Origin of the sequence: Thermodesulfovibrio sp. Kuro-1 (genome assembly GCF_006538445.1) — a bacterium.
Taxonomy (GTDB): Bacteria; Nitrospirota; Thermodesulfovibrionia; order Thermodesulfovibrionales; family Thermodesulfovibrionaceae; genus Thermodesulfovibrio; species Thermodesulfovibrio yellowstonii.
On sequence record NZ_BJKS01000004.1, the window covers coordinates 75,172 to 188,076 of the forward strand.

The window sequence follows — 112,905 nt, forward strand, 5'->3', positions numbered from 1 at the left end:
TTTCTGCATATTGCCTTTAATCTTTGGCAATCCTTCAGTAAAATTAAAATTAAAGTTCTCTGTATAAATAAAAATATGATGATTAAGAATTGTAACTACTCTTCTTACAACCTCATTTATATCAATAACCGCAGTTTCTGACTTCAAACCTTCTTTCACATATTTTCTAAAATCATCAATTGTATCGGAAATTCTGTTAATCCCATCTATTACTGAAATCATAAGTCGAGGTATTACTTTATCTATTTCTGAAGAAGAAATCCCTCCTATCAAAAATTCTCCATTTTCATCTTCATATTCCTTAATTATAGTAAAAATATCATTCCATGCTTGAAAAGTAATTTTCAGATTATTAACCATAAAATTACAAATATTGTTTATTTCATGAGATATGCTGGATGTAACTAAATCTACAGATTTTAGCTTGTCCTGTAGTATAAGTTGAGCATTTTTTCTTCGTTTTTCTTCTTTTTTATTAATTTTTTCTGTAATATCTTTAAATGTAAAACAAACTGTCCTGTAATCATCATATGCAACGGGGTATAAACTAAAAAGCAAAACTCCCTTTTTATTGTCATTTCTTTTAAAACTAATAACCCTGTTTTCTTCAACTTTATGACAATCTTTTATTAATTTTATGAAGTTTAAATATTCATCTTCTTGAAAAAATGTTGATAAATCTGGATTCCCTTCCAAAAAATCTTTTGCTTTCTGATTCATATATAATATTTCATATCTTTCAGGTTCAAAAACAATTACAGATTCTGAATATATATCTATAAACTTTAAAAAAATTTCACCTAACTGCGTTTCCTTCTGAAATATCTTCATTTTATTGTGATTTTATCTTCACCACCTTTTGAAGCTTTTCCAATTAAATAGGCTTTGTAACCCTTTTTATTTAAGATGGCTAAGGATTTTTGAATTTCATTTTGTTCAACAACAAAAATATAACCTATTCCCATGTTAAAAACTTTAAACATCTCTGCTTCATTAATTTTACCTATGTTTTTTATTAAATGAAAAATTGAAGGCACAGTCCAGCTATTTTTGTCTAAAATTGCTGTTATATTTTTAGGTAAAATTCTGGATAAATTTCCGGGGATACCTCCACCAGTTATATGTGCCATACCTTTAACTTTTACTTTATCTTTAAGGGCAAAATATGCTTTAACATAAATTTCTGTTGGTTTAAGTAGTTCCTTTGCAAGGATACAGTTTAATTCAGGTATATACTGATCAATTCTCAATTTGCCTATATCAAAAAGGACTTTTCTTGCAAGAGAAAAACCATTGCTATGAAGCCCTGAAGATGCTACACCTATGAAAACATCTCCTTCTTTTATTGAAGAACCATCAATTATTTCTTTTCTATCAACTACACCTACAGCGAATCCTGCAAGGTCATATTCATTTTTTTTATAAAACCTCGGTAATTCTGCAGTCTCTCCTCCTATAAGAGCACAACCAGCTTCTTTACAACCTTGAACAATACCTTTTATAACTTCTGTGGCTTTTGTTGCATTAAGTTTTCCAGTTGCGAAGTAATCAAGGAAAAACAAGGGTTCTGCACCAACTGTTAAAATATCATTCACACACATGGCAACAAGGTCTATTCCAACTGTATCGTGTTTATCTGCTTCAAAGGCTATTTTGAGCTTTGTTCCAACTCCATCTGTTCCACTAACCAACACTGGTTCTTTATATTTTTTTACATCAAATTTAAATAATCCTGCAAAAAGTCCTATTTCAGTAAGAACTTCTTTCCGAAATGTCGTTTTAACAATAGGAGAAATCATGCTGACAAATTTATCTGCTTCATCAATATCAACTCCTGCTTTTTTATATGTAATACTCATAAAACCTCCCTTATCTTCATGCTAATATCAACAGCAGTAGCTGAATGAGTTAATGCACCAATTGATATAAAATCAACACCTGTTAATGCAATATTTCTAATATTTTCAAGATTTACACCACCTGATGCTTCAAGTAAAACTCTTCCATTTGCAATCTCTACCGCTTTTTTCATTTCTTCAATATTCATATTGTCAAGCATGATTATATCTGCTTCTGCAGAAATTGCTTCTTCAAGTTCTTTAAGATTTTTTACCTCTACCTCTACTTTTTGATGTATACATTGATTTTTAGCTTTTATCACAGCCTCTCTAACAGATCCTACAACTTTTATATGATTATCTTTTATTAAAACTGCATCATAAAGTGCAAACCGATGATTAATACCTCCACCAATTTTTACTGCGTATTTTTCCATAAATCTTAATCCAGGAGTTGTTTTTCTTGTATCAAGAATTTTTACTGGTAAATCTTCTACTTTTTTTACAAACTCTCTTGTAAATGTAGCAATACCTGAAAGCCTCTGTAAAAGATTCAAAGCAATCCTCTCACCTGCAAGCAGTAACCTCGTATTTCCTTTAACAGAAGCTATGACATTGGATTTTTTAATAAAATCACCATCTTTATAGTATTCCTCAAAATATATTTGCTCAGGTTGGAATCCAAAGTATGAAGATAGAATAGTAAAAAATCTTTTTACAAAAGGCATGCCTGCAAGAATAATATCCTCCTTGCATATTATCTGAGCTAATGCTTTACAATCTTCAGGTATAATAAGCTGAGAGGTTATATCTCCATTTCCAATATCTTCTATTATTGAAAGTTTAAAAAGCTCATCAATCAAAGGATTAAACATTATTTTTTAAGAAAAAGTCTTAAAAGTCCGTAAATGCCTCCTGCAACTGCAGTAACTGCAAGAGCGCTTTTCCAGTCAAAAAGTGTTGTAATGTTTCCTTCTATATTCTTACCTATCACAATTACACTTGCGGAGTTTTTAACTTCTACATTACTACCTATTATGAGACCTGTTGCTGACCTTTTTATTTCTGCTTTATCCCTACTAAGAGCAAAAGGACATAGTGAAAAATTAATCTCTGTTTTTTCTCCTGTTGAAACTCCGCTTATACACTGATTCATATTCAACTCATTAGATTTCACAAATCCGATTGCTCCCTGAGTAATCTCAGCTTTTTCAGAATCAATACTTAATGCACAAACCTGCTGCAATTCTGCTGTACCAGCCTCAACAGCTCTAATCGTGCTTTGTTTTACATTTAAAAACTCAGCTTCAACTATATCAAGGCTCTGCCCTTCAATATCAAGCTTTTCTTCCATTGTTTCCCCCTAATTTTTTAATTCTTCAATAACTGAAAGATTTTCTTTTATTTTATCATGTTTTACGAGAAGTCCCTCATATTTTTCTTTATCCTTTTTTACAACGTCCTCAGGAGCGTTTTTTATAAAATCCTCATTCATCAGCTTTTTATTGAGAAAATTAATATCTTGCTCTGTTTTTTGAAGTTCTTTTAAAAGTCTTCTTTTCTCCTGTTCTATGTCAATCAATCCTTTAATTGGTATATATATTTCAAAATTTTTCTTAACTGATACAGCAGAGCCTTTTGCTCTGCTAAGATCTTTTTGTATTTTCAAACTTTTTGCTTTTGCAAGTTTCAAAATAAACTGATATCCCTCATTTAAAATATTTTCTGCTTGAGGAGTTAAAGATTTTATATAAACATCAACATTTAAAGAAGGCGCGATATTTAATTCTCCACGAATGCTTCGTATTCCTGAAATTGCCTCAATTATATGTTCCATCTTATCTATTGCTTCTTCATCTTTGTTTATCAAATCATGAGTAGGATATAGTGAAATCATTAAAGATTTTTCCTTTCCTAAAATATTAAGCCATATCTCCTCTGTAACATATGGCATGAAAGGATGAAGAAGTTTAAGGATGTTTTCAAAAACATAGAAAAGACAATTAACTGTTTCGTCTTTTTCCTCTGTATCAGAATATAGAACAACTTTGCTTAGCTCTATATACCAGTCACAAAATTCATGCCATAAAAACTGATAAACAGTTCCTGCAGCATCATTAAATCTATAAGCATCAAGTGCTCTGTTTATTTCATATATAGCATCTGAGAGTTTTGACAAAATCCATCTGTCTTTCAATGATTTGACGTCTTCTAATTTGACTTCTTCTTTTGTTCTTAAATGAGCAAAACTCATTATAAACTTCATTGCATTCCAGATTTTATTTATAAAATGTCTGTATCCTTCAACTCTTTCTTCTGAAAATTTGATGTCTCTTCCCTGAGCTGCAAATGCTGCCAATGTGAATCTGAAAGCATCTGCTCCATATTTTTCTATCATCACAATCGGGTCTATAACATTGCCCTTTGATTTACTCATCTTCTGTCCCTTGGAGTCCCTTACAAGAGCATGTATATAAACATCCCTAAATGGTACATCTTTCATAAACTTCATACCCATCATAATCATTCTTGCAACCCAGAAAAATATTATGTCAAACCCTGTTACAAGAACATTTGTTGGATAAAATCGTTTTAAATCTTCTGTTTCCTCAGGCCAACCGAGCGTTGAAAATGGCCATAATGCAGAGGAAAACCATGTATCAAGAACATCAGGATCTTGTATCAATTCTTTACTTCCGCAATAAGGACAAGTTTTTGGTTCTTCTCTATTTGCAAAATGTTTAATCTCTTTCGGTATTTTTATCATTTTAGCCCTTTGTTCAATCTCTTCCTTTGAAACCCCGAGTTTTCTCAATTCATTGAAACTGCCTCCCCATATTTCCTTTCCATTAAGAGTAATAGGTTTATAAAACAAAATTTCTATTAAATCACCTTGCTCTTTGCCATCAATGGTTTTACATTCTGCACAATACCATACAGGAATTCTGTGCCCCCACCATAGCTGTCTTGAAATACACCAGTCTTTAATATCACGCATCCATGCATAGTAATTGTTAACCCAACCTTCTGGGATAAACTTGATTTTCCCTTCCTCTACAACTCTAACCGCCTCTTCAGCTAAGGGTTTTATCTTGACATACCATTGAACTGTCTGAAAAGGCTCTATAACTGTTTTACATCTGTAGCAATGCCCAACAGCATGTTTGTGTTTTTCTGTTTTTTCAAGAAGACCAAGCTCTGTTAAATCATTGATAATTTTGTTTCTCGCATCATACCTTTCAAGTCCTTTATATTTTCCAGCCTCCTCTGTCATCCTGCCTTCTTCATTAATTACACAAACATAAGGAAGATTATGTCTTTGAGCCATCTCAGCATCATTAAAATCATGAGACGGTGTTACTTTAACAGCACCTGTTCCAAATTCCATATCTACAGCACTATCTGCAATTACAGGAATCTCTCTATTTATCAATGGTAGTATTAATACTTTACCAATAAGATTTTTATACCTTTTATCCTCTGGATTAACTGCAACTGCTGTGTCACCAAGCATGGTTTCAGGACGCGTTGTTGCCACTGTGATGAATTTTTCAGGGTCTTCTTTCAGAGGATATTTAATATAGTATAGTTTGCCTTCTAATTCCTCGTGTTCTACTTCAAGATCAGAAAGCGCGGTATGACATCTCGGACACCAGTTTATGAGCCTTAAATCCCTGTATATCAATCCCTCTTCAAAGAGTCTTAGAAAAACTTCTTTAACAGCCTGACTAAGCCCTTCATCCATTGTAAAACGAAGACGAGACCAGTCACATGATGCGCCTATTCTTTTAAGTTGTTCTATTATTCTACCTCCACAGGATTCTTTCCACTGCCATACTCTTTCAAGAAAGGCTGTTCTTCCTAATTGATATCTATCAATACCTTCTTGAAGTAATTGCCTTTCCACAACATTCTGAGTAGCAATCCCCGCATGATCAGTTCCCGGAATCCATAATGCTGCATATCCAAGCATTCTTTTCCATCTTATAAGAATATCCTGAAGCGTAGCATTTAAAGCATGCCCCATATGAAGAGTTCCTGTCACATTTGGAGGTGGAATTACTATACAATAAGAAGGCTTTTCAGAATCAGAGTCTGGTTTAAAAAATCCTTTTTCTTCCCAGAAACTGTAAAGTTTTTTTTCAATCTCCTGAGGTTTATAGATTTCACTAATTGATAACTCTTTCTTAAACATGCTTCTGCTCCATGCCCTCCAGAATTTGTTTTAAAATAGTTTGCATCTCCGCTCTAACTTCCTCTCTTATATAAGGTCTAAGTTTATCAATAATTTCACTTTCTTTTTCATAAATATGCTCTACAGTTTTTTCCTGTTCAGATAGAAAAGACTCTATTTTTGCATTAAATTCTTCCTGAGTAAATGGTTTAATTATAAAATCTACTCCTAAGTTTTTAAATTGATTAAGATTAACAAAAGAATAAAAATCTACAACCAGTAAAATTGGCAATAAAAGAGAGTATTTTTCTCTTATCTTTTTACAAAAATCCAATAAATCTGTCTCTTCTTGATCTGCGACTAAAAGTATTAATTTAGGTTCATAACGGTCAATATTCTGCAATGTTTCATCAATATTTGGAAAAAATTTAACCGAAAATTTGTTTTTATTTAAACTATTCAAATAGTTTGATATAAAAGAAGATTTTCCAACTAAAAGGATTGTAAACATTTATTTTTCCCTCATTAGTTCCTCTGTTTGTTTTGTTTTCATCCTTTTTACAAGTTCTTGATAGGAATGATTTCTAATAATTTTATTGAATTGAGAACGGTAATTACTTACAAGACTAACTCCTTCTATAACAATATCATAAACTTTCCATTCTTTTCCCGCAAAATAAAGCCTGTAATCAATCGGAATCTCCTTTTTGTCCTTTGTTATTATCTTTGTTTTTACTTCAGCATATTTACTATTTTCAACTTTTTCATCTGTATAAATTACCTCTTCATCAGTATATGATTCAATTTTATCAATGTAAGACCTTTCAAGCAGATCTTTATAAAGCTCAATAAACTCTTTTTTCTCCTGAGGTGTTCTATCTTTCCAGTAAACTCCTAATGAGCGCTTTGACATTTCCTCAAAATCAAAAACTTTTCCTATTTCTGTTCTTAAAGCTAATCTTCTTTGCTGGGTTTTATTTTTGCCTTTATATTTAGGGTCTTTGAGAATGCTTATTACCTTATCAACAGTCTTTTTAATCTGCTCTTTCGGAGAAACAACAGCGAAAGCACCTGAGACTGTAAATACAAGAATTAATAAAATCAGTATCAATTTTTTCATTCTATTTAACCTCCCTTTCATCTTTATCAAGTCCTGATGCCTGAACTAAGTTTGCCAAAGCCATTTTTTGGTTGTAAAGTGCTTTTAAATGATTTATTCTTGTAGTTGCATACGCAAGCACAGCATCAGCTAAATCCTTTGTCTCTCCAATACCCATATCAATATTTGCATCTGCAGTTACAAGCCATTTTTTTGCATTTTGATAAGCTTCTTCCATATCCTTAGCACTCTTTGATGCTTCCTGTAGCTCAATGTATGCTTTCATAATTTGAACAGGGATACCGTTTTCAGCAAGTTTTTTCTTTTCAACTATTTTTTGATACTCAATCTCTGCTTCTCTTATCTTACCCTTTGTTATTCCGAAATCTATATTGAGTTTCATCCCAAGCACAGCTGCAAGCATAGAATCATTAAGAGGGTCATAAATATACGGATTATGAATTCTGTCTCTGTTGGTTGCTCCCGCTAAAGAACCCTTAACTAAGAAAAAAATCTGTGGATAAAGATTACTTTTTTCAACATCAATTAAGGATTGTCTTGCCTTAAGTCCTTCTCTTATCTGAATCATCTCAGGTCTTAAAATAAAAGCTTTAGCAATTAATTCATCTGGTTTCATATATGATTCTTCATACTTTAAGGGTTCTGTAATTATCTCAATCCTTTTACCTGAAAGTCCTGCCATAAATCTTAAAGCTTCTATTATTATTGCTTCATTCTTATCAATCTCATTTAAATTTCTTTTAACTTCGCCAAAATAGGTTTTAAGTTTATAAAGAGTAAGCTCATCAGCAGGTGGAATATCTTTTTTTAAATCTTCTTCTGTGCGTTTTATTGCTTTCTCAAGTTCATCTTTAATCTCATTTGCCAAATTTCTTAATTCTCTTATCAGAGAAAGACTCCAATAAAGCTCCTTGGTTTTCAAAATAATCTCTGAACGCTTTTTTTCAAGTTCTGCTTCTGAAACTTTAATTCCTCCTTCTGCAGCAGTTTTATATCCTGAGAGCTTGCCAAAGGTATAAATTGGCTGCAATACCTGCATCGTGAGCATTCCAAAAATACCATTAATTGTAGTTGATTTAACATCTGTTCTTATCTCTGGAGATATTGCCTCTTTTTCTGCTTTCGGAGACGGACCACCTAAAGCCATTAATTCAATCTGGGGAAATACCGCAGCTTGAGCCTCGGTAAGTTTTGCTTTATAAATTTCAACATCCTGTTTAAATTCTCCAAGCTCTGGATGGAATCTAACAACTCTTTCAATACATCCTTTAAGGTCAAGAACTATCCTGTCTTCTGCAAAACAAGCTGATGAAATAAAAACTACAAAGATAAAAATCAAACTTCTAAATTTTACCGAACACATATTTTGACAATACCTCCTCTATATCTACTGATGATTCTGTTTCCCTAATTTTGCCATTCTGAGCAATATATTGTTCAGAACCTCCTGGAGTAATCTGAACATATTTTTCGCCAATTAATCCCTTTGTCCTAATTGAAGCAATTGAATCATCTGGAAGCTTAATTGAACTTAGTATCTTCAATTCAACCACTGCCTGGTATTTATTATTAAGAGTTACTTTTTCAACAGATCCTACAGGAACTCCAGCAATTTCTACGACAGATCCTTTTTTAATCCCTCCTACCTTGTCAAACTCTGCATAAACAGTATAGTAACCTGTCTTAAACATATCAATCTTGCCAAGCCTGAAAGAAAGATATCCGAGTGAAAGAATTCCAATTAAAACAAATACTCCAACTAATATTTCAAGATGTTCTTTCTTCATTATTCCCTCCGTTTTCTATTCCCATTATAAAATTTTTTACAACAATATTATCACTTTTTTGAATTTCCTCTGGTGTTCCTGCTTCAACAATTTTTCCATTATGAAGCATGGCAACTCTATCTGAAATCTCAAATATTTCAGGAATTTCATGACTTATTATCAACCCAGTAAAGCCGTACTGTTTCTGAGTATCTCTTATAAGTTTATGAATAGACCGAACCAGAATAGGATCAAGACCTGTTGTGGGCTCATCAAACAAAATTATTTTTGGATGAGCTATTAATGCTCTTGCAAGAGCAACTCTTTTACGCATTCCTCCACTGAGTTCTGCGGGATATTTATACTCCATACCCTGAAGTCCCACATCACTTAGTGCTTTTATAACTCTTTCATAAATCTCTTTTTTATTTAGTTTAGTTTTCTCTGCAAGAGGAAATGCAACATTATCATAAACAGTCATTGAATCAAAAAGTGCACCTCCCTGAAAAACTACTCCAATATCTGCTCTTATTTCATCAAGCTTGATTCCTTTTAGCTTTGTTATATCCTGTCCCTTTATAAATATACTTCCTCTGTCTGGCTTTAGTAATCCAACAATGTGTTTAAGAAGAACAGATTTCCCGCCTCCACTTCTTCCAATTACAGCAGTTACCTCTCCTTCATTTATAACCAAACTAACACCTTTTAATACTTGCTGTTTTCCAAAAGATTTGTAAAGTTCTTTTATTTCAATCATAAAAGAAATGCTCCAAGCATATAATCCCAGAGGAGAATAACAACAGAGGAAAGCACAACAGCGTTAGTTGTTGCTCTGCTTACACCTCTTGCACCGTAACCTGAGGTATATCCCATGAATGTGCAAATCCAGGTTACAAGCAGTCCAAAACTCAATGATTTATAAAGCCCAATTCTTATATCTTCCATGTCAACATAAAGCTCCATCTGTGAAAAATATGTTCCTTCACTAAGTCCCAATGCATGAACAGAAACAAGATATCCACCATAAATACCTATAACATCAAAAACTGCTGTTAAAAGAGGAAAAGCAACTATACCAGCAAGAATATTCGGCACAACTACATATTTCATGGGATTAACTGCCATTACAGTAAGAGCATCAATCTGTTCAGTAATTCGCATGATTCCAATCTCTGCTGTCACCGCAGAACCAGCTCTTCCGGTAACCATTAATGCACAGAGAACAGGACCCAACTCTCTTATAAGAGAAAGTGCAACAACAGGACCGAGCAATGCTTCTGCTCCGAATTTATTTAATGCATAGTATCCCTGAAGAGCTAAAACCATACCACTAAAAGCACCTGTAAAAATTACTACAATCATTGATTTATTGCCGAAAAATCTTACTTGTCTGAGAAAATTACGGAACTTAAATGGAGGTATAAAAATGTAATAAATTGAATCTACAAGGAAAATAAACATTTTTCCAAGAAACACAAAAAGCTCTATTGAGTATCTACCAATGAATTTTATAAATGAAATCATTGAAGTTTTAAATAATAGCCATTTTCGCTTTTGTTTGTCAATATTCAGGCAATTTCTGGTAGTTAAAATTCTACGATATCAAAAAACAAAATATACTACTTTTGCATATTCACATTTTTAATTACGTTATAGAAGTAAATGTATGCGAAATCAGTTAAAAGTGTTAAAATAAATAAATGCTTGATTTCATAAAAGGGAAAGTTATTACAGTTAAACCGGATAAGATTGTTATTCAAACAGGTGGGATCGGTTATTCAGTTAAAATACCAATCAGAGTGTCCAGATATATTAACAGAGATGAAGAAACTCAGATTTTTACATCTCTAATTGTAAAAGAAGAATCCATTGAAATTTATGGATTTTTAGAAAGCTCAGAGAGAGACCTTTTTGAGGAACTAATAAAAATTGCAGGCATTGGTCCAAAAATGGCAATCAATATTCTTTCAACCTATGATAGAGAAACTCTTTACAAAATAATTGACCACGAAGATATAAAATCACTAAGCAAAATTCCTGGAATTGGTAAAAAAACTGCTCAAAGAATTCTTCTTGAATTGAGAGGTATTTTGCCTTCTTTGCAATATGAAAAAGACCAGAAATATGATGATATTTTGTCAGCTCTTTTAAATCTTGGGTATAAAAGACTTGAAGCAAAAGAAGTTTTGGATAAAATTTATAATAATGAAAAAGATGAAGCAACAATAATTAGGGAGTCTTTGAGTATATTAGCTGGAAAAGATGGAAAATAACGAGCTTTTAGATATTACACTGAGACCCAAGAGTTTAAAAGAATTTATAGGGCAGAAAAAAATTAAAGATAATATTGAAGTTTTTATCAAGGCTGCACTTATAAGGCAGGAACCCCTTGATCATGTCCTTTTCTGCGGTCCTCCTGGGCTTGGAAAAACAACCCTTGCAACAGTTATAGCAAATGAACTTGGAGTGAATATTAAAAGCACATCAGGACCTGTTCTTGAACGGGCAGGTGATGTTGCAGCAATTCTCACAAATCTTTCTGACAGAGATATCTTATTTATTGACGAAATTCACAGACTTCCAAGAATGGTTGAGGAGATATTGTATCCTGCAATGGAAGATTTTACACTTGATATAATCGTTGGTCAAGGACCTTCTGCTCGCTCAATAAAAATAAACCTTCCGAGATTCACGCTTATTGGTGCAACAACAAGAACAGGACTTATTACATCGCCACTAAGAGATCGTTTCGGAGTTGTTTTCAGATTAGAGTTTTACAATTCAGAAGAGCTCAAAGAAATTGTAAAAAGGTCAGCAAGAATTCTCGGAATTTTGATAGAAGAAAACGCCGCTACGGAGATTGCGAGAAGATCTCGTGGAACTCCGAGAGTAGCAAATAGATTACTTAAAAGAATAAGAGATTTTGCTCAGGTTAAGGATAAAGATATTATAGATTTACAAATAGCACAGGAAGCACTGATTGCCATGGATGTTGATGACTATGGGCTTGATGATATGGATAGAAAAATTCTTCTTACAATAATTGAGAAGTTTAATGGCGGACCTGCAGGTATTGAATCAATAGCAGCATCATTAAGAGAAGATAAAGATACAATTGAAGATGTATATGAACCCTATCTCATGCAGGAAGGATTTATTGAAAGAACAGCAAGGGGAAGAGTGGCTACCAGGTTTGCCTATGAGGTTTTAAAAAGAAAAATACCTGAAAGGTTGTTTTAATGAGAATACTGCTTCACACATGTTGCAGTAACTGTGCTATTTATCCTTATGAAGTTCTTAAAAATAAAGGATTTGATGTGGTTTTATTTTGGTATAATCCCAATATTCATCCATATACAGAATATCAACTGCGACTTGACTCTTTGAAAAAACTACAAAAATTATGGAATCTTGAAGTTATTTATGATGCTGATTATAGTGAGTTTTATAAGTTTTTAAAACTGGTTTCAGGAAGAGAAAAGGAAAGATGTGAAATATGTTATAGAATAAGACTTGAAAAAACTGCTGAAAAAGCTAAAGTAATTGGAATTACAGATTTTACAACCACCCTATTAGTAAGCCCATATCAAAAGTTTGATAAAATAATAAAAATAGGAATGCAAATAAGCAAAAACTATAACATCAATTTTATTGCAGAAGACTTTAGAAAAGGATTCAGAAAAGCAATGAATACTGCTCAAGAGATTGAACTTTACAGACAGAAATACTGTGGATGCATATATTCAGAGGCTGAAAGATATTTAAAGAAAATAGATTATGAATGAGATTGGAAAATTTTTAATTCTTATTGGAATAATTACAATTATAATCGGTTTAATTCTCATGTTAACTGGCAAAATCCCTTTTATTGGCAGGCTCCCAGGAGATATTGTAATTGAGAGAAAAAATTTTATATTTTATTTCCCTCTTGGCACATCAATACTCTTAAGTATTATAATTAGTCTGATATTTTATCTTCTAAGCAGGAAATGAAAGAGATGAGATTAATTTTACCAATCCTGATTACTCTAATTTTTAGTTTGCAAACCTATGCAATGGATAAAAATAGCAATTCTTTTATAAGAGTTCTTTTAGGAGATAAAAGGCCATCTTCAAATGAATTAGAAAAAATAAAAAAAGTTGCAGCAAAAACCATTGTGAACGGTTCAGCTTATCATGGTGAGATAGAGATATGGAAAGGAAATGAAGGATATTTTCTCATAAATGTAATTCAACTTGAAGACTATGTAAAAGGAGTTGTTGCATCAGAGGTTGGGATTCATTGGCCAGAAGAAGCCTTGAAAGCACAAGCAGTTTTGGCAAGGACTTATGCAGTTGCCCATATTCTTCGCAACAGAACAAAAAATTTTTACGATGTAACATCCTCAGTATTTCATCAGGTTTACAAAGAAGATGAAGGAACAGAAGAGGTAGAAAAAGCTGTCAGAGAAACAAAAGGACAGATACTTAGTTATAATGGAGAGCCAGTAATGGCTTTTTATCATGCCTGTAGTGTAGAAAAAACAGAAGAGCCAAAGGAAGTTTTTGGAAAAGAATATCCATATTTAAAGTCAGTAGAAGTCCCATCAACACCATCACCTTATACTTTATGGGAGAAAAAAATTTCTTTTGAAATCCTTGAAAAGGTTTTATCAATGACAAAGATATCTTATGTTAAAATAGCAAGTTACACCACTACCGGAAGAGTAAAAGAACTTGAATTCAGTGATGGTAAAAACAAAAAATTAGTAAAAGCAACGGAACTCAGAAGACTTCTTCAGTGGACAGCACTGCCAAGTACAATGATTACATCTATTAGAATTGAAGATGATGGTATAGTGTTTGAAGGAAAAGGATATGGTCATGGAGTTGGAATGTGTCAATGGTGCGCGTTTCAGATGGCACAAGAGGGAAAGAATTATAAGGAAATTCTTCAATATTTTTATCCAGGGACGGAAATAAACATAATCAATGAAAATAACTGAACTTAATTATACTCTGCCTACAGATTTAATTGCCCAGAAACCCTTATCAGAAAGAGATAAATCTCGTCTTCTTGTTTTACACAAAAACACTGGGGAAATAGAGCATAGAATATTTTATGAAATTGTTGAATATTTAAATGAAGGTGATATTCTTATTATTAATAACACAAAAGTTATCCCTGCAAGACTAATCGCGGAAAAGCCTTCAGGAGGAAAAATAGAAATTCTTTTAATTAAAGAAAAAAAATGTTCATCTCAAAACGTTGTCTGGGAAGTAATGACTAAAGGAAGCTATGAAGGAGAAGTTTTTATTGATGAGTTTATAGCTGAACTCAGAAATAATTGTGACGGAAGATATATTGTTTTCAAGAATATGACCTCTCCTAAAGTGAGGAATCTCATCAATGAAAAAGGGTTTATGCCCTTACCTCCTTATATTAAAAGGAAACCTATCCAGAGTGATAGACAAGACTATCAGACAGTTTATGCAAAAATGAATGGTTCTATTGCAGCTCCTACAGCAGGACTTCATTTCACAAAGGAACTCTTGGAAACTATCATAAGTAAAGGTGTTAAATTAAGAGAAATAACTCTTCATGTTGGAGTAGGAACTTTCAAACCAATAAAAGTGGACAAATTGCAGGAACATAAAATGGATCCCGAATATTTTGAGATAGACAAGACTCTTATAGAAGAAATATACGCAATTAAAAAGGCTGGTAAAAGAATTTTTTCAGTTGGTACAACAACAACAAGAGCATTAGAAGGATATGCTTCAGGCAAATATGAAGATAGGGGGTCTGATAATTATAAAATAAAGGGTAGCACAGATATTTTTATTTATCCAGAATTTTCTTTTAAAATTGTTGATGCATTAATTACAAATTTTCATTTACCAAAGTCAACTCCTCTTGCCATGGTTTATGCTTTCTGTGAAATGCAAAAAGTGAAAAAAGCTTACAGAGAAGCTATTGAAAAAGGATATAGATTTTTTTCATATGGTGATGCTATGTTAATCATATGAAAAAAAAGGGTGAGGAACTTATAGTGATACATAAAAAAACATTTTTTTTAATAGTTTTCAGTATAGCAATTATTGGAGTCTTAGTTGGCTATACAATTGGTTATATTACAGTACCAGCAAAAGAAGTTTATGTTCAAAAAACTATTGAGCCTGAAAAAACAGTTCTACCATCTACCTTTGAGTCCCAGCTTGCAAAAAAACAGGATAATACTATTCAACAAAATCAACCTGAAAGTTCAGAAAAGGAATCAGAAAAAGAAAATGTAAAAATAATCAAAGAAGTGGAAGCAATGGAAAAAAGTGAAGTTAAAGAAAATAAAGAGTTACCAAAAACCTCAAAGGTAGAAAAACATATCTCAAAAAAACTAACTTATAGAAAAGCTATGTATACACTTCAGATAGGCGCTTTTAATGAAATTGAAAATGCAGAAATTTTAATGAAAAAACTTAAAGAAGCAGGAATTAATGCTCAACTTCTCAAAGAAAATTTATACAAAATTAGAACAGGTTATTACAGACGATTTACTGATGCTCAAAAAGCTTCAGAAATTCTTAAGTCAAAGGGTTTTGAAAACTTTATAATTAAAATAAGTAAACATTCAAAAGGAGGATAGCCATCGCACGTATAATTGAACTTGATGAAGAAAGAGAATATCCATTTATCCATGGGGGATTGGATAAAATCTTTCAGTTAATAGAAGATGCTCTGAATGTAACTTTAAATGTTAGAGGAAACAAACTAATTATTCAAGGAGAAGATGAAAGAGATATTGAAAAGGTAGAAAAAATAATAGAAGAAATAAGAACAGTTAATAGAGAAGGATATATCATAAAGCCTGAAGATATTATTCATTCTATTCAAGGACTTAAAGAAGGCAAGCCTGTATCCATACTGAGTCTTTTTAAAGGAGGAATCCCCATTCCTTCAAAAAAAAGAGTTATCATTCCTAAAACAGAAATGCAAAAAGCATATATGGAAGCTATGTTGAAGTATGACATAGTCTTTGGAATAGGTCCTGCAGGAACTGGGAAAACTTATCTTGCAATGGCTATGGCAATTCACTTTTTACTAACAAGACAAGTCTCCAGAATAGTTCTTGTAAGGCCTGCTGTTGAGGCAGGAGAAAAATTAGGATTTCTTCCAGGTGCTATAGAGGAAAAAGTGAGCCCATATCTTAGACCGCTTTATGACGCACTCTATGATATGCTTGACCTGGACAGAGCTTCCAAACTTATTGAAAAGGGAGCTATTGAGATTGCACCCCTTGCATTTATGAGAGGTAGAACTCTCAATGATGCCTTTATAATCCTTGATGAAGCTCAGAATACAACAACAGAGCAGATGAAAATGTATTTGACAAGACTTGGTTTTGGTTCAAAAACAGTTATTACCGGAGATATTACACAGATAGACCTTCCACCTCAAAAAATATCAGGGCTAGTTGAAGCTTTAAAAATTCTTAAAGATGTACAAGGAATAAAAATTATTTATTTCACTGAAAAAGATGTAGTAAGACATAGACTTGTTCAGGAGATTATAAAAGCCTATGAAAAACATGAAAGACAACCCCCAACTTAAGCCTACTACTCCAGATAGGTCTTATCTAAGAAAATTTATTGAAAAATTCAAAACACATCAAAATGGAAAAGAAAGAAAAATACTTATTGAAAGAGAGACTTTACCTTATCTTATAATTTTATCACTTTTAAATGCCTTCTTGCTTCATGATTTTAAATCTGGCATATCTTCATTCTTTGGAAGTTTTATTGTTATTTTTCTTCTTCTTATATTTTTCTATAGAGATTTAAAAAGGTACAAACCAGCCTATCTTAAAAAGAAAAAAATGATGGCTTTGCTTGCAAGCCTTATAGTTTTCACACTGATTATTTCAAGAGGATTTGAACATATATTTTTAGTGTTTTCTAAAGGATTAGGAGTTGAAAGCATAGTTATGCACACATTTGGAATACCTCTTGCCCTAGGACCTGTAATTGTAGTATTAATATTTGACTTTCATACCGCTATAACATTTTCTTTAATTCTTAGCCTTATGGCTGGTATATGGTTAAAAACCTCTCTAATACCTCTTTATGTTTTTATCGGATGCCTTATCGGTGCATTCAGCCTTCTTAAATGTAAAAAAAGGACTGATATCATAAATGCAGGAATATATATAGCATTGGCAAATATATTTAGTTCAAGTGCTATTCTTCTTATAATGGGATTTTTTGATTTACATTCACTATATTTTGCCGTTGTTTTTTCAGTTATAAATGGATTTACAGTATCAGCATTGTGTTTTTTGTGTTTACCTGCTATAGAAAGATTGTTTAATGTAACAACCCCTGTAAGCCTTGTAGAATTGCTTGATATTGACCATCCATTGATGAAGCAACTTTCAGTTGAAGCACCTGGAACTTATCATCATAGCATGATAGTAGGAAGTCTTGCAGAAGCTGCTTCAGAAGTAGTTGGAGTTAACCCTTTGCTTGCAAAAGTTGCTTCTTATTATCATGATATAGGCAAAATAAGAATGCCAGAGTATTTTGTTGAAAATCAGACAGGTTGTATAAGTAAGCATGAAAAGCTTAATCCTCATTTAAGCAGTATGATTATAATTGCTCATGTAAAAGACGGAGTTGAACTTGCGGAAGAATTCAATCTGCCTGAAATAGTTAAAGATGTAATTCAACAACATCATGGAACCACGCTTGTTACATATTTTTATCAAAAAGCTTTAAAGGAAATGGAAACTCCTCCATCTGAACAGGATTACAGATATCCGGGTCCAAAACCACAAACAAAGCTTGCAGCACTTATTATGCTTGCAGATGCTGTAGAAGCTGCATCAAGAACTCTTGATGATCCAACACCAGCAAGAATTTCAGGACTTGTAGATAAAATAATTAAAAATATCTTTCTTGATGGACAACTTGATGAATGTGAAATCACTCTAAAAGATTTAAGTGAGATAAAAAAGAAGTTTGAATACATTCTCGCAGGAATATTTCACAGAAGAATTTCCTATCCAGAACCTGCAAAGGAAAAAATAGTATGAGAATTTCTATTGAAGTTATCAATAGACAGAGAAAAATTAAAGTTGCATCAAAAAAAGTAATAAGCAGAATAAAAAAAATAGTTAGTTTTTTATATGAAACCAAAGATCAAAAACTATCTAAAATAATCATTAAAAATCCAGCCTTTCTGTTAATATCTGTAATATTTGTTGGAGACAAAAAGATGAAAGAACTCAATTCTAAATACAGAGGCAAAAATTCTGTTACTGATATTTTATCTTTCCCCTATTTAGAAAACGAACCTTCTGGCAATTTATTTCTTGGCGAAATTATTATTAATCCTAAAAAAGTTTTCTCACAAGCAAAGCAATATAATAAAACATTCTGGCAAGAACTTGATAGAATTTTAGCACATGGTATCCTTCATCTCCTTGGCTATGACCATGAAGTATCTGACAGCGAAGCAAGAAAAATGCGTAAATTAGAGCAAAAGATTCTATCTAATCTAAAGCCCTAATTCTTCAGGTGTTCCAATTCTCCCAAGCACTCCGCTTGTAGCAGCAACTGCTGGATTGCTGAGATATACTTCACTCTCAGGATGTCCCATTCTGCCAACAAAGTTTCTGTTAGTTGTTGCAACAGCTCTTTCGCCTTTTGCAAGAATGCCCATATGTCCTCCAAGGCATGGACCACAGGTAGGTGGAGAAACTACTGCCTGGGCATCTATGAATATTTCAATTAAACCTTCTTTTAATGCTTGCATATAGATTTTTTGTGTTGCTGGGATGATTATCATTCTTACTTCAGGATGCACCTTTCTGCCCTTCAAAACCATTGCTGCTTCTCTTAAGTCTTCAAGCCTTCCATTGGTGCATGAACCTATTACCACCTGGTCTATTTTTATATGAGAAAGCTCATTTGCAGGTTTGACATTAGAAGGAAGATGAGGGCAGGCAACCACTGGAGGAATTCTTGAACAGTCATATTCTTTTATTTCAAAGTATTTTGCATCTTGGTCTGAATTATAGATTTTATAAGGTCTTTTTGCACGTAGTTTGACATATTCCTCTGTAATCTTGTCAGGAACAATTATACCGGCTTTTGCTCCCGCCTCAATTGCCATATTACACATACTAAATCTTCCGCTCATTGGCATATTGTCAATTACTTCTCCTATAAATTCCATTGCCATATAGGAGGCTCCGTCAACTCCAATATCACCAATTGTATATAAGATTAAGTCTTTCCCACTAACCCATTTTTGAAGTTTCCCGTAATATATAAATTTTATTGTCTCAGGAACTTTAAACCAGCATTCACCTGTTGCCATTGCTATTGCCGCATCCGTAGAGCCCACGCCAGTTGCAAAGGCACCTAAAGCACCATAGGTGCATGTGTGACTATCTGCTCCGATTACAAGGTCACCAGGAAGAACTATGCCTTCTTCTGGAAGAAGGGCATGTTCTATTCCTACTCTGCCAATTTCAAAATAGTGTTTGATTTTATATTTTTGCGCAAATTCTCTAAGCATTTTACACTGTTCAGCAGCTTTTATATCCTTTTGAGGAGTAAAATGGTCAGGCACAAGGGCTATGCGTTCTCTATCAAACACATCTTTAACGCCAAGCTTTTCAAACTCTTTTATAGCAATTGGAGCTGTAATATCGTTGGCTAAAACTATATCTACCTTCGCATTTATTATTTCACCTGGTGTGACTTCCTTTTTACCAGCATGGGCAGCAAGAATTTTTTCGGCAATTGTCATTCCCATAAAAACCTCCGAACTCTTTATTTAAGTTAAAAGATTAGATTTTATTATTGCATAAAGATTTGAAAATAATCAAAAATATGACATGGATAAAATAATAGATAAATTGGAAAGATTATATAATTCTTTTGACTTCCAATCTACTGTAGAGAGAGACCCTATAAGATTTCCTAGGAGATATAAAAATCCTTTAGACATAGAAATAGCAGGAATAATTGCCTCTTTTTTTGCCTATGGAAATATAAAATCTTTTTGTAATTTTCTTGAAGGACTTTTTAATATCATGGGACAGCATCCTTCAGAGTTTATATTAAATTTCAACCCTTCTTCTTTAATGAAAAAATTAGAGATTAAATACAGATTCAGTAGTGTTTATGATGTTGTTGCCTTTCTTTTCATTCTTAAAAAGTTGATTCAGCAGTCTCCAATAAAATCTCTGGAATATTATTTTCAATCGGACAGTCATATTCAAAAAATTTCTAACTTTGTTCAATCAGCATTTAAGGTAAATTTGGAACCTATATATGGAAAAAATATTAAAACCAAAGGATTACTTCACTTTTTCCCAGACCCATTGAAAGGAAGTCCCTGCAAGAGAATTAATCTTTTTCTCAGATGGATGGTAAGGAAAAGGGATATTGATTTTGCTCTATGGAATACAATTAAACCATCTGAACTTATTATTCCTCTTGATGTGCATATATGGAGAGTTTCAAAAAAATTGGGCTTTACCAAAAGAAACACTCAGAGTATAAAAACTGCTATGGAAATTACCGAATATTTAAAGAAAATAGAGCCAGAAGACCCATTAAAATATGACTTTGTTCTCTGTCACGGTGATATCAATTCGTTGATATGATAACTGCCCTGAGCAGAGAAATAGACCATGATATTTGTTTTATAAGTTCTTCTTCGTTGGGCAATCTGTTTTCATTATAGCATTTGTTAGCTATTTTTATTGCTGAATTTGCTATCTCAGAGATTTCCTTTTTCAAATCTTCTTTGGAACTTAACTTTATCTGTTTTATTGCATTATCTATTTTAATGTGGATATCTGCGGATGTATTTAAATAATGGCTAAAAGCTTCATCAAATTTTATATGATATTCCCTATTAAAATAGCCCTCCTTTTCATACATTTTTCCATCACTTGCAGGTGAGTCTCCATAAGGAAAATTATGAAGAGGCTGAGAAAGGTCTCCTATATAATGGGCTATGCTAACAAGATAGTATTCATAAGCAAGAACATTGTCAGGTTTTGTTCTGTCAAGAGATTTCATTTTTTCATAAATCTGAACTATTTTCCAGTAAAGCACTCCTGCAGGATGAGGAACTGAAATTCTAAAATTTTTACCATCTACTAAAAGAAAAGCCTCTTTGATACCAAATTTATCTATATATTCAGGAGTAACTAAAGTATCAGGTGAAGCATCATGATAATGAAAAGGTGCAAGCAAATCATAGTTTTCATCTCTAATAATGTCAGGCATACATGCTGCCTCAGGAATTCTAATCCTAGCTTTTTTTGCAATATAGGCATGGGTTTTACAATCCCATGCATGGGAGATGGAAATAGGAAAAAAGAGGATGAGGAAAACTATGAAATATTTTAATTTTTCTCTCATCCTCATTAGTTAAACCTCTCCTATAGTTTATACTGAAGCTGCCATCTTATGAAAGTGGCATTTTTAGCATCTTTATAAAAATCACCAGGTTCAAAATACTCAATCTGAAGCATTCCATCAAGATTTTTATTGAATTTATAGTTTCCTATAACTGCCCAGAGGTCACCTCTGTTTTTGCCATTATATGAAAACATATTTTGATACGTTGAATTTATGCTACTGCTTTGAATTTGCTCATCAGCCCATAAATGCTGATAAGACAATTTTATATCAGCATTCTTAAATGGATAAATTTTTAAATTTGCTACCAATGCTTTCATGTTTGTCCAGTACCCAGGAATTGGACCACCTTTACCTGAAGTTTCAGGAATTAAGGTATAGATCAAAAGCTCATTCCACTGCGGTGCTCTTGAAAATAAAGGATTAAATCCTTCATCCTTATCGTTAGAAACTGTTTTATCGCCCGATAGATATACATAACCTACTTCTACGTTTGGTGTAAGTGGCGAGTTTTTAAAACTATAACCTGCAAAAGCATATCCTCCAACTCCTCTTATTTTCTTTCCACCATCATCATATTTTCCTATCTGTCGGGCTATTTCGCCTCTTAGCGTAAAGTCATTTACTTTGAAAACTGTTCTTATACCGAAGGTATTGATATATTTTTCATCAATTCCAATATACTCCTCTTCTTTTTTATAGATGTAGTAAGGTTCTATATTCAACCATTCAAATATTTTATTCCTTCCATAGACCCAGAATCCCCTCTCATTTGAAGCAGTAAGCCTTTTTTTATGCTCTATATATGTACGATCTGCGGAGCCACTATCGTAATATGCTGGATGAAGGCTCGGCAGATATTGGTCTGTTTTAGGGTCTGAGACATACACAATATCAACAGATTGTCCCTTAGCAATCAAAACCGTAGCCTTTAATGCATTAAAATAAAAGGTTCTTGAACCATCACCTGGCGTGCCATCAAGAATTAGAAATCCTTCTCCATACATGTCTTTACCAAGAAAATCCTGCCTACCTATACGGAAATTTATTGGTATATCAAATGGTTTTTTAATATCAATATATAAATTATCAATCAGCACCTCATCCTGGTCAAGATTTTTAAAATTTGTTCTATTGTCAAGGGGTAATTCATAAGGACCATCATAATATTTTGGCTCAGTCGCTATTCTTGCATAGGCACTTAAATTATCATTGAACTTTACATTGTCCCATAGCTGAATTCTTAGTCTGAAAAAGTTTCTGTCAGGTTGAGCATCACGAGCTGTTCCGAGAGAGACTACATTATCCCAGATTTCCTGCCTTAGTCTTACAGAAGCACCTGGTTCATTCTCAATAGCAAAGGAAACAGAAAAAAAACTAATAAAAAAGCCGAAAAATAATAGAAACCTGAAGAGTTGCTTCATACCCACCTCCAAAAATTTTAAAAAATGAAAAGAATTATACCATATATCAAAAAATTTTTTTACCAATTTTTTCTTATTTGTTGTAAAATTTAAAAAACATTCCTTAGGAGGTGTTCCATGAGAGAAGAAGAAATCATTGAAGTTCTAAAAAGAGAAAATGAAGAATTTCGCAAGCTTTATGAAGAACACAGGCACCTTGATAGCCTTCTTGATGAAATGAACAAAAAACCTTATTTAACTCCTGAAGAAGAAGTTGAGAAAAAAAGAATGCAGAAAGAGAAACTTTATAAGAAAGATAAAATGGCTGAAATCATAAGACAATACAAAACTAAGCTCTCAAAGGAGGCAACTAAGTGAGAAGCGACAGCATTAAAAAAGGTCTTGAAAGAACTCCTCACAGGGCTCTTCTTTTCGCAACAGGAATTCCAAAATCCGAAATGAATAAACCATTCATAGGGGTGGCTACGAGTTTTACAGATATAATACCCGGACATATTTCAATGAAAGAACTTGAGAGATTTATAGAAAAAGGAATCCATACCGGAGGAGGCTATCCATTTTTCTTTGGTATTCCCGGTATTTGTGATGGAATAGCAATGGGACATAAAGGAATGAAGTATTCTTTACCATCAAGAGAATTAATCGCAGATATAATTGAATGCATTGTTGAGGCACATCAGTTTGATGGAATTGTTCTTCTTACGAACTGTGATAAAATTACTCCGGGAATGCTTATGGCTGCAGCAAGGCTTGATATCCCTGCAATTGTACTTACAGCAGGTCCGATGCTCGCAGGGTACTACAAGGGGCAGAGAAGAAATCTTACTTCTGATACCTTTGAAGCTATTGGAAAATTCAAAAAAGGAGTTTTAACAGAAAAAGACCTTGAAGCACTTGAACTTTGTGCCTGTCCTGGAGCAGGCTCCTGTCAGGGAATGTATACTGCAAATACAATGGCATGTGTTACTGAAGCTCTTGGTATGAGTTTGCCAGGAACTGCTGCAACTCCTGCTGTTATGTCTGAAAAAAGAAGACTCGCCTTTGAAACAGGAGTAAAGATTGTTGAACTTGTTAGAAAAAAAATCAATGCACGTCAGATACTTACAAAAGAAGCTTTTTATAATGCTATCGCAGTTGATATGGCACTTGGTGGCTCTACAAATACCGTGCTTCACATAAAGGCAATTGCCAATGAAGCAGGCATAAATCTTCCACTTGAAGTATTTGATGAAATAAGCAGAAAAACGCCACATCTTGTGAATATAATTCCTTCAGGTGAACACTACATGGAAGACCTTTATAAAGCTGGAGGAATCCCAGCGGTTCTTAAAAGACTTAAAGATAAAATTTATTCAAATCCGACAGTTTCAGGTATTGATATAAAAGAAATTGCTCAAAAAGCAGAAATTTACGATGAAAATGTAATTCGTTCAATCAAAAAAGCTTATCACAAAGAAGGAGGAGTTGCTATCCTTAAAGGAAATCTTGCACCAGATGGAGCTGTTGTAAAGCAAACTGCTGTTTCTTCAAAAATGCTTAAATTTGAAGGAATTGCCAGATGCTTTGATTCTGAAGAAAATGCTATGAAAGCAATTCTTGATGGAAAAATTAAAGAAGGTGATGTAATCATAATAAGATATGAAGGACCTTCTGGCGGTCCTGGCATGAGAGAAATGCTTTCTCCAACAAGCGCAATCACAGGAATGGGACTTAATGAATCCGTTGCCTTGATTACAGATGGAAGATTTTCAGGTGGTACCAGAGGACCATGCATTGGACATGTATCACCAGAAGCAGCTCGTGGTGGTCCGATTGCTATTGTTAAAGATGGTGATAAAATTCTTATTGATATACCAAAAAGGAAAATTGAAATTCTTATTTCAGAAAGCGAAATTAAAAAGAGGCTTAAAAACTGGAAACCTCCAAAACAAAAAATAGAAAAAGGATATCTTCTGAGATATGCTCGTAATGTTAGTTCAGCTGACAAAGGTGCAATACTTGAATAAAGTTTGATTTTTTTTGTATCTTAAATAAAGCCGGAGTGGCGGAACTGGTAGACGCAAGGGACTTAAAATCCCTCGGAGGGTTCCCTCCGTACGAGTTCGAGTCTCGTCTCCGGCATTATTTTTATTTTGGAGGGCATAATGATTAAAAAGGCTGTCCTTCCTGTAGCAGGGCTTGGAACAAGATTTCTTCCCGCAACAAAGGCTTCACCGAAAGAAATGCTTCCTATAATAGATAAACCGCTTATTCAATATGCGGTTGAGGAAGCAGTAAAAGCAGGAATTGAAGAATTTTTATTTATCACAGGTAAACATAAAAGAGCTATTGAAGACCATTTTGACAAAGCTTATGAATTGGAAGAAAGACTCAAAACTGCTGGAAAGTATGAACTTTTAGACAAAATAAACTGTTTTGAAAATCTCAATTTTGCATATATTAGACAGAAAGAACCTAAAGGACTTGGAGATGCTATCCTCTGTGCTAAACCATTTGTCAAAGATGAAGCTTTTATAGTAATTCTCAGTGATGATTTAATAGACCCTGAATACTCTATTTTGAATGAAATGATGAAAATTTATGAAGCAAAAAAAGCTCCTGTAATAGCTCTTGAGGAAGTTCCTCTAAGTGAAGTTTCAAGATATGGCATAGTTTCTGGAAAAACAGTTAATGGTTATTACATTATTGACGACTTAGTAGAAAAGCCCGAAGCATCTTTTAGTCCTTCACGACTTGCAATAATTGGCAGATATATATTAACTCCTCAGATATTCAAATATCTTGAAAATCTTCAACCAGGTAAAAGCGGAGAAATTCAATTAACCGATGCTTTAAAATCGCTTTTAGAGGAAACTGCAATATATGGATATATTCTTAAGGGTAAAAGATACGATGCAGGAGAAAAGCTTGGCTATTTAAAAACAATAGTTGAATTTGCCTTGAAAGACAGGGAAATTTCTTCTGAGTTTGTAAAATTTCTACAGGAAAAACTCTCAAACTTTTACATCAACTAAAAAATCTTTTTTAAAAATATCAAAAATTTAGAAAAAACTGTTAAAATTAAACTAAAGATTGAAAAATTTTTTCAGGGGGCAAAAATGGATGAAATAAAAAAGGAAGATAAAGAACAAACCAATGAAAAACAAGAAAATAAAGAAATAGAAATACCAGAACAGCTTCCAATTCTGGCTGTAAGAGACATAGTTATTTTCCCTTACATGATAATTCCGCTATTTGTTGGAAGAGATATTTCTGTTAAAGCTGTTGAACATTCCTTAAATACTAACAGACTCATTCTTTTACTTACTCAGAAAGATTTCAATATAGAAACTCCCGAACCTCAAGACCTTTACAATATAGGGACAGTTTGCATGATTATGAGAATGCTGAGATTGCCTGATGGAAGGCTTAAAATACTTGTTCAAGGACTTTCAAAAGCAAAGGCATTAGAGTTTTCACAGTTTGAAGGTTTTTATCTTGCAAAAATAGAAAAAATTGAAGATATTCAACTAAAAGAATTTACTCTTGAACATGAAGCATTGGTAAGAACAGTAAAAGAGCAACTTGAAAAGGCAATTTCACTTGGGAAAAATATACCACCTGATGCAATGGTGATAATTGAAAATATTGATGAGCCGGGAAGGCTTGCTGACCTTATTGCTTCTAATCTCGGATTAAAAAGCTCTGAAGCACAGCAAATTCTTGAAATTACAGATCCTTTTGAAAGGTTAAATAAAATAAGAGAAATTCTTAATAGGGAAATTCAGTTGCTCACAATCCAGCAAAAAATTAAAAAAGAGGCAAGAGATGAAATAGATAAAACACAGAGAGAGTATTTTCTGAGAGAGCAGCTTAAAGCTATTCAGAAAGAGCTTGGAGACATTGATGAAAAAGCAGAAGAGATAAACGAATTTAGAAAAAAAATTGAAGAAGCAAAAATGCCTCAAAAAGTAAAAGAAGAAGCCGAAAAACAACTTAAAAGACTTGAAAGAATGCACCCTGAGGCAGCTGAATCAGCAGTTGTCAGAACATATCTTGAATGGTTGACTGAACTGCCATGGTCCCGTTCAACAGAAGATAGACTTGATATAAAAGCAGCTAAAGAAGTCCTCGACAAAGACCACTATGATCTTGAAAAAGTCAAAGAAAGAATACTTGAATATCTGAGTGTAAGAAAATTAAAGGAAAAAATGAAGGGACCAATTCTCTGCTTTATTGGTCCTCCAGGGGTTGGCAAAACCTCCTTAGGCCGCTCTATTGCAAAAGCTCTTGGTAGAGAATTTGTGAGAATATCTCTTGGAGGAGTAAGAGATGAAGCAGAAATTAGAGGACACAGAAGAACATATGTTGGAGCACTTCCTGGCAGAATAATTCAGGGTATAAGACAGGCAGGAACAAATAATCCTGTATTTATGCTTGATGAAATAGACAAACTTGGAATGGATTTCAGAGGTGATCCTTCTTCTGCACTTTTGGAAGTCCTTGACCCTGAGCAAAATAACAGTTTTGTTGACCATTACCTTGCTGTTCCATTTGATTTAAGCAATGTTATGTTTGTATGCACTGGTAATATTGCTGATACCATTCCTTCAGCTCTAAGAGATAGAATGGAAATAATATATCTTTCAGGATACACTGAAGAAGAAAAGCTTCAGATTGCAAAAAAATATCTAATTCCAAAACAACTTGAAGAACACGGGCTTAATTATTCAATTATGAAGATTAGCGATAAAGCCATAAAATATATAATTACTCATTACACAAGGGAAGCAGGAGTAAGAAATCTTGAAAGAGAAATAGCTAATCTATGTAGAAAAGTAGCTAAATTTATTGCGGAGGGAAAAAAGAAAAAATTTTATATTACCCCCCAAAAAGTTTCTAAATTTATTGGTGCTCCTAAATATCTTCCAGAGGAAGAACTTAAAAAAGAAGAGGTCGGAGTTGCCACAGGTCTTGCTTGGACTGAAGCTGGCGGCGATGTAATATATGTTGAAGCAACTATCATGAAAGGGAAAGGAAATCTCATTCTTACGGGACAACTCGGTGAGGTTATGAAAGAGTCTGCACAAGCTGCTTTAAGCTATGTAAAATCAAAGGCTAAAGAACTAAAAATTGATGAAAAACTCTTCAGTACAATGGATTTACATATACATGTTCCTGCAGGTGCTATTCCTAAGGATGGTCCTTCAGCAGGAATAACAATGGCATCAGCAATTGCCTCTGTTTTCACAGGAAAACCTTTGAGAAAAGATGTTGCAATGACAGGAGAGATTACTTTAAGAGGAAGGGTTCTACCAATTGGAGGACTTAAAGAAAAAGTGCTTGCTGCAAAAAGAATGGGTATAAAAACAGTTATCATACCTAAAAGAAATAAAAAAGACCTTGAGGAATTACCGAAATATGTAAAGGAAGGAATGAAATTTATCCTTGCAGAATCAATGGATCAGGTTTTAAAACACATATTCTCAAAAATAAAAACAAAGATTGACAAAAAGCAAGTTGTAACTGTCTAATTGTATTTATGAAAAAAGATGAACTTACCCTTGTAAAAGAAATAAGAGATAGATTTTCATTGCCTGAAGATATTGGGATCGGAATAGGAGATGATGCAGCAGTTTTAAATCTTAAAAGGTCTGCGATTCTTACTACTGATTTAATGATTGAGGATGTTCATTTTGAGCTGAGCTATACATCTTTTTATCATCTTGGATTCAAGATTGTTTCTGTAAATGTGAGTGATATCTATGCAATGGGTGGAGATTTTAAGGGTTTTTTATTTTCTGCAGGAGTTCCAGAAACTGTATCGGACCAAGATTTTAAGGAATTATTTGATGGAATTGAAGATGCATTAAAACATTATGGTGGATTTTTAATTGGTGGTGACCTCTCAAGAAGTAAAAATATAGTTCTTTCAGGCTTTGCAGTTGGAGAGGCTGAAAAACCTATTTTAAGGAAAGGTGCACAGGCAGGCGATTTAATTTTCATAACGTCTTACCTTGGTCTTTCATCAGCTGGTTTAAATCTTCTAAACAATCTTTCTGATGATGAAAAAAGATTTATAAAATCAATTAGAAATTTCAAAAATTGCAAGGAATATCCTGATAGACTCTTAAAATTTAAGGGCATCAATGAAATTTTAGAGAGACACCTTATGCCTATTGCAAGAAAACCTGATAAATTCAAACATATTGCAAAGGCTATGATGGATATAAGTGATGGATTGCTTATTGATTTACATAGACTTTGTGAGGAAAATAAGGTTGGAGCAGAAATTTATTTAGATCAACTTCCTATTCATCCAGCGATTACAAAAATTGCAGATTATTTAAATATTGAACCTATGAACCCCATACTCTCTGGTGGTGAGGATTATGAGCTTCTTGTTATATCTGATAGGCAGGATGCTAAAGAGTTTGGTTTGATTCCCGTGGGAAGAATAGTTGAAGAAAAAGGTATATATCTGATAGATCCTCAGAGAGGCAAAATTCCTACAAAACCAGAAGGTTGGCAGCATTTTCAATAATGAAAAATTTTACAGTAATCACTCTCGGATGTCCTAAAAACACTGTAGACTCACGCCATTTAATTGATGCATTAACAAAAGAAGGATTTTATTATGTGGAGGAGTTTAAAAAAGCAGATTTTGTTTTCATAAATACCTGCTGTTTTATAAATGATGCAAAAGAAGAATCAATTGATGAAATTTTAACAGCAGCAAAGTTTAAAATTGACAGAAAACTTATTGTTTTTGGGTGTCTTTCAAAAAGATATGGAAAAGAATTGGAAAAAGAGATACCTGAAATTGATGCAGTTTTTGGTGTTGACGAAAAGGATAAAATAATAGACTATATTAAACAATTCAGCAAAAACTCTAATTTTATATCTCAAAATTTTCAATATACTGTAGAACCACCAAGCTATAGATATATAAAAATTGCTGAGGGATGTAGCAGAAGATGCAGTTTCTGTATAATTCCAGATGTTCGTGGTCCTTTTAGAAGTTTAAATCCTGAAGACATACTTAAAGAAGTAGAGAATTTTGTTCATTCAGGGATAAAAGAGTTTATTTTGGTTGCTCAGGATATCACACAGTATGGTAAAGATTTGAAAGGATATACTTTGAAAAGACTGCTTAAAGATTTATGTTCTATAAGCGGAGATTTCTGGATAAGGCTTCTTTATCTTTATCCATCTGATATTGATGAAAATTTAATAGAAACAATTGCTGATGAAGAAAAAATCGTCAAATATCTTGATATTCCTATGCAACACAGTGAAGAAAGAATTCTCCGATTAATGGGAAGGAGAGGAACAAAAAAGGAGTATCTAAAAAAGATAAAACAAATTAGACAAGCAATACCGGAAGTTACCTTAAGAAGCACTTTTATTGTTGGATTTCCTACAGAAACAGAAGAAGAGTTTCAAAGACTTGTTGACTTTATAGAAGAAGTTCAGTTTGACAGGCTTGGAGTATTTAAATACTCAAAAGAGGAAGGAACTAAGGCTTATAGTTTAAAGGGACAGATTCCTGAAAATGTTAAAAATAGAAGATATAATGAGATTATGGCAAGACAGGCAGTTATATCTCTTGAAAAAAACCGAGCACTTATTGGGAAAAAATATGAGGCATTGATAGATTATATTGATGCTGATATTGCAATAGCAAGGCTTTATTGTCATGCTCCAGAAATAGATGGTGTGGTAATATTAGAAAATACAGCAGATTTGAAAGCAGGAGAAAAAGTAACTATACTTATAACTGAAGGCTATGAATACGATGTGAAAGGAGTTATTGTTTAGTGAAAAAATATTTAATTCCTTTGATTCTTTTTATTATGACTATTTTTACAACTCTTTTTGCAGGAGCACTTCAGCAGGGGATTAATCTGTTTAAAGAGCCAATGAGGCTATGGGAAGGTTATCCATTTTCAATAAGTATAATGACAATTTTACTTGGACATGAGATGGGTCATTACTTTGCATCAAAAGCTCACAGAACAAAAGCAACATTGCCATATTTTATTCCTGCTCCTTCAATAATAGGAACTTTCGGAGCTTTTATAAAGATGAAATCACCTATTCTTACAAGAAAAGCACTTATTGACATAGGAGCAACAGGTCCGATAGTAGGCTTTATTTTATCTCTAATTGCTTGCATCATAGGGCTTAAAATGTCAAAAATCATTCCTTTAACTTATGGAGAAGATATGTTCATGCTTGGAGACTCTATTCTTTTTTCTTTACTTGTTAAGTTTACTCTTGGCAATATTCCGGCAGGTCAGGATGTTCTTCTTCATTCTGTTGCCTTTGCTGGATGGATAGGACTATTTGTAACTTCAATGAATCTTTTACCTGTAGGACAACTTGACGGCGGTCATATTGCATATGCATTATTTGGAAAATGGCATTTCTATATCTCACGAACAATGCTTTTTTTTATCGCTGCTTTAGGAGTCTTTTACTGGTATGGATGGCTTGTATGGGCATTATTGCTTGTCTTTTTAGGTGTAGACCATCCACCTATATTAGTATGGGAAAGTAGATTATCATTAAGTAGAAGAATTGTAGGAATATTGTCTTTTATTATTTTCCTATTGACCTTTACTCCTACACCTTTCAACTTTTAGTTTATGCAAACCTATATTGATTATAGAAAAGCTCAGAAACCTCTTAATCTTGATAACTTTATAGTTGAAATCGGTTTTGGTTCAGGGGATTTTTTAATCGCACTTGCTGAGAGAAACAGAGAGGAGATATTTTTCGGAATTGAAAAATCATGGATACCTGTTAACAAACTTTTAAAAAAATGTAAACTCAGAGAAATCAATAATATTTATTGTACACGGCTTGATGCTTACTGGGCATTTCAGCTTTTGTTCAAAGACAAAAGCGTGAAAATGATAATAATGAACTATCCAGACCCTTGGTTTAAAAAATCTCATGTTGAAAAAAGACTTACAAAAAGAGAGAATCTTTTTATTTATGCAAAAAAACTCATTCCCAATGGTGAAATTAAGATAAGAACAGATGATTATCCCTTTGTTGAGTTTACCTTACAAGAGAGTAATTTTCTGAAATGCTTTTCCACCAGTATTTCAAATCCCTCTATCAATGAGCCCTTAACAAAATATGAAAAAAAATGGCTTTCAATGGGCAAAAGTATATGGGATATTGTTCTTAAAAAAGAAAAAGAACCAGCACTTATAGAAGTCAAAAAAATTACGGAGGTGAAGGAGTTGTTTCCTGTAAAAGTATTCAATAAAGAATTGAATATTAATGCAATATCTCATAAGGAATTTAAGATTGAAGAGGGCTTATATTTAAAGTGTTTTTCTGTATGGAAAAGAAATCAGGATTATGCTATAGAAGTAGTTCTTTCAGAAAAGGATTTTCTTCAGGCTTTTCTTATAACTGCTAAAAAGAAAGATGAATACTTTATAATAGATGTATCTCAATTCAGTGAAATTTTAAAAACTGAAGGTGTGCAGAAGACATTAAATTTTTTAGCTAATTTATTTGTGGAGGCATTATGAAGAAAAAAATTATTGTATGCGTGCAACAGGACATCAAAAACACTATTAACTGGGCATTAAAAGACCTTCCGGTTGTTTCTGCTCAATATTTTGACCATATCTATCAAGTTGAGAAACTTTTTGCAGGAGAAACAGATTTTTGTGGAATAGTAATAGATTCAAAAATTGATAATGAAAGTTCAATTCCTTTTTTGCAGACAATTAGAGACAAATCCAAAATAAAAATTCTTCTTATAATTTCAGCTGATACTCCAAAGCAGGAAATATTAAAACTTATTCAGGACAGAATGGTTGATAATGTTATTATAAGACCCTTTAATGCAAATCAAATGGTTGATGCCGTTGCAAAAATATGCGGAATAGAAAGACCATCTGAAAAACCATGGTATATGTATACAAAGCCTCAGTAATTTTGCTATAATTTTTTGCTATGGAAAATAAAATCAACTTTGAAGAAAAACTGGAAGAAGCAAATCTACTTCTTAGATATAGAGAGTTTGAAGAAGCCTGTAAAATTTATGATGAGTTATTAAATGAAAACTATCAATCTCCTGAACTCTACAATAATTATGGTCTTGCACTTTTTTATCTTGATAAATTTGATGAAGCTGTAGAAAAATTCCAAAAAGCAATTGAAATTGACACTTCTTTTGCCTTAGCTTACGCAAACATGGGGCTTGTTTATTTAAATAAGGCTGAATATGAAAAGGCAGAACAATTTTTTTTGCAAGCACTTGAAAGAGACCCTGAAAATCCTGAAACACACTATAATATTGCAGTAACATATTATAGACTAAATAAAAAAACCGACGCATTGAAACACTATGAAGCATTTCTTGGTGTTTCAGGAGATGATTACGGAAAATTAAAAGAAAGCGTTCAAAAAATTATTGCTCAGATTAAATCTATTCAAAAAGAAGAGGGTTCTCAAGTATAAATTTCTGAACTATCTCCGCAGCATTTTTAACTTCTTTAGTTATTAAAAGTTCAGTTCTATCAGTAACTATGTTGCTAATACTTCTTATCTCAGTAACAGGAATATTATAAAGTTGACCAACTTTTGCTATAGCAGCGCCTTCCATATTTTCACATATAGCACCGAATTTTTTCTCAAGAAAATTTGCTCTTTTTAGATTTCCAGTGCAGGCTGAAACAGTGAGAAATGTTCCTTTTTTATAATTTTGTAATGAAGTAGGTATATGAAGGGGAAATTCCTGATAATCCATAAAAAGAAAAGAATTTTCACCAGTTTCACAATTGATTAATAGCCCTTGATCTGCTTCTATCTCCTTTTCAGCAACGGCAATATCACCAATATCAAGTCCAGAGGATGGATACGCTCCCGCTATTCCTGAGATAATTGCTTTATTTATGGGAAAGTTTTCAAATGCAAGGATTGATGCAATTGAAGCATTTATTTTCCCGATTCCTGATATACATAAGAGTATTTCATGCTTTTGTATTTTACCCTTTATAAAAGAAACTTTTTTTAAAACAAAACTTGATTTATTCTTTAATCTATCAAAAATTATCTCACACTCAATCGGAGTTGCAAAAAACAGTGCTATCAATTTATTTTGCTCTTTCAAGAAGTGATGGGTGAAGTGTTTGTTGTATTTTTTTAATTAAAATTTTAAATCTTCGTTCCATGCTTATCATTTTTGATTTTCTAACCATATTTAACCTCCACAAAATGCTGGATTATAATAGCAAATTAAATTGATTTACTTCAATTTTTAATCTTTGTAATTCTTCTTTTGAATATCCAGAAAAAAGTTCTGAAAAAATTGTATTATTGGTTAAAAGAGGATCCAAATCATCAGGGATAACTCCTTTTTTGACAAGTTCATCCCAGTAATAAGTTCCTTTTATAGGAGAAAACTCTGTTAAATGTATTCTAACTTTTAGTTTTTTCAGAAAATCAACCCCAACTCTTACTTCATCAAGGCTTTGTTCTGGCAATCCATACATTATATAAACACCTATATCTTGAGATAAAAATCCTGCTTCCTTAAGATAAAAAACTGCTTTTTCAAGTTCTTCATTAGTTACCTTTCCACCTGTTTCAATCTGTCTTTTAATATTTACGGTCTCAAGGCTCAATCTCAATGTTTTAAATCCAGCTTTTTTCATCAATTGAGCAACATTTTTATTAATAAATCTTGCATGAAGTCCATTTGGAGTATGAAACCTCAATTGAAAGTTTCTCTTGATTATTTCTCTAAGTAAGGGCTCTAAGTGTGTTTCAGATTTATAAAGCAATGCGTCATCATAAAAAGCAAAATCTCTTACACCCATATTATAGAGTTCTTCTATTTCATTGATAACTTCTTCTATTTTTCTTTGCTCAAATGATTTATATATGAGGGAAGATGCACAATAGTGACATCTAAACGGACATCCAGTAGAAGTTAATATGGGAGCATAGGGTATTTTATTGTAAAAACCTAACTGCCACCAGAATTTAGATTGTTCTCTGACTCTTTTAAGTTTGATCCCGAAATTACTGATATTATCAATCAGTCTATCTTCTATCTGTCCTGTATATATAGAATCAGCATTTATTTTTTCCTTTGCATGTTCCTTATAAAGTGTTGCATAAATTCCTCCGATAACTATTGGAATATTAGGGAACTTTTCCCTGATGATATTTACAACTTCATTTACTCCATACCACCAATAAGCCATTATTGATGTAATTAAAATCAAATCTACATGATAAATCTCTTTTAGTTTATCTATGAACTCATCAAGACTAATTCCATATCTTTTATATTTTTTGGGAACATTTCTGAGAATATCAGGCTTTTCAACAATCTGATAACTATACTTTCCAGTTCCATATTTTTTAACTGTAAATGAGTCACAGCAGTCAATGAAAAAAAGTTTTAGATTAAATTGACTTAAAAACTCAGCAACTTTGAGTAAGCCAAGAGGTCTTGCCCAGAAATTATAGGCAGCAAAATCATAAATCCATGGATTAATGAGTAAAACTCTGTAAGTCACGACAGTTTTCTAAAAGCAACAATAAATCCTGTATGTGCCACCATTCTTAATGCAGGCCTCAGGCTTAAACCTTCTTTTTCCCACTTTCTTTCAAGAAGTTCAAATATACCAATTTTATAGAGGCGGTCATAAAATTTTTTATCAAACTCTTCCATTAAACTATAAATCTGAAGAACTGTTGTGAGATAGCAGCCAATAATGCCTCCTGGTTTCAAAACATCTATAACTTTATCAAGAAAAAGCCATGGTTCTGTAAGGTCAAGAATTACTCTGTCAAAATCCTTTTCATCTATTCCTTCAGAAATATCTTTATTTTCAAGGGTTAATTCTCCGTATGATTTGTTCTTCATAAATTTTTCAATATTTACTTTTGCTGTTTCATGGAAATCTTTTCTCTTCTCATAAGATACTATTTTCCCGCTTTCGCCCACTGCTCTTAAAAGATATAAAGTCAGTGCTCCAGAACCTGTTCCTGCTTCAAAAACTTTTGCTCCTGGAAAAATATCAAGAAGAGTTATAATTCTTGATATATCCTTCGGATAGATAATCTGAGCACCTCTTTTCATTTTAAGTATATATTCTTCAAGAGTAGGTTTAAAAACATAAAGTTTTTCTCCCATAGAAGAGAAAACTTTAAGTCCGTCATTTTTACCAATAATATCATTAAATTGCACGTATCCTTTATGAAAGGAAAAGGTGGCATCTTTTTTTAAACTAACAAGATACTTTCTACCTTTTGAATCTATGAGGAGTGCTAAATCTTCTTCTTTGAATATTGACAAACTTAACCTCCAATAAAAAAGCGGGCGACGGGATTCGAACCCGCGACCTTCAGCTTGGGAAGCTGACACTCTCCCGCTGAGTTACGCCCGCAAAGTGCTATAAATTTTTATAGCATTGTAGATTAAAATATGTCAATTAGTAAACTTCTCTGTTGATTATGTTAATTTTATTAAAATTTGGTAAGATAAAAATAAATGGAAGCTGAGTCGTTAATAAAATCAGTTTTTAATAGTCCAACGTTTGGTTCTGTATCTTTTGAGCAAGTCTTTGAGAAAATAATAGAATTTGTCAAAGAAGAACCAGACAAAAAATATAGCCTGATTGTAGGCAGTGATTCTTTCCCCGGAGAAGAGACCATATTTGTGACAGCAATAATAATTCATCGTAAAGGTTCAGGGGGTAGATATTTCTATAGAAAACTTAAATATGAAAAAATGGACAATTTAAAATTAAGAATATTTACCGAAGCCTCTTTAAGTTTGGAAATTGCTGAAGCTTTGAAAAAAAAGCTTTCTGAAAATGGTGTTTCCCGTTTACCAGTAGAGATACATCTTGATGTGGGGAAAAATGGAGCAACAAGAAGTTTGGTAAAAGAAGTCATAAAAATGATTATAGGTTCGGGTTATATAGCAGTAACTAAACCTGATTCCTTCGGAGCTTCAAAAGTAGCAGATAGACACACAAATTAAAAGCCGGGAATGGGATTTGAACCCACGACCGGTCGATTACGAATCGACTGCTCTACCGCTGAGCTATCCCGGCTTTCTTTATATTTTATCAAACTCTTGTTTAAAGTAGCGATAAGTCTCTTCATCAAAAAGGCAAAATTCTATAGTTTCAAGGGAAGTTGACTGACTCTTTAAATATTCAGCTACTGTCGTAACAAGAATCTTAGCTACCATGCTTTTTGGACATCCATAAATACCAGAGCTTATGGCAGGAAAAGAAACACTTTTCAATTGGTATTCTTCTGCTTTTCTGAGACTACTCAATACAGCACTTTTCAATTTATTCTCTTCATCTCCTTCACCCCATTTAGGTCCTACAGCATGGATAACATATTTTGTCTTCAAAGAGCCAGCAGATGTTATTGCTGCTGAGCCTGTTGGAACAAAACCTATTCTATCACTTTCTTCCTGTATTATATACCCTCCTTTTCGCACAATTGCTCCAGCAACCCCTCCTCCATGTTTAAGATAATTATTCGCAGCATTTACTATAGCATCTGTATTTCTTTCTGTTATGTCTCCAACAATTATTCTCATAATTTTATTGTTTATCTTTTTTTCATCCATAAAACACCTCCTCCTATAATATACCAAGACTGTACTGCACCCCATTTTTGAGGACACTTTTAAGTCTTCCAATTTGTAGAGCCTTATGCAACATTTCTTTTCTGCTCCATGTAGTATTTTAACTCATACTCCTCTGGTGATAAATATCCTAAAGCACTGTGCACATAAAGCCTGTTGTAACAATTCGTTATCCAATACTTTATTATTTTTCTTGCTTAATCAAGGCTTCTAAACTCATTTAGCCATATCAATTCCTCTTTTATCGTTCTTATTACCCTCTCAGTGTCAGCATTTCCCTTAGGATTGTCATAAGATGTAAATATTTGCTCTATTCCAAGCACTGCCATTTCCTTCATAAATGCTCGGCTTGTTGGTTGACTGCCATTATCACTAACAAGCTTTAATCCTCTGCCTCTTACTCCTTCTTTAAATTCAGAAACCAATCCCTTATCCAATGCAGACTTCCATTCAGCCGTCCTTCCCCTTAATGATATCTCCCAACCCACTATTTTCTTAGTATACCAGTCAAGCACCACTACTAAATATGCCCATCCAATACAAGGTATCATAAATTTGGTCATGTCAATTCCCCAGATTTCTTTCGGTCTTTGAGCTCTGGGCTTTCTCCCCTCAGCTTTCCTCTTAGCTTTATGAACTGTCTGGCTTGCAAGTAAGCTATGCTCCTTCATTATCTTGCTTACTGTCTTATGATTAATCAGAACTCCTTCCCTGTGCCTTAACCATGCTGTCACTCTCCTGTATCCCCAAAATGGATGCTCACTTTTTATAGCTTTTATTTTCTCTAATATCTCTAATTCATTTATTTTATTAGGTTTTTCAATCTCTCTGAGATTAATAAAACTATAATACCTGCTTCTTGATAATCCCAATGCTTTACAAGACTCTTTCACTGTATAGCCTTCTTTGAGTAATTGCTTAACCAATTCTATTTTCTCCCTAACAGTTCTTCTGTTTTTTTTAATATCTCTATCTGGATTGCCTGTTTCCCTATGATTCTCTGAAGCTTGTCTATCTCTGCTTTGTAAATGCTTTCATCAGCACTACCACTGTTAAGTGCTTTTTTACCACCTTCCAAAAATTTGTCTCTCCAGCGATAATAAAGTCCTTGACTTATTTTGTGTTCCCTGCAGATGTCAGCTACTGATTTGACTCCTTTAATTCCTTCCAAAACTATCGCCATTTTTTCCTCTGCTGTCCATTTCCTTTGTTTCATTTATACTGCCCCCCTATAAAGTCTTTTCTTTCTGCTTATGCAGAAAGTTTAACCTCTACTAATTGACCGTGTCCACTATTTAAGGGGTTCAGTATACCTTTCTGTCACCCTGAGGCGTAAGCCGAAGGGTCTCCTCATGAGGAGATTCCTCACTACGTTCGGAATGACAGAAAAGGCATACCTCGGAATGGCAGAAAAGATACCGCTTCTTCCGGTATGATAGACATGGGTGTTATTCCAAGCGAAGCGAGCCTTGAGTCGTAGGCGAAGGGGCTGCGAGGTATGATAACCACCTTCTATGCTAAAAAATGGCTTAACCAAAAAAGAGATTTTTGTTAAACTAAATTATTATGATAGACAACTGGCTCAGAGAAATCAAAGAAAATCCTCAAAGTAAATCTGCTGGTATGATACTTATTCATAACGGAATCGTTAGAGAAACTTCAAAGGATGGAAAACCTGTTAAGGGTATGAAACTTTCCTATGATGCTAAAAAACTCAATGAAATAATTCATGATATAAAAACAAAACAAGGTATTGTGGATGTTAGAGTATGGATAAATGAAGGAGAGCTAAAAGTTGGAGATGATATAATGATAGTGCTTGTGGCTGGGAGACTACGCACAGATGTTTTTCCAGCTTTGCAAGAACTTGTTGGAAAGATTAAAAATGAGGTTGTAAATGAAGAAGAAATTTTTTAAAGTTTTCATCATAGCTTTAATCTCTCTTTTATCCCTGTCATGTGTTGCTGAAATTGACCCAATCTCTGGCAAAAAAACCTATACTCTGCTTTCTACTAAACAAGAAATTGAGATAGGACAGAAAGTTGTTCCATCCGGGATAAACGAAAACGAAGGTTTGTATCCTGACAGAGAAGTTCAAAATTACATCAGACAACTCGGAGCAAGGATTGCGGCTGTCACTCCAAGAAAGGTGGAGTATCAGTTTTATATTGTAAACTCGCCAGAAATCAATGCTTTTGCATTGCCCGGAGGTCCTGTGTTCATTACCAGAGGAATAATACTCAAAATGGAAAGAGAAAGCGAACTGGTTGGTGTTTTAGCCCATGAACTTGGACATATAAATGCAAGGCATCATGCTAAATTTCTTGAAAAGAGTTTCGGTATGAATGCTCTTGTAAGCATTCTTGGGATAGCTTTACAAGACAGTAACTATGCCTCAGCAGTCATGACAGTCGCTCAAATTTCCGCAGGATTACTTCAATTGAAATTTAGCCGTGACCAAGAAAACGAAGCTGATGCACTGGGAGTAAGATTTGCCTATCAGTCAGGATATGATCCTTGGGGTCTTGTGACAATGTTTGAAAAATTCAAAACTCTTGAAAGGGGTATGTCTGTTGAGTGGCTAAGCACCCATCCTTTGCCAGATACAAGAATAAAAAATGTCCAACAAATGATAGCTCAGCAGTATCCAGATTCTCAAAGACTAAAACAAAATAGCAATGAGTTTAATAGAGTTCATGAAATCCTAAAATCAACTAAAGAATCCTATGATATGGTTGAGGAAGCTAAAAAATACATTAAATCACGCAATTACACTCAAGCATTAAATCTTCTTGACAGAGCAATAGCTAAATATGGGAGTAATTATGCCTATACTTACAGAGCCTTAGTAAATCTAAATTTAAAAAAATACAATGAAGCCATTTCTGATGCTGACAGAGCGATTTCCCTTGACAGTCTCTATTTTAGACCAATGTTAATAAAAGGCGTAGCTCAAAATCAAATAGGGCAGTGGAATGCGAGCATAAACACTCTTGAAAAAGCTAAGAATCTCATAAATGATAATGCAGACCTTTATTATTACTTAGGAGTAAACTATCAGGCAGTAGGTAACAGAACAAAGGCGATTGACAATCTTTCCACAGCACTTCAGCTTACAAACGGCAAACGTGGATGGGAAGCTGATGCTCAAAGAAGATTAAAAGCATTAAGAGGTTACTGAGGGAGCTAAAAAATGAAAAGAGCGCATCTTTTTATAAGTGGCAGAGTTCAGGGAGTTTTTTACAGAGCTTTTACAGAAGAGATTGCTCTATCTCTCAGATTAAATGGTTGGGTTAGAAATCTGAGAGATGGAAGAGTTGAAGCAGTATTTGAAGGAGAAGAAGAGAAAATCTCTATTGCTATACAACGTTGCAAAGAAGGTCCACCTCATGCCAGAGTTGACAATATTGAAATAATATGGGAAGAGCCTGAAGGTTTAAAAGGATTTGAGATAAAAAGGACTGCTTCCTGATCTAATGATGGCAGTCTTAAAAAAGTGAAGTTCAGGTTTAAGAAATCAGCAGGAATTCAATGTAGAGATAAACACTCAAATATTTCAAATTAATATCAAGATTACTTCTCATCATTATTCCCCCACCTGGAGTATTTAGAAATATTTGAAAAAATTTTTGACAGCGAGTATAATGTCTCCAAGCAAAATTTTGATGTTAAAATAAGCGAAAATGAAGTGGACAAATAATTGAAAGAAATACAAAAGGACTGGTGAAGGAGGTGTATATGAGAGAAAAATAAAAGAATAAGGAGGAGAATTAGCATGTTCAAAAAAATTGAAAACATTAAAAATCTTGGAACTTATTCAGGGTTTTCATGGAATAGCCAATTCTGTGAAGTTTTTAAAAGATATAATTTTATTTATGGTTGGAATTACTCTGGCAAAACAACTCTTTCAAGACTCTTTCATTGTTTAGAGATAAAAAAAACTCATCCAGATTACCCCCACCTTCAATTTACTATTGAAACTAATAACGGAAAAATTACAGAAAGAGATATAGAAAATAATAATCTTTCAATCAGAGTATTTAATGAAGAATTCGTTGAAGATAATTTCAAATGGAATGATGAAAATCATAGAGTAAATCCTGTCTTAATTCTTGGTAAAGAATCCATAGAATTACAACAAAAAATATCTGAAAAAGAAAAAGAAATAAAAGAAAAAGAGGAAGAGAAAAAGAAAATCGCAGAAGAAAAGAAAAGATTAGAAACCGAGTTTGAAAGATCTTTAACAAATAAAGCTTCGGAGATAAGAAAAATTCTTAATATTACTAATCAACGAGAGTTTGATAAAACCTTACTCGGAAATAAAATAAATATTTTAGGTGAGAATTACAAAAAATATATATTAAATGATAAGGATTTAGAGACTAAATTAAATACTTATAGAAATGAAAGAGAATACAAAACTATTGATAACATTACAGTTCATTTAAAAGTAAATGAATTAACCAATAGGACTAATAATGTACTGAATAAAAAAATATCCGTACAACGAGTAATACAAAAATTAAGAGATAACCCTAAGTTGAATAATTGGGTCAGAGAGGGTATTGATTTACATAAAAACGAGAAACAGTGTCAATTTTGTGGGAACAATTTACCCGCTGATCTTTTTGATAGATTAAACAAGCATTTTTCAAAAGAATTTAATGAATTAATAGACGAGATAAATCTGCTTGAGAAAGAAATAAATGAATATAAAAATAACTTACAAAAAATTGAACTTCCTGACGAAGCAAGGTTTTATGAGGAATTCCATGATAATTATAGAATAAAGAAAGAAGAGTTGAAGAAATGTATAGAATCTATCAAAGAAGAAAAGATAACTTATTTGCTTAAGAAATTAAAAGAAAAAAGAAATAAGCCATTTGATGTTATTGATAAGATATCTTTAGGAAATATTGAAGATGAGATAGATAGCATACTGAAAGAAGTAAATAATTTAATAAATCAAAATAACAAAAAAATTCAAGGACTATCTGAAGAAAAAAATAAGATTAAACAAGAATTACTTAATCACTATTCTGCATTGGCGATTCACGACTTGGATTATCTTAATAAGAAAATAGAAATAGAGAAGTTAACTAAAGAGTTAACTAATAAAAATATAGAAATGGAATTAATTACTAAAGAAATTGATAAATTTAAAAATGAAATAATTAGATCAAATATTGGAGCAGATAAAATTAATAAATATTTAAAAACTTTCTTCTCAGATGATCAGCTTTATTTAAAAGCACTGAATGATGGCACTTATCAAATTTATAGAAATGAAAATATTGCTAAAAATTTAAGTACAGGTGAGAAAAACATTATAGCTTTAATCTACTTCATAACTAAATTAGAGGAAACCAGTTTTAATATTAATGATTCAATAATATTTATTGATGATCCGGTGTCAAGTTTGGATAGTAATCATACTTTCAAAGTATATGGTTTTTTAAGCGAAAAAGTTTTGAATTGTAAACAATTATTTATTACAACCCACAATTTTGATTTTTTTAATTTAATAAAAGATTTGATTAAAAGTGATCCTGTAGGGACAATAAACAGACAAACTAAAGAGCAAAAAGAAAATTTTTATTTAATAAAGAAGGTATGCATTAATAACCAAAGATGCTCAATAATTGAAAATCTGCCTGTTATTCTGAAAAGATTTAAATCTGAATACAATTATTTATTCAGCATTCTTGAAGATTTTAAAGGATTAGAAGATAAATCAAGTTTTGAATTACTTTATCTTCTACCCAATATAGCCAGACGATTTATAGAAGCGTATTTATTTTATAAGTACCCTGATGGTAAAAAATTTAAAGATAAATGTAACAAATTTTTTACTAATTGTGAAGAAACAACAAAAAAATCTACACTCAAAGTTTTGGATGAATATTCACATGAAGAAAATCCAGAGCATATACAAAAATTCCCTGATATCAATGAAGTAGAAACTTGTGTAATAACAATTTTAACTCAATTACAGAATAAAGATAGAGAACATTATAATGCTTTGTGTGAGTCATTGATAAATTAATATTTTGCAAATTGAAATAAAATGTTATCAGGACAGATGTTGTTTAAAATTTAGGATTAAATCTTGGAGGTTTTGGTTATGACTACACGACTAATTATAGAATGTGAGGAAAAGTGTCTTCATGATTTAGAAGATATAGCCACTTTTCTTAAAGACCTTGTTTATCTTCATGATAGATTAGCGCTTCTTGCCCCTTATAATCTTGAAAACCTTAAGACATTTGAAAATATCTATGTTTCTGATTATTTTTATAGGAGATTCACTCGCCCTTTGTCAGAAGCCGATAAATTAAAGGTTTATCATATTCATTTACATTCTCCTTTATCAATTGAATTGGCTTTAGGCATTGCAATAGGGTTTCCAGCCGCTGCAAAGGCATTTGTTGAATTTATAAAAATAATTAGAGATTGGGAATATGATAAAGAAATGAAACAATTAGAAGTTATGAAATTAAAACTTGATATAGCCGAAAAAATCAAAGACTATAAAGATGAATTAGGCATTGCTAACATTGACAAAATAAGTCCTCAATTGAAAAAAGAACAAATTATTGAATTATTAGAAAAAGATGTCATAAGGCTAACACGGCATGAGGTAAAGATTAAAGAGGTGAGTATTAAAAACCCTCATAGATAATAAAAAGTTTGATTTTGAAAATTATCATGAGAATCTTCAATTTAAATGCTTGTTCAATGGGGAAAAAAGTTGTAAAATAAGGAAGGAAATTTATGAGCAAAATAGATATTAATAAAGAAATTTTAATATGGGCAATTAATAGAAGCGGGCTAAACCTGGATATTATAAAGAAAAAATTTCCCAAAATTGATAAATGGCTTAATGATGAAGATAAACCTACCATTAAGCAGGCAGAACAGCTTGCTAAGATGCTTTATATACCATTCGGAATGTTTTTCACTCGCGCTCTACCTGAAGATGAAATCACAATTCCATTTTTTAGAACAAAAGGAGAACAAAGGAAATTAAGCCCTGAACTGATTGATACAATTCACATTATTAAACAAAGACAGGATTGGATTAAAGAATACTTTTTACAAACAGGTAATGAACCCCTTGATTTTGTAGGAACGGTTAGTCTGGAAGATGACATTAACGATGTAGCAGCTAAAATCAAAAATAGATTAGGTTTAAAAGAAAATTGGGCAGCGGTTTTCAATACATGGCAACATGCATTCAATTATTTTAAAGAAGCTGTAGAAGAGATAGGTATTTTTGTAATTATTAATGGAATAGTTGGTAATAATACTCGCAGGAAACTGGATGTTCAGGAGTTCAGGGGATTTGTTATTACTGATAAACTTGCTCCGTTTGTTTTCATAAATGGACAAGATGCCAGAGCAGCACAAATTTTTACTCTTGCTCATGAATTGGTGCATGTCTGGCTTGGCAAAAGTGCTATTTTTGACTTAAGAGAGTTGCTTCCAGCAGATGATAAAACTGAACAATTTTGTGACCGTGTTGCTGCAGAATTTTTAGTTCCTCAAAATGCTATTAGGGATATATGGGAAACCTATAAGGATGATGAAGATAAATATCAGAAACTTGCAAAGCATTTCAAAGTTAGTGAATTGGTTATAGCACGCAGAGCATTAGATATAAATTTGATTAATAAAGAACAATTTTTGAATTTCTATAAATACTATTTAAATAAAGAAAGAATTAAGTATAAAGGTGGGGATTTTTATTTGGTGCAGTTACAAAGGGTGGGAAAAAAATTTGGTCAAATTGTATACCTCGCTGTTAAAGAAGGGGCTCTTTTATATAGAGAAGCCTATAAATTAACAGGATTATATGGTGAGATTTACGAGAAATTTACGAAGAAATTATTTGAAGGAAAAACTGAGTGGATAGAGAAGAAACTTACCTTTTAGATGCAAATGTATTCATAGAAGCAGCAAGACGCTATTATGCTTTTGATATTGCTCCACCTTTTTGGAAAGCATTATCAGAATTTGCTGAAAAAGGTAAATTAATCAGCATTGATAGAGTTAAAAATGAACTCCTGAGAGGTAAAGATGAGTTATCTAAATGGGCAAAGGGAAGTTTTTTTGAATGGTTTAAATCAACAGATGACGATTTTATTCTAACAAGTTATAGAAGAGTTATAGAATGGGCAGAAAATCATTCACAATTTACTCAAGAAGCCAAAAAAGAATTTTATGATGCTGAAAATGCAGATGCATGGCTTGTTGCATATGCTTTAAGTAACAGAAATATAATAGTCACACATGAAGTCTATAAACCCGATGTTAAAAAGGAGATACCTATCCCAAATATTTGTAGGGATTTTAGAATAGAATATATAGATACATTTGAGATGTTAAGAAGGTTGAATTTCAAATTTAAATAAAAAATTTCTGAAATCAGTTAAGCAACATCTCATCTGCGGAGATAAAATAGTGGAACAATACAAGAGTTGAACATATCGAATCCCTCCAAGACAGATGAAAAATTTGTAAAGAAAGACTGCTTGACTAAACTGAATATTTAAGGTTTTAATAAATGTTATGAAAATTTTGTTTAAATTTCTTATCATTACTGCTATTGTTTCTCTGCTTCTCAGTTGTGGTGGGAAAGAAGCTGTTAAAAAAGAAGAGTTTGATCCCGTTGTTTATTTAAAAAAAGCTGATGAACTTGTCAGTAAAAAAGAGTATGAAGAAGCAAGAAAGCTTCTCCTTGAAATAAAAAACAGGGAATCAGCTAAGGAATATGCACCTCTTGCCCAGCTTAAGATAGCTGATTCATATTTAAAAGAAGATGAACCTGAGCTGGCAATTACTGAATATAGAAGGTTTATAGAGCTTTACCCTGAATCTACTTATGCTCCCTATGCCCAATATAGTATTGGAATGGCATATTTTAGACAAATAGAAGGACCTGAAAGAGGTGCTGGAACAGCCCAAAAAGCACTAAATGAATTTTTAAAACTTGAAAAAATGTATCCAAGACATCCCTATGGGGATATTCTTCCTTTAAGAATTCAAAAATGTAGAAATATTATAGCAGAAGGGGAGCTTATAATTGGCAAGTTTTATCATAAAAAAGGTTCTTACACGGCTGCTATTGGAAGATTTGAAGGAATTGTTAAAAACTATCCAGATTTCAAAAATCTGGATGAAACTCTTTATTTGCTTGTAGATTCATACAAAAATCTTAATATGTTAGACAAAGCAAAGCAATATTTAAAACTTTTAAAAGAAAAATTTCCAGATAGCCAGTTTGCAAAAAAGGCAGAAGGATTCAGATTTCAATAAATGGCTAAGCTTTTCCCCATTCTTGCAGACATAAAAGGTAAAAAATGTGTTGTTATTGGTGGAGGGACTGTTGCTGAAAGAAAGATAAAAACTCTGCTTAAATACGGAGCCAACATAACATTAATAAGTCCTGAAATTAGTAACAACCTCAAAGAAATAGTTCAAAAAGGGAAAATAGATTACATAAAAACTGAATACAAAAAAGAAAACATTAAAGATGCTTTTTTAGTAATAGCTGCTACATCAAATGAAAAATTAAATGCTCAGATAACAAAAGATGCTAAATTCTTGGTAAATTGTGTTAGCGGGCAATCTAATCTGAATACTAACGGGTTACTCTATAATGTTCCAGCAATTCTCCATAAAGGAGACTTAACCATTGCTGTTTCAACTGAGTTTCCAGCATTGAGTAGAATTATAAGGGACGAAATCTCAAAATTATATGGCAGAGAATTTGCATTATATTTAAAATATCTTAAAAAACTTAGGAAGGAAATTCAGAAGACAATCCCTGATATTAAAAGAAGACAGACAATTTTTAGGAAAATTGCATCAAAGAAAATTGTGTCAATTTTGAAACAGTATGGTTTCAAAGAAGCTAAAAAGGAGATTGAAAAAATAATAGATGAGGTTTAAAGTCGCGGTTATTGGTGCAGGATATTTTGGTCAACGACATATTAAATTACTTGCTCAAATGCCTGATGTTGAGATTGTTGGTATTGCAGATAAAGATATTGTAAAAGCTAAAGAAATTGCGCAGCAGTATAACTTAAAATATTGCTCTGACTATAAAGATTTATTAAAATCAGCTCAAATATTTTTCGTTGTAACTCCAACCATTACTCATTTTGACATAGGAATAGAATTAATAAAAGAAGGGAAAGCTATTTTCATAGAAAAACCTTTAACCGAAAAACCTGTTTTTGCAGAAAAACTTCTCAATGAAGCAAGAAAAAAGAATGTAATAATTCAAGCTGGATTAATAGAAAGATACAATCCTGTAATAAAAAGCCTTATTGAGCATGTAAAAAATCCTGTTTTTATTGAGGCAGAAAGAGTGTCTCCTTTTCTTGGAAGAGCAACTGATACAGACGTTACCTATGACCTTATGATACATGATATTGATTTATTATGGATGTTACTTAAAAACTTAGGAACTTTTAAATTAAAGGATTTAAAAGTCTTCAAACAGAACATAGTAACTTCAAAGATTGATTATGCCAGTGTATGGATGGAGTTTGTTTATACTAATTGTAATGTTAAAGCACATCTTACAGCAAGTAGGATTTCTTCTATTTTCAATAGAAAAATATCCATTGTTCAGCAGAATAATGTTTTATATACAGATTTGATAAATAAAACATTAATAGAGGTTGACAATACAGGAAAAGTTACTGAAATTCTTATAAAAAATAAAGATTCTCAGCCTCTATATGAGGAAATAAGAGATTTTTTAAATTCTGTAAAACAAAAAAAGCTTTCTCAATATGCACCATCCCCTGAGGAAATAATTGAAGTGATAGAAGTAATAGATAAGATAAACGGAGGGAAATAAGATTTATGAAACCATTTATTGACCTACAGGCACAATATGGAAACATCAAAGAGGAAATACTAAAATGTATAAATGAGATCCTTGAGAGTTCTCATTATATACTGGGTGAAAATGTAAAAGCCTTTGAAGAAGAAGTTAAATCATATCTTGGAGTATCTGAAGCCATCGGAGTCGCTTCAGGAACAGACGCACTTCATTTAGCTCTCAAAGCTTTAAATATTGGAAAAGGAGATGAAGTAATAACAACTCCTTTTACTTTTTTTGCAACAGTTGAGGCTATCCTTTATGTAGGAGCAAAACCTGTTTTTGTTGATATTGAAAAGGATACTTATAATATTGACCCTGAAAAAATTGAAGAAAAAATCACACCACACACAAAAGCTATTATTCCAGTTCATATATTTGGTGCACCGGCAGATATGTTGAAAATTAAGGAAATTGCTCAAAAATATAATTTAAAAGTAATTGAAGATGCTGCACAGGCATTCGGTGCTAAGATTGGCAATAAAAAAATTGGAAGTCTTGGTGATGTTGGTTGTTTTAGCTTTTATCCAAGCAAAAATCTTGGATGTTTTGGTGATGGAGGGATGGTTGTAACAGACAATGCTGAAATAGCACAAAAAATAAGAATACTCAGAAATCACGGCTCTCCCGGCAGATATATTCATGAAACAGTTGGTTTAAACTCAAGGCTTGATGAGATTCAGGCTGGAATTTTAAGAATTAAACTCAGATACATAGAAGAATATAACGAACAGAGACGAAAAAAAGCCTCTCTCTATACAAAACTGCTAAGTGATGCTGTAATCACGCCCAAGGAAAAGGATAATAACTATCATGTATATCATCTTTATAGTATACGCTCAATTTTTAGAGATAAAATAAAAGAAACATTAGCAAACCATGACATTCCTTCAGTTGTTTACTATCCTTTACCATTACATTTACAGAAAGCTTTAAATTTTTTAGGATACAAAAAAGGAGACTTTCCTGTTTCAGAGACTGTTTCAAGAGAGATTCTGTCTTTGCCAATATATCCTGAACTTCCAGATGATGAAGTTTATGAAATATCACAAATCATATTGAGATGTCTACAAAACTCTTAATAGTTGCAGGCGAGTCATCAGGAGAACTCTACGGGTCTTTGCTTGCTTCTCATCTAAAAGAAGACTTTGAACTTATTGGTTTAGGTGGAAAACATATGTCTAAGGCAGGGATCAAGCTTATTGGAGAAGTTACTCATTCTTTTGGAGCTCTTGAAGTAGTAAGTCAATTAAGAAAAATTAAAAAAAATATGGATATTGCAATAAAAGCTTTGAAAGATGTTCAGGGAGTTATATTAATTGATTTTCCTGATTTTAATCTCAGGCTTGCAAAGAAAGCAAAAGAATCTGGCAAAAAAGTTCTTTACTATGTAAGTCCTCAAATCTGGGCATGGAGGAAGGGGAGACTAAATATTATTAAAAGAGTTGTAGATTACATGGCTGTTGTTTTACCATTTGAAGAAGAGATATATAAAAAAGCAGGTATTCCAGCTCAGTTTGTAGGTCATCCTATATTTGAAGCGATGATTGAAGAACTAAAATCTGATTCTGAAGATTTCATAATTCAAAATAAAAAATTATTGAAAGATAAATTTGGAATCAAACAGGACAATGTAATTACGCTTATGCCTGGAAGCAGACCTTCTGAAATAAAGATGAAAATGCCCCTAATGTTGAACCTGATAAACTACTTTGATAGACAAAAAACTCATTTTATAATACCAAAAGCTCCTAATGTTGAATTTAACGAAGAAACTCTTAAAAAGCTCACATCCTTTGGAAATGTTACAATTTTTAATGAACAATCCTACACAGCCCTTGCAATGAGTGATGCCGCAGTAATTACATCAGGCACATCAACTCTTCAAGCAACTTTACTAAAGGTTCCCATGATAGTTATTTACAGAGTAAATCCTTTTTCTTACATTATTGGGAAAATGTTTATTAAAGGAGTGAAACATATTGCTTTGCCAAATGTAATAGCTGATTTTATGAATGAGGGAGATACAAGAGTGACAGAGTTTATTCAAAAACTTAATGTTGTAAAAATTGTAGAGAACATTAACCTGTTACTTTATGATACTGATTATAGAAGAAAAATTATCAATTTTCTTGATAATATTAAAAGATATTTTATCAATAAAAAAGCATCAGAGAACGTTGCCGAAATATGCAAACAGCTTTTTTGATATACAATCTTTTATATTTAATTGCATTAATATTTTTTCTACCATTGGAATATTTTAAAAGACCTACCTTTTTGAGAAAAAGATGGATAAAGGAAAAATTTGGATTTTTAGAAGAAAAAGAGCAAAATTTGCCTAAAATATGGATTCATGCAGTCTCAGTTGGAGAAGTAATTGCAGTATCAAGAATGATTAGAGAACTCTCAGAACATTATAAAATAATTCTGAGCACAATTACTGATACAGGGCAAAAAGTGGCACAGGAGAGATTTAAAGATTGCAATGTAAAAGTAGTTTACATGCCTTTTGATATTTCGTGGGCTATTAAAAGATTTTTAAAACATTTTAGTCCAGTGGCTATTATTCTTACTGAAACAGAACTCTGGCCTAATTTAATAAGAATTGCAAGCAAAACTGCTCCTGTAATCCTTGTAAATGGAAGAATAAGTGACAGGTCATTTAGAGGTTACTATAAAATTAAATTTTTTATAAAACATCTACTTAAAAAACTAAGCCTTATATGTGTTCAAGAAAATTCATACAAGGAAAAATTTATAACTCTCGGTGCAGAGGAAGAAAAAATTAATGTTACAGGAAATATGAAATTTGATATTGAGCTAAAGACAATTAATTTTCCATGGGAAAATAAGATCCCCCATCCTATAATTCTTGCAGGAAGTACCCATGAACCTGAAGAGGAACTTATTTTAAATTCTTTTATAAGTCTCGGTATAAACGGAACTCTAATCATCGCACCGAGACATCCCGAGAGATTTGGTGAAATTGAAACACTGATAAATCGCAAAATTACACAATCAGTAACAAAAATTCAATTTTCAAAATTAAGTGAAATGAAATCATTCTTCAGCCCTCAGCCCTTAGCCTTAATTCTGCTTGTTGACCAGATGGGTATTCTTGGTTCACTCTACCGTATCTGTGACATTGCTGTTATAGGTGGAAGTTTTATTCCACACGGTGGACAAAATCCTCTTGAACCTTCATACTGGAAAAAACCTATAATATGCGGTCCTTATATGCATAATTTTCCATTTATTGAGGAATTCATAAAAGAAAAAGCCTGTTTAATGGCTGATAAAGACTCATTAATGAATGTAATGAGAGAACTGGTGGAGAATTATGAACTTAGACAAACAACAGGCAATAAAGCTTATCAACTTTTTTTAAATAAATCAGGCGCTACCCAAAAAACTCTTAAACTACTTAAAAAATTTATCCCTTAACAAGAGTTTCAAGCAATAAAAGTTTATCAATTTGTCCTATTACAATGAGAGTATCTCCCTCTTTAATCAAAGTCTGAGATGTAGGGTTGAATTTCATTCTTCCATCTGCTCTTTTTATTCCAAGTATAATTACTCCAATGTCTCTTCCTATTCCGCTCTGAGCAATTGTTTTTCCAATAAGAGTTGAACTGGGAGAAACTTCTATTTCCTCTATCTGAATTTCAATATGTTCAGAACGAGTGGCAAATTCAAGAAAATCAACAACTGTAGGTCTCAAAACAGTGTGAGCAATTCTTAATCCACCTATAAAATAGGGTGATACAACTTTATTTGCTCCTGCTCTTTTAAGTTTAGGTTCTGCTTCCTTATCAACTGCTCTTGCCACTATAAACATATTCGGATTAATCTCCCTTGCGCTCAAAACTACATAGAGATTTTCTGCATCAGATGGCAATACTGTAATAAGCCCAGCAGCCTTTTCAATACCTGCAGATTTTAAAACTTCGTCATGAGTGGCATCTCCTTCAACATATATAATATCTTCATCTTCAGGCAAATTAGTCTTATTTTTCTCAATAATTACAACAGGAATATTGTTGGCTTTGAGTTCTTTAACTATGATACTACCCATTCTACCGTAGCCACAAATAACATAATGCCCTGATATGTTTTCAACTTTTTTTCTCATTTTTCTCTTTTTGAAAACCTCCTTTATTTCACCTTCAATTAATATTTTTGCTCCTACTGTCAGAGTATATGTAAAAACTCCGAATCCTGTAAGTATTAAAATAATAGTGAAAATTTTGCCACTCTCATCAAGCTCTTTAACTTCTTTAAATCCCACTGTGGCAAGGGTAATTACTGTCATATAGAGTGCATCAATAAACCGCATATCCTCAATAATCATATATCCAAATGTGCCAAAAAGAAGAATACTCACAAGAAGAATGGATACAAAAACAAACTTTCTGTGAATAAGATTAACAATCGCTATATAAATTACTGGCAACATGGGCTGAAATAAATTATAGCATAATGAGTAATCATTAGAGTTATACTATTTGGAGTAAACATGCTGGAGCTAATCAAATCCTATTTTAGCGATTATGATTCTCTTAAAGAAATTGCTGAAAGATGCCTTAATACTGAAAGATGGAATGGCAATGTTCTCCTGATGTTACTTGATGTGGCAATTACATCTGTTGGAGTGAATTATTTTCAAGTAGTTGTTCCAAAAGTAAGGGAATTTGAAGAGGAGTTTGTAAAAATCGGAAAGGTCAATTCTCTGTCAGACTTAGCCAATTTTAACTATGAAGAAGCCTTTCATATATGGAGAAATGTTCGCTCATGGCAGGTTTTAAAAGAAATTGCTGGATATCTGTCAACTTTATCGGATAATGATAGAGAGGCTTTAAAAACATGGGCAAAGGGTTCTTCTCTTTCAAGCTGGAAATCGGACCCTATCGGAAAAATCAAAGGTGTTGGGCTTATTACTTATCAATACTTAAGAATGATGGGAGGCATTGATACAGTCATGCCAGATAAAATTGTAAAGAGAGTCATAAATGAAATCCTCATAAAAGCAGGTGAAAAGCCCGTATATGATGATATGGAATTCATTCATACAGTTGAGGCTCTTGCAAAACAAACAGGCTACAAAGCAGTAGAGCTATGCTTTATGACTTGGTTTAAAGATAATTCTGAAAGAATACCCCTGATGCCTTAAGTTTTAATTCTTTTCCCAACAATATAAGCTTGTCCAAGAGAGATACAGGCGTCGTTGCTGGGAGTATTTATATGATAAAAAGGTTTTATGCCGAGTTTTCTCAAAGCTTTTATGGTTTCTTTTACTAAATAGGCATTCTGAAAAACTCCACCACTCAATCCAACAGTATCAAAGCCAGATTTTGCTCTAAAATGCTCTGTGAGTTCAAGGATAATTCTTATGATTGTATTATGGAATTTCCATGAGATACGAGAGATTCCTCGCTTACGCTCGGAATGACATGAAGAGTTAACTTCAGAGCGAAAAACATCCTTCAGTATTTCTCTAATCATTTCCCTGTAGTCTATAATTAAAGTCTCTCCCTCAGGGTAGCTCATTAACTCAAAGGGATAGCAATCTCTCTCAGAAAACTCCCTACCCTGCTCTATCAAGCTTTCAAGAGCAATTGCTGCCTCTGCTTCATGGGTATTGTAGTGACATACTCCAATCAAGGAAGATACACCATCAAAAAGTCTTCCCATACCTGATGAAAGGGGGCTAAATTGAGAAAGTCTCTTTATTTTAAGTATCTGCTTAATTTTTTCTTCTGAAACCTCTTTAAAAAGAGGCAGTTTCTTTATTAAATCCATATCCTCACCGAAGGCATCATCAATTAAAGAAAGTGCTATTCTATAACATTCTTTTATAGCATTCTCACCTCCGGGAAGGCTTATGGGTTTAAGATGAGCAAGTCTCTGAAAATCCTTCAAAGTGCAGTATAAAAACTCACTTCCCCAAATTGTGCCGTCTGTTCCGTATCCTGTGCCATCAAAGGCAATTCCGAAAAGCTCATCCAGTCCATGCTCTGCCATTAAGGAAGCAATATGACAGTAATGATGCTGAAGGGCAAAAGCAGGAATGCATTTTTTTTCAGCATAATCCTTTGCCCAGCTTGTTGAAAAATACATGGGATGAAGGTCATGCCCAACTGCCGATGGCTCTGTGCGATAAACGGCTTTGAGATTGTTTAAAACCTCCTCATAAAACTCTATTGTTTCAAGATTTTCCATATCACCTATGTGCTGGCTCATTATGGCATAGTCTGACTTTATTAGCGTAAAAGTGTTTTTTAAATCCGCCCCAGCACCCAAAACCTCGGGTAACTCTTCCTTTAAAAATATTGCCTTTGGAACAAATCCTCTTGCCCTTCTTATAAAATAAATTCTGCCTTCAAGCTCTCTTACAACAGAGTCATCAACTCTCATGAATATATCTCTGTTGTGTATGAGAAAAGCATCTGCAACATTGTTGAGTTTTTCAAGAGCCTCTTCATTTTTTGTAATAATCGGTTCTTCAGAGATGTTTCCACTGGTCATAACAAGGACATCAAAGTGAGGCTGAAGACTGAAGGCTGATGACCGAAGGGCTGAGTTGTCCTTGTAAGGCTGCGTAGTATCTGTTTTACTTTCATTTCGAGGCACAAAGTGCCGAGAAATCCCCTCCTCTGTCATTCCGAGGAGTGAAAACGACGAGGAATCTCCCCCTTTAGCTGGATAATAAAACAACAAATAATGAAGCGGTGTATAGGGCAACATAAAGCCAAGATAGGCATTATTTGTTGCTAATGCCTCTGGAAGATTGCACTGGGGCTTTTTTCTTAATAGAACTATAGGACGCATGAGAGATATAAGAATTTTTCTTTCTTCATCGCTTACAAAGCAGAATTTTTCAATAGCCTCAACAGAGGGAGACATGAGTGCAAAGGGTTTATTGCTTCTTTTTTTTCTCTTCCGCAATTCTTTAACCGCATCTTCATTTCTTGCATCACAGCAGAGATGAAAACCGCCAAGTCCTCTTATTGCCAAAATCTTGCCTTCTTTTATGAGCCTAATGGCTTCCGGAATTGGATTTTCAATTTCAGTTAAAGCACTACCTTCCTTTACAAAAAGCCTTACCTGAGGACCACAAACCGGGCATGCATTGGGCTGAGCATGAAATCTTCTGTTACTTGGGTCTTTGTACTCACTTAAACATTCAGGACACATTTTAAACACAGCCATCGTTGTGTTTGGTCTATCATAGGGAACTTTCATGGTGATTGTGTATCGGGGACCGCAGTTTGTGCAGTTTATGAAGGGATAGAGATATCTCCTGTCAGTAGGGGTAAAAAGCTCTCTCAGACAGTCTTCACATATGGAGACATCTTCTGAGACATGGGTAAATCCTGTTTCGTCAATACTTTCAATGATTTCAAAGGTTTTATAATTGTTTGGTGAAAGCTCAGTTTTTTTAATTGAGTAAATCTTAGCAAGCGGAGGAGGATTATTTTGAAGTTTACTAATAAACTCTTCAACTCTTTCACCCTCAATCTCAATTGTCACACCTTTTGAGGTATTTGTAACAAAGCCTTTTAGATTAAGATGTTGTGCAAGATTATAAACAAATGGTCTGAAGCCTACTCCCTGAACAACTCCCTTGATTTCAATATGAAGGCGTTTCATGTATTAGAATAACATTAACTCTCTTACAGGTGAGAAACTTTTTCTATGAATTGGGCAGGGACCGAATTTTTTCAGGGCATTTAGATGTTCTTTTGTGCAGTATCCCTTGTGTTTATCAAAACCATACATTGGATAGGCTTCATGATACTGCCTCATTATTCTATCCCTTGTTACTTTCGCTACAATGCTTGCAGAGGCTATTGAGGCGCTTTTCCGGTCTCCCTTTATTAGGGCTTTTTGGTCTACTTTTAATGCCGGTAACTCTACGGCATCTATTAATAAAAGCTCTATTTCTCTGCCGAGATTTTCAAATGCCTCCATCATTGCAAGACGAGTTGCTTCAAGAATATTAACTCTGTCAATCAGATCTACATCAACTATACCTATGCCCACAAAAGCATGATTGAGTATCTCTTGAAAAAGGCTTTCTCTTTGCTCGGAACTGAGCTCCTTTGAATCCTTTATACCTTCAATAAAAACACTATCCCTGAAACTTACGCATGCTGCGACAACAGGTCCTGCAAGACATCCTCTTCCAGCTTCATCAATTCCTGCAATTAGGCTATAACCCTGAAGCCGAAAAGACTCATCAAAGGCAAAAAGGCTCATGCCTTTTGATAGTCTGTTTTTTCTTTAACCTTTGCCTCTTTGCCCTTCTTTGTTCTCAGATAGTAGAGTTTTGCCCTTCTTACATCTCCTCTTCTTACCAGCTCAATTTTATCAATTATGGGACTATGAAGAGGAAATACACGCTCCACACCTACTCCAAAGGAGATTTTTCTTACTGTAAAGGTCTCCCTTAATCCTCCGCCTCTACGGGCAATGACAACTCCCTCAAAAACCTGAATTCTTTCTTTGTCTCCCTCTTTAACCTTTACATGAACTTTTACGGTATCACCAGGTTTAAAATCAGGAATATTAGACTTTTTAAATCTTTCCTCTATGGCTCTAATTATTAACTGGTTCATGGGCATCCTCCAGAATTTTTTTATTTATTTCAGAGCAAAGCTCCTTTAGAATTTTCATATCCTCTTGAGATAAGTTCTTCAACAAGTCAGGTCTCTTTTGAAAGGTAGTTCTCAAAGCTTCCCTTCTTCTCCAGAGAGCTATTTTTTTATGGTCTCCACTTAAAAGAATCTCAGGCACTCTCATTCCTTCAAACTCCTCAGGTCTTGTATAATGTGGATAATCCAAAAAACCTTTCATAAAAGAATCCTCTTCTGATGAAAGCTCATCTCCCAGTGCTCCGGGTAGCAATCTTACAATACTATCTATTATAACCAATGCTGGCAGTTCTCCACCACTTAAAACATAATCACCAATAGATATTTCTTCGTCAATGAAAGACTTAATTCTCTCATCAATTCCCTCATATCTTCCACAGATAAAGGTCAATACAGCCTCTTCCCTTGTAAACTCCAGAGCTAATTTTTGATTAAATCTCTTTCCCTGAGGAGAAAGTAAAATTATCTTCCTCTTCTTCCCATCGCTTTTTATGTGCTTTATGGCATTAGAAAAAGGCTCTATCTGCATAACCATGCCTGCTCCGCCACCATAGGGGTAGTCATCAACTTTTTTATGCTTATCTGTTGTAAAATCCCTTAAATTATAAACCTTCACCTGAGCAATCCCTCTGTTTAAAGCCCTTCCAACAATGCCATGCTTCAAGTAGCATTCAATAAATTCAGGAAATATGGTCAAAACTTCAAATATCATAAAAATCAAAAGAAAAGGGCGTGTAAAGCACGCCCTTTATTTAATTCACTTAATTGGACTATTCTAAGATTTCAAGGACGCATCTTTTGCCAACTTTTGTTCCAGCTGCGCCTAAGATTGTCCTCATAGCCCTTGCAGTTTTACCCTGTTTTCCGATAACCTTACCAAGATCGCTTGGAGCAACTCTGAGTTCATAAACAGTTGTTTTTTCACCCTCAATCTCAGTAACCTTAACCTCCTCTGGTTTGTCAACCAGTGACTTAGCCATTGTCTCAATGAGTGTCTTCATGCTCATGTTCTAACCTCCGTGCAAAAAGAGTAGTAAATACCCAAATGGGTATGTTAAGCAGAAACGCGTTCAATCAACTTTTTTACAGTATCCGAAGGCTGTGCACCCTTGTCAATCCAGTAATTAACCCTTTCCATATTTAGGTTAACTTCTGGCGGGTCTGTTTTAGGATTATATGTTCCAATAATCTCAATAAAAGGTCCATTCCTTCGGGCTTTTGCATCAGCCACAACAACTCTGTAGAAAGGCTTCTTTTTTGCTCCCAATCTCATTAGTCTTATTCTAACCAATTTCAACCTCCAAAAAATATTAATCCTATAACTTTTAAATATATTATATTATGTTGATTAAATGCAACTATTTATGCAAAATTTCTGATAAAGCAGAATAAATTTGCTCTGCAATTATTTCAAAATCATGCCTTCCTGAGATATCAAACCACATAATATCTTTTTCTTTTCTGAACCATGTAAATTGTCTTTTTGCATACATTTTTGTTCTTTTCTTTATAAGCCTTACTGCTTCATCAATAGAGTATAAATCTGCAAGACAACCTGCTATTTCTTTGTATCCAATTGCCTGCAAGGCAGGAAGAGGAGACAACGAAGTAGCATTTCTTTTTATCAAAGTTAAAACATTTCTAACTTCTTCAATTAAACCTGAACAAATCATTTTATCAACTCTTTCTTCAATTATTCTGTATAATTCTTTTCTTTCCCGAGTCACGCCAATTTTTATGAAATTGTAAGACAAAGGTTTGGTTAATTTCTCTTGTAATTCACTTATCTGCTTTTTTTCCTTAAAAAATACCTCCAATGCTCTGAGAATTCTTCTCAAATCAGAAGGATAGATTTTATCTGCTTTTATAGGATCAATTTCTTTCAGAAGATTATAAAGAAAACCCGGATTATCTCTTTCCTTATTCATTAACTCCATTCTTAAATTCCAATCAGCATCAGGACCTTCAAAAATTCCTTCAGTCATTGCTCTGAGATAAAGACCTGTTCCTCCAACAACCAGAGGAATCTTTTCTCTTTCAAAAATTTTTTCTATAACTTCTTTAACTATTTCAATATATGCACCTGTGCTGAAATAATCCCATGGATTAACAATATCAATCATATGATGTATGACTTCCTTTCTTTGTTCTAATGTAGGTTTTGCTGTACCAATATCCATATATTTATATATTTGCATTGAATCTGAACTTATTATCTCAGCATTTAAAAGTTTAGCAATTTTTATTGAAAGCTCGGTTTTACCTACACCTGTAGGACCTAAAAGTATAACAATTTTTCTTTTCATGATTTATTATAATAAAATCTGTTGATAAATCTTTTTAATATATTTATAATTAAAAAATGGATTTGATAGCACTACTTGGCTTAATTATAGGTATCGGTGCAGTTATTGCTGGTAATATAGCTGAAGGAGGCACAACGGCACATCTCATTCAGGCAGCTGCAGCTATTATCGTATTTGGTGGAACATTTGGAGCTGTTATTTTAAGTTTCCCGTTTAAAGATATTGTTACAGCATTTATGAGCTTAAAATTTATATTCCTGAGTAGAAAAGTTAATTTTGATGAGACTATTGATACCATCCTTGATTTATTAGTTATAGCCAGAAAAAGAGGATTATTAGCTCTTCAAGAAGAGTTGGATAGAATTGATGATTCATTTTTAAGAAGAGGTATTACTTACGTAATTGATGGAGTCTCTCCGAACATTATTAAAGAATCACTTAATCAGGAAATCTATGCATATGAAGAAATTATAAAGAGAGCTGCTAAGGTTTATGATTCTGCCGGGGGATATGCACCGACAATTGGTATTATTGGAGCTATTTTAGGACTTATTCATGTTCTTAAAAATGTTGCAGATCCATCAAAAATCGGCATAGGAATAGCAACAGCCTTTGTTGCAACTATTTACGGAGTTGGTTCAGCAAATCTTATATTTATTCCCATTGCAAAAAGAATAGTTAATAAACTTGAAGATGAAATTCTTCTTATGGAACTCATGATTGAAGGCATATTGGGCATTGAGGCAGGTATGAATCCATACTTTTTAAGAGCAAAGCTTGAGTCATTTGTCAGGGAACGTCAAAAGGAAAGAATATGAGAGTTAGAAAAAGAAACAACAATAATGAAGAGGAAAATGTACATCGCTGGCTTATATCATATTCTGATTTTTTAACTCTTTTATTCACTTTTTTTGTTGCTCTTTATGCTCTATCTTCAGTTGATGTGACAAAGGCAGAAAAAATGACAAGTTCTTTAAGAAAGGTCTTCAAGGTTATTGATGAACCTGTCTCATTTGAAGAAGATCGTAATAAAGCAATTATTGAAGACCTCAGAAAACTTTTAAATGATATTTCAGGTATAAATATAAAGTCAGATGCAAGAGGCATTGTAATAACCCTGCCTGATTCACTTCTATTCAGTTCAGGTTCTGCTGAGCTAAAGCCTGAATCCACTGACGCACTTACAAGAATTGCTGAGAAATTAAAAGAACTTCCAGGGAAAGTGGCAATAGAGGGACATACCGATAATATTCCCATTAGTTCTTCTGTTTATAAATCAAACTGGGAATTGTCAGCAGCAAGAGCGTCATCAGTACTTCATTTTTTATTACAACGAGGACTTTCTCCAGATAGATTTTTGATTGCCGGATACGGAGAATACAAACCTGTAGCTACTAATGATACTGATGAAGGAAGAGCAAAAAATAGAAGAGTTGAACTTATTATATTGAGGTAATTATAATGGGAAATATGGAAGAAACATATCAAAGAATGAGAGAGTTTTCAAGAGTGGATGCTGTTATCCCTCTTGGAGTAAGATTAATTTCTTCTGAAGAAAAACCGAGAATAAAGGCAAGAATCTCTGGAGAAATTAATTTTGCCCGTCCTCCTCTTGATGAACCAGCGGATAAAGCACTGGCAGAATGGATAAAAATGATTAATTCAAAGCTTGATTATCTTATCAATCTCTGGAGCTTTAAAGAAGAAGGTTTTTCATCTTTAGCAACAACTGAAGTAAATATAAGTGGGGGTGGAATGAGTTTTGTCTCTGATTTATCCTATAACAAAGGAGATATCCTTGAATTGAAAGCAGTTCTTGAATCACCTTCTCCTGTGGCATTATTCCTTTACGGAGAAGTTGTAAAATGTGAAATGATAAATAATGCTTACAGAGTAGCTGTAAAATTTATCAATATAGAGGAGGATATCAGAGACTACATTATAAGATTTGTTTTCCACCGCCAAAGACAGTTACTCAGACAAAAAAGGGAAATATAATGCTTGTAGTAATCGGTGGATTAGTTGTTTTAGGCAGTATAGTTGGTGGTTATCTTCTGGAAAAAGGTAACCTTTCTGTACTTTTTCAACCCGCTGAAGTTCTTATAATATTCGGTGCTGCTATAGGTGCACTTGTGATAGCCTCTCCCCCTCATGTATTAAGAGGAGTAATAAAAGGGACAATTACCACAATTACAGGCGCAAAAGGTTATTCAAAAAGAGACTATATGGATACACTACTCCTTTTAAGTGAACTTTTTACAAAAATTAGAAAAGAAGGACTTATATCAATTGAACAGGATGTAGAAGAACCAGAAAATAGCACTATCTTTTCTAAATACCCAAAGTTTCTGAAAAATCATCATGCAATGGCACTTCTCACAGATACTCTGAGGACAGTAATGACAACAACTGTTTCTCCATACGAACTTGAAAGTATTCTTGATAGTGAAATTGAAACATTGCATGAAACAGAATCAGGACCTGTAAGAAATCTTCTTACTATTGCTGATAGCCTTCCAGGACTTGGAATTGTTGCAGCAGTCTTAGGAGTTGTTTTAACAATGGGCAAAATGAAAGAACCCCCTGAAGTTATAGGACACTCTGTAGGAGCTGCACTTGTTGGAACATTTATGGGAGTGTTAATGTGCTATGGATTTGTTGGTCCGCTTGCAAAACGCCTTGAAGCAAGTGTAAATCACGAAAAGGAATATCTACAAATAATTAAGGCAGCACTTGTAGCGTTTGTGAGTGGCTCTGCTCCTCAGATTGCTGTTGAGTTTGCTCGCAGAACTATACCTCCCCATTTAAGACCTACATTCCATGAATTAGAAGAAGAAATAAGGGCTTTAAAGAGTGGCAGATAAATCCAAAACAACAATTATAGTTAAAAAAATTAAAAAAGGGCATGAAGCCCATCATGGCGGAAGTTGGAAAGTAGCCTATGCTGACTTTACAACAGCTATGATGGCTTTCTTTTTGCTTTTATGGTTACTTTCAATGCTTGATCCTGTTAAAAGAGCTGCAATTGCTGATTATTTTAGATACTTCAATCTTTTAGAATCTGGACAGTCATTTATGCAGCAGTCCTCAGCAATTCAACAAGAAGTTAAAACATCAGTTCAAGAATCAACACCATCAGAGACGCGTGCCAAAAGATTTGAAGAACAATTTAAAAAGACAATAGAGGAAAAACTTAAAGAACTAAAAGACCATATAATGATAGATACAGTTGAAGGAGGCGTGAGGATTCAGATTGTTGATCTTGAAGGTGAACCAATGTTTCCTCTTTCATCTGCTGAACCCACTGAAAAAGCTCGTGAAATTTTAAAGGTGGTTGCAGAAAACATAAAAGATGAACCAGCACGTGTGGCAGTAGAAGGACATACAGATGCTGTGCCATTCAGGGGAGGTAAAACAACAAACTGGGAACTTTCAACAGCAAGAGCATCTTCAGCAAGAAGAGAAATTGAAAGATACGGAGTTGCACCAGAAAAAATTGCAAGGGTTGTTGGTTATGCTGATACACTACCTTTAATAAAGGACGATCCCAAGGACCCAAGAAACAGAAGAATCAGCATTATACTTATGTTTGAAAAGGAAAAACAAGGGTAAGTGCATTCTTTATGACTTTAATTTCTGCTGGAGTCTTCCCAAAATAATCACCATCTATCTGAATATGAGCGTCACCTGAAATGTTTAAATTTTCAGTTTTAAAATAATCAGTATTTTTCATCTTAAGATGAAAACCAAATAATATTCCTAATATTTGAAAAATAAGCCCTATCCTGGATTTGGTTTTTGATAGAAATGTATATAAACAAGGATCTGTTAAATTTGCATCAGGTGCAATTTTAAAGTTTCCTCCATAACATGATGCTTTGCATACAACAGCACTATATGCTTTCTTGGGTTCTGAATTATTCACTATAAGTTCAGTGGGTGTATATTTAAATAATGTTTTAATACCACTTAAAATATAAGCGATTTTTCTGAGATATTTCTTTTTTTGCGGATTTACTCCAAATACAGCCATTCCGTCAAAACCAACTCCTGCCATAAGAATAAAAAGTCTTTGTTTTTGTTGATTTTCTATAATGCCAAGATGAACCCTTTGAGTTTTACCTGCAACTGCTATCTCAACTGCCTTTTCTATATTTTTCGGAATTTTTAACTCTTTTGCAAGCACTGAAGTTGTTCCCATTGGAAGAATTGCCATTGGAATCTGAGAAAAGGCAAGTCCATTTACAACTTCATTATATGTTCCATCTCCACCTGCTACAATAACAAGAATTTTGCCACTATGATTTTCCTTTATTTTTTTAGCAAAATGCTCTGCATCACCTCGCTTTTTGGTAAGAAGCGTTTCAAAGTGAATACCCCTTTGTCTGAGGATTTCCTGTGCTTTTTCTATCCTCTTTAGAGCTCCTCCTCCACCAGCAATGGGATTTCCTATAAGAAAAACTTTATCATACCTCATATTACTAACACAGGTTTTCTTTCAAGATAATTTGTTAATTTTTCAATATCACAGGGAGTTTTAACAAAAAATGCCCTTCCTCCAATAGTTTCGCCCTTATTTTTTATATTTGTTATTCTTAAATATCCTAAATCTCTTGATGCAATGTATCCTATAGTATAATCTGGATTATCAGAAATGCATAGTTCTGCAACTACTTCAGGATATGATGCGACCTTAGAGGCAATTGTAATAGCCTCAATTACTCTTTGAGGCTGCGTTGAGAGATTTTTAATTTGCCTTATAAGTTTCATTCTTTTCCTCTTATCCATATGAATTCGGGATACTCTAATGCCTCTTGTTTTATCTCTTTCCAATCGCTCTCCTGTAATTGAATCTATAAGAGTAGCTCCTCTCATTGGATATTTTTTTATTACTTCAAAGGCTGAAAATAAAGCTTTATCAGAAATACCTATGGAGCTTAGCTTTTCACTTATTAGACAAAAAGCTTCTTCTGGAGAGTTAGTGAAAAATGTATTTACAGGAAGCGCAGAGACTGTCTGAATCTCCTCATTTATTCTCTCTACTGTAATCACAACCTTATCTGGCTTGCCTTTTGAATGTTCAAAAGCTCTTTTAAAAAGTTGTTTTAAAACTCTCTCAATCTGTGAATAATCGTATATCCCCTCTGCTCCAGAGATATGTTTTTCTATATTATTTTCTTTTTTAGATGCTCTCATTCTAACTGACCACACTGTCTACCTCAAGTCCATGAGCTTCTATAAATTTTATGTCATCACTATAATGTCTACCTGTAGTTGTAAGATAATTGCCAGTCATTAAAGCATTTGCTCCAGCGATAAAAATCCAGGAAGCAAACTCTCCAAGCAAAGGTCTTCCTCCACATACCCTTATATCTTTATCAGGCAGTATAAGTCTAAATAGAATAATTATTCTTAAAGCTTCCATTGGATTGAGAGGTTTTTTACTTTCCAGAGGTGTTCCTTTAATAGGAGTAAGAAAATTGATGGGAATAGAATCTACATTCAAATTCTTTAAAAACTCTGCCATTTCCTTTCTATCATCCCATGATTCACCTATACCAAAAACTCCGCCAGAGCATATTGAAAGCCCTGTTTTATTAGCATTTTCAAGGGTTTTTACTTTATCAGAAAACTTATGAGTTGTGCATATATTACTAAAAAATCTTTCAGAAGTTTCTATATTACAATGAAGTCTTTCAAGCCCCTTGTCTCTCAAGTAGCATATCTCATCATACTCTAAAAGCCCTAAGGAAGCACAAGGATAAATGCCGATTTTTTTTATTGCTTCAATGGAATTACCAATTTTTTCTAATTCTTTTTTTGAAGGTTTTTTACCGCTAATTACTATAGAAAATCTTTTAACTCCGTATTTCTTGGCTTCCAAAGCTTTTTTTACTATTTCATCTTTTTCAAGCAAAGAATATACAGGAGAATTTGTTTTATATCTTGAAGACTGAGCGCAAAAAGCACAATCCTCTGAACAAAGACCGCTCTTGGCGTTCACAATTGCGCATAGTTCAATTTTTTTACCTTTATATTTTTCCCTTATTGAATTAGCTTGAAATATTAAAGAGTAAATATGACTGTCATCCATGTGTTCTATAAGGTCACTATAATATTCCAGAGAACTCTGTATTTCAGGTTTCAACGCTTCCTCCCTTTATTGCTTGATTATCTTTGTATATCTTAAATCTCTCAAAATAATTTTTCTGCTTTTTACTGCTATAAATGATAAAAATGCTAAAAAAGCAAGAATAAAAAGACGAGCAATAATTTTTGTAGATTCTCCAGCAGTTATTAAGTTACCAAAATCCTTTATTACCCAAAAATATAAAATAAAAGATAAAAAAACTGGAGAAATGAATGCTATTACATAAACAAATGCTCTTGGAAGCTTAATTGAAGTATTTTGAATAAGTTCATTGTAAAAATTATTTATTCCAAAGATCCATATAAAGACAATAATCTCAATTAAACCAAATATGAGAAGCATCACGCATCCTGCCCAGAAATCAAGTTCATCTATAAAATTAGGCATAAAAGCAGAAAAGTGAGCTCCTGTTATCACTAAAATCATTGATACACTTACAGCTTTTGTATGCTCCCATTTCATTTCATCCTCAAATAAAGCTATGATAGGTTGTATAAGAGCTAAGGAAGAAGTGAGAGCAGCAAGAAAAAGTAATAAAAACCATATAAATGAAGCTATCCATCCTAAGGGTAAGTTCATAAGCACTGCTGGCATAGTCATAAATCCAAGTCTGAAAGTTCCTTCCTTAGCAAGTTCTGGAATTGCAACAGCTGAAAACATAGCAAATGCAGCAGGAATGGCAATTGAAGCACCGATTATAACTTCCACAAATTCATTGATTCCAGCAGTCCAAAAGCCTGCCTTGACAACATCTTCCTTTGGTTTAACATAACTTGCATAAACAGCTATTGCTCCCATACCTAAGGAAAGGGTGAAAAATATCTGGCCAGAGGCTTCAATCCAGACTGTTGGGTCTTTAATACCGGAAAAATTTAGATTATAAATAAACTTCAATCCTTCAAGTCCTGCCCAGTCTCTTGCGGAAAGAGATATTATTCCAAGTAAAATACCAAAAATAATTATAGCTGGCATACCTATTTTTGCTGTTATTTCAATGCCTTTTGCAACACCTTTCTGAAGAATAAACCAGTTTATAGCTATAGTAATCAAAAGAAAGATATAGGCAATCATGGAAGGATTTGTATATGTTCTAAAAAATTCTACATATGGTTTAACTGCTTCTTGAGGATTTGCTGTTTTAATAGGCACAGGCATTTGTTTAAAAAGAGACATAAAGGCAAAGCCTAATGTCCACGACTCAATATAGATATAATACATACAAATAAGCACAGGTATAGCAACACCGATTGATCCCAAAATCCTTGCCCAACTACTATGATTGAAAAAAAGTCCCAAAATTCCTGTCATAGAACCATGCCCATGTTTGCCAGCATACCTTCCTATAACCCATTCAATAATCATTAGAGGTAGTCCCATTAATAAAAAAGCAATAAAATATGGAAGCATAAAAGCTCCACCACCATATAACGCAGCCTTTGAAGGAAATCTTAGAATATTTCCAAGACCTACAGCATTACCAGCTGTTGCAAGAATAAGTCCTATTCTTGATTGCCATTTCTCTCGTTTTGCCATGTTATTTATTATAATCATTATTTTTGGCTCAATAAAAGAAATTATTTTAAGTTATAATAATTAAATGCAGTTTGAACCTAAATGGATAGCATGGGAAATCACACGCAGATGCAATCTTAGATGTATTCATTGCAGGTCTTCATCTGAGGAAATTGTAAAAGAACATCCTGATCCTTCAAAGGAAGAGTGTTTTAGAACCATTGATGATATCACATCTTACGCTAAGCCTGTTTTGGTTCTTACAGGTGGAGAGCCTCTCTTAAGAGAAGATTTTTTTGAAATAGCTGCGTATGCTAATAGTAAAGGTTTAAGGGTTTGCCTTGCTACAAATGGGACTCTTGTTAGTGAAGAGATTTGCAAAAAACTTAAAGAAGTAGAGATAAAGATGGTTTCCCTCAGTCTTGATGGACCTAATGAAGAAGTGCATGATAACTTTCGTCAGCAAAAAGGAGCATTTCAAGGGACAATAAATGCTGCTAAGCTGTTGAAAAAATATGGTATACCATTTTTAATAAACTCTTCTTTTACAAAAAGAAATCAAGAGACCATTCCAGAGGTTTATAAATTAGCAAAAGAGCTTGGAGCAACTGCATGGTATATGTTTATGATAGTTCCTACAGGAAGAGCTGAAGAACTTTTAAATGAATTAATCTCCCAAGAAGATTATGAAAAAATTCTTAACTGGCATTATGACATGGAAAAAGGCGAAAAGGATATTCTTGTAAGACCTACCTGTGCACCTCAGTATTATAGAGTTATTTTTGAAAGGTCAAAAAAAGAGGGAGAGAAGTTTGAAAGAAGGTCTCTTAAATTTTCCACAGGTGGAGCAAAGGGATGTGTGGCAGGACAGCTTATATGCCTTATAAATGTGGATGGAGATGTAATGCCTTGTAGTTACTTTTCTCTTCCAGCAGGAAATATTAAAAAACAGTCATTCAGAGAAATATGGGAGAATTCTGAACTTTTTAAAAATTTAAGAGACTTTTCCTCCTACAAAGGACGTTGCGGTGTTTGCGAGTATGTAAATGTATGTGGTGGATGCAGAGCCCGTGCATACTGTATTAAAGATGACTACATGGAGGAAGACCCTTACTGTAAATATATACCACGGAGAGCCAGATGAAAGAAGCCTTTCTTAAAGCTTGTAGAGGAATACGCACTGATTACACACCTGTTTGGTTTATGAGACAGGCAGGAAGATATATGCCTGAATATCAGAAACTCAGGCAAAAATACGATTTTCTCACCATGTGCAAAACACCTGAAATAGCTGCAGAGGTGACACTACAACCTGTAAAAGTTTTAGGAGTTGATGCAGCAATTCTTTTTTCGGATATTCTGATTCCCCTTGAAGCAATGGGGCTCAAAATAGAATTCATAGATGATAAAGGACCTCAGGTTTTACCAAATATAAGAACAGTTGCAGACTTGGAAATCTTGGGAGAATTAAATCTTGAGAAAATAGGTTTTGTCTTTGACGCTATCCGTATTTTAATCAATGAACTAAATGTTCCATTGATAGGTTTTGCAGCCTCACCATTTACCTTAGCAACATATGTTATTGAGGGAGGGTCAACAAAGGAGTTTGTAAATACAAAAAGATTTATGTTCTTAGAGCCAGAAGGCTTTCATAAACTTATGAGCCTTTTTACAAAGGCAACTCAGAAATATCTAAATGAACAAATAAGAGCAGGCGTTCATGCTGTTCAGATTTTTGATACATGGGCTGGTATTCTGTCACCCTTTGATTATGAAAGTTTTGTAAAGCCCTATGTAAAAAGGTTAATTGAATCATTGAAAACTGTTCCTGTGATATATTTTTCTTCAAACACAGCAGGACTTATCAATCACTTAAAAGAACTGAATGCTGATGTTTTAAGTATTGACTGGAGGATTGATATTAAAGATGCCACTGATTTACTGAAAAACAAGCCTTTACAGGGAAATTTAGACCCCTTAACCCTTTTAGGCAGTGATGAAGAACTTTTTAAAAGGGTAGAGAAAGTTTTAATAGGTGCAAGAGGAGCAAAATCACATATATTTAATCTTGGACATGGAGTTAATATTAATACCTCTGTTGATAAACTAAAGAAATTAGTTGATTTTGTGCATGAATTTAAATTTATGGAGGACTGATATGCTAAAAATAGGAGTTTTAGCTTCAGGAAGGGGGTCTAATTTTCAGGCAATTATTGACGAGATTGAGGCAGGGAAAATTCCTGCAAAGATAGAGATTCTCATAGTTGATAATCCTAATGCCTATGCTATTGAGAGAGCAAAAAAACATGGAATTCCTTATCTTTTTATTAATCCTAAGGATTTCCAGTCAAAAGAAGCCTTTTATGAAAAAATACGAGATGAACTTTTATCAAAAGATGTAGAACTTGTCATACTCGCAGGTTTTATGAGAATAGTAAAAAAGCCTTTGCTTGATGCTTTCCCAAACAGAATAATGAATATCCATCCAGCACTGCTTCCTTCCTTTCCTGGCCTTCACGGGCAAAAGCAGGCTGTTGATTATGGAGTTAGAATCAGCGGCTGCACAGTTCATTTTGTAGATGAGGGTGTTGACTCAGGTCCCATAATAATTCAAGCTGCTGTGCCTGTTCATCCTGATGATACAGAAGACAGTCTTTCAGAAAGAATACTCAAACTGGAACATAAAATTTTTCCTGAAGCCATCAGACTTTTTGCAGAAGGAAGACTTAAGGTAGAAGGAAGAAAAGTTAAAATCTTAAACTATAAGCTTCCAGATAAATATTTCACAAATCCAGAAATAGGACAATAAAAAATGGTTCAAAACAGATCAAAAGTTCAAAACAGAGTCAGACCAACTCCTGCAATTGTAAGAAAAGCTATTTTTGATATTTTACGAGATGTAGAGGATAAAATATTTATTGACTTGTATGCAGGCAAGGGTTTTGTAGGTGTGGAAGCACTAAAAAGAGGTGCTAATGAAGTTATATTTGTAGAGAAAGACCCTGTTTTATGCATTTTTATAAAAAATTCACTCCAGAAAAAGAAACTCTCTGATAAAGCAAGAGTTTACAATATGGATGCTGTATCTTTTCTTCAAGACAGTTCTCATGAATATGATATAATTTTTGCAGACCCTCCATATGAATCAGGTGAATTAGAAAAAATATTTAAAATCTTTGAGAATAAAAATCTTATAAAAGAAGGCGGTGTGCTGATATTGCAGCATTATAAAAATGAGTCATTGAGAGAAAAGCTTAAAGGGCTTAAAATACATAAATGTTATAGATATGGTGATACTTTTTTAACTGTTTACAGGAGGAGTGAATAATGACAAAAACAGGAGTCTATCCAGGAACATTTGATCCTATAACAAATGGACATCTTGATGTAATAAAAAGAGCTTTAAAAATTTTTGATGAGCTAATAGTTGCTGTTGCTATGTCAAGTTATAAAAAAACTCCTATTTTTACTGTTGAAGAAAGGGTACACTTCATTGCTCAAACAACAAAAGACCTTAAAAACTTGAAAGTAGAAGTCTTTGATGGACTGCTTGTCAATTTTATTAAAGAAAAAAAAGCTGTTGCTATTGTAAGAGGACTAAGAGCAGTATCAGACTATGAATTTGAACTTCAACTTGCCCATGCAAATAGAAGACTTTTCAGAGATATTGAAACTGTATTTTTAATGCCTTCCGAAGAATATTCCTTCCTTTCTTCAAGCCTTGTTAAAGAAATCGCATATTTTGGGGGTTCTGTAAAAAGCCTTGTCCCACCAATTGTTGAAAAGGCTTTGAGAAATAAATTTAAAAAATAAAATTTTTCTGAACTATTTGACTGTTTATGAAGTTTTTTGATATTGTAAAAGATTATTACTGACAACTTAGGCTAAATTAATTTTAAAGGAAAAAAATCAAATAAATTATGAAAGAAAAATCAAGACAAAAAAGAATCTTAGAGATTAAAAAGAAACTTCTACAACAAAAACAGCAGATTCTTATTGATGCAGGAATTATGCTTTCAAATCTTCCCTCTGAAAGTAATTTATCTGAAATAGGGGATATAGCCTCTCAAGAAATTGATAGAAGCTTTCTTTTGAGATTAAGAGATAGGGAAAGAAAACTTCTAAAAAAAATAGAAAAAACACTGGAAAAAATAAACAATGGTACTTATGGCATATGTGAAGCCTGTGGTGCAGAAATACCTATTGAAAGACTTGAAGCAAGGCCAGTGACTGACCTGTGTATTGAATGCAAGACAGAACAAGAAGAAGCAGAAAAGCTTAAAGAGAGTTAATTCTAAGCAATTCTTCAGGATTTTTTTCTGTAGCAAGTTTTAGCTTATATTCATCAATATTTAATTTTTTAAGCCTATTTATGACATCCTTAAGGCTCATTGAACCACCTTGAAGTTTTTGCATTCCTTTCTTTTGCTTTACCATATCAGAAACCAAAATTATTCTTTCTGGATTTTTAACTTGAAATATCCATTTCAAAAGTTCATCACTTAAATGTTTTCCATCTCCTATTAATTCAATATAAATTTCCTGATTAATAAGTCCAAATCCTGCTATCCCAGGTTCTCTATGGTGAATACCTCGCATGGCATTAAATAAATGAGTTATAAGACGAACACCTGCTTTAAATCCTTCCTCTGCCTCTCTATATGTAGCATCTGAATGTCCCATGCTTACTACTGTACCTAACTCAATACATCTTTCAATCAACTTATAAGCACCAGGTAACTCCGGAGCTACAGTAACTATTTTTATAATGTCTTCAAATCCATAAACAAGTTCTTCAAGTTTATCAATATCAGGCATTAAAAATTTATTACTATCAAGAGCACCAGCCTTTAAAGGATTGAGAAATGGACCTTCAAGATAAGCTCCGTAAATCTTCGCTCCATCTGTTTGATTTTCCATTGCTTTTTTTATAATTGATAGTTTCTCTCTCATTTTATCTAAAGAATCTGGATAAAGACTCAATAAAAATCCATCTGTTTCCTTTTTCCCATATTCCTCTGCTATTAAAAGAATTTGTTCATAATCCTTGACTTCTTTTACATCAAATTTTTCTGTGCCGTGAAAGTGGATATCAAATATGGACATGTTTTATCATAGCATATGATATTTAAAGAAGGAAAAATTAAAATTGAAACAATATTGAAAGAATTATTGCCTTTGGAAGGCGAAGACAGAATAATTAAAATTTCAAAAATTTTTATGAACATACCCTACAAAAAGAACACACTTAAAGGAAGTTTCAAAATAGAGGAAGAATTAACAATAGATTTTGAAGAAGTTGATTGTATGACTTTTATTGAATATGTAGAGGCTTTAAGACTTTCCAACAATTTTGAATCATTCGTTGAAAACCTCAAAGCTGTAAGATATTTTGATAGCATTGTTGACTTTCAAAAAAGAAGACATTTTTTTTCTGACTGGGACTATATTCCTACATTGAAAAACATCACATCTGAGATTGGCATGTCCTATTGTAAAACATCATTAAAGAAGTTAAATAAAATTAACAAACATAAAAGATGGATAGAAGGCTTACCTGTTAGTTTAAAAAAAATCAATTACATTCCACGAAATAATATTAAAAAAATTGTAGACAAACTTCCTTCTGTATGCTATTGTGGATTTTATTCTTCAAAAGAAGGACTTGATGTTGAGCATGTAGGCATATTAATAAATAAAGAAAAGCCCCTTACACTAAGACATGCATCCAGTATAAAAGGTGAAGTAGTTGATGAGCCTTTTATAGAATATGTAATGAATAAAGAAGGCATTATACTTTATAAACCAATATCAGATAAATGGACAGAAGAAAAGAAATAAGAAAAGTTCTACTGATAACTTTATGTTTAAATTTATTGGTTTCTTTTGCCAAAATAATCTATGGACTAAAAGTCAACTCTCTTGCTATTTATTCTGATGGTTTTCATTCTCTCTTTGACGGAGTTAGCAATATAGGTGGCATAATTGGAATATATCTTGCCAGCCGTCCTCCTGATAGAGAGCATCCCTATGGGCATAGAAAATATGAAACTATTTTCGCTGTATTTATTGGAGTTTTAATGGGATTTACATCTCTTGAAATTTTAAAAGGAGCCTACGAGTCTTTAATAAAAACTAAAAGACCTGAATTGGATGAAAAGGCATTTATAATTCTCTTATTTACTATTATCATAAACATATTCGTGTTTACCTATGAAAGAAAGAGAGGAAAACAACTAAAAAGTGAATTTCTAATTGCTGACTCTTCTCATACTAAGATTGATATTTTCATAACCTCAGGAATAATTTTAGCTATAATTTTTATTAAATCAGGTTTTTACATTCTTGACTCCTTTGCAGGCTTAATAATTGGAGTATTAGTAGCCAGAGAAGCATTTATAATACTTAAAGAGTCTACGGATATCCTTATTGATAAAGCTCTTCTTGATAGCTCAGAAATTGAAAGATTAGTAACTACCTGTAATGATGTTCAAGCCTGTGAAGATATAAGAACAAGAGGCACAGCAGGACAGATCTTTGTTGATTTGAAAATTCTTGTTGATTCCTCTATTTCTGTGAAAGAAGGGCATGATATAGCTGAAAGAGTTGAAGCAATAATCAAAAAAGAATTCCCTGACGTAGTTGATGTGGTGGTTCATATTGAACCTGGCAAGAAAATCTAAAGAATTTTTTCCGGATCTGAAAAATCAAATTGATGCAAATAAGCTTCCCATTCAATTGGAATTAAATACTTCTTCTTACTATTGCATTCTTTGCAACAGGGGACAATATTACTTTTTGTTGATTTACCTCCCCTTATTAAAGGAACCACATGATCCATAGTTAACTCATTTGGAGGGGTAATTTTACCACAATAATAACATTTTCCCTTAGATATTTTATTTCGCCACCACGAAGATTTCCTCAAAACTCTGGCTTTTTGTTTTTCTATTTTTATTTCTTCATATGAGACAGCAGGTATGAATTTTTCCATTAACGTCCAAATCTCTTTTTTTCCTCTTCTTCAAAAAACTTCTTATAAAGAATATTCCACTCAGGACTTCCTTCAACAACTTTCTTAGAAAATGATTGAAGTTTTCTTCTTACAACCTCGTCAATTGATTCACCAATTTTTAAAGCCTGTATAAAACTTCTTTTAATTTCTCTTCTTACTTCTTGTTCTTCAACTTTTAATTTAATTAATCCTTTATTTATCAAGCTATTGAATAAAATATGAGATGTATGGGTTATTTTTTCATCTGAAAGCATCATAAGACTAAATTCCTCTGCTTAACAAGTTTTTGTTTTGTCATCTCAAAAAGTTTTCTGTAGTCAAGCTTACTTCTTTCTATTTCAGATTCATATTTTTTAAGAAGTTCTCTTATTTCTTCATTTAGCCTGTCTTCAACCATCAATTCATCAAGAATAATCTGTTCAGCCTCTTGTAAAAGTTGCTCCTTAGACACCATTATTTCGATCATATCTTTTTTTAGAAGATTCTCTATTATATTGTTTGTTATGTATGGTATCCAGTTTCTGGGTATCCTCATTTTTTTTAAATCTCAATATACGGTAATAAAGCAACAGCTCTTGCTCTTTTTATTGCTTTTGTAAGTTCTCTTTGATGCTTTGAACACGTCCCTGTTAACTTTCTTGAGAGAATTTTACCTCTTTCAGTCATAAAACCTCTCAACAGCTTAACATTTTTGTAATCAATAAAATCAATTTTCTCTGCACAAAATCTACAATATTTTTTTCTAAAAAATCTTCTTTGTGTTGACTGTTGCACACTGACCTCCTCTAAAATGGTTCTAAATCTGAATATTCTTCTGGAGGAACCTGATTGAATTCTTCGGACTGAGCAGGTTCTCTCTTAGGAAAAAATCTTATATTATTTGCAATTACCTCAAATTTACTTTTTCTCTGTCCTTCGTATTCCCATCTTCTTTCACGCAGACGGCCTTCAACCAATACAGTTCTTCCTTTATTCAAATACTGAGTACATGTTTCAGCTTGTTTACCAAAAACTATAGCGTCAATAAATAGAGTCTCCTCTCTCATATCTTCTCCCTGTTTATATCTTGAATTAACAGCTATAGGCACTGTGGCAACTGCTACTCCTGAAGGTGTATATCTTATTTCAGGGTCTCTGGTAAGATTTCCTATAAGTATTATCCTGTTAAACATCTCTATCCTTGAGAAGCTATTTCTGAAGGCTCTACAGGAATTCCTTTTATCTCAGGTGGCAAAGCAGCAATTTGATGCTTTGTAAGTTTAAAAACCATGAATTTAAAAACAGGGTCATAAACTTTGTAAAACTCTTCCATCTTCTTTATTGACAAAGCTGGAGCTTTGAAAAGAAATAAAACATAATATCCCATAGTTTGCCTATTAAGTTTATATGCAAGCTTTTTTTTGCCCCAGTTATCAACTTTTAAAATCTCTCCACCATTCTCTACAATAAGAGATGAGATTTTTTTAACCGCTTCCTGTACTTCTTCTTCAGTAAGAGTTGGTAATAGAAGCACTACCTTTTCATAAAAATTATTCATAATATAACCTCCACCTGGATTTTAGCCCTTATCCTTTAGATAAGAGCATGGAGTAAACAAAAGTTACAAATATTTTTATAACATATTTATCATTTTTAAATCAAACTATAGTATTTCAATTTTTTGTTAAGAGTATTCCTATTTATCCCGAGAATCTTTGCAGCTTTTACCTGATTACCTCCTGTTTCATTAATTGCAAGAATAAACAATGCCTTTTCAACTTCCTGAATAACAGTCTCATATAAATTTGAATTCCCAATATTGGCAAATTCCTTCAAAAGATTGCCGAGCTTTAATTCAAGAAAATTTCTTATTGAAAATTGATCATTATATTCACCAAACAAATCCTTAGACGTAAGTCTCTGATGCCTGGTCAGTAAAAAAGCTTTAGCCAAACATTGTTTTAATTGATATGCATTTTCTGTCCATGAATAATCCAATAAAGCATCCTGAGCATCTTTTGATAACTCTTTTTTGGGAAGTTTTAAAAATTCTGAAATCTCTTGCAGAAAAAAATTAGCAAGAGGGATAATATCCTGTTTTCTCTCTCTTAAAGGTGGAATATAAAGTTTCTTTGAATTTAACAAAGCTTCATACAATTCAAAAGTTATTATGCCATTTTTATAAAGCTGTTCATAATCACAGTCAGATATAAAAATAGCACATTTAAAGCATTTTTCTGGATTAAAAAGAAAAGCTGTGTCAATATTTTCAAGATTTTTAACAATATAAACTATATTTTTTTGTTTAAAGGAACTCATTTTTTTATTTAAGTCTTCTGGAATTGCCATAACATCTGGCTGATTCATGTATCCAAGAATTATCTTAACTACATAATCTTTTTCTGTTCCTTTTTCTCCATATAGAAAAAATATCTCATTTTCAAAAGAAAGTTTTTTTATGTCTTCTAAAATTTGTCGCATTGGAGGACTTTTGTATACCTTGGCTAAGTATAGTGGGAAATTGCTATGTTTTATTTCCAGTACACCAAGTTTCATATAATCTCCTACTTATAAAGTTCATTTTCTTCAATATATTTTCTCACATTATCTGGCAACAAATAGCGAATGCTTTTCCCTTTTCTAATCATCTCTCTTAGCATGGTAGAAGATATCCAGAATGGTGAAACTGATATAAAAAAAGCTGTTTTGTCCGAGTTTTTTATTTTAAAACAATTATCTGACTCTTTATATTCAATAAATTCTGAATTCTGTAAATTATTAAAACCAGGTCTTGACATAATGATAAAATCAACCATCCTTAACAAGTCTTCATATTTATACCAGAATTTTAATTCAAAAAAAGCATCAATACCCATTATAAAAAAAAGACTATCCCTTTGGTAAAGTTTTTTTAAATGACTCAATGTATTCACAGTATATGAAGGTTTTTTATGTTTAACTTCAATATCTGAAACTTCAAAAAAAGGATTCCCATTTATCGCTAACTCTGTCATCTTTAATCTATGATTAGCATCTATAATATCTTGTCTTTTTAATGGCGGCACTCCTGAAGGAATAAAAATAATTTTATCAAGAGAAAACTCCTCTCTTACTTCCTCTGCAACTCTTAAATGTCCAAAGTGAATAGGATTAAAAGTGCCTCCTAAAAGTCCTATTCTCATTGCCTTATTTGTCCATTTCCGAAAACGATAAATTTTGTACATGTAAGTTCCTCAAGTCCCATAGGACCACGTGCATGAATTTTGTCAGTTGAAATTCCTATTTCAGCACCCAGACCAAATTGATATCCATCATTAAGCCTCGTGGAAGCATTTACAAAAACCGCAGAAGAGTCAACTTCTTTCAAAAATTTCATAGCTTTATTATAATCCTTTGTTACTATTGAGTCTGAGTGAGCTGAGCCATATTTTGTTATATGTTCAATAGCTTCGTCAATATTTTTTACAACTTTGACATTAAGTACTAAGTCAAGATATTCCTGATAAAAATCTTCCTCTTTTACATCTTTTACTTTTGGATATATTTTTTTTGTTTTTAAACAGCCTTTAAGTTCAACCCCTGCATCTTCAAACTTTTTTAACATATTAGGCAAAAATTTCTTTGCTATGTTTTCATCAACAAGCATTGTTTCCATTGCATTACATGTTGCAGGTCTCTGCACTTTAGCATTAAAGCAAATTTCTTCAGCCATTGCTAAATCAGCATCTCTGTCAACAAAAACATGACATACACCTTTGTAGTGTTTTAATACAGGAATTCTTGAATTTTCTGTAACAGTCCTTATAAGTCCCTCTCCACCACGAGGGATTATAAGATCAATAATTCCTTCAAGTTTTATCATTTCAAGCACAGCTTCTCTTTGAGGGATATCTATATAAGTCACAACTCCCTCGTGCATTCCCTCATCTTTTAAGGCTTCTTTCAAAATCTTTACTAAGGCAATATTTGAATTTATTGCTTCAGAACCACCCCTTAAAACTACTGAATTCCCTGCTTTAAGACATAATCCTGTCACATCTACAGTAACATTTGGTCTTGCTTCATAAATTACACCTATGACTCCTATAGGTACTCTCATCTTGCCAACCTGCATTCCATTTGGTCTGAGCCACATCTTTGTTATTTCTCCAACAGGATCTGGCAGTGCAACAACCTCTTGAAGTCCCTTTATCATTTCATCAATTCTTTTTTCTGTTAAAGTAAGTCTGTCAATTAAAGCCTTAGAAATCCCTTTTTTCTGTGCATTTTCTACATCAATTCTGTTTGCCTTAATAAGTTCATCCTTATTCTGTTTAAGATAATCAGCCATTCTAACAATTATTTTGTTTTTCAAGTCTGTTGATGCTTTTGCTATAAACCTTGAAGATTCTTTAGCTTCCTTTGCTTTGTTTAAAACCAATTGCTTTATCTCCATTTTACCCCCCTTAGAAATTTTCCAATTTGCATATTTTAACTTTTTTTGGTATATTTTATAAAAATATTTAAACAAGGAGGAGGGTAGTATGCCAACACCAGTAGTTGACTATGACCTTTGCGTAGGTTGCGGAAGCTGTGCTGAAGTATGTCCTGAAGTTTTTGAAATGAGGGATGACAAAGCATGGGTAGTTGGTCCTGATAAGTGTTCAACCTGTGATTGTCAGCAAGCTGCTGATCTTTGTCCATCTCAGGCTATCAGATTGGAGTAAGTTTTTGAGGGTGGAGGACGACCTCTGCCCTCAAAAATTAATCTATAAAGCTTTTAGCAAGTTCTAAAAAACCAAAAATTTTTAAATCTAAATAGTTTCCCTGAGTTCTTAATTCATTAAGTTTTTCAAATATTTCATTTACAGGGATTTTTAAAACTTCTATATTTTCACTTTCATCAGGAGGATAACTTTTTCTTACATCTTCGGGAGCTTCTCTGACATTTTTTGCAATAAATACTGTTAGAATCTCTGATGAAAGTCCTGAAGAAACAGGTCCTTCTGCAAGAAAGACAATTTCATCGGAAAATAAACCTGTCTCTTCAATTAATTCTCTTTTTGCCACTTCAATCAAGGACTCCTTCCTATCATTCAATCCTGCCGGAAATTCTATCACATATCCGGCAAGAACTGGTCTGAATTGTCGGATAAAAACAAATTCTTTATCTTTTGTCACAGGAATAACTATAACAATTCCACTACAGTTTACTCTTTCAACAGCTTCCCACTGCCTTATATTGCCGTGGCTGTCCTCGTAAGAAAGCAATACAATTCTAAGATATTTGCCCTGCCAGACTACTTCCTTTTTGAGAATTTTCATCAGGAAAAACTATCCTGGAGGCCAATGCATCTGTCTACCAGCTAAAATGTGAAAATGAACATGAAAAACTGTTTGCCCTCCCTGAGAATTGCAGTTCATAACAACTCTAAAACCTTTTTCATCAACGCCTTTTTGTTCAGTTATTTTTTTTATAACCATAAAAATATGTCCTATGAGTTCTTTATCATTTTCATTTATATCAAGCACTGTAGAATAATGTTTTTTAGGAATCACAAGAATATGAATTGGAGCCTGCGGAGCAATATCTTCAAATGCCATGACCAGATCATCTTCATAGAGAATCTTTGATGGAATTTCTTTTTTTACAATCTTGCAAAATATGCAATTCATTTTTAAGAAACCCTCATAATTTCAATTTTTCTAAAAAAACATGTCCTATTTCCTGTATGGCATGCTCCCTTGCCATGTTGTTTAACCATAATAAGCAGAGTATCAGCGTCGCAGTCATAATAAATCTCTTTAACTTCTTGAACATTTCCTGAGGTTTCACCTTTTTTCCAGTATGTCCTTCTTGAACGAGACCAGAAATGAGTAAATCCACTTTCAATGGTTCTTTTTAATGCCTCATTATCCATATATGCAACCATTAGAACTTCCTTTGTATCTATTTCCTGAATTACAGCAGGAATTAGCCCTTTTTCATCAAATTTAAGCTCTGGAAAGCTCATATTTCTCCTTTCTTTATTTTTTCTTTACAAAGCTTATACTCAATACTATCAACTATTGCTTGCCATGATGCTTCAATTATGTTTTCAGAAACTCCTACTGTACTCCAAACGTCTTCCTCATCACCTGATTCTATCAAAACTCTAACTTTTGAAGCAGTCCCTTTACCTGAATTAACTACCCTAACTTTATAATCTTTTAGCCTTACCCTTTTAAGTTCAGGATAAAATCTTTCAAGAGCTTTCCTAAGAGCATTATCAAGGGCATTAACAGGACCATTGCCTGTTGAGGCTGTATGCTCAATATTTTTACCCACTTTAACCATTATTGTTGCTTCGCTGAGGGTTGGTTCATCTCCTTTTCTTTTTTCATCTATTACTCTGAATCCTATCAAATCAAAAAATTTTCTTTTCAATCCCAATGTTTTTCTAAATAATAGCTCAAGGGAGGCTTCAGCTCCCTCAAATTGATATCCTTCATTCTCCAGAGTTTTTATAGCATCCACTATTGCCTGAACTTCAAGAGAGTTAGGTTCAAGAGGGATATTAAATTCTTCTGCTTTCTTTAAAATATTACTCTTGCCTGCAAGGTCAGAAACAAGTATTCTTTGACGATTACCAACAAGCTCGGGTCTAATATGTTCATAGGTTTCTGGCCTCTTTCTTACAGCACTTACATGAACTCCACCTTTATGAGCAAAAGCACTTTCTCCAACAAATGGCTGTCTTTTAAAAGGAATTAGATTAGCTATCTCATATACAAACCTTGAAACCTCTGTAAGTTTTTTCAATTTATAGTCATCAATACATCTGTATCCAAGCTTCAGTTGCAGGTTTGGAATTACAGAACAAAGATTTGCATTCCCACATCTTTCACCAAATCCATTTATAGTCCCCTGAACCTGAACCGCTCCATTTATAATAGCAACTATACTATTTGCAACAGCACAATCCGAGTCATTATGTGCATGAATGCCCAAAGGAACATTTATTGACTGTCTAACATCTTTTACAATTTTTGCTACTTCTGCCGGGAGTGTTCCACCATTTGTATCACATAGAATTATACAGTCTGCTTTTGCCTCTTCAGCTGTTTTAAGACATTTTAAAGCATATTCAGAATTATCCTTGTATCCGTCAAAGAAATGTTCTGCATCAAAGAATACCTTTTCTGCATATTTTTTTAAATAAGTAATCGTGTTGAAAATCAATTCAAGATTTTCTTCAAGAGACACTTTAAGTGCTTCAGTCACATGAAAATCCCATGTTTTACCAAAAATCGTAAATATTTTTGCCTCTGATGCTATGAGAGATTTTACATTTGAGTCATTTTCTACTTTTATTTTTGGCCTATGTGTGCTTCCAAAGGCTGTTATAACTGAATTTTTTAGCGGAAGTTTTTTAACTTTTTTAAAATATTCAGCATCTTTTGGATTTGAACCTGGCCAGCCACCTTCTATGTAATGAATACCAAGTTCATCAAGTTTTTCTGTAATTCTTAGTTTGTCATCTACTGAAAAAGATATATCTTCTGCCTGAGAGCCATCTCTCAAAGTTGTATCATAAATTTCAATGATTTTTTGCATAAAAGTAATATATTACATTTTTGAAGCATTAAGCAAGATATGTTATATTAAATACTATTAATTTTTCTTGCGAGGGAATTTATGGAAAAAATTCTCATGTTAGGATGTGATGCAATTGCTCGTGGAGCTGTTGAAGCAGGAATTTCTTATGCTTCTTCCTATCCAGGAACTCCAGCAACACAGATTCTTGAATATATTGCTAAAAACTCTTCTGTAAAAGCTGAATGGTCTGTAAATGAAAAAGTAGCATATGAAGTCGCTTACGGTGTTTCTTTAACTGGTAGAAGAGTTCTTTGCTCAATGAAACATGTTGGATTAAATGTAGCATCAGATCCATTTATGACATCAGCATATCTTGGAATAAAAGGCGGTTTTGTTCTGGTATTAGGAGACGACCCAGGTGCTTATTCGTCTCAAAATGAACAGGATTCACGTTTTTATGCTTCTTTTGCGAAAATACCATGCCTTGAACCTTCTGATGCTCAAGAAGCCAAAGATATGACAAAATTAGCTTTTGATATCTCTGAAGAGTTAGGGTTACCTGTGATGATTAGAAGCATTACAAGACTTCTTCATTGTATTAGCCCTGTAATACTGGAAAATATAAAACCTGAAAAAGAAATTAAGCTTGAGAAAAACCCTGAATACCTGCTTGCAATTCCCAAAAATGTTGTAAGACTTCATAGTGAACTCAATAAAAAACAAGAGAAAATCAAAAAACTACTTGAAAAATATGAATTTAATAAAATTTTTTCAGGAAAAGGAAAAACTGGAATAATTGCCTGTGGAATCACTTATCTTTATGCTAAAGAATTAGGAGAAGACTTACCAATTTTTAAGATTTCAGCCTATCCAGTAGATGAAGATTTAATTAAAAATTTTGTAAAAAATCTGGATGAAGTAGTTGTTCTTGAAGAAGGTTATCCATTTATTGAAAGTTTAGTAAAAAAATACTGCCCTAATGTAAAAGGAAAACTATCTGGCGACCTGCCACTTGAAGGAGAATTATGTGTAGAGCCTTTATTGAAACTTTTCGGGAAAATAAAGTCTTACACCAAAAATTTTCCTCTTATTCCAAGACCACCTGTGCTCTGCCCTGGCTGTCCTCATAGAGAGTTTTATAAAGCACTAAATGAAGCTCATCCAAACTTTGTTACAGGAGATATTGGATGCTACACTCTTGGGGCGAATCCTCCACTTAAAGCAATTGATACATGCCTTTGTATGGGAGCAAGTATAGGTAAAGCATCAGGTATTTCTTCTCAAGGTATAAAAAGGGTTGCAGCAGTAATTGGTGACTCTACTTTTATTCACTCAGGAATCCCTGCATTAATAAATGCTGTATATAACAAGTCAGATATCCTTGTATGCATTCTTGATAATTCTTCTGTTGCAATGACAGGACATCAACCAACACCTGCTATTGGAATTACTGCTAAAGGAGAAGAAACAAAAAAAATAGACCTTGTAGAACTATGTAAAGCTTGCGGAGCAGACTCAGTTGAAGTAGTTGACCCATATGATAAAAAATCTACTTTTGAAGCAATCAAAAAAGGACTTAATGAACCCGGTGTTAATGTTGTAATAGCTCGCAGAGCCTGTATATTAGTTGCTAAAAAACTAAAGAGCTAAAACATTATCCCAGCTTAAAAGAGTTACTCCTTTTTCTTGAAGAATTGATATTGTTTTATCAAGATTTTCTGTTCTAAGAACCACTACAGCCTTTTCACCTGACTTTTCAACAAATGCGTAAATATACTCAATATTTATGTTTGCATCATACAAATATTTCAATGCTTCAGCCAATCCACCTGGTTTATCCTTTACTGCTATAGCCACCACATTTGTAAGCTTAACTGTAAATTCATTTTTTTCAAGGATTTCTTTTGCCTTTTCTGGGTCTGTTACAATTAATCTTAAAATACCAAACTCAGATGTATCAGCAATTGAAAGTGCTCTAATATTTATTCCTTCTTCTGACAAGGCTTTCAATGCCTCATAAAGTCTTCCTCTTTTGTTTTCCAGAAAAACTGATATTTGTTTTATTTTCATCACTTTCCTCCTAATCTATAAGACTTCTTTTATCAATTACTCTTTTTGCCTTTCCCTCGCTTCTTGGCAAACTCTTCGGTTCAACAAGTGTAACTTTAACTCTTATGCCAATGGTCTCTTCAATACGTTTTTCAAGTTTTTTCCTAAGATTTTCAACATGTTTTACTTCATCTGAAAAAGTTTCCTTTGACATCTCTACCATAACCTCTATTTCATCAAGATGTTGAGGTCTTGTAATAATAATTTGATAATGTGGTTCAACTCCTTGAACTTCTAAGATTGTTCTTTCAATCTGATATGGGAAAATCATTACTCCTCTTACTTTTATCATGTCATCTGTTCTTCCGCGAATTCTTTCAATTCTTGCAAATGTCCTTCCGCAGCTACACTTTTCTCTTATTAATGAAGTTATGTCTTTGGTTCTGAACCTAAGCATTGGCATTCCTTCACGGGTTAAAGTTGTTAAAACAAGCTCTCCTCTTTTTCCATCTGGTAAAGAATCTCCTGTATCAGGGTCTATAACTTCTACATAGAAATGATCTTCAAATACATGCAGTCCTTTTTTTTCAATGCATTCATGGGCAACACCTGGACCTATTATTTCTGTTAATCCGTATATGTTAAGCGCATTTAAATTAAATCTTTTTTCAATTTCCTTTCTCATCTGTTCTGTCCACATTTCTGCACCAAAACAACCTGCTTTAAGTTTAAGGGTTGTAGGTTCAATCCCCATCTCCTGTGCAACTTCAGCCATATAAAGAGCATAAGAAGGAGTACATGTAAGAATTGTTGTTCCAAAATCTCTCATTATCTCAATCTGTCTTCTGGTATTTCCTGCACTGGCAGGCACAACCATTGCACCAATTTTATGTGCACCATAGTGAACTCCAAATCCTCCAGTAAAAAGTCCATAGCCATAACAGTTCTGCACAATGTCATCTTTAGTTGCACCAGCCATTGTAAGACACCTTGCCATAACCTCTGCCCATATATCAATATCATTGCGGGTATAACCTGCAACTACAGGTTTTCCAGTTGTTCCACTTGACATATGAATTTCCACAATTTCACTTAATGAAGATGCAAACATTCCAAATGGATAAACTTCTCTGAGGTCAGCCTTAGATGTAAAAGGAATGTTTTTTATATCATCAAGAGTTTTTATATCCTCTGGCTTGAGTCCAACCTCATCAAATTTTTTTCTGTAGTAAGGCACTTTCTCATAAGCTCTTTGCACTGTTTGTTTAAGTCTTTCAAGTTGTAAAGCTTTAAGTTTTTTTTCTGACATGCATTCAAACTCTTTATTCCAAATCATCTTCTCACCTCATTCAGTGGATTCTAAAAATTTAAGATTTTCACCTTTGAGGCTTTCCATAGCCTTTTGAGTATCTTCCACCTCTACAATTAAGTAAGCTTTTTTTCTTGTCTCAGCAACATAAACAGCTGCACTTTCAATATTTATACCTTTTGAAGATAAGGTTTTTACAACTTCATAAAGCCCACCTGGCTGGTCTTTCATTTCAATTCCGATTGCCTCATTTAACGATGCAGTAAATCCTTTATCTTTAAGTAATTGGTAAGCTTCTTTACATCTGTCAACCATAAATTTGATTATGCCAAATCCATTTGTGCTTGTAATAGAAAAGGCAAGAATGTTTATATTTGCTTCAGCAAGGACCTTTGTAATCCTTTCAAGTCTTCCTGGTTTATTCTCAGCAAATACTGAAATAATGTAAACCTTGCTCATAAAAACCTCCTAAATAGTTCTTTTATCAATCACTCTCTTTGCTTTTCCTTCACTGACAGGCAGTGTTCCAGGTTCCAATAACTCTACCTTTGGTTTTACCATTGTAGCTGAACGTATTTTGTCTACGATTTCATCCTTTAATCTAATAAGCTTTTCAATTTTACCATCAAAAAGTTCTCTGTCTATCTCAACCTTAATCACCATCTCATCATAAGCTTCAAGTATAATTTGGTAATTCTGAGCAACTCCTTTTATTCCCATCAAGACCTGTTCAATCTGTTGTGGGAATATATTTACACCCTTAACTATAAACATGTCATCAGACCTGCCAAGAATTCTTGAAATTCTTCGGTGAGTTCTTCCACATCTACAAGGTTCTAAAATAATTCTTGTTAAATCTCTTGTTCTGTATCTTATAAGAGGCATAGCCTCTCTGTTGAGAGTTGTTAAGACAAGTTCTCCAATTTCTCCATCAGCAACCGATTGTCCTGTTTCAGGGTTAATTATTTCCATAAGAAAATTGTCTTCCCATATATGAAGCCCATCTTTATAGATACATTCAAAACCAACCCCTGGACCGTTCATTTCTGTAAGTCCATAACAGTTATAAATATCTATGCCAAGCATATTTTCAATCTTTTTTCTTGTTTCTTCGGAGTATGGTTCTGCTCCAAGATATGCTCTTTTAAGTTTTAAGTCTTTCCTTGGGTCAATTCCCTTATCATACAGCACAGAAGCAACATAAAGCGCATAACTCGGTGTTATATGAAGCATCGTTGTCCCAAAATCCTTCATTAAATTAATCTGTCTTTCCGTATTTCCTGGTCCTGCAGGAATAACAAGAATTCCAACCTTTTCAGCCCCATAATGCATAACAAAAGCTCCTGTAAAGAGTCCATATGTCATGCTATTCTGGAGGATATCTCCTTTTGTTGCACCTGTCATAACAAGACAACGAGCAATAAGTTCTGCTGAGTTGTTTATATCTTTTTTAGAAAAGAATATAGCTTTAGGTTTACCTGTAGTTCCACTTGATGTATGCAGCCTTATTACTTTTTCAGGGGAAACAGTTAAAAGTCCATAGGGATAATCAACAAAAAGGTCTTCTTTTGTAGTGAATGGGAAAAATTTTATATCATCAAGGGATTTGATATTTAAAGGATTTGCTCCTGCTTCCTGAAATTTTTTTCTGTAATGAGGAACTTTCTGGTAAACTCTTTTTAGGACTTTTTTAAGTCTCTCTAATTGAAGCTGCTCAAGTTTTTGCCTCGGTACTGTTTCTAATTCCTTGTTCCAAAATTGCATTTTTCTTTGCTAACCTCCTGCCTTCATTGAATGCTTTTATGTTAATTTCAACTGTCTTAGGCGGGACGGAGTTTGTAATTACCTCATACCATATCTCTTCTTTAAATGGTAAAAAGATGGATAAAAATCCTAAGATTACAGAATTTTCAACCTTTGAATTACCAAGTTCTTTTGCAATTTTTTCTGCATCTATTGAATTTACTATAAAAACTTCTTGTTTGATTAAATGTTCAACATTTTGAGGGTAATCTTTATTTTCTGCCACTGCTGGAAGGATCTTTTTCTTGTTCAAAATAACCATACCACCTGATTTCAAGAAATGAAGATGCCTCAAAGCCTCAAGCTCTTCAAGAGCCACCATTATATCAGCCATTCCAGATGGAATATTAGGAGAGTAAACTAAAGCACCAAATCTTATATGACTGATAACACTTCCGCCTCTCTGAGCCATTCCATGAATTTCACTTTCTTTTACATCAAAACCGCTTTTAAAAGCAACTTGAGCAATAATTCTACTGGCAAGAACTATACCCTGTCCACCTGTTCCAGTTATGATTATATTGGTTGTTGACACAGGGAAAATTCTAACATAGAACAAATATAGTTTGCAACCATAATTTTTGAGATATCCTCAGAGGTTGCAATAAAGTAATCAAAATTTTTAAAATATATTTGTCCTGCGCCTGTAGCTCAGTCGGATAGAGCAACTGCCTTCTAAGCAGTGGGCCGGGGGTTCGAATCCCTCCAGGCGCGTAGGCGGACGTAGCTCAACGGTTAGAGCACTGGACTGTGGCTCCAGGTGCTGCGGGTTCGAGTCCCGTCGTCCGCCCCAAAACTAAAAAAAATCCTGCTAAATAGTGTTCTACTTATTATGAATAAAATTGTTAGATTGAGACCCTTAAAAAATTTGTGTTTTATTGCACAATTAATGGATTATAAGTCCTAATATTTTTCATTACTCCATTGGTCATTCCAAGCCTTCAAAGGAGGAGACCCTTCGCTTATGCTCAGGGTGACAGTAAAAGTGTTATCACGAGGAGCGTTAGCGTCAAGGAATCTCCTCTTTCCGATTTAAGGGGGGACCTTCGCCTCAGGATAGACCCTACAGGTCAGATTCCTCACACCCGTTAGGGTGTTCGGAATGACCAAAAAAACATTAAGGTGCGAGAAAATATCTTTGAGTCAGCATTGGTGCTTGTTAAATTAAATCCCAATTTAGCTCAAAATGTTATACTATAAAAACACCGAATTTCTTGTATAATGATAAAGAGAAAAAAATTATTTAAAAACCTTCTCATCCTATCAAGCATTTCCTATATTTTGCCAGTATTATTCTTTTTATCTGGAAGTCTTAAAAATTTTGAATTTAAAGTTTATGATTTGCTTTCAAAACATTTAAGTCCCTCTGATAAATCTGATAATATCTGCCTTATTTATATAGATCAATTCAGTATAGAAGAATTGAATAAACAAGGAATAACGTGGCCCTGGCCAAGGCAGATTTATGCTCCTGTTATAGAGTATCTTTCAGAGGCAGATGCTGTCTTTATAGATATTCTGTTTACTGAAAATTCTTCCTACGGCATTGAGGATGATAAAATTTTTGCTGAATCACTTAAAAAGTCAAAAAATGTGTATCTGCCATTTGCACTTTCAAAAGAAAAGGGGAAAATTGATGAAAAATATATTAAAAAAATTGTATATCCAGCTGTTATAGATACAAAACTTCAATACGGTTCTTTGATTTCTCCAATTGATGAATTGAAAAATAGCGCCCAAGGACTTGGAAATGTCAGTATTCTTCCAGATGAAGATGGTATTTACAGGCGAATACCGCTTTTTTTTAAAGTTGAAGATTTCACTGTTCCAAATTTTGTAATGAGTTATTTTATCAAAAAGAACATGATCCATGTAAAAAATAATGTTATTTTAATAGATAACACAATCATCCCTTTAGATGAAGAGAATTTACTTTTAAAATTTTCAAAAGATAAATATCCATTTCATCTATTTTCATTTGCGGAATTACTTGATGCATCAATTAAAAACTCAAAAAAACAAAGCTCAAATATCAAGAAAAACTTTTTTAGAGGCAAAACAGTCTTTATTGGGCTTACAGCTCCAGGACTTTTTGACCTTAAACCTACTCCCATGTCCTCAAAAACACCAGGTGTATTTATTCATGCAACTACCTTTGAAAACTTAATTAATAAAAACTTTATCAAAGTGGCACCAAAATCCATCATTTTTTCAATCATGTTGATTTTAGCCATCTTTATTCCCTACGCTTTTTTGAAACAACATTCTCTAAAAATAAATATGCTTATTTTTATATTTTCAGGACTATTTCTAATTTGTATTGAAGTAGTTTTATTTAAATTATCAATATATATGCAATTTTTGCCTTCTTTTGTATGCCTTATCTTCAGCTCTATTATCTCATTACTTTATAGTTATGCTGTTGAAGGAAAAGAAAGAAGTTTTATTAAAAGAACTTTTACGCAATATATGGACAAAAGAATTGTTGATTATCTACTTACCCATCCTGAATTTATAACTCCTGGTGGGCAAAAAACAACAGTTACAGTATTCTTTGCGGATATAGCAGGTTTTACTACTATAGCTGAAAAACTTTCTCCAGAAAATACTGCTTTAATGCTTCATAAAGTGCTCAATTCATTGACAGAAGTTGTCATTACACATTCTGGCATTGTTGATAAATATATTGGCGATTGTATTATGGCTTTTTGGGGAGCACCTTTGAAAACAGAGTCTGACGAAATTAATGCCTGCAAGGCAGCTATAAAATGCATAGAATCTTTAGAAAAAATTAATAAAGAATTTTCTGAAAAAGGAATGCCTTCAATTAAAATCAGAATAGGAATTCATACAGGAGACGCAATTGTAGGCAACATTGGAAGTGACAGACTTTTTAATTATACTGTAATCGGTGATACAGTAAACATAGCTTCCAGACTTGAATCTCTCAATAAGTTTTTCAACACCAGTATTATAATCAGCAAAGAAACCTATTGTAAGCTCACAGATAGTTTTGTTGCAAGAGAACTTGGAGTTATAACAGTTAAAGGAAAAACCAAGCCATTAACCATTTTTGAAATTTTAGGACAAAAGGATAATATCAATTTTGAAAAAATCTCACTTGTTGAGAAATACAACGAAGGATATTCACTTTATAAAGAACAAAAGTGGAATGATGCAAAAGAAATATTTAAATCAATACTAAATGATTTTCCCGAAGATGGTCCGTCAAAATTTTACCTAAGGAAAATAGAAGAATTCTTATCTGGAAAGCAATTGACAGAAGACTGGATTATTGTTAAAATGGAAGAAAAATGAAACTTAGATTCATAATAAATTTTGTCATTTTACTTTCTTTAATTGCTTCTATTTCATGGGCAGAGATAGTTACTGTTATTACAAAAGAAAATGCAATTAGGGAATCTCCAAGATTTTTTTCACCTGTAAAAGCTCTTGTAAAATACAATGACACCCTTGATGTAATTACCAAAGAAGGAGACTGGCTCAAAGTAAAATTTAAAAATAAAATCGGATATATACATAGAACTGCTGTAGAAAAAAGAACTGCTTCAACTTCAGGAATTTCATTACAGAAAAAGACTGGCACAACTGAAGATGAAATAACACTTGCTGGAAAAGGATTTAATTCTCAGGTTGAAAAAGCTTATAAAGATAAACATCCTGAGATGAAATATGAATTTGTGGATAAAGTTGAAAAATACGATATTTCTGAAAAAGATTTAATATCTTTTATAAAGGCTGGAGGACTTTCAGAACCAAAATGATAAAAAAATTTGTTTTGATAGCAATTTTATTTCTATGCCTTTTTTCGTGCAAAACAGTTGATATAAATAAAACATTGGATATTACATTAACAACAATTCAAGCTACTGAGAAGGCAGCAAGACCTATATCAGATGAAGAAGAATATTATATTGGAAGGGCTGTTGCTGCACGTATGTTTTTGTATTATACCCTCTATGAAAATCATGAATTGACTAATTATATTAATTCTATAGGAAAAGTTATAGCCTTACATTCTGAAAAGCCTTTTACTTTTGGAGGATATCATTTTGCCCTATTAAATAGTAACGAAATTAACGCTTTTGCATGCCCTGGTGGTATAGTATTTCTCACAAAAGGAATGCTTAAACTGGCAAAGAGTGAAGATGAACTGGCTGCAATCATTGCTCATGAAATTGCGCATGTAAATCATCGGGATGGAATAAATTCTATCAAGCAGGCAAGATGGACAGAAGCTCTTACAATAATTGGCACCACAGCAGCCAAACAATATGGAGATGAGGATTTATTAAAACTTGTGAATATTTTTGAGAATTCAATAGATGATATTTTAAAAACTCTCATTGTGAATGGTTATAGTAAGACTCAAGAATATGCAGCAGATGAAAAAGCTTTACAGTATCTTGCAAAAGCAGGCTATAATCCATATGCAGTGCTTAATGTTCTTGAAAGACTTAGACAGAGCACAAAATCAGAAGGTGGAATTTTAAATACACACCCTGATACAACTGATAGAATAAATAATCTAAAAGATAAAATACCTGTTGTTTCCCTTGATTTAAATGCTTTTAAAAAACGATCCTTAAGATTCAATTCTTTTGTTAAAGAATAAAAGTTTCTTTTAGCCACCTTTACCAGCAATTTCTCCGAGTTTGAATATTGGAAGATAAAGGGATACTACTATAAATCCAATTGTTACTCCAAGAAATACTATTAATGCAGGTTCAAGCATGCTCATAAGATTTGCAACAGCATTGTCAACTTCTTCATCATAAAAATCAGCTACTTTATTTAACATCTCATCTGTTGCACCTGTTGACTCACCCACATTTACCATCTGCACAAAAATTGGAGGAAAAATCTCAGGCTTTGATTTCAGAACCTCTGTTAAAGATTTACCAGCAGTTATGTCCTCTTTCATATCTATAACAACATCTTCTATAACTTTATTGCCTGAGGCTCTTGCAGAAATCTCCATACTATTAAGTATTGGAACACCGCTTCCAAGAAGCGTTCCCAGCGTTCTTGAAAATCTTGACAATGAAGCTTTGAGCAAAATTGTGCCGAGTACAGGAATTCTAAGAAAAATACTATCTGTGATTTTTCTGCCATTTTCAGATCTTCTGAAAAATTTTACAAATACAAAAAATATAATAATTCCAAGAAATATAAAAATTCCTGATTTTGCCATAAAATTACTCATAGCAATGGTTATTCTTGTAGGAAGTGGCAGGTCAAGTCCCATTTCAGCAAACAATTTTGCAAATGTGGGAATAACAAATATCATAATAATTGCAACAACAAGAATAGCTACAGCTATTACCAGACTGGGATAAATCATAGCGCCAATAATTTTTCTTTTTAGTTTTATCATCTTTTCAAAATAGTCAGCCATTCTTTGAAGCACTTTATCAAGCATTCCACCTTCTTCACCAGCCCTTACCATATTCACAAAAAGAGAACTAAATACCCGAGGATGTCTTCTCATTGAATCAGCTAAAGATGAACCCTTTTCTATATCATTTCTCATCTGAATGAGGATTTTTTTGAAATTTTTATTCTTAATTTGACCTATCAATGCATCAAAAGCTTGAACAACAGGAACACCTGAAGCAAAAAGAGTTGCGAACTGACGCGTAAAAAACAAAATATCTTTCTGAGAGACTTTCCCTAAACTGAAAAACTTTTTTTCTTGCTTTTCTTTTACGTATCTTGGAATTATCCCGCTTTTTCTTAACGATAAAAGAAGCTCGCCTTCGCTTTCTGCTTCAGTTTCGCCTGTAACTAAAGCACCTTCTTCTGTTCTACCTTTCCATATAAAAATTGTAGGCATTTGCAATCCTTTTAATTTTTTAGAAAAAAACTATTTTAAATCCAAAAAATGCAAGACCTATCGGAACAGTAAATGCCATAAATTTCAATATTCTTTTCAATGAATTATTTCTCACATACTCTGTTACAACTCCATTGAGTCCATAAAATCCGTGATATAAGGCTGAAAAGAGAAAAACAATATTAAAAATTTTCCATGAAGGCTCACTAAGTCTCTGCATAACCGCATTATAGGAATAGTTATCGTGCCCCATGAAGTGCATTAGAATGAAATGATATAGCAATCCAACTACAAGAATCACACCTGTTATTCTATGCAAAAGCCAACTCCACATTAGAACACCTCCCTGAGAAAATAAAAAGCTCCAACAATCCATATGAGAAAAACCAGAATAGCTCCTACGTATGCCATAGATTTATGATATTTCGTGGAAATTCCTATTTCAAGGAGAGTAATTCTTATTCCTGCGAAGACATGTTTAAGAACTATGGCAAAAAGGATTAATTCGCCGATTTTAATCACAGGATTTTTCATAAATGCCATGAGTTTATTGTATGCAACAGGGTCTTTTAAATGGCTTAAAACATAGATATGAGCTATCAGATAAAGGCTGAGTATTATGCCGGTTACTCTATGAACAAGCCATGCGAGAGAACCTGTGTTCCAACGGTATCTCATTTTTCACCTCCTGTAAAGCCTTTTTTCACAGCCAGTCTTTTGAGCTTGAGTATGTGTTTTGTTATATCTATCTCCTTTGGACATACCTCCACACAGTTAAAAATTGAGTGACATCGCCATACTCCATGTTCTCCTGTTATAGCTTCAAGTCTTTGCTCAGTTGCCCTATCACGAGTATCAAATAGAAATCTATATGCCTTTAGCAATGCGGAGGGTCCAAGATATTCCTTGTCAGCCCAGAATACAGGACAAGAGGTAGTACAGCTACCACACATTATACAGGTTATGGATTCAAGAATCTTATGCTGGTCTTCAGGCGACTGAATTCTCTCCCTTTCAGGCGGCGGTTCTTCATTGATGAGATAGGGTAATACCTTATCGTTTTTATGGAAAAACATTGTCATGTCTACCACAAGGTCTTTAATAACAGGCAAAGCTGGTAGAGGTTCTATCTCAATTATTTCAGGTAAATCCTTTACAAGAGTTTGACAGGCAAGGCGATTTTGTCCATTTATCTTCATTGCGCATGAACCACATACTCCATGGGCACAGGATTTTCTGAAAGTTAAAGTGCCGTCCATTGTTTCTTTTATTTTTACAAGTCCATCTAAAACCCTTTCCATGCTGTTAAGTTTTACTCTGAATTCGTCCCATCTTGTTGAAGGGTTTTCATCGGGCAAGTATCTTTTAATTTTGAATGTGTAATATTTGCTCATTAGTATTTCCTCTCCTCTGGTTTAAATCTTGTTAATTTAACAGGTCTGTATTTAAAGGTAATGCCTTTGTCTCCTTGAAATGCAAAGGTATGCTTAAGCCAGTTTTCATCATCTCTTTTTGGGTAGTCTTCTCTACAATGAGCTCCTCTACTTTCTGTTCTCTGCAGGGCACAGGAAGCTATAACCTCTGATAGAGTTAACATGTGCCCAAGCTCAATTGCTTCAAGAAGGTCTGTATTGAATGTGTTTGACTTGTCAGCAATTGATATGTCTTTGTATCTTTCCTTTAATGTTTGTAATTCATCAAGAAGAACTTTAAGCTCTTCTTCTTTTCTAAAAACAGAGCATTTATCCATCATGGCAGATTGTAAGTCTCTTCTTACTGAAGCCACTGTTTCTCTTCCATTACTCCTTCTTATCATATCTACACAATCTGCAATGAGAGAGATTCTTTCCTTTTTAACCTTGCCTTTTGTAGCAGTCTTTAAGGTGGAACTTGCTGCCTTTCCAGCCCTTCTTCCAAAGACAACAGTATCAAGGAGGGAGTTACAACCGAGTCTATTTGCACCATGAACAGACACGCAGGCACACTCACCAGCAGCATAAAGACCTTCTACAACTGAGCCATCTATATCCCTTAAAACCCTGCCATCATTATCCGTTGGAATACCACCCATTGCGTAATGGGCAGTTGGAACAACAGGAATGGGCGCTTCAGATGGGTCAATTCCCATGTATATTTTGCAAAAAGTAGTTATTTCTGGCAGTCTCTCTTCAAGAATTTTCTTATCCACATGTCTTAAATCAAGATAAACATAGTCTTTTCCATCAATACCTCTACCCTCTCTTATCTCCGTTAGAATTGCACGGGATACCATATCACGAGGGGCTAAGTCTTTTATTGTTGGGGCATACCTTTCCATAAATCTTTCGCCTTTCCCATTTATTAGAATTCCGCCTTCGCCTCTTGCACCTTCGGTAATCAATATTCCAAGCCCGTAAAGCCCTGTAGGATGGAACTGAAAGAACTCCATATCTTCAAGGGGCAGCCCCTGTCTAAAAAGCATGCTAAGACATTCACCTGTACTTGCATAGGCATTTGAGGTAACCTTGAAGACCTTTCCGTATCCACCGCTTGCTATTATCACTGCCTTTGATTCAAAAACATGAAGAGAGCCATCTTTTATGTTAACAGCAATTATACCCTGAACAGCATTGTTTTCTACGACAATATCAAGCACTTGAAACTCTTGAAAAAATCTAACGCCTTTGAGCTGACATTGCTCATAAAGAGCAAAAAGCACTGCATGCCCTGTCCTGTCAGCAGAATAACATGCCCTTCTAACAGGTGCTTTACCAAACTCCCGTGTATGCCCGCCAAATCTCCTCTGGGCAATCTTACCTTCTGGTGTACGGGAGAAAGGTACACCCATATGCTCAAGCTCAATAATCGTAGGAATTGCATCGTAGCACATAATTTCAATGGCATCTTGGTCACCAAGAAAATCGCTTCCCTTCACCGTATCATAGGTATGCCATTCGGGGCTGTCTTCTTCTTCATTTCCAAGAGCAGCACCAATACCACCTTGTGCTGCGGTAGAATGGGAACGAGTAGGATAAAGCTTGCTCAGTACACCTACTGTTCCGTGATTGATACATTCAATGGCAGCACGGCATCCCGCAAGACCAGAACCGATAATAACTGTGTCAAAATAGTGCTTGTTAATCTCCATTTACCTCTCCTTATTTGCAAAAATTATTTTATTTTGTATAATTTATAGCACAATGTCAAGCATAGGAGGACAAAAATGGGATATGTACCAAGTCCAAGTTATAGCATAACGTTACGAGTAGAGATTGAAAACAGAATAGGAATGTTTGCCAAAATTGCTTCAGCCATCAGTGGTGCAGGAGGAGATTTAGGCTCAATTGATATTGTAAAAGTTGAAAAAGGAAGAATTATAAGAGATATTACTGTAAATGCCAGAGATGAAGAACATGAAAAGAAAATCATTAAGGCGTTAAAACACATTGAAGGAGTTAAAATTTTAAGAGTCATGGACAGGACATTTCTTGTCCATGAAGGAGGCAAAATTGGCATATACAACAAGATAAATGTGAAGGGAAGAGAAGACCTCTCAAGAGTTTATACACCAGGCGTAGCAAGAGTCTGCCTTGATATTCATAAAAATCCTGAACATGTATATCGCTATACTATAAAAGGAAACACTGTGGCGGTGATAACTGATGGAACAGCGGTTTTAGGTCTTGGAAACATAGGACCTGATGCAGCAATGCCTGTGATGGAAGGAAAATGCATGCTTTTTAAAGAGTTCGGAGGTGTAGATGCTTTCCCAATAGCAGTAAGAACCACAGATGTGGATGAACTTGTTAACATTATAAAAAAAATTTCAACTCCCTTTGGTGGAATAAATCTTGAAGACATTGCTGCACCCAGATGTTTTGAAGTAGAACGAAGGCTTCGTGAGGAGCTTGATATTCCTGTAATTCACGATGACCAGCACGGAACAGCCATAGTTACTCTTGCAGCCCTAATAAATGTTGGAAGAGTTCTAAAAAGAGATATAAGAGATTTTCGAGTTGTAATCTCTGGTGCAGGTGCTGCAGGCACAGCTACAGCTTATATGCTCCTTGAATATGGCATAAAAGACATAACAGTCTGTGACAGAGCAGGTACTTTATACGAAGGAAGAACAGAAGATATGGATTCACACAAAGCAGAACTTGCCCAAAAAACAAATCCCAGAAAAATCAAGGGAAAACTCACTGATGTCCTTGAGGGCGCCGATGTCTTTATAGGACTTTCTGCTCCAAACATTCTTAAACCAGAGGACATTGAAAAAATGGCAAAAGACAAAGTTGTATTCGCTCTTGCAAATCCTGACCCTGAAATTGCGCCTGAACTTGCAATGCCCCTTGTAAGAATCATGGCAACTGGCAGGTCTGACTATCCAAACCAAATAAATAATGTTCTTGCTTTTCCAGGATTATTCAAAGGCTTACTTGAGGTCAGAGCAAAGGGTGTTGATAAAGAAATATTTTTTGCCGCTGCCAATGCAATTGCTAACATAATTAAGGACGAAGAACTCAATGAAGACTATATTATACCAAGCATTTTTAATAAAAAAGTTGCACAGGCAGTCTCCCATGCGGTAGCTGAGAAGGCTAAAAAACTAAAATTAGCAAGATAACTATTGACTTTTTTAAATATTTTTAATATTATCATTAGAAACTTTAAGAAGGAGGGGTATTATGAAACGACTGAGTATTTTAATTTTAGCTGTTATGTTAAGTTTCTGTTTAATAACATTTTCTTTTGCAGCAGATGTTATAAAATTCGGAGCCGCGCTTTCACTCACGGGTAAACTTGCAAAAGAAGGTAATCTTGTAAAAAATGGATATGAACTTTGGAAGGAAACTGTTAATAAAAAAGGCGGAATTAAAATTGGGAATAAATACTATAAAGTTGATATCAAATACTATGACGATGAGAGTGATCCAAACAGAGCAGCAAAACTTGTAGAAAAATTAATAACTGAAGACGGAATTAAACTTATTCTTGGTCCATATGGAAGTGAATCAGTATTTTCAACCTCTGCAATTACAGAAAAATATGGGGCTTTGATGGTTCAGGGAGGAGCTGCTGCAGACAAACTTTACACAAGAGGATTTAAAAATCTTTTTGGAATTTACACAGTAGCCACAGAGTATATGGATGATACACTAAAAATGTTAATGAATAAAGCTCCTAAGCCAACAACTGTAGCGATAGTCTATTCCAATGATCTTTTCTCAACACAGGTTGCTCAAGGTGCTAAAGCATCTGCTCAGAAATATGGATATAAGGTAGTTTACTACAAAGACTACCCAAAAGGAACGCAGGACCTGTCAACTGTTATTGTTGAAATTAAAGCAAAAAATCCTGACATACTTATTGGTTGTGGACATTTTCAGGATACTATAGTCATTGTTAAACAAAGTAAAGATTATAAGCTTAATCCTAAGGCAATAGCTTTTTCAGTTGGACCAACTCTTCCTGATTTTGTAAGTGCTTTAAAGTCAGATGCAGAATATATTTTAGGTTCTGCTCAATGGACCCCAACCCTGAAATACAAAGATCCTGTTTTTGGTTCAAATGCAAACTTTGTAAAAGCTTTTAAAACAAAATTTAGAGTAGAACCTAACTATCATGCAGCAGGAGGCGCAGCAGCAGCAGTAATCTTCCAAAGAGCTATTGAAAAAGCAGGAACATTTACAGATATCAACAGGATCAGAGAGTCACTTTTAAGCTTTAATGAAGAAACATTATTTGGAAAAATTAGATTTGACTCCAGTGGAAAGGTTGTTGGTAAAGGAATGCCTGTTATTCAAATACTTAAGGGAACTCAAAAAACAGTTTATCCAGAAAATGTTGCTGAAACAAAACCAGTTTATCCAAAACCAGCATGGAGATAAATTTTTTAGCCCAAGCTTTTGCTTGGGCTTTTTTATTTTAATTCAGGTGAGGTGAAGATGATAATTCTGCAGGTTCTTATTAATGGATTTCTTCTTGGTGGATTTTATGCTTTAATAGGAGTTGGATTTTCACTTGTGTGGGGGGTTACAAACATAATTAATCTCGCCCATGGAGCTATTGCACTTCTTGGTGCCTATATTACCTTCTTTCTTTTTCAAAACTATGGAATTGACCCTTTTTTAAGTTTACCCTTCAGTTTTCTTGCTCTTTTCATTTTTGGGTATGCCATACAAAGATATTTATTAAATCTTGTTGTAAAAGCGCAAATATTTATGCTCCTTATTCTTACTTTTGGCATAGAAATTTTTTTAGTAAACTTTATGACAACTTTCTTTTCAGCAGACTTTCGTTCTGTCACTCCTGATTATGCAGGAGAAAGCTTAATTATTGGAGATATTGTTATTCCATATATAAGAATTATAGTATTCCTTATATGCACATTCATAACCTTTATTTTAAGTCTTTTCCTTAATAAAACATGGGCTGGTAAAGCAATAAAAGCCACATCTCTTGATATAGAAGCTGCAATGATGGTAGGTATAAATCCTGCAAAAATCTTCGCTTTAACCTTCGCAATAGCTTCAGGATTGGCAGGAGTTGCAGGAAGTCTTTTTTCATTAACTCAAGCATTTTCTCCTTCAATAGCAGGTTCCTTAACACTAAGAGCCTTTATTGTTAGCATATTAGGTGGTTTGGGTAGAGTAGAAGGAGCTTTGATTGGTGGAATCATTCTTGGGATTGTTGAAACGCTAAGTTCATACTTCATTGGTGAAAGTTATAAAAATGCCATTACTCTTGGAATAATGGTATTAGTTCTCATTATTAAACCTACAGGAATTCTCGGCAAGAAATACTTTGCGGAGGTAAAACATTAAAATGAAGAAAAATATTGCTCTTTTTATAATCTTTATTGTAGCTGTCTGTTTATTACCTTTTTTTATATCTGGATACTGGTTAAGAGTGCTTACACAGACATTCATGTTTGCCGCAATTGCTACTGGCAGTAATATTATAATTGGTTATACTGGATATCCTGCCTTTGGAAATATAGCATTTTTTGGTATAGGAGCATATGTAACAGGTGTATTAATGACTAAATATGAAATTTCTTTTATAGCAACGCTCCCTTTTTGCGCTTTAGGAGGATTTATAGTTGCTATACTGTTAGGTATCCCTCTTTTAAGACTTAAAGGGCACTATTTTGCTATTGCAACCGTTGGCGTTATGGAAGCAATGAAAGAAATTGTTGACAACATGACTGAAATAACAGGCGGTGGATTAGGGTTAACTTTACCCATCATGGAAGGAGACCCTGCTTACATTTATAAATTCTTTTACTACACAATTTTACTAATCATGCTTCTTTCAATAGCCATTGCTTTTATAGTATGGAAATCAAAATTTGGCTATGCTTTAAGAGCAATAAGAATTGATGAAGACGCAGCAAGTGTAATGGGAATCAATACAGCTCTGTATAAAACATTTGCATGGGGGATAAGCGGTGCATTGGTAAGTATTGCAGGAGGCGCCTATGCCTATTGGTTAACTTATATTGACCCCTCAACTGTATTTGTCACATCTTACTCTGTAAAAATGTTTGCTATGATTTTACTTGGAGGGGCAACAACTATTTTTGGACCAATGCTTGGTGCCTTTATACTTGAATTAATTTCAGAGATTGTATGGAGTAAATTTATAGAGATTCATGGAATGATACTTGGCTTATTGATTATACTTGTCGTGCTTTTTATCCCTAAGGGGTTGTTTGAAACATTTAAGGGTGGCTTTTCCTTTAGAAAATTGGTCATAAATTTAAGAGAAAATAGACTTTAAGGGGTTAAGAGATGGTTATATTAGAAACAAAAAATCTTGCAAAAAAATATGGAGGCGTTGAAGTATTAAACAATGTTAATCTTAAAGTTTACAAAGGAGAAATTTTGGGGATGATAGGACCAAATGGAGCTGGCAAAACTACTTTGATGAATCTAATATGTAAACTAACAGATATTACAGCTGGCGAAATATTTTATAAAGGACAATTAATAAATGACAGAAAACCCTATGAAATAGCAAAAATGGGTATATCAAGAACCTTTCAGGTAGTAAAACCTTTTAAAGGACTTACTGTATTAGAAAATGTTATGGTTGGAGCATTTTATGGGAAAAAACAAGCTAAAAATAAAACAGAAGCAAGACAGATAGCTATGGAAGCATTGCAAATTGTAGGATTAATAAATGAAAAAGACAAAGAACCAAGTATACTTCCTATAGCGCAAAGGAAAAAACTGGAGTTAGCACGAGCACTTGCAATGGATCCTGAACTTCTTATACTGGATGAGGTTATGGCAGGACTTAATCCAAAGGAACTTGATGATATAATGAAAGAGATACTTCTTCTTAAAGAAAGAGGAATTACTATAATTGCTATAGAACATGTAATGAAGGTTATCATGGGCATTTCTGATAGAGTTGTAGTCCTTCATCTTGGACAATTAATCTGTGAAGGAAAACCCAATGAAGTATGTAATCATCCTCAAGTTATAGAAGCTTATCTTGGAAACAAATTTGCACAGAGAGGTATCGCATAATGGAACTACTAAATATCAAAAATCTTAATACAGGTTATGGCGATTTACAGATTTTAAGAAATATTTCTTTAAGGATTAATAAAGGAGAAATTGTTGCACTTCTTGGTTCAAATGGAGCTGGGAAAAGCACTCTGATGAGAAGTATAGTCGGCAGATTAAGGGTGTGGTCAGGAGAAATAGTATTCAAAGGACAAAATATAACAAATTTACCTCCAGAAAAAATAGTAAAACTTGGAATAAGCCTCGCACCTGAAAGAAGAAGAATATTTTCAGGTATGACAGTTAAAGAAAATCTTGAAATTGGGGCATATCAAAGAAGAAATGGATTTAAAGAAAGAATAGAAAAAGTTTTTTCCATTTTCCCAAGACTTTATGAAAGAAGAAATCATCTTGGTGGTGATCTATCTGGTGGTGAACAACAAATGCTTGCCATAGGAAGAGCTCTTATGAATGAGCCAGACCTTCTTTTAATAGATGAATGTTCTTTAGGGCTTGCTCCAACTATAGTGGAAAATATAATAGAAGTTATAAAAGAAATTAATAAATCTGGCGTAAGCCTACTTATAGTGGAACAGGATGTACAAATGGCTTTAGAAATAAGTAATAGAGCCTATGTTATGGAAGTCGGAGAAATAACAATATCTGGAGAATCTAAAAAATTAATAAATGATGCACGAATAAAGGAAAGTTATCTTGGCATGTAAAAAAATTTTTCAATTTTTTTAAAAGTAAGCCAGTGTTCACCATCTATTAAATAAGTTTTAGCCTGTGGATAAAACTCTCTCAGGTCATAAATCGCCTGAGGGGGAATGATTTTATCCTTTTTACCATGAATTAAAATTAGTTCACAATTAACCTGCCTGTTACTTTTATTAATATGAATATCGGAGGTAAGCAGAAAATTAAGTCCATTAATAAGTGAAATGTTATCTATTTTTTTAGGCAAAATAGGTGCACATCCTGCATTAGTAAGGAAATCCTTTATAACAATTTCAGGCTCTATTTGCATCTTTTGAATCATTTTCTTTAGAATCCTTGGGCTTACATATTGGGTAAATTTCTTAAATCCTGCAATAATCAATATCTCACTAAACTTATCAGAAAAAAAATCCAGATTCTTCAAAACAATATGCCCACCAGTTGACCAACCAACTAATATATCACCTGATTTATCCTTAAGAAAATCCAAAATCCCTTCCTCATTAAAATCAATAAATGGACAGATAAAATCCCAATCCTCAGGGATATCTTCCAAAGCCTCCCTAAATCCTGCCCATCCTGAAATAAAAAGTTTCATTTCACAATTAAAGTAGGTATTTTTGAAAGACCAATGACTCTCTGGCAGGTGCTTCCCATAAGGAGTCTTTTAAGTCCTGTTCTGCCATGAGAGCCTATAACTATCAGGTCTGCATCAATCTTTTCTGCTGTTTCAAGAATCTTCCTGTATGGCTCGCCTTCTTCCAAAATTGTATTCACCGATATGTTTTCCTTTTGAAATTTCATCTCCAAATTTTTTAGATACTTCTTCACCTTTTCCATCTGATTGTCAAAAATTTCCGGTTTTATTGCGAAAACCTCAGAAGGAACCTCTAACACAGATATTATATTCATTTCCGAATAAAAATTCTTAGCAATTTCTATTGCTCTGCTACATATCCTGTCTCCGTAAGGAGAGACATCCACAGCTACAAGAGTTTTATCCCATTTAATTAAAGCGTCCTTTGGAACTATCAAGACATCAGTGTTACTGTATCCTATAACTCTTTCTGTAACGCTTCCCAGTAAAACTTCTCTCAGAGCACTCATTCCCTTTTTGCCCATAACTATTAAATCTGCTGATATCTCCACACTGATATCTACAATTTTTTCAAAAGGCTCACCTTCTTCATATAAAGATTTAACGAGTACTCCGTATCTATTGCCTATGTCTTTAGCTCGGGAAAGTGTATCCTTATAGGGCTTATTTAGCTCTTCCAGTGAGAGTCCTATACCAATTAGGCTTATATCTCCATGATAGGTAGGAGCAACAGTTAGAGCAAAAACTGTTATGCCACTGTCTTTTGAGAATTTCACTGCTTCTTCAAAGGCATGAAAACTCTCCTCTGAACCATCAAGGCATGCAAGAATTTTTCTATAAAGTCTCATCTTTTTTCTCCTGAGATTTATTTCACCGTATCTGAAGACGGCAATTCAACGAGTCTGCGTAATTTTCTCTCCTCTCTCAAACCTTTATACAAAGCTGAACATATAATCAATGCCCCTGTTAAAAGCGCTGCAACCATTATTATAAAACTTGAGCTTTTAAGAATTTTAACAGTCATTTCTGAAAGAGGTGAAATTACCCCGAGTTGACTTAAATAAACTGGTATCATTAAACCTCTGCTTACAAGAACTACAAGCATTATCACACTCATTACGATTTTTATCATGTAGTCCTTAACATAGGTTGTTCCTATTGCACCAAGTTGAACCCCAAAAAGAGAACCTGCAAGAATAATCATGGCAAGCCTTATATCTACAAAACCTCCCATTGCATACTTAAAAGAACCAACCAGCCCCATAACAAAGGCAATAACAAGTTCTGTTGCAGATGCCATCAATGCTGGTGCACCAAGTATATACATCATTGCAGGAACTCCTAAAAATCCACCAACTGCTATTGTAGCAGCAAGCATTCCTGTTGCAAAACCAAGAGGTATGGTAAAGAGAAAAGAAATTTTTGCATTAAGGCTTTTGAAATAAACCATAGTGCCTGGAATATTAACTGATTGAATCCATTTTGCAATTTTTGTTATTTTCTCAGGCTTATTTGCCTGGCTATCATCTTTTGTTTTAAGGGCATCAAGAAGAACATAGCTTCCAACAATACCTAAGACAATTACAAAAGCAACGCTTACATAAAGATTTGAACCAGCATCTCCAAAGGTCTTTTTAATGTATTCCTGAATATGAGCACCAAATAAAACTCCTGCCTCGGCAGAAGCTCCCATAACAAGCCCAAGTTTTACATCAACCTGCCCAAATTTAGCTCTTTTAATTGCTCCCACAAGTGCTTTAGGAAATTTATGACACATATTGGATGCAACTGCAACAAGCCCTGGCACCCCAATGCTCATCATTCCTGGAGTAAGCACAAAGGCACCTCCTGAGCCTATAAATCCGCTTACAAGTCCTCCAACAAGACCTACAAAAAACAGATACATTACATTGAGCCAGTTTAAATCAATAAAATTTGTTGTTAACTCTATCATCTTTTCCTCCTACTTAAAAAATTAAGACTGTTAACAACTTATAATTTATTGAAAATCAATAAACTACAAGTCCCTCAACTTTTTTATTACCTCTCTGTCATTCCCAGAAAAAACATTCTCACCTTTCAAGATACCCCCCTCTGTCATTCCGAGGAGCGTAAGCGACGAGGAATCTCCTCAAATCTTTAGCGAATGAGATCCCTCGGGCAAAGCCCTCGGGATGACCCTTTATTGAATAGCCTTAAGCTCTTAATTGTGTTCTTATTTCTTTTCTCTCAACAGGTCTGTCACGTAAAGTTTTCTCAGCACCTTTCTTTGCTTCAATTCCAAGTGCCTGCCAGAAGTAGTTTGTAAAATTACCGTGTGCAAAGGAAAAAACAAAAGCAGTTGCCACAGGGAATAAGGCATAAAGCCCACCTCTTGCACATAATGCATTAATTATTGGCTCATTAAAGAACAAGCCAGCATAAAGAATCCCTGTAATTGCTCCGAAAAATAAAACTCTGACAAAACTTTTTTTCCTCTTTGACATCTTATCCTCCTAATAAAGTTTTATTTGGCTGAACAAAAATCAATGGGATATTCCTAAGTTTGATTTCATCAAACATTTTTTCATCTGCTATGATTATCAAGTCAGATTCTTCAATGTAACGAGCAACTTCTAAAAAATCACTGAAACTTAAAATTTCATAAAAAACTCCTCCCCCAAGCTGTTCTATTAAATTTTTTGAACTCCCTCCATTAACAAGAATTTTTACGACTCCCTGAACTCTTTTTGCTAAACTCACAGCATACTTTATTGCATAGTTATCTTCTTCTGAACCTGAGCAAATGACTAAAATTTTAGTCTTCTTTCTTGCAATCTGCCTTGCTGTATCAAACTCTCCTGCCTCGGCAAAGGAAATAGCAGCCATATAATCATCAAACTTGTTCATAAAATCTTTTATTCTCATCGTATTCCCTCCTTGAAAACCTCACTAAAAGAAAAAACAATTTTTATGCCATAGCATTAAGCTCTTGAATTTATTAGATTTTTTGATTACGACCTAAAATTTTATGTTGCAATTTGCATCGTCATATTTGTAAAATGCAATAGGAGATATAAAGATGGGTTTATTTAAAAAAAGTAACCAGACAGAAGAATCTCAAATCACTATAGTTGAAGAACTAAGCAATAAGATTTCTCAATCAGGCATGCCTTCTCATGTTAAAGATGTTGCCATGAAAGAGCTTGAACTTCTCTCAAAAATGAATCCTTCCACAGCAGAATATACCATTACATTAACCTACATTGAATATCTTGTCAGTCTCCCGTGGAATATAAAAACATCTGATAACCTTAATCTTGAAAGAGCAGAAAGAATTTTAAATGAAAGGCATTACGGACTTAATGATGTTAAGAATAGAATTCTTGAGCATCTTGCAGTAAAAATCCTTTCATCAAACAGAAACTCAAGAATTTTAATCGTTGACGATGAAGATATAACACGAAAAAATCTTGAACATGTCTTAAAAAAAGAAAATTATGAAGTTGTGGCTGCAAAAAACGGTAAAGAAGCCTTTGAAATTCTTGACAAGCAGGAGTTTGAAATTGTTCTTACTGATATCAAAATGGAGGGATTAAACGGCTTTGCAGTGCTTGAAAAAGTAAAAGCAAAATATCCAAGCACGAAGGTCATAATGATTACTGCCTATGCAGCAGTAGACAGTGCTGTTGAAGCAATAAAAAGAGGAGCTTTTCACTACATTGCCAAGCCTTTCAAAATTGAAGAGGTAAAATTAGCAATAAACAAAGCTGTTGAAGACAGACTTAGCTCTATTTCAACAAAAGGCTCAATCCTTTGTTTTGCAGGTCCTCCAGGCACAGGAAAGACTTCAATTGGAAAATCAATAGCAGATGCTCTTGGGAGAAAGTTTGCGAGAATCTCTCTTGGTGGAATAAAAGATGAGGCTGAAATTAGAGGACACAGAAGAACCTATGCAGGAGCAAAACCTGGAAGAATTATAGAAGAAATAAGAAGAGCAGGAGTAGCTAATCCTGTTTTAATGCTTGATGAAATTGACAAAATCTGTCAGGACTTTAAGGGAGACCCTGCTTCAGCACTTCTTGAAGCTCTTGACCCAGAACAGAATTATGCTTTTATAGACCACTATCTTGATGTTCCCTTTGACCTTTCAGGAGTTATGTTCATTGTTACTGCAAATATCCCTGATAATATTCAGCATGCTCTTCTTGATAGAATGGAAGTTATTGAATTTTCAGGCTACACTGAGGAAGAAAAGAAGAACATAGCTCTTAAACATCTGATACCAAAACAGATTACAGAACAAGGGCTTACTGAGTTTCCACCTGAGTTTAGTGAAGAGACTATTTTAAAAATAATTCAGGAATATACAAGGGAAGCAGGGATAAGAAATCTTGAAAGAATGATTGCAACTATATGCAGAAAAATCGCTACTGAAGTGGTGAGGGAAAATAAACCTAAAAACTCAATCAAAGTAACGCCTGAAGTAGTGGAAAAATATCTCGGTCCCAGAAGATATTTCTTTGAAGTAACTGATGCAAAAAACAGGGTAGGAGTTGTTACAGGGCTTGTATGGACAGAAACAGGTGGTGACATTATATTTATAGAGGCTGCTAAAATGAGAGGAAAAAGAGAGTTAATTCTTACAGGTTCACTTGGAAATGTTATGAAAGAATCAGCTCAGGCTGCTTTAAGTTATGTAAGAAGCAACTCCTCCTTATTCGGTATTTCTGAAGAGGCTTTTGATGCCTTTGATATACACATTCATATTCCTCAGGGAGCAATCCTTAAAGATGGTCCTTCAGCAGGAGCAACAATTGCAATGGCTTTAATTTCCCTTTTTACAAATAGACCTGCCAGAAGAGATGTAGCAGTAACAGGAGAGCTTACCCTTAGCGGAAGAATACTTCCTGTGGGAGGCATAAAAGAAAAAATCCTTGCTGCTAAAAGAGCAGGAGTAAAGACAGTGATAGTTCCTTATAGAAATAAAGTAGATATAGAAAACCTTCCTGATGATTTTAAAAAGGGAGTGGAGATAATATTCATTGAAAAAATTGAAGATGTTATAGACACAATCCTGGTTTAAAATTTAATCAGAAGAGGGAGTTAATCCCCCTTCCCTTTTTAAGCTCTCATCTGAAATCTTTTTACTTGTGTAGTCCGCTGTCTTTTTATCTGTCTATCTCTGTTTGTCTCTCTTAAAATTTCTCTTGCTGTATCAAACTCTCCTGCTTCAGCAAAAGAAATTGCAGCCATATAATCACAAAATCTGTTTAAAAAATCTCTTAGCCTCTTCATAAATTCCTCCTCTTTGAAAGATTCTGTTTTTGATATTGCATTTTTTATGCCAACAACCATTTAAATATGAAACTGTTGAATTTATTAGTTTTTTTTATTTTAAGGGCTCAAACTCCATGTTACAAAATGCATCACCACATAAAAAATGCAACCTGATAAAAGACATTTGTCTTACTGTAATCCAAAGGGCTGTTCAATTCACAACGGTCATTCTGATGGGCTGAATGGACCTGGGATCTGCCCCGAAAGTCACTCTGAGGCAAAGCCGAAAAGTCTCCTCCATTTCTTTTTCTCATCCCAAAGGCTTTTGCTGAGGGATCTCCTCTTTTTATTGCGGTGGAGATTTCCCAAACTCATCACTTTTCCTTCACTTAAGCTCAGGACAGGGTTCAGAGCTATGCTTCGGCTCGGAATATCAGAAAAAGCATTGGGGGTAAATGAAGTTAAATAAAGAATGTTGTGACCCGTGATTCTGAACAAAAAATTAAATTTTTTCAGGTTTTTTGCGATAGAGTGATTTAAAATATTTAAAAATCAAGTATACGGCAAATCCAATTATAGCCAGCAAAATTCCTATATGTTCAATTTTTGTTATGTCATTTTTTATGATCTGTAAGCTATTGCCTCCCATGTATCCTGCTCCAACCATGAGAGCAATCGTAAATAATGACGATATTCCATCGGCAATCAGGAATTTTAAAAAGGAGAGTTTCATTACGCCAGATACAATGATTATTTGAGCCCTTAGTCCAACAATATGCCTTCCCAAAAGGATAATAATAACTCCCCACTTACTAAATTTATCTTCAAGCCATGCAAGCCTTTCAGAAGTCAATATTTTCTTAAATTTCCTATGAGTAACAATCATGCGACCATATTTTTTACCAACAAAATATAGAAAAACATCCGCAAATAATACTCCCAAATAAACAACGAGCAAAGCAGGAACAGGTTTTATCACATCCGTTGAGATTAAAAAGCCGCAAAGAATTAGCGTAGCATCTTCTGGAAAAGGCAAGCCGATACCCCCAAGTATGAGGAGAAGAAAAAGACCTAAGTATGGAACATGCCCTATAAGACCTTTCAGCTCTATCACTTTTACAATACTACTTTAACGTGCCCCCCTTGCCTATGGCAATCATAATACTCAAAGGACTGTAATTTCTAAAAAGTTACTAAAATATAAACTATATTTCAATCGCCCCTCTGTCTAATTCAGAAACACTCCAAGTCTGTCATTCTGAGGTACACTCTCCCTGTCATTCTGAGGAGCGTAAGTGACGAGGAATCTCCTCCATCTATGCATATTAATGACAGTCAGTAATTGAACAGCCTTTTATAGCAATTCAAAGGTTATCATTAATGAAATAAGTGTTATAAAAAACAGACCTATGAGGAAAATTACATCAGCTATTTTTTCATAAAATAATGACTTTTTTCTCGCACGCATGGACATATAGGAAAATATGCTTGAGAGAAGGAAAAGCATTATAGCTATTCCAACGAAAATATCAAGAATAAAGTCAATCTTTTTGTCCATTTTCCATAGTTTGAGAAAACTTATTAATATAAAACACAAACCCAGTAGATTTGAGGATGTTGGTAAAATATGTTTTGATACATTTTTAAAATCATTGGTGCTTTCAGACATTTACCCCTCCCTTTTTTACTGGAGACTGTTCAAAAACTTGTAACCTATTGAAATTCAATAAATTACAAGCTCTAAAATTTTTCAATTACCTCCATCTGTCATCGTATATTAAATAATGGAGGTTAAAGATCGTGGTGATGGTTTACAATTATAGAGGAGGAGTAAAAGTGAAGGAGAGGAAGAGCGAGTTGTCATTGGTCATGCAAGACCGTTCGGAATGTTGCTCCCTCTCCTTGCGCTTCCTGAACCTGAACGGGAACATCAGGTCTGGAACCTGTATTACTTACCACGATGATAGGTTAAAGGAAGTCCTCCGAAAAAATCAATATACTAATAAGGAGGGGTTTATAATGAGCACTTACAAAGTTTTCATAGGTATTGATGTATCAAAGAAGTATCTTAATGCAGCGATACTCAATGGAGACACTACAGTAACGTTTAAGAGCTTATATTGTCCAGAGGAATTTGAGAAGGAATTGAATAGGCATTTGAAAGAGATAGAAAAATCGGAGTTACTAATTGTTATGGAGCATACAGGGGTCTATCATCTAAGATTGGCTCATTATCTGTATGAGAGTGGATATAATGTAGGAGTGATTAATCCTTATTTAATGAGGAAATTTTTTGAGGCAAAGGGCAAGAGAGCAAAGACAGACAAAGTAGACTCCATAGTGATAGCTGAGTATGGGAGGCAATTTTTTGATGGGAAGCTATATAGACCTAAGACAGAGGCTCAGAAGCAAATAGAAACCCGGTTGAGGTTACTTGATGATTTTCAGAGGCAGATAAACATGGTTAAGAACCAGAGGGAAGCATTGAGCCATGTTCCTATGGAAGGCATCAAGAAAGTGCTAAGGTATTATGATGGGATAATAAAGGCACTGAGCAGTAGCATGAAAAAGGTAGAGAAAGAAATACAGAAGCTTTGCAGGGAAAAATTTAAGAAGCAGAGGGAATTACTTGAGAGCATACCTGGGATAAGTGACAGAGCGATAAGTGTAGTAGTATCAATGCTTAGGGGATTTGAGGGTTTTAGCAGAGCGAAGGAAGTAGGGAGTTTTGTAGGGATATGTCCCTCGCCGTATGAGAGTGGAGATACAGTGAGGGGGAGGGGAAGCATAATGAAGAGGGGCAACAGTTATGTGAGGAAGGTTTTTTATATGTGTACACTGTCAGCGATAAGGGTGAATGTATATTGCAAGGGATTATATGAGAGATTATTGAAAAAAGGGAAGTCAAAGAAGTTGGCATTGGTGGCAGTGGGGCATAAGTTGCTCAGGCAGTGTTTTGGAGTATTGAGAAGTGGGAAAGAATTCAATCCCAGTTTGGTAAAAAGCACTTGACAAAAGAACACGGAACATTCCGAGCCGAGCGAAGCGAGTCTTGAGCCGTAGGCGAAGGGTCTGCGATGAATCTCCTTATCTCCGATTTAAGGAGGCGACCCTTCGGCTTTGCCTCAGGGTGGACCTACGACTCAGATTCCTCGCACCCATTGAGGGTGCTCGGAATGACCTTTAATAATTGAACAGCCTCTTACTGAATAACTTTGATTTTTCATATTGTCACAAAATATTTTTATACTTGTTTATTATTCTGCTTTGCATAGGGGAATTTAATTGTAAAAGTTGTTCCTTCTCCAACTTTGCTCTGGATATCATATTCTGCGTTGTATTTCTTCAAAAGTTCTTGTACCATGTACAAACCAAGTCCTGTGCCTGCAGGTCTGCTTTCCTGCCCTTCTTCTATATAACGTTTAGTTGTAAAATATGGTTCAAATATATATTTTATATTTTTTTCAGGAATTCCTTCCCCAGTATCACTAATTTGTACATGTATATAATTGTCTGCAAAGTATGTTTTTACAGTTAATTTCTTTTTATCTGTATTTCGCATTGCATCAAGAGCATTCTTAATTATATTACTGAAACTCTGGCTGAAATCGCTGTAAACTCCTTTTATTAAAGGTAAAGACTTATCCAATTCAATAAATTTTTCAACCTCATGTTTAAAAAACATGTCTGCCTGAAGAAAATCAAGTTCAACAGATAATACTTTATTTAAATCTACTGGAATTTCCTGTGTTGATTGTTCTAAGCGAGTTTTGCTTAAAACATTTTTTATAATATTTTTCATATTTTCAGTAGCAGAAAGAATCATATCACACATTTCAGCATTATCAGAATTTTTCATCTTTAGCAACTGAGCAAAACCATGAATTCCATTCAATGGATTATTGAGATTGTGAACCAATCCTGCTACAAGCTGTCCCACTTCAGCAAGTTTATGCTCATTTAAGAGTTGAAATTGAAGATTTTTCTCAGCTTCTTGCCTTCTCTGTATCTCCTCTATAGCTTTTTTAAGAGCTTTTGCGAGAACACCGATTTCATCTTTTCTATGTACTGGAAGTGAGAGATTGTAATCACCTCTTTCAAGTTTAGATGCCTCTTTAATAAGCCCTTCTATAGGCTTTGTAATTCCTTGAGCTAAAAGTTTTGCCAGAACTACTGCAAAAAACATGTTAAATAAAATAATACCTATTAGATATTTTTTAAATTTCTCCAATGTTTCTATACCCTGGATGTTATTGAAAACTAAAATCATGCTCCAGGCAGGATTTTCCATATGTTTATATACTATAAGATTTGTTTTCCCCTGCCACTCATAAGAAATCGCCCCTTCTTTCCTTTGAAGTAGAGATTCATGTAGCTTATCTATGTTTACATGAAAATAATTTTGAACTTCCTGAAGTCTTTTACCAATTAATGTCTTATCTCTTCCCCAGATGATATTTCCCCTCTCTGAAATAATCCATTCTGAGCCTTCGGGATTTGAATTAGAAAAGTCCTTAAACTCTCTAAACAGATAGTCCTTTTTTATAGCCCCCGCTATAACTACATTTTTCCTATTTTCGTCATCTCCTATCTTTATGAAGGGTGTAAAAACAAATACATAATCCCTTAATGCCGAATTAGAAGGTGCAAATATAAAAGATTTTTTTAAATTAAGAAACTCCGGATATCCATCTTTTAAAGATTTATAAACCATTGAAGGATTGAAATCAATCTTACTATGGTCAGACCTAAAAACAATTCCGCCGTTAGAATCAAATGCGAAAAATGCATAAAACCTGCTGCATTTCTTTTTAATTATCTCAACTTGTTCCTCTAAATTTTTATCCTTGTCAATTTCAATAGCAATTAAGTCCATTATTTTTTCAGTGTAAGTTATCTCATTATTGATGTTTAAAATCCAGTTACTAAGAAGTTGCAGATTATCCTCCTTTGCCTGCTTAACAATTGCCTGTTCACTCCTGTAAAAAGTGATATAAAAAGTGTCTATGAATACTACAAGAACTACAATTATAATCGACAGGAATATCTTAGTTCTTATGCTAAGATGAGAGAATTTCATGGCTTACTCCATTCTGAACTGACTGACAATATTTTTTAAATCCATAGATAACTTTGCAAGGTCTTGAGATGCTTGGGCAATCTGTTCAGAAGCCAATGCTGTTTCCTTTGAAACATCTGCCACAACAGCGATGTCACCGCTTATCTGTTCGGAGACCATAGACATCTCCTCTGTTGCTGAGGCTATCTGTTGAACCATAGACTGAAGGCTATTAACACTGTTGACTATCTTGAGCAATGCATTTTCAGCCTCTTTTGAAAGGCTAACTCCTGTTTCCACC

General features: G+C 33.7%; 125 protein-coding genes, 5 tRNA genes and 2 pseudogenes (2 of these 132 cut by a window edge). 65 read left to right on the forward strand and 67 right to left on the reverse strand.

Features of this window, described 5'->3' with window-relative positions; translation table 11 throughout:
• The 11 genes in view from FLY87_RS06255 to FLY87_RS06305 are tightly spaced (at most 9 nt apart) and all read right to left on the reverse strand, a layout consistent with a single transcriptional unit that may run on beyond the window.
• Positions 1-831, reverse strand: partial view of an ATP-binding protein gene (locus tag FLY87_RS06255; protein WP_141266603.1) — the 5' portion only. 333 nt of this gene lie to the left of the window's left edge; 831 of the gene's 1,164 nt are visible here — the first part of the coding sequence; its start codon is at positions 829-831; its stop codon lies off the left edge, out of view.
• Positions 828-1,859 (reverse strand): phosphoribosylformylglycinamidine cyclo-ligase, encoded by a 1,032-nt coding sequence (gene purM, locus FLY87_RS06260; protein ID WP_141266605.1) that lies wholly within the window; start codon positions 1,857-1,859, stop codon positions 828-830. Before purM ends, FLY87_RS06255 begins: the two co-directional genes overlap by 4 nt.
• On the reverse strand, positions 1,856-2,713 hold the full coding sequence (gene nadC / locus FLY87_RS06265) for a carboxylating nicotinate-nucleotide diphosphorylase (RefSeq protein WP_012545113.1): 858 nt from the start codon (positions 2,711-2,713) through the stop codon (positions 1,856-1,858). Before nadC ends, purM begins: the two co-directional genes overlap by 4 nt.
• Positions 2,713-3,192 (reverse strand): hypothetical protein, encoded by a 480-nt coding sequence (locus FLY87_RS06270; RefSeq protein WP_012546000.1) that lies wholly within the window; start codon positions 3,190-3,192, stop codon positions 2,713-2,715. Before FLY87_RS06270 ends, nadC begins: the two co-directional genes overlap by 1 nt.
• Positions 3,193-3,201: 9 nt before the next feature.
• Complete coding sequence (locus FLY87_RS06275; RefSeq protein WP_141266607.1) at positions 3,202-6,033, reverse strand: valine--tRNA ligase; 2,832 nt, start codon at positions 6,031-6,033, stop codon at positions 3,202-3,204.
• Complete coding sequence (locus tag FLY87_RS06280; RefSeq protein WP_012545196.1) at positions 6,026-6,523, reverse strand: two-component system response regulator; 498 nt, start codon at positions 6,521-6,523, stop codon at positions 6,026-6,028. Before FLY87_RS06280 ends, FLY87_RS06275 begins: the two co-directional genes overlap by 8 nt.
• Positions 6,524-7,132 carry a phospholipid-binding protein MlaC gene (locus FLY87_RS06285; RefSeq protein WP_141266609.1) on the reverse strand — a complete coding sequence of 203 codons (609 nt, stop codon included), beginning with the start codon at positions 7,130-7,132 and terminating at the stop codon, positions 6,524-6,526.
• Position 7,133: 1 nt separating this feature from the next.
• Positions 7,134-8,495, reverse strand: coding sequence for a TolC family protein (locus FLY87_RS06290; RefSeq protein WP_028842545.1), 1,362 nt, complete (start codon positions 8,493-8,495; stop codon positions 7,134-7,136).
• Positions 8,476-8,919: an outer membrane lipid asymmetry maintenance protein MlaD gene (gene mlaD / locus FLY87_RS06295; protein WP_012545373.1), complete on the reverse strand. Its 444-nt coding sequence runs from the start codon at positions 8,917-8,919 to the stop codon at positions 8,476-8,478. Before mlaD ends, FLY87_RS06290 begins: the two co-directional genes overlap by 20 nt.
• Positions 8,900-9,655: an ABC transporter ATP-binding protein gene (locus FLY87_RS06300; RefSeq protein ID WP_028842544.1), complete on the reverse strand. Its 756-nt coding sequence runs from the start codon at positions 9,653-9,655 to the stop codon at positions 8,900-8,902. Before FLY87_RS06300 ends, mlaD begins: the two co-directional genes overlap by 20 nt.
• Positions 9,652-10,422 (reverse strand): ABC transporter permease, encoded by a 771-nt coding sequence (locus FLY87_RS06305; RefSeq protein ID WP_012545987.1) that lies wholly within the window; start codon positions 10,420-10,422, stop codon positions 9,652-9,654. Before FLY87_RS06305 ends, FLY87_RS06300 begins: the two co-directional genes overlap by 4 nt.
• A gap of 176 nt (positions 10,423-10,598) precedes the next feature.
• Here FLY87_RS06305 and ruvA point away from each other — a divergent pair, with 176 nt between their 5' ends.
• Genes ruvA through ybeY form a run of 10 tightly spaced genes read left to right on the forward strand, consistent with a single transcriptional unit; the run spans position 10,599 to position 18,442 of the window.
• Entirely contained in the window at positions 10,599-11,171 is a 573-nt protein-coding gene (gene ruvA / locus FLY87_RS06310; protein WP_012545070.1) for a Holliday junction branch migration protein RuvA, read from the forward strand.
• Positions 11,161-12,138 (forward strand): Holliday junction branch migration DNA helicase RuvB, encoded by a 978-nt coding sequence (ruvB, locus tag FLY87_RS06315; protein ID WP_012546115.1) that lies wholly within the window; start codon positions 11,161-11,163, stop codon positions 12,136-12,138. The genes ruvA and ruvB overlap by 11 nt, the downstream gene beginning before the upstream one ends.
• Positions 12,138-12,683 carry an epoxyqueuosine reductase QueH gene (locus FLY87_RS06320; RefSeq protein ID WP_012546830.1) on the forward strand — a complete coding sequence of 182 codons (546 nt, stop codon included), beginning with the start codon at positions 12,138-12,140 and terminating at the stop codon, positions 12,681-12,683. Before ruvB ends, FLY87_RS06320 begins: the two co-directional genes overlap by 1 nt.
• On the forward strand, positions 12,676-12,891 hold the full coding sequence (locus FLY87_RS10425) for a DUF2905 domain-containing protein (protein ID WP_012545707.1): 216 nt from the start codon (positions 12,676-12,678) through the stop codon (positions 12,889-12,891). The genes FLY87_RS06320 and FLY87_RS10425 overlap by 8 nt, the downstream gene beginning before the upstream one ends.
• Before the next feature lie 5 nt (positions 12,892-12,896).
• The gene (locus tag FLY87_RS06330) at positions 12,897-13,883 is read left to right on the forward strand and encodes a SpoIID/LytB domain-containing protein (protein ID WP_012546594.1); all 987 of its coding nucleotides are present in this window, start codon (positions 12,897-12,899) and stop codon (positions 13,881-13,883) included.
• A complete protein-coding gene (queA, locus tag FLY87_RS06335) occupies positions 13,870-14,907 on the forward strand; it encodes a tRNA preQ1(34) S-adenosylmethionine ribosyltransferase-isomerase QueA (protein WP_012545420.1) in 1,038 nt (345 codons plus the stop codon). Before FLY87_RS06330 ends, queA begins: the two co-directional genes overlap by 14 nt.
• Complete coding sequence (locus FLY87_RS06340; protein ID WP_012546352.1) at positions 14,904-15,521, forward strand: SPOR domain-containing protein; 618 nt, start codon at positions 14,904-14,906, stop codon at positions 15,519-15,521. Before queA ends, FLY87_RS06340 begins: the two co-directional genes overlap by 4 nt.
• A gap of 59 nt (positions 15,522-15,580) precedes the next feature.
• Positions 15,581-16,486 carry a PhoH family protein gene (locus tag FLY87_RS06345; RefSeq protein ID WP_012545286.1) on the forward strand — a complete coding sequence of 302 codons (906 nt, stop codon included), beginning with the start codon at positions 15,581-15,583 and terminating at the stop codon, positions 16,484-16,486.
• Positions 16,455-17,966: an HD family phosphohydrolase gene (locus tag FLY87_RS06350; protein ID WP_051345851.1), complete on the forward strand. Its 1,512-nt coding sequence runs from the start codon at positions 16,455-16,457 to the stop codon at positions 17,964-17,966. The genes FLY87_RS06345 and FLY87_RS06350 overlap by 32 nt, the downstream gene beginning before the upstream one ends.
• The gene (ybeY, locus tag FLY87_RS06355; protein ID WP_051345850.1) at positions 17,963-18,442 is read left to right on the forward strand and encodes an rRNA maturation RNase YbeY; all 480 of its coding nucleotides are present in this window, start codon (positions 17,963-17,965) and stop codon (positions 18,440-18,442) included. The genes FLY87_RS06350 and ybeY overlap by 4 nt, the downstream gene beginning before the upstream one ends.
• On the opposite strand, the gene leuC is transcribed toward ybeY, so the two are convergent.
• Entirely contained in the window at positions 18,431-19,696 is a 1,266-nt protein-coding gene (leuC, locus tag FLY87_RS06360) for a 3-isopropylmalate dehydratase large subunit (RefSeq protein WP_141266611.1), read from the reverse strand. The genes ybeY and leuC overlap by 12 nt on opposite strands.
• 82 nt (positions 19,697-19,778) lie before the next feature.
• On the opposite strand from leuC, the gene FLY87_RS06365 reads away from it, so the two are divergent.
• On the forward strand, positions 19,779-20,552 hold the full coding sequence (locus FLY87_RS06365; RefSeq protein WP_028842540.1) for a TIGR02757 family protein: 774 nt from the start codon (positions 19,779-19,781) through the stop codon (positions 20,550-20,552).
• On the opposite strand, the gene FLY87_RS06370 is transcribed toward FLY87_RS06365, so the two are convergent.
• Entirely contained in the window at positions 20,536-21,318 is a 783-nt protein-coding gene (locus FLY87_RS06370; RefSeq protein ID WP_028842539.1) for a S1/P1 nuclease, read from the reverse strand. The two genes, FLY87_RS06365 and FLY87_RS06370, sit on opposite strands and share 17 nt — an antisense overlap.
• 20 nt (positions 21,319-21,338) lie before the next feature.
• Positions 21,339-22,742: an alginate export family protein gene (locus FLY87_RS06375; protein WP_141266613.1), complete on the reverse strand. Its 1,404-nt coding sequence runs from the start codon at positions 22,740-22,742 to the stop codon at positions 21,339-21,341.
• A 117-nt stretch (positions 22,743-22,859) separates the two neighbouring features.
• Between FLY87_RS06375 and FLY87_RS06380 the strand changes: the two genes are divergently transcribed.
• The 11 genes from FLY87_RS06380 to FLY87_RS06430 all read left to right on the forward strand — a co-directional run bounded on the left by FLY87_RS06380 (position 22,860) and on the right by FLY87_RS06430 (position 33,212).
• Complete coding sequence (locus FLY87_RS06380; protein ID WP_028842537.1) at positions 22,860-23,099, forward strand: DUF465 domain-containing protein; 240 nt, start codon at positions 22,860-22,862, stop codon at positions 23,097-23,099.
• Complete coding sequence (ilvD, locus tag FLY87_RS06385; RefSeq protein ID WP_012546643.1) at positions 23,096-24,748, forward strand: dihydroxy-acid dehydratase; 1,653 nt, start codon at positions 23,096-23,098, stop codon at positions 24,746-24,748. The genes FLY87_RS06380 and ilvD overlap by 4 nt, the downstream gene beginning before the upstream one ends.
• A gap of 29 nt (positions 24,749-24,777) precedes the next feature.
• Positions 24,778-24,863, forward strand: a tRNA-Leu gene (locus FLY87_RS06390).
• A gap of 23 nt (positions 24,864-24,886) precedes the next feature.
• The gene (gene galU / locus FLY87_RS06395; protein WP_012546586.1) at positions 24,887-25,756 is read left to right on the forward strand and encodes a UTP--glucose-1-phosphate uridylyltransferase GalU; all 870 of its coding nucleotides are present in this window, start codon (positions 24,887-24,889) and stop codon (positions 25,754-25,756) included.
• Between the two features lie 84 nt (positions 25,757-25,840).
• A complete protein-coding gene (gene lon, locus FLY87_RS06400; RefSeq protein WP_141266615.1) occupies positions 25,841-28,255 on the forward strand; it encodes an endopeptidase La in 2,415 nt (804 codons plus the stop codon).
• Between the two features lie 8 nt (positions 28,256-28,263).
• On the forward strand, positions 28,264-29,265 hold the full coding sequence (thiL, locus tag FLY87_RS06405) for a thiamine-phosphate kinase (RefSeq protein WP_141266617.1): 1,002 nt from the start codon (positions 28,264-28,266) through the stop codon (positions 29,263-29,265).
• The gene (rimO, locus tag FLY87_RS06410; protein WP_181406001.1) at positions 29,247-30,542 is read left to right on the forward strand and encodes a 30S ribosomal protein S12 methylthiotransferase RimO; all 1,296 of its coding nucleotides are present in this window, start codon (positions 29,247-29,249) and stop codon (positions 30,540-30,542) included. The genes thiL and rimO overlap by 19 nt, the downstream gene beginning before the upstream one ends.
• A complete protein-coding gene (locus tag FLY87_RS06415) occupies positions 30,542-31,369 on the forward strand; it encodes a site-2 protease family protein (protein ID WP_012545051.1) in 828 nt (275 codons plus the stop codon). Before rimO ends, FLY87_RS06415 begins: the two co-directional genes overlap by 1 nt.
• Positions 31,370-31,372: 3 nt before the next feature.
• The gene (gene trmB / locus FLY87_RS06420) at positions 31,373-32,275 is read left to right on the forward strand and encodes a tRNA (guanosine(46)-N7)-methyltransferase TrmB (RefSeq protein ID WP_012545935.1); all 903 of its coding nucleotides are present in this window, start codon (positions 31,373-31,375) and stop codon (positions 32,273-32,275) included.
• The gene (locus FLY87_RS06425; RefSeq protein ID WP_012545505.1) at positions 32,272-32,685 is read left to right on the forward strand and encodes a hypothetical protein; all 414 of its coding nucleotides are present in this window, start codon (positions 32,272-32,274) and stop codon (positions 32,683-32,685) included. The genes trmB and FLY87_RS06425 overlap by 4 nt, the downstream gene beginning before the upstream one ends.
• Positions 32,686-32,705: 20 nt before the next feature.
• Positions 32,706-33,212: a tetratricopeptide repeat protein gene (locus tag FLY87_RS06430; RefSeq protein WP_141266619.1), complete on the forward strand. Its 507-nt coding sequence runs from the start codon at positions 32,706-32,708 to the stop codon at positions 33,210-33,212.
• Here FLY87_RS06430 and FLY87_RS06435 read toward each other — a convergent pair.
• The 4 genes from FLY87_RS06435 to FLY87_RS06455 all read right to left on the reverse strand — a co-directional run bounded on the left by FLY87_RS06435 (position 33,181) and on the right by FLY87_RS06455 (position 36,154).
• Positions 33,181-33,846: an MTA/SAH nucleosidase gene (locus tag FLY87_RS06435; protein WP_012546685.1), complete on the reverse strand. Its 666-nt coding sequence runs from the start codon at positions 33,844-33,846 to the stop codon at positions 33,181-33,183. The genes FLY87_RS06430 and FLY87_RS06435 overlap by 32 nt on opposite strands.
• A 130-nt stretch (positions 33,847-33,976) precedes the next feature.
• Positions 33,977-35,281, reverse strand: a complete 1,305-nt coding sequence (locus FLY87_RS06445; protein ID WP_141266621.1) for a radical SAM protein — start codon at positions 35,279-35,281, stop codon at positions 33,977-33,979.
• A complete protein-coding gene (locus tag FLY87_RS06450; protein WP_012546052.1) occupies positions 35,278-36,063 on the reverse strand; it encodes a tRNA (adenine-N1)-methyltransferase in 786 nt (261 codons plus the stop codon). Before FLY87_RS06450 ends, FLY87_RS06445 begins: the two co-directional genes overlap by 4 nt.
• Positions 36,064-36,082: 19 nt before the next feature.
• Positions 36,083-36,154: transfer RNA gene (locus FLY87_RS06455), tRNA-Gly, on the reverse strand.
• 104 nt (positions 36,155-36,258) lie between these two features.
• Here FLY87_RS06455 and FLY87_RS06460 point away from each other — a divergent pair.
• Positions 36,259-36,753: a ribonuclease H-like YkuK family protein gene (locus FLY87_RS06460; protein ID WP_012546838.1), complete on the forward strand. Its 495-nt coding sequence runs from the start codon at positions 36,259-36,261 to the stop codon at positions 36,751-36,753.
• 1 nt (position 36,754) lies between these two features.
• On the opposite strand, the gene FLY87_RS06465 is transcribed toward FLY87_RS06460, so the two are convergent.
• The 3 genes and pseudogenes from FLY87_RS06465 to FLY87_RS06475 form a co-directional block, all read right to left on the reverse strand.
• Positions 36,755-36,826: transfer RNA gene (locus FLY87_RS06465), tRNA-Thr, on the reverse strand.
• Between the two features lie 5 nt (positions 36,827-36,831).
• A complete protein-coding gene (locus tag FLY87_RS06470) occupies positions 36,832-37,359 on the reverse strand; it encodes a macro domain-containing protein (protein WP_141266623.1) in 528 nt (175 codons plus the stop codon).
• Between the two features lie 83 nt (positions 37,360-37,442).
• Positions 37,443-38,593 (reverse strand): annotated as a pseudogene (locus tag FLY87_RS06475) (IS3 family transposase).
• Positions 38,594-38,943: 350 nt separating this feature from the next.
• On the opposite strand from FLY87_RS06475, the gene FLY87_RS06480 reads away from it, so the two are divergent.
• The 13 genes from FLY87_RS06480 to FLY87_RS06540 all read left to right on the forward strand — a co-directional run bounded on the left by FLY87_RS06480 (position 38,944) and on the right by FLY87_RS06540 (position 51,721).
• Positions 38,944-39,294, forward strand: a complete 351-nt coding sequence (locus FLY87_RS06480; protein ID WP_012546341.1) for a molybdenum cofactor biosynthesis protein MoaE — start codon at positions 38,944-38,946, stop codon at positions 39,292-39,294.
• Positions 39,275-40,558 (forward strand): M48 family metalloprotease, encoded by a 1,284-nt coding sequence (locus FLY87_RS06485; RefSeq protein WP_141266625.1) that lies wholly within the window; start codon positions 39,275-39,277, stop codon positions 40,556-40,558. The genes FLY87_RS06480 and FLY87_RS06485 overlap by 20 nt, the downstream gene beginning before the upstream one ends.
• 12 nt (positions 40,559-40,570) lie before the next feature.
• Positions 40,571-40,849: an acylphosphatase gene (locus FLY87_RS06490; RefSeq protein WP_012545551.1), complete on the forward strand. Its 279-nt coding sequence runs from the start codon at positions 40,571-40,573 to the stop codon at positions 40,847-40,849.
• A gap of 303 nt (positions 40,850-41,152) precedes the next feature.
• Positions 41,153-43,423 carry an AAA family ATPase gene (locus FLY87_RS06495; protein ID WP_141266627.1) on the forward strand — a complete coding sequence of 757 codons (2,271 nt, stop codon included), beginning with the start codon at positions 41,153-41,155 and terminating at the stop codon, positions 43,421-43,423.
• 78 nt (positions 43,424-43,501) lie between these two features.
• Positions 43,502-44,059, forward strand: a complete 558-nt coding sequence (locus FLY87_RS06500; protein WP_141266629.1) for a hypothetical protein — start codon at positions 43,502-43,504, stop codon at positions 44,057-44,059.
• Between the two features lie 92 nt (positions 44,060-44,151).
• Complete coding sequence (locus FLY87_RS06505; protein ID WP_141266631.1) at positions 44,152-45,312, forward strand: ImmA/IrrE family metallo-endopeptidase; 1,161 nt, start codon at positions 44,152-44,154, stop codon at positions 45,310-45,312.
• Positions 45,285-45,791: a DUF4411 family protein gene (locus FLY87_RS06510; RefSeq protein ID WP_012544978.1), complete on the forward strand. Its 507-nt coding sequence runs from the start codon at positions 45,285-45,287 to the stop codon at positions 45,789-45,791. The genes FLY87_RS06505 and FLY87_RS06510 overlap by 28 nt, the downstream gene beginning before the upstream one ends.
• Before the next feature lie 157 nt (positions 45,792-45,948).
• Entirely contained in the window at positions 45,949-46,695 is a 747-nt protein-coding gene (locus tag FLY87_RS06515) for an outer membrane protein assembly factor BamD (RefSeq protein WP_012546017.1), read from the forward strand.
• Complete coding sequence (locus FLY87_RS06520) at positions 46,696-47,331, forward strand: bifunctional precorrin-2 dehydrogenase/sirohydrochlorin ferrochelatase (protein ID WP_141266633.1); 636 nt, start codon at positions 46,696-46,698, stop codon at positions 47,329-47,331.
• Positions 47,321-48,250: a Gfo/Idh/MocA family protein gene (locus FLY87_RS06525; RefSeq protein WP_141266634.1), complete on the forward strand. Its 930-nt coding sequence runs from the start codon at positions 47,321-47,323 to the stop codon at positions 48,248-48,250. Before FLY87_RS06520 ends, FLY87_RS06525 begins: the two co-directional genes overlap by 11 nt.
• Before the next feature lie 5 nt (positions 48,251-48,255).
• The gene (locus tag FLY87_RS06530) at positions 48,256-49,356 is read left to right on the forward strand and encodes a DegT/DnrJ/EryC1/StrS aminotransferase family protein (RefSeq protein WP_141266636.1); all 1,101 of its coding nucleotides are present in this window, start codon (positions 48,256-48,258) and stop codon (positions 49,354-49,356) included.
• Positions 49,338-50,483, forward strand: coding sequence for a lipid-A-disaccharide synthase (gene lpxB, locus FLY87_RS06535; RefSeq protein WP_141266638.1), 1,146 nt, complete (start codon positions 49,338-49,340; stop codon positions 50,481-50,483). The genes FLY87_RS06530 and lpxB overlap by 19 nt, the downstream gene beginning before the upstream one ends.
• Positions 50,465-51,721 carry a 3-deoxy-D-manno-octulosonic acid transferase gene (locus tag FLY87_RS06540; protein WP_141266640.1) on the forward strand — a complete coding sequence of 419 codons (1,257 nt, stop codon included), beginning with the start codon at positions 50,465-50,467 and terminating at the stop codon, positions 51,719-51,721. Before lpxB ends, FLY87_RS06540 begins: the two co-directional genes overlap by 19 nt.
• On the opposite strand, the gene FLY87_RS06545 is transcribed toward FLY87_RS06540, so the two are convergent.
• Positions 51,711-52,733 (reverse strand): TrkA family potassium uptake protein, encoded by a 1,023-nt coding sequence (locus FLY87_RS06545; RefSeq protein WP_141266642.1) that lies wholly within the window; start codon positions 52,731-52,733, stop codon positions 51,711-51,713. The two genes, FLY87_RS06540 and FLY87_RS06545, sit on opposite strands and share 11 nt — an antisense overlap.
• Before the next feature lie 60 nt (positions 52,734-52,793).
• Here FLY87_RS06545 and FLY87_RS06550 point away from each other — a divergent pair, with 60 nt between their 5' ends.
• Positions 52,794-53,447, forward strand: coding sequence for a hypothetical protein (locus FLY87_RS06550; RefSeq protein ID WP_141266644.1), 654 nt, complete (start codon positions 52,794-52,796; stop codon positions 53,445-53,447).
• Here FLY87_RS06550 and FLY87_RS06555 read toward each other — a convergent pair.
• The 7 genes from FLY87_RS06555 to miaA form a co-directional block, all read right to left on the reverse strand.
• Positions 53,444-55,927, reverse strand: coding sequence for a carbamoyltransferase HypF (locus FLY87_RS06555; protein ID WP_141266646.1), 2,484 nt, complete (start codon positions 55,925-55,927; stop codon positions 53,444-53,446). The genes FLY87_RS06550 and FLY87_RS06555 overlap by 4 nt on opposite strands.
• A gap of 3 nt (positions 55,928-55,930) precedes the next feature.
• Positions 55,931-56,536 carry a ribonuclease HII gene (locus tag FLY87_RS06560; protein WP_141266647.1) on the reverse strand — a complete coding sequence of 202 codons (606 nt, stop codon included), beginning with the start codon at positions 56,534-56,536 and terminating at the stop codon, positions 55,931-55,933.
• Positions 56,533-56,895, reverse strand: a complete 363-nt coding sequence (gene rplS / locus FLY87_RS06565) for a 50S ribosomal protein L19 (protein ID WP_012545830.1) — start codon at positions 56,893-56,895, stop codon at positions 56,533-56,535. The genes FLY87_RS06560 and rplS overlap by 4 nt, the downstream gene beginning before the upstream one ends.
• A complete protein-coding gene (gene trmD, locus FLY87_RS06570; RefSeq protein ID WP_012545349.1) occupies positions 56,876-57,643 on the reverse strand; it encodes a tRNA (guanosine(37)-N1)-methyltransferase TrmD in 768 nt (255 codons plus the stop codon). Before trmD ends, rplS begins: the two co-directional genes overlap by 20 nt.
• A 58-nt stretch (positions 57,644-57,701) precedes the next feature.
• Positions 57,702-57,932 (reverse strand): KH domain-containing protein, encoded by a 231-nt coding sequence (locus tag FLY87_RS06575; RefSeq protein ID WP_028841925.1) that lies wholly within the window; start codon positions 57,930-57,932, stop codon positions 57,702-57,704.
• 53 nt (positions 57,933-57,985) lie between these two features.
• On the reverse strand, positions 57,986-58,222 hold the full coding sequence (rpsP, locus tag FLY87_RS06580) for a 30S ribosomal protein S16 (RefSeq protein WP_012545141.1): 237 nt from the start codon (positions 58,220-58,222) through the stop codon (positions 57,986-57,988).
• Positions 58,223-58,289: 67 nt separating this feature from the next.
• Positions 58,290-59,237 (reverse strand): tRNA (adenosine(37)-N6)-dimethylallyltransferase MiaA, encoded by a 948-nt coding sequence (gene miaA / locus FLY87_RS06585; protein ID WP_012546758.1) that lies wholly within the window; start codon positions 59,235-59,237, stop codon positions 58,290-58,292.
• Positions 59,238-59,293: 56 nt separating this feature from the next.
• On the opposite strand from miaA, the gene FLY87_RS06590 reads away from it, so the two are divergent.
• The 5 genes from FLY87_RS06590 to FLY87_RS06610 are packed head-to-tail and all read left to right on the forward strand — an operon-like array spanning position 59,294 to position 62,849.
• The gene (locus FLY87_RS06590) at positions 59,294-60,055 is read left to right on the forward strand and encodes a flagellar motor protein (protein ID WP_012545908.1); all 762 of its coding nucleotides are present in this window, start codon (positions 59,294-59,296) and stop codon (positions 60,053-60,055) included.
• Entirely contained in the window at positions 60,052-60,693 is a 642-nt protein-coding gene (locus tag FLY87_RS06595; protein ID WP_012545014.1) for an OmpA family protein, read from the forward strand. The genes FLY87_RS06590 and FLY87_RS06595 overlap by 4 nt, the downstream gene beginning before the upstream one ends.
• Positions 60,694-60,698: 5 nt before the next feature.
• Complete coding sequence (locus FLY87_RS06600; RefSeq protein ID WP_012545221.1) at positions 60,699-61,235, forward strand: PilZ domain-containing protein; 537 nt, start codon at positions 60,699-60,701, stop codon at positions 61,233-61,235.
• Positions 61,235-62,101, forward strand: a complete 867-nt coding sequence (gene motA, locus FLY87_RS06605) for a flagellar motor stator protein MotA (protein WP_012546161.1) — start codon at positions 61,235-61,237, stop codon at positions 62,099-62,101. The genes FLY87_RS06600 and motA overlap by 1 nt, the downstream gene beginning before the upstream one ends.
• Positions 62,091-62,849, forward strand: coding sequence for a flagellar motor protein MotB (locus FLY87_RS06610; protein ID WP_012546155.1), 759 nt, complete (start codon positions 62,091-62,093; stop codon positions 62,847-62,849). The genes motA and FLY87_RS06610 overlap by 11 nt, the downstream gene beginning before the upstream one ends.
• Here FLY87_RS06610 and FLY87_RS06615 read toward each other — a convergent pair.
• Genes FLY87_RS06615 through FLY87_RS06630 form a run of 4 tightly spaced genes read right to left on the reverse strand, consistent with a single transcriptional unit; the run spans position 62,821 to position 66,921 of the window.
• Positions 62,821-63,714, reverse strand: a complete 894-nt coding sequence (locus FLY87_RS06615; protein WP_012545034.1) for a diacylglycerol kinase family protein — start codon at positions 63,712-63,714, stop codon at positions 62,821-62,823. The genes FLY87_RS06610 and FLY87_RS06615 overlap by 29 nt on opposite strands.
• The gene (locus FLY87_RS06620; protein ID WP_051345777.1) at positions 63,711-64,433 is read right to left on the reverse strand and encodes a 6-carboxyhexanoate--CoA ligase; all 723 of its coding nucleotides are present in this window, start codon (positions 64,431-64,433) and stop codon (positions 63,711-63,713) included. Before FLY87_RS06620 ends, FLY87_RS06615 begins: the two co-directional genes overlap by 4 nt.
• Position 64,434: 1 nt before the next feature.
• On the reverse strand, positions 64,435-65,385 hold the full coding sequence (gene bioB / locus FLY87_RS06625; protein WP_012546730.1) for a biotin synthase BioB: 951 nt from the start codon (positions 65,383-65,385) through the stop codon (positions 64,435-64,437).
• 12 nt (positions 65,386-65,397) lie between these two features.
• Positions 65,398-66,921: a sodium-dependent transporter gene (locus FLY87_RS06630; protein ID WP_038058505.1), complete on the reverse strand. Its 1,524-nt coding sequence runs from the start codon at positions 66,919-66,921 to the stop codon at positions 65,398-65,400.
• Between the two features lie 64 nt (positions 66,922-66,985).
• Here FLY87_RS06630 and FLY87_RS06635 point away from each other — a divergent pair, with 64 nt between their 5' ends.
• The 6 genes from FLY87_RS06635 (at position 66,986) to dksA (ending at position 71,192) form a co-directional block, all read left to right on the forward strand.
• Positions 66,986-68,044, forward strand: coding sequence for a radical SAM/SPASM domain-containing protein (locus FLY87_RS06635; RefSeq protein WP_012546519.1), 1,059 nt, complete (start codon positions 66,986-66,988; stop codon positions 68,042-68,044).
• A complete protein-coding gene (hemE, locus tag FLY87_RS06640) occupies positions 68,041-69,057 on the forward strand; it encodes a uroporphyrinogen decarboxylase (protein WP_012545646.1) in 1,017 nt (338 codons plus the stop codon). Before FLY87_RS06635 ends, hemE begins: the two co-directional genes overlap by 4 nt.
• 1 nt (position 69,058) lies before the next feature.
• Entirely contained in the window at positions 69,059-69,709 is a 651-nt protein-coding gene (gene purN / locus FLY87_RS06645) for a phosphoribosylglycinamide formyltransferase (RefSeq protein WP_012545849.1), read from the forward strand.
• A 3-nt stretch (positions 69,710-69,712) separates the two neighbouring features.
• Positions 69,713-70,228, forward strand: coding sequence for a 16S rRNA (guanine(966)-N(2))-methyltransferase RsmD (gene rsmD, locus FLY87_RS06650; protein WP_012544958.1), 516 nt, complete (start codon positions 69,713-69,715; stop codon positions 70,226-70,228).
• The gene (coaD, locus tag FLY87_RS06655) at positions 70,228-70,713 is read left to right on the forward strand and encodes a pantetheine-phosphate adenylyltransferase (RefSeq protein ID WP_012545514.1); all 486 of its coding nucleotides are present in this window, start codon (positions 70,228-70,230) and stop codon (positions 70,711-70,713) included. The genes rsmD and coaD overlap by 1 nt, the downstream gene beginning before the upstream one ends.
• Positions 70,714-70,820: 107 nt before the next feature.
• The gene (dksA, locus tag FLY87_RS06660; protein WP_012545075.1) at positions 70,821-71,192 is read left to right on the forward strand and encodes an RNA polymerase-binding protein DksA; all 372 of its coding nucleotides are present in this window, start codon (positions 70,821-70,823) and stop codon (positions 71,190-71,192) included.
• Here dksA and FLY87_RS06665 read toward each other — a convergent pair.
• Positions 71,179-72,006 carry an N-acetylglucosamine-6-phosphate deacetylase gene (locus FLY87_RS06665; RefSeq protein WP_012546736.1) on the reverse strand — a complete coding sequence of 276 codons (828 nt, stop codon included), beginning with the start codon at positions 72,004-72,006 and terminating at the stop codon, positions 71,179-71,181. The genes dksA and FLY87_RS06665 overlap by 14 nt on opposite strands.
• A 15-nt stretch (positions 72,007-72,021) precedes the next feature.
• Here FLY87_RS06665 and FLY87_RS06670 point away from each other — a divergent pair, with 15 nt between their 5' ends.
• Positions 72,022-72,741 carry an N-acetylmuramoyl-L-alanine amidase-like domain-containing protein gene (locus FLY87_RS06670; protein WP_012545850.1) on the forward strand — a complete coding sequence of 240 codons (720 nt, stop codon included), beginning with the start codon at positions 72,022-72,024 and terminating at the stop codon, positions 72,739-72,741.
• Entirely contained in the window at positions 72,720-73,583 is an 864-nt protein-coding gene (locus tag FLY87_RS06675; protein WP_012546222.1) for a cation diffusion facilitator family transporter, read from the forward strand. The genes FLY87_RS06670 and FLY87_RS06675 overlap by 22 nt, the downstream gene beginning before the upstream one ends.
• Here FLY87_RS06675 and FLY87_RS06680 read toward each other — a convergent pair.
• The 9 genes from FLY87_RS06680 to FLY87_RS06720 all read right to left on the reverse strand — a co-directional run bounded on the left by FLY87_RS06680 (position 73,580) and on the right by FLY87_RS06720 (position 78,347).
• The gene (locus tag FLY87_RS06680; protein ID WP_012545366.1) at positions 73,580-73,894 is read right to left on the reverse strand and encodes an HNH endonuclease; all 315 of its coding nucleotides are present in this window, start codon (positions 73,892-73,894) and stop codon (positions 73,580-73,582) included. The two genes, FLY87_RS06675 and FLY87_RS06680, sit on opposite strands and share 4 nt — an antisense overlap.
• Positions 73,894-74,172 (reverse strand): DUF507 family protein, encoded by a 279-nt coding sequence (locus FLY87_RS06685; RefSeq protein WP_012546416.1) that lies wholly within the window; start codon positions 74,170-74,172, stop codon positions 73,894-73,896. The genes FLY87_RS06680 and FLY87_RS06685 overlap by 1 nt, the downstream gene beginning before the upstream one ends.
• The gene (locus FLY87_RS06690; protein ID WP_021013194.1) at positions 74,169-74,450 is read right to left on the reverse strand and encodes a DUF507 family protein; all 282 of its coding nucleotides are present in this window, start codon (positions 74,448-74,450) and stop codon (positions 74,169-74,171) included. The genes FLY87_RS06685 and FLY87_RS06690 overlap by 4 nt, the downstream gene beginning before the upstream one ends.
• 5 nt (positions 74,451-74,455) lie before the next feature.
• Complete coding sequence (gene rpsR, locus FLY87_RS06695) at positions 74,456-74,689, reverse strand: 30S ribosomal protein S18 (RefSeq protein WP_012545644.1); 234 nt, start codon at positions 74,687-74,689, stop codon at positions 74,456-74,458.
• Positions 74,690-74,700: 11 nt separating this feature from the next.
• The gene (locus FLY87_RS06700) at positions 74,701-75,087 is read right to left on the reverse strand and encodes a single-stranded DNA-binding protein (RefSeq protein ID WP_012545299.1); all 387 of its coding nucleotides are present in this window, start codon (positions 75,085-75,087) and stop codon (positions 74,701-74,703) included.
• 2 nt (positions 75,088-75,089) lie between these two features.
• On the reverse strand, positions 75,090-75,452 hold the full coding sequence (gene rpsF / locus FLY87_RS06705) for a 30S ribosomal protein S6 (protein WP_012545875.1): 363 nt from the start codon (positions 75,450-75,452) through the stop codon (positions 75,090-75,092).
• A 95-nt stretch (positions 75,453-75,547) separates the two neighbouring features.
• Positions 75,548-76,450 (reverse strand): helix-turn-helix domain-containing protein, encoded by a 903-nt coding sequence (locus FLY87_RS06710; RefSeq protein ID WP_012546767.1) that lies wholly within the window; start codon positions 76,448-76,450, stop codon positions 75,548-75,550.
• Positions 76,451-76,458: 8 nt separating this feature from the next.
• Positions 76,459-77,076: a nicotinate-nucleotide adenylyltransferase gene (gene nadD / locus FLY87_RS06715; RefSeq protein WP_028841927.1), complete on the reverse strand. Its 618-nt coding sequence runs from the start codon at positions 77,074-77,076 to the stop codon at positions 76,459-76,461.
• The gene (locus FLY87_RS06720) at positions 77,073-78,347 is read right to left on the reverse strand and encodes a glutamate-5-semialdehyde dehydrogenase (RefSeq protein ID WP_346429556.1); all 1,275 of its coding nucleotides are present in this window, start codon (positions 78,345-78,347) and stop codon (positions 77,073-77,075) included. The genes nadD and FLY87_RS06720 overlap by 4 nt, the downstream gene beginning before the upstream one ends.
• A 70-nt stretch (positions 78,348-78,417) precedes the next feature.
• Between FLY87_RS06720 and FLY87_RS06725 the strand changes: the two genes are divergently transcribed.
• A complete protein-coding gene (locus tag FLY87_RS06725) occupies positions 78,418-78,600 on the forward strand; it encodes a ferredoxin (protein ID WP_012546194.1) in 183 nt (60 codons plus the stop codon).
• Positions 78,601-78,637: 37 nt separating this feature from the next.
• Here the strand turns inward: FLY87_RS06725 and FLY87_RS06730 are convergent, their stop codons facing one another.
• The 4 genes from FLY87_RS06730 to cimA are packed head-to-tail and all read right to left on the reverse strand — an operon-like array spanning position 78,638 to position 81,470.
• Positions 78,638-79,198: an NUDIX hydrolase gene (locus tag FLY87_RS06730; RefSeq protein ID WP_012545109.1), complete on the reverse strand. Its 561-nt coding sequence runs from the start codon at positions 79,196-79,198 to the stop codon at positions 78,638-78,640.
• A gap of 9 nt (positions 79,199-79,207) precedes the next feature.
• Positions 79,208-79,549: a histidine triad nucleotide-binding protein gene (locus tag FLY87_RS06735; protein ID WP_012546430.1), complete on the reverse strand. Its 342-nt coding sequence runs from the start codon at positions 79,547-79,549 to the stop codon at positions 79,208-79,210.
• Between the two features lie 2 nt (positions 79,550-79,551).
• Complete coding sequence (gene hisI, locus FLY87_RS06740) at positions 79,552-79,887, reverse strand: phosphoribosyl-AMP cyclohydrolase (RefSeq protein ID WP_012546303.1); 336 nt, start codon at positions 79,885-79,887, stop codon at positions 79,552-79,554.
• Complete coding sequence (gene cimA / locus FLY87_RS06745; RefSeq protein WP_141266651.1) at positions 79,884-81,470, reverse strand: citramalate synthase; 1,587 nt, start codon at positions 81,468-81,470, stop codon at positions 79,884-79,886. The genes hisI and cimA overlap by 4 nt, the downstream gene beginning before the upstream one ends.
• An 81-nt stretch (positions 81,471-81,551) precedes the next feature.
• Here cimA and FLY87_RS06750 point away from each other — a divergent pair, with 81 nt between their 5' ends.
• Entirely contained in the window at positions 81,552-83,102 is a 1,551-nt protein-coding gene (locus tag FLY87_RS06750; protein ID WP_141266653.1) for a thiamine pyrophosphate-dependent enzyme, read from the forward strand.
• Here the strand turns inward: FLY87_RS06750 and FLY87_RS06755 are convergent.
• From FLY87_RS06755 to FLY87_RS06775, 5 genes are read right to left on the reverse strand one after another with little or no spacing between them, the layout of a single operon-like run.
• On the reverse strand, positions 83,091-83,522 hold the full coding sequence (locus tag FLY87_RS06755) for an ACT domain-containing protein (protein WP_012545228.1): 432 nt from the start codon (positions 83,520-83,522) through the stop codon (positions 83,091-83,093). The genes FLY87_RS06750 and FLY87_RS06755 overlap by 12 nt on opposite strands.
• 10 nt (positions 83,523-83,532) lie before the next feature.
• Positions 83,533-84,837, reverse strand: a complete 1,305-nt coding sequence (locus FLY87_RS06760; protein WP_012545534.1) for a phenylacetate--CoA ligase — start codon at positions 84,835-84,837, stop codon at positions 83,533-83,535.
• Between the two features lie 9 nt (positions 84,838-84,846).
• A complete protein-coding gene (locus tag FLY87_RS06765) occupies positions 84,847-85,269 on the reverse strand; it encodes an ACT domain-containing protein (protein WP_012545923.1) in 423 nt (140 codons plus the stop codon).
• A gap of 9 nt (positions 85,270-85,278) precedes the next feature.
• A complete protein-coding gene (locus tag FLY87_RS06770; RefSeq protein WP_012546536.1) occupies positions 85,279-86,574 on the reverse strand; it encodes a phenylacetate--CoA ligase in 1,296 nt (431 codons plus the stop codon).
• On the reverse strand, positions 86,525-87,148 hold the full coding sequence (locus FLY87_RS06775; RefSeq protein ID WP_255446978.1) for an indolepyruvate oxidoreductase subunit beta: 624 nt from the start codon (positions 87,146-87,148) through the stop codon (positions 86,525-86,527). The genes FLY87_RS06770 and FLY87_RS06775 overlap by 50 nt, the downstream gene beginning before the upstream one ends.
• 105 nt (positions 87,149-87,253) lie before the next feature.
• Here FLY87_RS06775 and FLY87_RS06780 point away from each other — a divergent pair.
• From FLY87_RS06780 to FLY87_RS06800, 5 genes are all read left to right on the forward strand, one after another.
• Positions 87,254-87,327 (forward strand) — tRNA-Arg (locus tag FLY87_RS06780).
• Between the two features lie 3 nt (positions 87,328-87,330).
• Positions 87,331-87,406, forward strand: a tRNA-His gene (locus tag FLY87_RS06785).
• A gap of 488 nt (positions 87,407-87,894) precedes the next feature.
• Entirely contained in the window at positions 87,895-89,931 is a 2,037-nt protein-coding gene (locus FLY87_RS06790; RefSeq protein ID WP_255446979.1) for a CHASE2 domain-containing protein, read from the forward strand.
• Positions 89,928-90,398: an SH3 domain-containing protein gene (locus FLY87_RS06795; protein WP_012545293.1), complete on the forward strand. Its 471-nt coding sequence runs from the start codon at positions 89,928-89,930 to the stop codon at positions 90,396-90,398. Before FLY87_RS06790 ends, FLY87_RS06795 begins: the two co-directional genes overlap by 4 nt.
• A complete protein-coding gene (locus FLY87_RS06800; protein WP_141266659.1) occupies positions 90,395-91,249 on the forward strand; it encodes a M48 family metalloprotease in 855 nt (284 codons plus the stop codon). Before FLY87_RS06795 ends, FLY87_RS06800 begins: the two co-directional genes overlap by 4 nt.
• A 9-nt stretch (positions 91,250-91,258) precedes the next feature.
• Here the strand turns inward: FLY87_RS06800 and FLY87_RS06805 are convergent, their stop codons facing one another.
• Genes FLY87_RS06805 through sdhA form a run of 5 tightly spaced genes read right to left on the reverse strand, consistent with a single transcriptional unit; the run spans position 91,259 to position 95,597 of the window.
• Positions 91,259-92,470 (reverse strand): type II secretion system F family protein, encoded by a 1,212-nt coding sequence (locus tag FLY87_RS06805; protein WP_012546785.1) that lies wholly within the window; start codon positions 92,468-92,470, stop codon positions 91,259-91,261.
• Between the two features lie 19 nt (positions 92,471-92,489).
• On the reverse strand, positions 92,490-92,804 hold the full coding sequence (gene sdhD / locus FLY87_RS06810; protein WP_141266661.1) for a succinate dehydrogenase, hydrophobic membrane anchor protein: 315 nt from the start codon (positions 92,802-92,804) through the stop codon (positions 92,490-92,492).
• Complete coding sequence (sdhC, locus tag FLY87_RS06815; RefSeq protein ID WP_141266662.1) at positions 92,804-93,148, reverse strand: succinate dehydrogenase, cytochrome b556 subunit; 345 nt, start codon at positions 93,146-93,148, stop codon at positions 92,804-92,806. Before sdhC ends, sdhD begins: the two co-directional genes overlap by 1 nt.
• Positions 93,145-93,864 carry a succinate dehydrogenase iron-sulfur subunit gene (locus FLY87_RS06820; RefSeq protein ID WP_141266664.1) on the reverse strand — a complete coding sequence of 240 codons (720 nt, stop codon included), beginning with the start codon at positions 93,862-93,864 and terminating at the stop codon, positions 93,145-93,147. Before FLY87_RS06820 ends, sdhC begins: the two co-directional genes overlap by 4 nt.
• Positions 93,864-95,597: a succinate dehydrogenase flavoprotein subunit gene (sdhA, locus tag FLY87_RS06825; RefSeq protein WP_141266666.1), complete on the reverse strand. Its 1,734-nt coding sequence runs from the start codon at positions 95,595-95,597 to the stop codon at positions 93,864-93,866. Before sdhA ends, FLY87_RS06820 begins: the two co-directional genes overlap by 1 nt.
• A 75-nt stretch (positions 95,598-95,672) precedes the next feature.
• Between sdhA and FLY87_RS06830 the strand changes: the two genes are divergently transcribed.
• The 6 genes from FLY87_RS06830 to FLY87_RS06855 all read left to right on the forward strand — a co-directional run bounded on the left by FLY87_RS06830 (position 95,673) and on the right by FLY87_RS06855 (position 101,693).
• On the forward strand, positions 95,673-97,076 hold the full coding sequence (locus FLY87_RS06830) for an NAD-dependent malic enzyme (protein WP_012546123.1): 1,404 nt from the start codon (positions 95,673-95,675) through the stop codon (positions 97,074-97,076).
• 61 nt (positions 97,077-97,137) lie between these two features.
• The gene (locus tag FLY87_RS06835; RefSeq protein WP_012546283.1) at positions 97,138-98,340 is read left to right on the forward strand and encodes an amino acid ABC transporter substrate-binding protein; all 1,203 of its coding nucleotides are present in this window, start codon (positions 97,138-97,140) and stop codon (positions 98,338-98,340) included.
• 57 nt (positions 98,341-98,397) lie between these two features.
• The gene (locus tag FLY87_RS06840) at positions 98,398-99,276 is read left to right on the forward strand and encodes a branched-chain amino acid ABC transporter permease (protein ID WP_012544937.1); all 879 of its coding nucleotides are present in this window, start codon (positions 98,398-98,400) and stop codon (positions 99,274-99,276) included.
• Position 99,277: 1 nt separating this feature from the next.
• The gene (locus FLY87_RS06845; protein ID WP_141266668.1) at positions 99,278-100,234 is read left to right on the forward strand and encodes a branched-chain amino acid ABC transporter permease; all 957 of its coding nucleotides are present in this window, start codon (positions 99,278-99,280) and stop codon (positions 100,232-100,234) included.
• Between the two features lie 11 nt (positions 100,235-100,245).
• Positions 100,246-100,989: an ABC transporter ATP-binding protein gene (locus FLY87_RS06850; protein WP_012545387.1), complete on the forward strand. Its 744-nt coding sequence runs from the start codon at positions 100,246-100,248 to the stop codon at positions 100,987-100,989.
• Complete coding sequence (locus FLY87_RS06855) at positions 100,989-101,693, forward strand: ABC transporter ATP-binding protein (protein ID WP_012545450.1); 705 nt, start codon at positions 100,989-100,991, stop codon at positions 101,691-101,693. The genes FLY87_RS06850 and FLY87_RS06855 overlap by 1 nt, the downstream gene beginning before the upstream one ends.
• Here the strand turns inward: FLY87_RS06855 and FLY87_RS06860 are convergent.
• The 5 genes from FLY87_RS06860 to FLY87_RS06880 form a co-directional block, all read right to left on the reverse strand.
• Positions 101,678-102,286, reverse strand: a complete 609-nt coding sequence (locus FLY87_RS06860) for an alpha/beta hydrolase (protein ID WP_141266670.1) — start codon at positions 102,284-102,286, stop codon at positions 101,678-101,680. The genes FLY87_RS06855 and FLY87_RS06860 overlap by 16 nt on opposite strands.
• Positions 102,283-103,134, reverse strand: a complete 852-nt coding sequence (locus FLY87_RS06865; RefSeq protein WP_012545088.1) for a universal stress protein — start codon at positions 103,132-103,134, stop codon at positions 102,283-102,285. The genes FLY87_RS06860 and FLY87_RS06865 overlap by 4 nt, the downstream gene beginning before the upstream one ends.
• A gap of 17 nt (positions 103,135-103,151) precedes the next feature.
• A complete protein-coding gene (locus tag FLY87_RS06870) occupies positions 103,152-104,240 on the reverse strand; it encodes a sulfite exporter TauE/SafE family protein (protein ID WP_012546163.1) in 1,089 nt (362 codons plus the stop codon).
• 241 nt (positions 104,241-104,481) lie between these two features.
• Entirely contained in the window at positions 104,482-104,772 is a 291-nt protein-coding gene (locus FLY87_RS06875) for a hypothetical protein (RefSeq protein WP_141266672.1), read from the reverse strand.
• Between the two features lies 1 nt (position 104,773).
• Positions 104,774-105,193, reverse strand: coding sequence for a universal stress protein (locus FLY87_RS06880; protein WP_012546391.1), 420 nt, complete (start codon positions 105,191-105,193; stop codon positions 104,774-104,776).
• 154 nt (positions 105,194-105,347) lie between these two features.
• Between FLY87_RS06880 and lon (FLY87_RS06885) the strand changes: the two genes are divergently transcribed.
• Positions 105,348-107,351 carry an endopeptidase La gene (gene lon, locus FLY87_RS06885; RefSeq protein ID WP_141266674.1) on the forward strand — a complete coding sequence of 668 codons (2,004 nt, stop codon included), beginning with the start codon at positions 105,348-105,350 and terminating at the stop codon, positions 107,349-107,351.
• A 38-nt stretch (positions 107,352-107,389) separates the two neighbouring features.
• On the opposite strand, the gene FLY87_RS06890 is transcribed toward lon (FLY87_RS06885), so the two are convergent.
• The 3 genes from FLY87_RS06890 to FLY87_RS06900 all read right to left on the reverse strand — a co-directional run bounded on the left by FLY87_RS06890 (position 107,390) and on the right by FLY87_RS06900 (position 109,214).
• The gene (locus FLY87_RS06890) at positions 107,390-107,563 is read right to left on the reverse strand and encodes a hypothetical protein (RefSeq protein ID WP_164924830.1); all 174 of its coding nucleotides are present in this window, start codon (positions 107,561-107,563) and stop codon (positions 107,390-107,392) included.
• A gap of 484 nt (positions 107,564-108,047) precedes the next feature.
• Positions 108,048-108,659 (reverse strand): DedA family protein, encoded by a 612-nt coding sequence (locus tag FLY87_RS06895; RefSeq protein ID WP_028841945.1) that lies wholly within the window; start codon positions 108,657-108,659, stop codon positions 108,048-108,050.
• A gap of 240 nt (positions 108,660-108,899) precedes the next feature.
• On the reverse strand, positions 108,900-109,214 hold the full coding sequence (locus FLY87_RS06900) for a hypothetical protein (protein ID WP_028841946.1): 315 nt from the start codon (positions 109,212-109,214) through the stop codon (positions 108,900-108,902).
• Positions 109,215-109,351: 137 nt separating this feature from the next.
• On the opposite strand from FLY87_RS06900, the gene FLY87_RS06905 reads away from it, so the two are divergent.
• The gene (locus FLY87_RS06905; protein ID WP_255446984.1) at positions 109,352-110,557 is read left to right on the forward strand and encodes an IS110 family transposase; all 1,206 of its coding nucleotides are present in this window, start codon (positions 109,352-109,354) and stop codon (positions 110,555-110,557) included.
• A gap of 232 nt (positions 110,558-110,789) precedes the next feature.
• Here FLY87_RS06905 and FLY87_RS06910 read toward each other — a convergent pair whose 3' ends face one another.
• Together FLY87_RS06910 and FLY87_RS06915 are read right to left on the reverse strand one after the other, a co-directional pair.
• Positions 110,790-112,625: a sensor histidine kinase gene (locus FLY87_RS06910; protein ID WP_028842581.1), complete on the reverse strand. Its 1,836-nt coding sequence runs from the start codon at positions 112,623-112,625 to the stop codon at positions 110,790-110,792.
• Positions 112,626-112,628: 3 nt separating this feature from the next.
• A pseudogene (locus FLY87_RS06915) lies at positions 112,629-112,905 on the reverse strand (methyl-accepting chemotaxis protein); it runs 1,352 nt beyond the window's last position.

What these genes read in the sequence shown, in the direction of transcription:
- FLY87_RS06500 (WP_141266629.1), top strand. Translation starts at nt 43,502, where the DNA reads ATGACTACACGACTAATTATAGAATGTGAGGAAAAGTGTCTTCATGAT.
- sdhA (WP_141266666.1), bottom strand. Translation starts at nt 95,597, where the DNA reads ATGGAGATTAACAAGCACTATTTTGACACAGTTATTATCGGTTCTGGT.
- FLY87_RS06560 (WP_141266647.1), bottom strand. Translation starts at nt 56,536, where the DNA reads ATGAGCCTTTTTGCCTTTGATGAGTCTTTTCGGCTTCAGGGTTATAGC.
- FLY87_RS06865 (WP_012545088.1), bottom strand. Translation starts at nt 103,134, where the DNA reads ATGAGACTTTATAGAAAAATTCTTGCATGCCTTGATGGTTCAGAGGAG.
- sdhC (WP_141266662.1), bottom strand. Translation starts at nt 93,148, where the DNA reads ATGAGATACCGTTGGAACACAGGTTCTCTCGCATGGCTTGTTCATAGA.
- leuC (WP_141266611.1), bottom strand. Translation starts at nt 19,696, where the DNA reads ATGGGAATGACAATTGCCGAAAAAATTCTTGCTGCCCATGCTGGTAAA.
- FLY87_RS06670 (WP_012545850.1), top strand. Translation starts at nt 72,022, where the DNA reads ATGATATTTAAAGAAGGAAAAATTAAAATTGAAACAATATTGAAAGAA.
- FLY87_RS06330 (WP_012546594.1), top strand. Translation starts at nt 12,897, where the DNA reads ATGAGATTAATTTTACCAATCCTGATTACTCTAATTTTTAGTTTGCAA.
- FLY87_RS06275 (WP_141266607.1), bottom strand. Translation starts at nt 6,033, where the DNA reads ATGTTTAAGAAAGAGTTATCAATTAGTGAAATCTATAAACCTCAGGAG.
- rsmD (WP_012544958.1), top strand. Translation starts at nt 69,713, where the DNA reads ATGGTTCAAAACAGATCAAAAGTTCAAAACAGAGTCAGACCAACTCCT.
- FLY87_RS06320 (WP_012546830.1), top strand. Translation starts at nt 12,138, where the DNA reads ATGAGAATACTGCTTCACACATGTTGCAGTAACTGTGCTATTTATCCT.
- FLY87_RS06575 (WP_028841925.1), bottom strand. Translation starts at nt 57,932, where the DNA reads ATGAAGACACTCATTGAGACAATGGCTAAGTCACTGGTTGACAAACCA.
- FLY87_RS06800 (WP_141266659.1), top strand. Translation starts at nt 90,395, where the DNA reads ATGATAAAAAAATTTGTTTTGATAGCAATTTTATTTCTATGCCTTTTT.
- FLY87_RS06600 (WP_012545221.1), top strand. Translation starts at nt 60,699, where the DNA reads ATGGGAAATATGGAAGAAACATATCAAAGAATGAGAGAGTTTTCAAGA.
- FLY87_RS06820 (WP_141266664.1), bottom strand. Translation starts at nt 93,864, where the DNA reads ATGAGCAAATATTACACATTCAAAATTAAAAGATACTTGCCCGATGAA.
- mlaD (WP_012545373.1), bottom strand. Translation starts at nt 8,919, where the DNA reads ATGAAGAAAGAACATCTTGAAATATTAGTTGGAGTATTTGTTTTAATT.
- FLY87_RS06850 (WP_012545387.1), top strand. Translation starts at nt 100,246, where the DNA reads ATGGTTATATTAGAAACAAAAAATCTTGCAAAAAAATATGGAGGCGTT.
- motA (WP_012546161.1), top strand. Translation starts at nt 61,235, where the DNA reads ATGCTTGTAGTAATCGGTGGATTAGTTGTTTTAGGCAGTATAGTTGGT.
- trmD (WP_012545349.1), bottom strand. Translation starts at nt 57,643, where the DNA reads ATGATATTTGAAGTTTTGACCATATTTCCTGAATTTATTGAATGCTAC.
- FLY87_RS10425 (WP_012545707.1), top strand. Translation starts at nt 12,676, where the DNA reads ATGAATGAGATTGGAAAATTTTTAATTCTTATTGGAATAATTACAATT.
- purM (WP_141266605.1), bottom strand. Translation starts at nt 1,859, where the DNA reads ATGAGTATTACATATAAAAAAGCAGGAGTTGATATTGATGAAGCAGAT.
- thiL (WP_141266617.1), top strand. Translation starts at nt 28,264, where the DNA reads ATGAAAAAAGATGAACTTACCCTTGTAAAAGAAATAAGAGATAGATTT.
- ybeY (WP_051345850.1), top strand. Translation starts at nt 17,963, where the DNA reads ATGAGAATTTCTATTGAAGTTATCAATAGACAGAGAAAAATTAAAGTT.
- FLY87_RS06490 (WP_012545551.1), top strand. Translation starts at nt 40,571, where the DNA reads ATGAAAAGAGCGCATCTTTTTATAAGTGGCAGAGTTCAGGGAGTTTTT.
- FLY87_RS06845 (WP_141266668.1), top strand. Translation starts at nt 99,278, where the DNA reads ATGAAGAAAAATATTGCTCTTTTTATAATCTTTATTGTAGCTGTCTGT.
- trmB (WP_012545935.1), top strand. Translation starts at nt 31,373, where the DNA reads ATGCAAACCTATATTGATTATAGAAAAGCTCAGAAACCTCTTAATCTT.
- lon (WP_141266615.1), top strand. Translation starts at nt 25,841, where the DNA reads ATGGATGAAATAAAAAAGGAAGATAAAGAACAAACCAATGAAAAACAA.
- FLY87_RS06615 (WP_012545034.1), bottom strand. Translation starts at nt 63,714, where the DNA reads ATGAGGTATGATAAAGTTTTTCTTATAGGAAATCCCATTGCTGGTGGA.
- FLY87_RS06515 (WP_012546017.1), top strand. Translation starts at nt 45,949, where the DNA reads ATGAAAATTTTGTTTAAATTTCTTATCATTACTGCTATTGTTTCTCTG.
- FLY87_RS06370 (WP_028842539.1), bottom strand. Translation starts at nt 21,318, where the DNA reads ATGAGAGAAAAATTAAAATATTTCATAGTTTTCCTCATCCTCTTTTTT.
- FLY87_RS06760 (WP_012545534.1), bottom strand. Translation starts at nt 84,837, where the DNA reads ATGATTTGGAATAAAGAGTTTGAATGCATGTCAGAAAAAAAACTTAAA.
- FLY87_RS06630 (WP_038058505.1), bottom strand. Translation starts at nt 66,921, where the DNA reads ATGGCAAAACGAGAGAAATGGCAATCAAGAATAGGACTTATTCTTGCA.
- FLY87_RS06905 (WP_255446984.1), top strand. Translation starts at nt 109,352, where the DNA reads ATGGTTTACAATTATAGAGGAGGAGTAAAAGTGAAGGAGAGGAAGAGC.
- FLY87_RS06840 (WP_012544937.1), top strand. Translation starts at nt 98,398, where the DNA reads ATGATAATTCTGCAGGTTCTTATTAATGGATTTCTTCTTGGTGGATTT.
- FLY87_RS06770 (WP_012546536.1), bottom strand. Translation starts at nt 86,574, where the DNA reads ATGCAATTTTGGAACAAGGAATTAGAAACAGTACCGAGGCAAAAACTT.
- FLY87_RS06425 (WP_012545505.1), top strand. Translation starts at nt 32,272, where the DNA reads ATGAAGAAAAAAATTATTGTATGCGTGCAACAGGACATCAAAAACACT.
- hisI (WP_012546303.1), bottom strand. Translation starts at nt 79,887, where the DNA reads ATGAGCTTTCCAGAGCTTAAATTTGATGAAAAAGGGCTAATTCCTGCT.
- FLY87_RS06430 (WP_141266619.1), top strand. Translation starts at nt 32,706, where the DNA reads ATGGAAAATAAAATCAACTTTGAAGAAAAACTGGAAGAAGCAAATCTA.
- FLY87_RS06830 (WP_012546123.1), top strand. Translation starts at nt 95,673, where the DNA reads ATGGGATATGTACCAAGTCCAAGTTATAGCATAACGTTACGAGTAGAG.
- nadC (WP_012545113.1), bottom strand. Translation starts at nt 2,713, where the DNA reads ATGTTTAATCCTTTGATTGATGAGCTTTTTAAACTTTCAATAATAGAA.
- FLY87_RS06675 (WP_012546222.1), top strand. Translation starts at nt 72,720, where the DNA reads ATGGACAGAAGAAAAGAAATAAGAAAAGTTCTACTGATAACTTTATGT.
- FLY87_RS06480 (WP_012546341.1), top strand. Translation starts at nt 38,944, where the DNA reads ATGATAGACAACTGGCTCAGAGAAATCAAAGAAAATCCTCAAAGTAAA.
- FLY87_RS06765 (WP_012545923.1), bottom strand. Translation starts at nt 85,269, where the DNA reads ATGAGCAAGGTTTACATTATTTCAGTATTTGCTGAGAATAAACCAGGA.
- FLY87_RS06635 (WP_012546519.1), top strand. Translation starts at nt 66,986, where the DNA reads ATGCAGTTTGAACCTAAATGGATAGCATGGGAAATCACACGCAGATGC.
- FLY87_RS06710 (WP_012546767.1), bottom strand. Translation starts at nt 76,450, where the DNA reads ATGAAACTTGGTGTACTGGAAATAAAACATAGCAATTTCCCACTATAC.
- FLY87_RS06540 (WP_141266640.1), top strand. Translation starts at nt 50,465, where the DNA reads ATGCAAACAGCTTTTTTGATATACAATCTTTTATATTTAATTGCATTA.
- FLY87_RS06700 (WP_012545299.1), bottom strand. Translation starts at nt 75,087, where the DNA reads ATGTTTAACAGGATAATACTTATAGGAAATCTTACCAGAGACCCTGAA.
- FLY87_RS06665 (WP_012546736.1), bottom strand. Translation starts at nt 72,006, where the DNA reads ATGTCCATATTTGATATCCACTTTCACGGCACAGAAAAATTTGATGTA.
- lon (WP_141266674.1), top strand. Translation starts at nt 105,348, where the DNA reads ATGGGTTTATTTAAAAAAAGTAACCAGACAGAAGAATCTCAAATCACT.
- queA (WP_012545420.1), top strand. Translation starts at nt 13,870, where the DNA reads ATGAAAATAACTGAACTTAATTATACTCTGCCTACAGATTTAATTGCC.
- FLY87_RS06900 (WP_028841946.1), bottom strand. Translation starts at nt 109,214, where the DNA reads ATGTCTGAAAGCACCAATGATTTTAAAAATGTATCAAAACATATTTTA.
- FLY87_RS06880 (WP_012546391.1), bottom strand. Translation starts at nt 105,193, where the DNA reads ATGAGAATAAAAGATTTTATGAACAAGTTTGATGATTATATGGCTGCT.
- purN (WP_012545849.1), top strand. Translation starts at nt 69,059, where the DNA reads ATGCTAAAAATAGGAGTTTTAGCTTCAGGAAGGGGGTCTAATTTTCAG.
- FLY87_RS06550 (WP_141266644.1), top strand. Translation starts at nt 52,794, where the DNA reads ATGCTGGAGCTAATCAAATCCTATTTTAGCGATTATGATTCTCTTAAA.
- rpsF (WP_012545875.1), bottom strand. Translation starts at nt 75,452, where the DNA reads ATGAATAATTTTTATGAAAAGGTAGTGCTTCTATTACCAACTCTTACT.
- FLY87_RS06280 (WP_012545196.1), bottom strand. Translation starts at nt 6,523, where the DNA reads ATGTTTACAATCCTTTTAGTTGGAAAATCTTCTTTTATATCAAACTAT.
- FLY87_RS06380 (WP_028842537.1), top strand. Translation starts at nt 22,860, where the DNA reads ATGAGAGAAGAAGAAATCATTGAAGTTCTAAAAAGAGAAAATGAAGAA.
- FLY87_RS06460 (WP_012546838.1), top strand. Translation starts at nt 36,259, where the DNA reads ATGGAAGCTGAGTCGTTAATAAAATCAGTTTTTAATAGTCCAACGTTT.
- FLY87_RS06725 (WP_012546194.1), top strand. Translation starts at nt 78,418, where the DNA reads ATGCCAACACCAGTAGTTGACTATGACCTTTGCGTAGGTTGCGGAAGC.
- FLY87_RS06685 (WP_012546416.1), bottom strand. Translation starts at nt 74,172, where the DNA reads ATGATGCTTTCAGATGAAAAAATAACCCATACATCTCATATTTTATTC.
- ruvB (WP_012546115.1), top strand. Translation starts at nt 11,161, where the DNA reads ATGGAAAATAACGAGCTTTTAGATATTACACTGAGACCCAAGAGTTTA.
- FLY87_RS06270 (WP_012546000.1), bottom strand. Translation starts at nt 3,192, where the DNA reads ATGGAAGAAAAGCTTGATATTGAAGGGCAGAGCCTTGATATAGTTGAA.
- FLY87_RS06755 (WP_012545228.1), bottom strand. Translation starts at nt 83,522, where the DNA reads ATGAAAATAAAACAAATATCAGTTTTTCTGGAAAACAAAAGAGGAAGA.
- hemE (WP_012545646.1), top strand. Translation starts at nt 68,041, where the DNA reads ATGAAAGAAGCCTTTCTTAAAGCTTGTAGAGGAATACGCACTGATTAC.
- FLY87_RS06795 (WP_012545293.1), top strand. Translation starts at nt 89,928, where the DNA reads ATGAAACTTAGATTCATAATAAATTTTGTCATTTTACTTTCTTTAATT.
- FLY87_RS06875 (WP_141266672.1), bottom strand. Translation starts at nt 104,772, where the DNA reads ATGTCAAAGAGGAAAAAAAGTTTTGTCAGAGTTTTATTTTTCGGAGCA.
- FLY87_RS06525 (WP_141266634.1), top strand. Translation starts at nt 47,321, where the DNA reads ATGAGGTTTAAAGTCGCGGTTATTGGTGCAGGATATTTTGGTCAACGA.
- FLY87_RS06485 (WP_141266625.1), top strand. Translation starts at nt 39,275, where the DNA reads ATGAAGAAGAAATTTTTTAAAGTTTTCATCATAGCTTTAATCTCTCTT.
- FLY87_RS06300 (WP_028842544.1), bottom strand. Translation starts at nt 9,655, where the DNA reads ATGATTGAAATAAAAGAACTTTACAAATCTTTTGGAAAACAGCAAGTA.
- FLY87_RS06595 (WP_012545014.1), top strand. Translation starts at nt 60,052, where the DNA reads ATGAGAGTTAGAAAAAGAAACAACAATAATGAAGAGGAAAATGTACAT.
- FLY87_RS06305 (WP_012545987.1), bottom strand. Translation starts at nt 10,422, where the DNA reads ATGATTTCATTTATAAAATTCATTGGTAGATACTCAATAGAGCTTTTT.
- miaA (WP_012546758.1), bottom strand. Translation starts at nt 59,237, where the DNA reads ATGAAAAGAAAAATTGTTATACTTTTAGGTCCTACAGGTGTAGGTAAA.
- FLY87_RS06545 (WP_141266642.1), bottom strand. Translation starts at nt 52,733, where the DNA reads ATGTTGCCAGTAATTTATATAGCGATTGTTAATCTTATTCACAGAAAG.
- FLY87_RS06890 (WP_164924830.1), bottom strand. Translation starts at nt 107,563, where the DNA reads ATGAAGAGGCTAAGAGATTTTTTAAACAGATTTTGTGATTATATGGCT.
- FLY87_RS06340 (WP_012546352.1), top strand. Translation starts at nt 14,904, where the DNA reads ATGAAAAAAAAGGGTGAGGAACTTATAGTGATACATAAAAAAACATTT.
- FLY87_RS06285 (WP_141266609.1), bottom strand. Translation starts at nt 7,132, where the DNA reads ATGAAAAAATTGATACTGATTTTATTAATTCTTGTATTTACAGTCTCA.
- FLY87_RS06690 (WP_021013194.1), bottom strand. Translation starts at nt 74,450, where the DNA reads ATGAGGATACCCAGAAACTGGATACCATACATAACAAACAATATAATA.
- FLY87_RS06365 (WP_028842540.1), top strand. Translation starts at nt 19,779, where the DNA reads ATGGATAAAATAATAGATAAATTGGAAAGATTATATAATTCTTTTGAC.
- FLY87_RS06855 (WP_012545450.1), top strand. Translation starts at nt 100,989, where the DNA reads ATGGAACTACTAAATATCAAAAATCTTAATACAGGTTATGGCGATTTA.
- FLY87_RS06290 (WP_028842545.1), bottom strand. Translation starts at nt 8,495, where the DNA reads ATGTGTTCGGTAAAATTTAGAAGTTTGATTTTTATCTTTGTAGTTTTT.
- FLY87_RS06530 (WP_141266636.1), top strand. Translation starts at nt 48,256, where the DNA reads ATGAAACCATTTATTGACCTACAGGCACAATATGGAAACATCAAAGAG.
- FLY87_RS06910 (WP_028842581.1), bottom strand. Translation starts at nt 112,625, where the DNA reads ATGAAATTCTCTCATCTTAGCATAAGAACTAAGATATTCCTGTCGATT.
- FLY87_RS06555 (WP_141266646.1), bottom strand. Translation starts at nt 55,927, where the DNA reads ATGAAACGCCTTCATATTGAAATCAAGGGAGTTGTTCAGGGAGTAGGC.
- galU (WP_012546586.1), top strand. Translation starts at nt 24,887, where the DNA reads ATGATTAAAAAGGCTGTCCTTCCTGTAGCAGGGCTTGGAACAAGATTT.
- sdhD (WP_141266661.1), bottom strand. Translation starts at nt 92,804, where the DNA reads ATGTGGAGTTGGCTTTTGCATAGAATAACAGGTGTGATTCTTGTAGTT.
- coaD (WP_012545514.1), top strand. Translation starts at nt 70,228, where the DNA reads ATGACAAAAACAGGAGTCTATCCAGGAACATTTGATCCTATAACAAAT.
- FLY87_RS06870 (WP_012546163.1), bottom strand. Translation starts at nt 104,240, where the DNA reads ATGATAGAGTTAACAACAAATTTTATTGATTTAAACTGGCTCAATGTA.
- rplS (WP_012545830.1), bottom strand. Translation starts at nt 56,895, where the DNA reads ATGAACCAGTTAATAATTAGAGCCATAGAGGAAAGATTTAAAAAGTCT.
- FLY87_RS06835 (WP_012546283.1), top strand. Translation starts at nt 97,138, where the DNA reads ATGAAACGACTGAGTATTTTAATTTTAGCTGTTATGTTAAGTTTCTGT.
- FLY87_RS06735 (WP_012546430.1), bottom strand. Translation starts at nt 79,549, where the DNA reads ATGAATTGCATATTTTGCAAGATTGTAAAAAAAGAAATTCCATCAAAG.
- FLY87_RS06350 (WP_051345851.1), top strand. Translation starts at nt 16,455, where the DNA reads ATGAAAAACATGAAAGACAACCCCCAACTTAAGCCTACTACTCCAGAT.
- cimA (WP_141266651.1), bottom strand. Translation starts at nt 81,470, where the DNA reads ATGCAAAAAATCATTGAAATTTATGATACAACTTTGAGAGATGGCTCT.
- FLY87_RS06805 (WP_012546785.1), bottom strand. Translation starts at nt 92,470, where the DNA reads ATGCCTACAATTTTTATATGGAAAGGTAGAACAGAAGAAGGTGCTTTA.
- FLY87_RS06620 (WP_051345777.1), bottom strand. Translation starts at nt 64,433, where the DNA reads ATGAGAGCATCTAAAAAAGAAAATAATATAGAAAAACATATCTCTGGA.
- ruvA (WP_012545070.1), top strand. Translation starts at nt 10,599, where the DNA reads ATGCTTGATTTCATAAAAGGGAAAGTTATTACAGTTAAACCGGATAAG.
- FLY87_RS06860 (WP_141266670.1), bottom strand. Translation starts at nt 102,286, where the DNA reads ATGAAACTTTTTATTTCAGGATGGGCAGGATTTAGGGAGGCTTTGGAA.
- lpxB (WP_141266638.1), top strand. Translation starts at nt 49,338, where the DNA reads ATGTCTACAAAACTCTTAATAGTTGCAGGCGAGTCATCAGGAGAACTC.
- FLY87_RS06730 (WP_012545109.1), bottom strand. Translation starts at nt 79,198, where the DNA reads ATGAAAATTCTCAAAAAGGAAGTAGTCTGGCAGGGCAAATATCTTAGA.
- FLY87_RS06375 (WP_141266613.1), bottom strand. Translation starts at nt 22,742, where the DNA reads ATGAAGCAACTCTTCAGGTTTCTATTATTTTTCGGCTTTTTTATTAGT.
- FLY87_RS06505 (WP_141266631.1), top strand. Translation starts at nt 44,152, where the DNA reads ATGAGCAAAATAGATATTAATAAAGAAATTTTAATATGGGCAATTAAT.
- FLY87_RS06680 (WP_012545366.1), bottom strand. Translation starts at nt 73,894, where the DNA reads ATGGAAAAATTCATACCTGCTGTCTCATATGAAGAAATAAAAATAGAA.
- nadD (WP_028841927.1), bottom strand. Translation starts at nt 77,076, where the DNA reads ATGAGAATAGGACTTTTAGGAGGCACTTTTAATCCTATTCACTTTGGA.
- FLY87_RS06470 (WP_141266623.1), bottom strand. Translation starts at nt 37,359, where the DNA reads ATGGATGAAAAAAAGATAAACAATAAAATTATGAGAATAATTGTTGGA.
- FLY87_RS06495 (WP_141266627.1), top strand. Translation starts at nt 41,153, where the DNA reads ATGTTCAAAAAAATTGAAAACATTAAAAATCTTGGAACTTATTCAGGG.
- FLY87_RS06590 (WP_012545908.1), top strand. Translation starts at nt 59,294, where the DNA reads ATGGATTTGATAGCACTACTTGGCTTAATTATAGGTATCGGTGCAGTT.
- dksA (WP_012545075.1), top strand. Translation starts at nt 70,821, where the DNA reads ATGAAAGAAAAATCAAGACAAAAAAGAATCTTAGAGATTAAAAAGAAA.
- FLY87_RS06750 (WP_141266653.1), top strand. Translation starts at nt 81,552, where the DNA reads ATGGAAAAAATTCTCATGTTAGGATGTGATGCAATTGCTCGTGGAGCT.
- FLY87_RS06520 (WP_141266633.1), top strand. Translation starts at nt 46,696, where the DNA reads ATGGCTAAGCTTTTCCCCATTCTTGCAGACATAAAAGGTAAAAAATGT.